The following is a 115,343-nucleotide window of genomic DNA, read 5'->3' as shown; positions in this document are numbered from 1 at the left end:
GCACCACGGCGACCACCAGGGCCGTGTCGGTGAGGTCAGCGATCCTCCCGAGGTACGGCGAGACCGGCCGGCGGGCGTACCCGGTGCCGCTGGCGACCGCCACCAGGGCCAGCGCCGCCCCGCCCAGGACCAGCACCAGCCGCCCCGTCTCGTCGGCCCGACCGACCAGCACCGCACCCAGCGCCGCGTAGCCGGCCAGCCCGGCGAGCACCGTTGGCACCCGGTGTCGCAGCGCCACGAACAGCCGCGACCTCAGCAGCAGCACGGCCGAGGTGACCGCCACCAGCACCCGACCGGCCGTGCCACCGGCGGCCACGAGTACGACAGCGGTGGCCACCACGAGCAGCGCGTGGCCGATCAGCATTCCGGTGAGCATCTCCTCGGTGCGGATCACCGCGGCGTGCACCCGGCCCCGGTCCGGCAGGTCCCGGACCCGCTCCGGCTCCTCCGCGGAGGTGGCGGCCGGCAGGGTGATCGGCGGCAGGGGTAGCTTGCCCAGCCGGATGGCCAGCAGCGGGATCACGCCGACGGCGAAGACCAGTGCGCTGAGCAGCACCGCCGCCGTCCCGGCCGTGGTCATCAGCAGCCCACCGAGCGCGGCCCCCGCACCGATCAGGCCGACAGTGACACCGGCCACGAAGACCCGCAGCCGACTGGCCACCCCGAGGAGACCGATCAACGCCGCCAGCAGCAGCGCGACCGAACCGGCCAGCAGTTCGGGAGCGCCCACCCAACGGGCCGGCCCGAACGGTCCGACCGGGTCGCCGGAGCCGACGGCCAGGGCACCGGCAGTGAACGCGTAGGGCAGCGCGTAGCCGCCGAGCGTCGCCCCGGCGGCGCCGTCGCCGTTGGCACGGGAGGCGACAGTGGCGGCCACGGTGAGCACCAGCGCCACCGCGACGGCCGCCAGCCAACCGGCCCGCTGCGTCGGGCCACCGGAGAGCAGGGCGAGCAGCCCGACCGCGAGCGGTACGGCGGCACCGGCCAGACCGGCTGCCCGGGTGGCGGTGGGCGACCAGGCGCCGCCCCGGCGGCGAGCGCCGTCGGCGATCGCCTCGATGACGTCGTCGTACTCCAACTCGGGCCAGTGCGCGCGGGCCGGCACGAGGTGCAGCACCTCGCCGTCGCGGACCCCCTGCGGCAGCAGCGCCTGTGCGGTCACCAGCAACGCCCCGTCGGTGCGGCGGAGCACCCAACCGCCGTGCTGCTCGCCGTCGTCGGCGAGCCCGACACCGGCGTGCCGGAGCACGTCGGGCAGCAGCTCGGCCAGGGGCACCTGCTCCGGTAGGGCGACGTCCACCCGTCGTTGCGGCGCGCTGATGGTGACGCGTGCCAGCCCGGTAGTCATCGACTGGTCTCCATATCGACTGGGATCGGAGGCTGCGCGGACGACAGGACTTTACCTACCATGAGCCAGGCTCGGGTTACCCAGCGCTGTCAGGAGGCCGAGTGTCCACCGTCGTCATCAAGCGCCCACCGCGCCGACCAGCGCCGGAGATTCCCGCCGGTGAGCTGTCGGTCGACGCACCGCCGGAGATCCCCGTGGTGACCGGCGGGCGGTGGCAGCAGCTGCTCATGCTGCTGCCCATGCTCGGCGGCACGGTCGCGATGGCGATGATGTTCGGCCGGGGCGGCGGGGCCTACTCGTACGTGGTGGGCGGCATGTTCGGGCTCTCCTCGTTGGCGATGCTCGTGACGTCCTGGGGCAGCGCCTCCGGCACCCCTAAGAAGTCCGAGATGATGGCCGCCCGCAGGGAGTACCTACGCCACCTGGCCACGCTGCGGCGGCGGGTCCGGCGGACCGCGGGCCAGCAACGGGCCGGGCTCTACTACCGGCACCCGGATCCGGGCCGGCTCTGGTCGACCGTGGACAGCCACCGGGTCTGGGAGCGGCGCCCCGCCGACCCCGATTTCGCCGTGGTGCGGGTCGCCGTCGGGCCGCAGACACTGGCCACCCCACTGATCCCACCGGTCACCCGGCCGCTGGAGGAGCTCGAGCCGATGACCGCCGGCGCGCTTCGCCGCTTCCTGGACGCGTACTCCGTGGTGCCGGACCTGCCGGTGGCGCTGTCGCTGCGCAGCTTCGCCCGGGTGCACGTGCGACCCGCCGGCCGCGGCAGGGCGACCACCCCGACCACCGGTGGGCCACCCACCGGCGACCCGGCGGCGCAGGCCCTGGTCCGGGCCGTGCTGACCCAGCTCGCGGTCTTCCACGCCCCCGACGAGCTGCTCGTCGCGGTCTGCGCCGGGCCCGAGCGCCGCGCCTGCTGGGAGTGGGTGAAGTGGCTCCCGCACGCTCACCACCCCGGTCGCACCGACGCGCTCGGCCCGGTACGCCTGGTCACCAGCTCGGCCGCCGAGTTGGAGTCGCTGCTGGCCGACGTGCTGGCCACCCGGTCCCGGTTCAGCCCGGCCGGCCCGGCCACCGACGGCCCACACGTGGTGGTGGTCCTCGACGGCGGCGACCTGACCGGTGCCAGTGACCTGACCGGCGACGGCGGCATCGACGCGGTCACAGTGCTGGACCTGGACACCCCTCCGCCCCGACTGCTGGACCGGTACGCGCTGCTGCTGGAGTTGCACGGCCGGCGGCTGCACTCGCGGTCGTCCGACGGGTACGCCGAGGTGGGCACCGCCGACCAGTTGGATCTGGCCGACGCCGAGGCGGTCGCCCGACGGTTGGCGCCGCTGCGGCTCGCCGGCGCGGCCAGAGGGCCGGACGCCCCGCTCCAGGCCGACCTGGGCCTCCCCGAGCTGCTCGGTCTCGGTGACCCGGAGAGCTTCACTGCGGAACAGGGCTGGTTGCCGCGCTCGGCACGGGACCGGTTGCGGGTGCCGATCGGGGTGGGTGCGGACGGCGGCGCCATCGAGCTGGACCTCAAGGAGTCCGCCCAGGACGGCATGGGCCCGCACGGCCTGCTCATCGGGGCGACCGGCTCCGGCAAGTCCGAGCTGCTCCGCACGCTGGTGCTGGGGCTCGCCGCCACGCACAGCTCCGAGCAGCTCAACTTCGTGCTCGTCGACTTCAAGGGTGGCGCCACCTTCACCTCGTTCGACCGGCTGCCGCACACCGCGGCCGTGATCACCAACCTGGCCGACGCGTTGCCCCTGGTCGATCGCATGGTGGACGCGATCAACGGGGAGTTGGTCCGCCGCCAGGAGCTGCTGCGGCGGGCCGGCAACTTCGCCAGCGTGCGCGACTACGAGCGGGCCAGGGCGGCCGGCAGCCCCCTCGCCCCGCTGCCGTCGTTGCTGCTGATCTGCGACGAGTTCTCGGAGCTGCTCTCCGCCAAGCCCGACTTCATCGACCTGTTCGTGCAGATCGGCCGGCTGGGCCGGTCGCTCGGCGTGCACCTGCTGCTCGCCAGCCAGCGCCTGGAGGAGGGCCGACTCCGCGGGTTGGACACCCACCTCTCGTACCGGATCGGGTTGCGCACCTTCTCGGCGCTGGAGTCCCGGACGGTGCTCGGCGTGGCGGACGCGCACGAGCTGCCCCGCTCACCGGGCCACGGCTACCTGCGTGCCGGCACCGACCCGCTGGCCCGGTTCAAGGCCGCGTACGTCTCCGGTGCCGTCCGCCGTCGGGCCGCGCCGGGCGGCGTCGCCGCCGAGGGGGGCGCGCGGCTGCTGACCTTCACCACCCACGTCGTACCGGTGCCCGAGCCGGCGGCCCCGGTCGTGCCCGTCGTGGCGGAGGAGGAGGGCACCAGGACGCTGCTCGACCTGCTGGTGGACCGGCTCGTCGGGCAGGGCCCGCCGGCGCACCAGGTCTGGCTCCCGCCGCTCGGCCAACCGCCGGCCCTGGACGAGCTGCTCGGTCCGGTCGAGGTGCACCCGAAACGCGGGCTGACAGTGGGCAACCCGGAGCTGCACGGGGCACTCGGCGTGCCGATGGCGGTGGTGGACAAACCGTTGGAGCAGCGCCGGGACCTGCTCTGGCTGGCGCTGGACGGCGCTGCCGGGCACGTCGCGGTGGTCGGTGCGCCGCAGAGCGGCAAGTCCACCGCCCTGCGCACGCTGATCTGCGCGCTGGCACTCACCCACACACCGGCCGAGGTGCAGGTCTACTGCCTCGACTTCGGCGGCGGCGGGTTGGCCGCGCTGCGCGACCTCCCGCACGTCGGCGGGGTGACCGGCCGCGCCGACCCGACCGCCGTACGACGCACCGTCGGCGAGATGACCACCCTGCTGGTCGACCGGGAACGCCGCTTCGCCGAGTTGGGCGTGGAGTCGATGGCCGCGTACCGCCAGCGGCGGGCGGCAGCGGGGACGGTGGGCCAGCCGGGCACCGACCCGTACGGCGACGTGTTCCTGGTGATCGACGGGTGGACCACCATCCGCGGTGAGTACGACGACCTGGAGCCACTCGTCACCGACCTGGCCACCCGGGGTCTGTCGTACGGGCTGCACGTGGTCGCCACCGGGCTGCGCTGGCTGGATTTCCGCCCCGCGATCCGGGACCTGTTCGGCTCCCGGCTGGAGCTGCGCCTCGGTGACCCGGCCGACTCGTTGGTGGCCCGGCGTGCGGCCGCGAACGTGCCGGAGCGCTCCGGCCGAGGGGTGACCGCTGAGGGCCTGCACTTCCTGACCGCGCTGCCCCAGCTCGGTACCGCCGGTGGAGACACCGCCGGCCTGGTCAAGAGGGCTGCCGACGGGTGGGCGGGTGCTCCGGCGCCCCGGGTGCGGCTGCTCCCGCCGGTGCTGCCGTACGCCGATCTGGACCTCACCTCGACGACCGGGCTGCGGCTGCCGATCGGGATCGCGGAGGCGGACCTGCGTCCGGTCCTGCTCGATTTCGCCACCGAGCCGCACTTCGTGGTCTTCGGGGACTCGGAGTGCGGCAAGTCGTCGTTCCTGCGCGCGCTGGCCACGTCGATCATCACCCGGTTCACTCCCGAGCAGGCCCGGGTGATCCTCGTCGACTACCGGCGCAGCCTGCTCGGCGCCATCGAGACGCCACACCTGATCGGGTACGGCACCGCTGCGGCACACACCGCCGACCTGGTCGAGTCGGCCGCCGGTTACCTGGAGCGGCGGGCTCCCGGGCCGGAGGTCACCCCGCAGCAGCTGCGGGACCGGTCCTGGTGGTCCGGGCCGGAGCTGTTCGTGCTGGTGGACGACTACGACCTGGTGGCGGCGGGGCCGGCGAACCCGTTGCGCGCACTGGAGGAGCACCTGCCGCACGCCCGGGACATCGGGCTGCACCTGGTGCTGGCCCGCCGCTCCGGCGGGGCGAGCCGGGCCCAGTACGAGCCGATCGTGCAGCGCCTGCGGGAGCTGTCCACGGCCGGCCTGGTGATGGCGGGCAGCCCTGAGGAGGGCGCACTCGTCGGGCCGGTGCGACCCGGGCCGCTGCCGCCGGGGCGTGGTCGACTGGTCACCCGGCGGGAGGGCGTACGCCTTGTTCAGTTGGCACAACTGCCGCCGCAATGAGCTGACTCGCCGGTTCTTCCCGTGACGGGTGGGGAAACCGGTAATCTCCGATCGTCATGGTTCCGTCGGGATGAATGGCTGAGGATGTGACTGGGGTGCGGTACAGCGGTCCGTCAGCGGCCCGACGAGCGACCGGCCGGGCGCTGCTCGGCGTGGCCGCGGCGCTTGCCGTCGTGGCCCCGACCGCGGCAGCCGTGCCCGTCGCCGCGCCCACGAACGGTGGACAGCTCGCCGGCGCGCCGATGGCGTTCGCCCCCGGTGACGCCGTCGCCGGCACCGATCAGGTCCGCGACGAGCAGTGGCAGCTCGACGAGTTGCAGGCCGAGACGGCGTGGCGCAGCTCGACCGGCCGGGGCGTGACAGTGGCGGTGGTCGACTCCGGAGTGGACGGCAACCATCCCGACCTGGTCGGCCAGGTGCTGCCCGGCAAGGACCTGGTCGGCCCCGGTGGCGCCCCGGGCCCGGATCCGGTGGGTCACGGCACCACTGTCGCCGGCCTGATCGCCGGGCGCAGCGACGACAAGCGGGGCGTGGTCGGCCTGGCACCGGACGCCCGGATCCTGCCGGTCCGCGTGCTGGACGAGGAGAACCGTTACGACGACGCGCTGATCGTCGCCCAGGGGGTCCGCTGGGCTGTCGACAACGGCGCCCGCGTGATCAACCTGTCGCTGGGCGGCAGCGGCGACAGCCCGGCCCTGGCCGCGGCCCTGGACTACGCGTTCGTCCGGGACGTGGTCGTGATCGCCTGCACCGGCAACCTGGCCACCTCCACCAGCACCAAGGTCTGGTACCCGGCTCGTGAGCCGGGTGTGATCGCGGTGTCGGGTCTCGAACGCAGCAGCGACAACCTGTGGTCCGGCTCGATCACCGGCCGCGCGACGGTGCTCACCGCTCCCGCCAGCGGGCTGGTCGGCGCCAAGCCTCCCGGCGGGTACTGGCGGGTGCAGGGCACCAGCTTCGCCGCGCCACTGGTGGCGGCGACCGCCGCGCTGGTCCGGTCCCGCTATCCGCAGATGCCCGCGGGCGAGGTGGTCAACCGGTTGTTGGCCACCGCCCGGGACCTGGGCCCGACCGGGCGGGACGACCGCTTCGGGTACGGGGTGGTCGACCCGGTGGCCGCGTTGACCGCTCAGGTGCCGCCGGTGACCGCCAACCCGCTGGACGACCAGACGTCGCCGGGCGTGACCGGTTTCGGTCCGGCACCCGGCTCGGTCGACGACGATCCGGTGGCCGGTGCCGGTAGCGATCCACTCGGTCTCGCCGCATCCGGTCAGCAGAGCCGTTGGACGGCTCGGGCGGCCGGCGGTCAGGACACCTCCGCGCCGGAGCAACTGTGGACCGTTGTCGTGCTCCTCGTCGCTCTGGTCGGCGGTGCGGCCCTGATGGTGCGCCGGCTGCGTCAGCGGACCCGTTGATCGCGACCGGCCGCCAGGCCTGACCGGCTGCCCAGCCGGGTAGAACGGACCCATGAGTACGCACCAGGCGCCCACCCTCGCCCCCACCGGCCAGCCGTCCTGGCGGCACCGCCGATTCGACCCGGACCATGCGCTGGGTCTGCGGCTCACTCTCGCCGCGACGGCGGCGTTCCTGGTGCTGGTGCCGTTCGCGCTGCTCACACTGCTGGTGCTCGGCGCCTGGGCACCGCTGCACCGGCTGGACACGGCGGTCACCGACGCGCTGCACCGCTACGCCCAGGATCACCCGGCGTGGGTCGTGCTGATGCGGGTCTGGACCGAGGTGTTCGCACCGATGCCACTGCGCGCGGTCGCCCTGCTCCTGGTGGTCTGGCTGCTGCGCCGGGGAGCCCGCCGGGTGGCCCTCTGGGCGACCACCACCATGGTCGTCGGCGGGTTGCTAGGTCCGCTGCTCAAGTTGCTGGTCGGCCGGGACCGGCCGGAGTTGCTGGACCCGGTGGCCCGGGCCGCCGGTTACTCGTTCCCCTCCGGGCACGCGCTGAACGCCACCCTGGCCGCCGGGGTGCTGCTGCTGGTGCTCCTGCCGTACACCGGGCGGGGGGCGGCGCGGGCCGCGCTCTGGGTGGCGGCGGTCCTGCTCACAGTGGTGACCGGGCTGAGCAGGGTGGCCCTCGGCGTGCACTTCACCAGCGACGTGGTGGGTGGATGGTTGCTCGGTGTGGCAGTGGTCGCGGCCACCACCGCCGCGTTGACCAGTTGGCGGGCACACACCGGTCTGCGGCCGGTCCGGCCGACCCGCGACGGCGTCGCTCCCGAGGTCGAGCGGCAGCCGGGAGCGGCCTGAGGAGCTGAGCCGACCCTGCGGCGACGCTCAGGTGCACTCGCCGGTGGCGACCTGCCGGTTGCGTTCGGCACCGGCCAACGCCACCGGGCGGGCCTCGGCCGCCGTCACGGCGAAGCCGGTGTTCGGGTCGTCGGACGCCGCCGCGAAGATCACGCCGAGCACCAGGCCGTTGGCGGAGAGCAGCGGACCTCCCGAGTTGCCGCTGCGCACCAGCGCCCGGATCGTGTAGATCTCCCGGGTCACCTCGGTGGACGAGTAGATGTCCGGGCCCTTGATCCGGTCGACGTCGCGGACCCGCGCCGACTGCGCGTTGTACGGGCCGTCGAGCGGGAAGCCGAGCACGATGGCGTCGGAGCCACTGCCCGCGTTGCCGGCGGCGAACCGCAGGGACGGCCCGGGCAGCCCGGGCACGAGCAGCACCGCGAGGTCCCGGTTCGGGTCGTAGACCACCACCTTGCCGTCGTACCGCTCACCGCCCAGCTCCACGGCTACCGAGCGGGTGCCGGCGACGACGTGCGCGTTGGTCATCACCCGGTCGTCCGCGTACACGAAGCCGGAACCCTCGATCCGGCGTGAGCAGCTGGGCGCGGAGCCGAGCACCTTCACGACCGACTGCTGACCGTTGACCACCACCTGCGAGCCGGCCAGTGCCGGGTCCGGTGGGTCGACCTGCCGGGCCCGGGTGGGCGCGAGGTCACCGAAGACGTCCGGGAACCCGTCGGTGTCGACGGTGTCCTCCAGCGCCGTGGAAAGCTGTTGGGCCCGCTCCGGCAGGACCTGGTTGACCACCGTGATCAACGCGCTGTTGCGGACCGAGGCGGCGAGCCAGGGCACCGAGGACGAGCCGAGCGGCACCGCGACCAGCCAGGCGAGCAGGAGCACCGCGAACAGCGAGACGAGCGCCCCACCGACGTCGTCTGCCCGTTTGCCCACGTCGCTGGTGATCGTCTTACGCAGGTGCGAGCCGAGCCAACCGGCGAGTGCCTGCCCGACCACCGCCAGCCCGAAGATGGCCACCAGCGAGATCAACACACGGGTGCCGGCGTCCACGAACTGTCTGGCGAACAGCGGCCCGAGCTGGAGACCCAGCAGCAGCCCCAGGAAGAAGCCGGACAACGACGTGACGCCGATGACGAAACCCTGGCGGTATCCGCTGATCGCGAACACGAGCATGAGCAGCAGCAGGACGAGATCCACGACGGACACGGGTCAAGCGTACGGGCAGTGTGCCCACCGGATGACCATCGCTTGCGGATGGTGACCGTGCGTTCAGCGCAGGGCGTTCTCGTCTGCCTCGTCGGTGCCGGCGGACGGGGCCGGTGTCGCCCCGGTCGGCGGAAGCTCCACCACCCGGCCGCGCGGCCACGGACGGGCCCAGCCGCCCATCTCGAGCAGGGTGGCGAGCACCCCGGCGGTGAAGCCCCAGACGAGCATCCCGCGAGCCGAGAACGCCGGCCCGATCCAGCCGCTCGGGTGCCGGACCCGCAGTCGGTTGGCCGGATCGACCAGCTCGCTGACCGGCAGGCGGGCGACGTGTGCCACCTCGGCCGGCTCCCGTGGGTGCACCGGGTGCGGGTCGTGCCACCAGGCCAGCACCGGCGTGACCACGAAGTCGCTGACCGGGATCCACAGTTTCGGCAGCTCGGCCAGCACTGTCACGCTGGCCGGGTCGAGGCCCACCTCTTCGTTCGCCTCGCGCAGGGCGGTGGCGCGGACGTCGGCGTCCTCCGGGTCTGCCGCACCCCCGGGAAAGGCGGGCTGGCCGGCGTGGTTGCGCAGGGTGGCGGCGCGTTGCAGGACCAGCACGTCGGGACCCGCGCCGGGCTGCTCGCCGAGCAGGACCAGCACGGCGCTCTCCCGACCGCCCTCGGCCGGCGTGGTCAGCCGGGTGAAGTCCTCGGCGCGGGCGGTGCCCAGCCGGGTCAGCAACGGATCGATCCATTCGGGGGGCCGACGGGTCACGCCGGCACCGCCAGACCGAGGTGCTGGCGGACCAGCTTGGCGAGCTTGGTGTCGTCGAGAGCGCCGCTGGCGTCGATGTGCCGGACCTGACCGTCGGCGTCGACGAAAATGGTCAGCGGAATGGCGTTGCGCTTCAGCTCGCGCTGCAGCGCCTCGCCCTGGTCCACCAGGATCGGGAACCGGACGCCGAAGTCCTCACCGATGGACTGGGCACCGCCCCGGCTGTCCCGACTGTTGACCCCGACCACCTGGAGCTGACCGGCGGCCCGCTCGCTGAGGCGCTGGAAGGCGGGCAGCTCCTTGCGGCACGGCGGGCACCAGGAAGCCCACACGTTGATCACCGCCGGTCCGGCCACCTCCCGGAGCACGACGGGGGCACCCCCGGTGAAGCAGGAGAGCGTCAGCTCCGGCAGCGCCGACCCGCCAGTGGCGCGGGCCGTCGGGCCGGACGTTCCGGAGGCCGTCGGGCCCGAGCCGGGCGACGCGGGGGTAGCCGTTGCGGGGGTCGCCGTGCCGGAGCCGGGCGACGTTGCCGTGGGCGCCGTGCTCAGCGTGGCGCAGTCGCGGAACGGGGATGGTCGCTCGGCGGCGGCCGGGCGGGGAGCCGGCTCGTCGTCGGCCGTGCCGCTGGTGCAACCGGTGACCGCCAGCAGCAGCGGCAGGACGGCGAGGGCGAGGCGGCGGTTCACGGCACCTCCGCCGTGATCGCCTGCGCCGGCACCAACTCCGGGTCGACCCCGGCAGCCACCGCGAGGTCGCGCGCCCGAGGGCCCTTGAGCAGCTTGGCGGCGGCCGCCGGCTCGGTCGGGCCGGTGCCGTACGAAGGGCAGAGCTTGGCGAGCGTGCAGGCGCCGCAGGCCGGCTTGCGGGCGTGGCAGACCCGTCGCCCGTGGAAGATGATCCGGTGCGAGAGCATGGTCCAGTCGCGCTTGTCGTACAGCGCGCCGATCGCGTGCTCGATCTTGACCGGGTCGGTCTCGGTGGTCAGCCGCCACCGGTGGACCAGTCGCTGGAAGTGCGTGTCGACTGTGATGCCCGGGACGTCGAAGGCGTTGCCGAGGATCACGTTGGCGGTCTTGCGGCCGATGCCGGGGAGCGTCACCAGGTCGACGAGCTTGCCCGGGACCTGGCCGTCGTACCGGTCGAGGAGGGCTTGACCGAGCTTGAGCAGTGAGTCGGTCTTGTTGCGGTAGAAGCCGGTGGGCCGGATCAGCTCCTCCATCTCGCCCCGGTCGGCGCCGGCGTACGCGGCAGCGCTCGGGTAGCGGGCGAAGAGCTTCGGGGTGACCTCGTTGACCTTCTTGTCCGTGCACTGCGCGGACAGGATCGTGGCGACGGCCAGCTCCAGAGCGTTGGAGTGGTCCAGCTCACAATGCGCGTCGGGATGCGTCTCGGCCAGCACCCGGCCGATCTTGCGGGCACGGCGTTTGCGCCCGAGATCGGTCTCGCTGGCACCGGGAGGGCTACTGGTCACGACGGTCAGCCTACGTCGCACCCCGGACGCTCCCCGTCGGGTCAGCCGGCGGTCGGCGGCGAGATCTTTCCCTGCCCGTCGAGGCGAGCACCGCCCTTCGGGAAGTCGGTGCGGCTCAACTCGGTGACCAGGCCCAGACCCCGGTCGTCCGGGTCCATGGTCGGCTTGCCGGCGGAGTTCATGTACGTGGAGGTGAACGAGCCGCCGGCCCAGCTGCCGTCCGGCTTGAGCGACACCTTCAGCACCCCGCCCCAGCCGAGGCGGCCGTCGTTGCTCAGCGAGTTGCCGCCGCCGGCGAAGTTGCCCAGGCTGTACGCGATCAGGCGCCCCTTGTAGAACTCCATCCCGCGCAACACGTGCGGGCCGTGCCCGACGATCAGGTCGGCGCCAGCGTCGATCATGGCGTGCGAGAACTTCACCGGGTCGCCCCGGTTCTCGCCCAGGAACATCTCGGTGCCCGGCTTCACCCGGGTCTTGTCGGCGCCCTCACCACCCATGTGCACCTGCACCACTACCAGGTCGGCCATGGTGGCGGCCTTGGCGACCACCGCCTTCGCCTTGTCGATGTCGACGAGGCTGTTGGACCAGACGTACGACGAGAAGCCGGCGACGGCGACCTTGACGCCCTTGACGTCGACCACCGTGATCTCGTTCGGTGCGCCGGTGTGCTCCAGGTCGTACTTCTTCAGCGCCTTCTGGGTGTTCTCGTAGCCCTTGGGCCCGTAGTCGTAGCCATGGTTGTTGGCCTGGTTGAGCAGGTCGAAGCCCGCGTCGCGCAGGTGGGCGGCGTACTCCGGCGGGGCGCGGAACTGGAAGCAGCGGGTGGAGTTCGCCCCGCACTTGCCGGTGCCGGTGTCGACGGTCAGCGGCTCCTCCAGGTTGCCCATCACCAGGTCGGCCTTGAGCGCCTCGGTGACCGAGTTGAAGAAGCCCTTCCCGCCGGCTGTGGGCAGCCGACTGGGCGCGTTGCCCATGATGATGTCGCCGGTGGCGGAGAGCGAGATCGCGCCACCCTGACCGGACGATGCGGGCCCGGTGGCCTTCGGGCCGGCCGTGGAGACCGGCGCGCCGGTGCCACCACCTCCCGCGCCGGGCTGCCAGACGGGTGCCTCACCACCGGGGTCGGCGCAGCCGGCCACGAGGAGGGCGGCCAGCAGCGCGGCGAGGCCGAGGGCGACGCGGCGGCGCGGGCGGGACGCGAGGGGGGCGGGAGCGTACATCGCCCGCGACCCTACCGGTCGTTAAACGCGCCGACGACAGCCGATCGGTTGGACTTTGCGCCGCTGAGCTGGTCGGACCACGGCACGACCGGCCGGGAACCACCGGCGAGCACCGCCGCGTGCACCGCTCGGGCGAGGGGGGCACCCCAGGTGGAACGCGGCCCGCCGTACGCGGCCTCGGGCCCGTCCACCGGGCAGAGCACTGTGACCGCGTCGGTGGGTGTGCCGGTCCCCGGCATTCCCAGCTCGGTGATCGCCTGGGTCTTCGCCTCGGTCGCGGTGGCCACAGCGTTGACCAGCGCCGAGTCGGCGAGCCGGGCAGGCACGTAAACAACGATGTTGACGGTGCCGACGCGTGGGGTGAGCGCGGCCGGCGTCGGAGCGGCCGCGGGCACCGGCGTGCCGAGCCCGACCGTCGCCCAGGCCCGCACCCCGGCGTCGGTTCGCGCCACCACCTCGGCCACATCGACGCCGGTCAGCAGACCAATTCCGGGCCCGTCGAGGGCCAGCTCGGCGGCGAGCGAGGCCAGGTGGGCCGCGGGGTCCTCCCGGTCGTACGACATCGGCACTGTCGCGTTCAACACCCACCGCCGGACCCCGATGCCACCGCCCAGCGGGGCACTGCTGACCGCCCGCAGAGGCACGTCCGCGCGCCAGACGAGCAGCGGGACGTGCCGCCCGTCCTCGGCGCGGCTGGTCAGAGTCGGCTCGCTTAGCACGTCGGGCAGGTTACGCCCACCGATCAAGATTCCAGGGGCGACCTCTGATTCATGCTCACGTGCGCCTAGACTTGGCGGCGCGCGAGGGGATCAGCGGACGGCGGCCCCGGCCGACGGACGGCACGCGCAACCGGAGGTGCGCAATGGACGAGGTACTGGCCCGCAGCGGGATCTTCCAGGGTGTTGACCCGGAAGCTGCCGAGGCGCTCGCCAAGGAGATGGAGACGATCGAGGTCCGCAAGGGCGAGATCGTTTTCAATGAGGGCGAGCCCGGTGACAGCCTCTACATCCTGCTGTCCGGGAAGATCAAGGTTGGTCGCCGCGCAGCGGACGGCCGACAGAACCTGATCGCGGTGATGGGGCCGTCGGACATGGTCGGTGAGCTGTCGCTCTTCGACCCGGGTCCGCGTACGGCGACCGCCACCGCGGTGACCGACACCCGGCTGGTGCGGCTGCGTAAGCAGGCGCTGCGGCCGTGGCTCAACAACCGCCCGGAGATCGCCGAGCAGTTGCTGCGGGTGCTCGCCCGGCGGCTGCGCCGGACCAACGACTCGCTCGCCGACCTGATCTTCACGGACGTGCCGGGCCGGGTCGCCAAGAACCTGCTCCAGATGGCGGGCCGCTTCGGCACCCGCGACGGCGGCGTTCTGCGGGTGACCCACGACCTCACCCAGGAGGAGATCGCCCAGCTCGTCGGTGCCTCCCGGGAGACCGTCAACAAGGCGCTGGCCGACTTCGCCTCGCGCGGCTGGTTGCGGTTGGACGGCAAGAGCATCATCATCCTGGACCCGGAGCGCCTGGCCCGTCGCGCCCGCGTCTGAGCAGCACCCGAACGTCCCCGCCCGCCGTCACCGACGGTGGGCGGGGACGTTTGCCGTCTGCCTGACGCAGAATCGCTGGCCTGGAGGCGGTGCCGGCGGTGAGGGTGGGGCCATGGCGAACCGAGTGGCGGTGCTCTCCGACATCCATGGTGTCCTGCCGGCGCTGGAGGCCGTACTGGCCGAGCCGGACGTCGCCGCCGCCGATCTGATCGTGCTCACCGGTGACATCGCCGCGGGCCCGCAGCCGGTCGAGGTGCTGGACGTGCTCGCCGGCCTGGGCGACCGGGTGTGCTGGGTAGGCGGCAATGCCGACCGCGAGCTGGTCGAGAGCCGGGCCGGCCGCCCGGCGTCGATCGAAGTGTCGGACTGGGCCGCCGGGCAGCTGCGCGGCGACCAGGTGGCCCGGCTCGCCGCGTTGCCGGCGACGGCGACGCTGGAGATCGACGGCCTCGGGCCGACGGTGTTCTGCCACGCCACCCCCCGCGATGACGAGGAGGTGGTGCTCGTCGACTCCCGGATGGCGCGCTGGGCGGAGGTGTTCGACGGTCTGCCCGCCGAGGTTTCCACGGTGGTCTGCGGCCACACGCACATGCCCTTCACCCGGCTTGTCGACCGGCGTCTGGTGGTCAACCCGGGCAGCATCGGCATGCCGTACGGGGGCGCGGGCGCGTGGTGGGCGCTGCTCGGGCCGGGCGTCCAACTGCGCCGCACCGCCTTCGACGTGGACGCGGCCTGCGCCCGGGTGGCGGCCGAGTCGGCCTTCCCCGACGCCGCCGCCTGGGCCGACGAGTACCTGCGCTCCCAGCACAGCGACGTCGACGCGCTGACCGCCTTCGGCCCCCGCGACGGGCGCTGAACCCTACGTCCGGCAGCGGACCGGCCAGGGACGGCAGGATAGGGCAGTGCCGAAGAACCCGTCCGAGTCCGTGCAGCAACCTCACCCGCCGGCCGGTTCCGGCCCGATCCGAGTGTCAGCGGGGCTCGTGCTCCTCGTCGGCGCGCCGGCCTCCGGCAAGACCAGCTTCCTGCGGGCACTGATCGCGCTCGGCCAGATCGACCAGGATGCCGTGGTCTCCAGCGACGAGATCCGCGCGGAGTTCTTCGGCACCTCACCCACCGACGTGAACTCCGACGGGGCGGACGCTCGAGTCTTCGAGGAACGCGACTGCAGGATCGTCGCCCGGCTCGCCGCCGGGCGCAGCGCGGTCGCGGAGTCAACGAACGTCACGCCGCAGGCGCGCGCTCGACTCATCGCCATCGCCAGACGCTTCGACGCCCCGGTGACCATGCTGCGATTCAATCCGGACGTCGCCGACCTCCTTCACCAGTACACCGAGCGAGGCCGCACCGACGTCACCGCCGCGGACGTCCGCGCTTACGCCGCTGCCATGGCCCGGCACGCCGACGCAGACCAACTGCGGTTCGAGGGCGCGGACGCCGTCCACGACGTCCCCGGGCGCCGGGAGGGCGCCACGCCCGCCAAGGCTGCGGCGCACTTCTCATTCACCTGGCACCCGACGCCTCCAGACTCACCTTCCCCCGGCCCCCACGAACGTCCGCAGAGCAGCACCAGCTGCCTGTAGAGCTGCCCAGATATGGACCATCCCGGTCAGACCAGCCTGGCCGGGCCGCTCCCCAGCCGTGCCGCCCCCTGACGAGGCCGCTCCGTCCCACCGCTCCGCTCCGGTGGATCATGGAGTTATGGTGCCCGTTACAAGCAATTAAACGGCTTTTGGCAACCCCCACAACTGCATGATCGACCCGGGGAGCCGGGGGACCCCTGCGCGCGCCTACGGCTCGAGAAAAAGTCAGTCTTGACTGTTTGTTTATTAGGCAGGAGGCTGTCCCCGTGCCCACCTCATCGACGCGTGTCCCTCAGCAGGAACGCAGCCGCGCCACCCAGGCCCGGCTGCTGGAGGCGACCGTCGACTGTCTGATCGAGCACGGCTGGTCCGGCACCACGACAACAGTCGTCGCGGCGCGGGCCGGTGTTTCGCGGGGGGCACAGCTGCACCACTACCCGACGAAGGCGGCGCTGGTGACGGCCGCCGTGGCCCATCTGGCCGAGCGCCGGGCCGACGAGTTGCGCACCGAGGCCGAGGCGCTGCCGGCCGGCCCGCAGCGGTTGGACCGGGTCGTCGACCTGCTCGCCGTGGCGTTCACCGGGCCGCTGTTCGTGGCCGCGCTGGAGCTCTGGGTCGCCGCCCGCACCGATCGGGAGCTGCGAGACGCCCTGGTGCCGCTGGAGGCGACTGTCGGGCGGGAGATGCACCGGCTCACCGTCGCCCTGCTCGGTGTCGACGAGCGTCGACCCGGTGTCCGCGAAGCGGTGCAGGCCACGCTCGATCTGCTCCGTGGGCTCGGGGTGGCCAACCTGCTCAGCGACGACTCCGCCCGTCGGACCGCCCTGTTGACCACCTGGAAGCGCCAGCTCGCCACCCTGCTCACGCCCTGACCGCCGGCCGCACCGGCCACCACCGACCGGAGGCACCATGGTCGACCTCAGCGACCTGCTCACGGACCTGGCCGACGAGTCCGCCCAATTGGACGCCCTGGTGGCGGCACTGCCCGTGACCGACTGGGCGAGGCCGACCCCCGCGCCGGGCTGGAGCGTCGGGCATCAGATCGCCCACCTCGCCTGGACCGACCACGTCGCGCTGTTGGCCGCGACCGACCCCGAGGCGTTCTACGCGACTGTCACCGCCGCGCCGGACGTGACCCGACTCGTCGACGTCGGAGCCGAGGAGTTCCTCGCCCCGCCGGCCGAGCTGCTCGCCCGCTGGCGGGCCGGGCGCACCGCGCTCGTCGACGCGCTGGCCGCCGTTCCGGCCGGCGGCAAACTGCCCTGGTACGGCACCCGGATGTCGGCCACCTCGATGGCCACCGCCCGGATCATGGAGACCTGGGCGCACGGCGTGGACGTGGCCGACGCCCTCGACGTGGTCCGCCCCGACAGCGACCGACTCCGGCACGTGGCGCACCTGGGCGTGCGTACCCTCGGGCACGGTTTCACCGCGCACGGCCGGGAGGCACCGACGGCGCCGGTGCGGGTCGAGCTGGTCGGGCCGGGCGGGGGTGCCTGGAGCTGGGGTCCGGCGGACGCCGCCGACCGGGTCACCGGCCCGGCTCGGGACTTCTGCCTGCTGGTCACCCAGCGCCGACACCGCGCGGACCTCGCTCTGGTCGCCACCGGGTCGGTCGCCGACGAGTGGCTCGACGTGGCGCAGGCCTTCGCCGGGCCGCCGGGTGACGGCCGGCAGCCGGCCGGCCGGATCGGGGTACGGGCATGATCCGCATCGGCAACGCCTCCGGCTTCTACGGCGACCGGTTCACCGCCTGGCGGGAGATGCTCGACGGTGGTGAGCTGGACGTGCTGACCGGCGACTACCTCGCCGAGTTGACCATGCTGATCCTTGCCCGGGACCGTATGCGCGACCCCGGCCTGGGCTACGCGAAGACGTTCCTGCGGCAACTGGAGACCTGCCTCGGCACCGCCCTCGACCGAGGAGTGCGGATCGTGACGAACGCCGGCGGGTTGAACCCGGCCGGCCTGGCCGCCGCCATCGAGAAGCTCGCCGACCGGCTCGGCCTGCCGACACAGGTCGGGTATGTCGAGGGCGACACGGTCCAGCGACCGGATGCGTTGAGCGCCAACGCCTACCTCGGCGCGTTCGGGATCGCCGCCTGCCTCGACGCCGGTGCGCAGGTGGTGGTCACCGGGCGGGTCACCGACGCGTCGCTGGTGGTCGGCCCGGCCATCTCCCGGTACGGGTGGGGCCGCGACGACCTCGACGAGCTGGCCGGGGCCACCGTCGCGGGGCACCTCGTCGAGTGCGGCGCGCAGGTCACCGGCGGCAACTTCAGCTTCTTCACCGAGCTGCCCGACGGCGGTCATCGGCCCGGGTTCCCGATCGTCGAGGTGCACGCCGACGGTTCCTCGGTGGTCACCAAGCATCAGGGCACCGGCGGCGCTGTCACGGTGGAGACGGTCACCGCCCAACTGCTCTACGAGATCGGCGGGCCCGCGTACCTCGGGCCGGACGTGGTCACCCGACTGGACACGGTGACTCTGCGCCCCGACGGGGCGGACCGGGTCCGGGTCTCCGGTGTGCGGGGCACGCCGCCACCGTCCACGCTGAAGGTGGGCGTCAACAACCTCGGCGGCTTCCGCAACTCGATGACGTTCGTCCTGTGCGGGCTGGACATCGAGGCGAAGGCGGCACTGGTCCGGGGGCAGGTCGAGGAGGCGGTGGGCAAGGACGGGCTGGAGTTCACGCTGGCCCGGACCGACCACCCGGACGCCGTCGACACCGAGACGGCCAGCGCCCTGCTGCACGTACACCTGCGCGACGGCGACAAGGCGCGGGCCGGGCGGGCGTTCTCGGCCGCCGCTGTGGAGTTGGCCCTGGCCTCGTACCCGGGCTGCACGCTGACCACACTGCCCGGTGACGCGACACCGTACGGCGTCTTCACCGCCGACGCGGTGCCGCAGGACGCGGTGGCGCACGTCGCGGTGCTACCCGGTGGCGAGCGGGTGCCGATCGCCCCGCCGATCCGCACCGCGCCCACCTCGCAGGACGAGTCGGCCCCGGGTGGCGACGCGGCGATCGACGGCCCGACCCGGCGCGGGGCGCTCGGCGAGGTGGTCGGCGCACGCTCCGGGGACAAGGGCGGGGACGCCAACCTCGGTGTCTGGGCGCGTTCCGACGCCGGGTACGCGTGGCTGCGGACCTGGTTGACAGTCGAGCGGCTGGCCGAGCTGGTGCCGGAAACCGCGCCGCTGCCGGTGCGGCGCTACGAGTTGTCGAACCTGCGTGCTGTCAACTTCGTGATCGAGGGCCTGCTCGGCGCCGGGGTGGCCGCGTCCACCCGGTTCGACCCGCAGGCCAAGGCGCTCGGCGAGCTGCTGCGCGCCCGGATCGTCGACCTGCCGGCAGGAGTGGCGCGGTGAGCATCGTGGACACCCCGGAGCGCCGGCAACTACGCGAGCTGACCCGGGCGTTCGTGACCCGGGAGGTGTTGCCGCACCTGGACGACTGGGAGCGGGCCGGCGAGGTGCCCCGGGCGCTGCACGCGACCGCCGCGAAGCTCGGCCTGCTCGGCATCGGCTTCCCGGAGTCGGTCGGTGGCAGCGGCGGTGACCTGCTCGACTCGATCATCGTGACCGAGGAGCTGATCCGCTCCGGCGGCTCGTCCGGGCTGGTGGCGGCCCTGTTCACGCATGGAATCGCGTTGCCGCACATGGTCGCGGCGGCCGGCGCCCGTACCGGTGGCTCGTTGGGCGGTCGGCTCGGTGGCGTCTCGTCCCCGGGCGACGACAGTCTGATCGAGCGGTACGTGCGGCCCACGCTGTCCGGCACGATGATCGGCGCGCTGGCCATCACCGAGCCGGACGGCGGTTCGGACGTGGCCGGCATCCGTACGACCGCCCGCCGCGACGGCGACCACTACGTGGTGAACGGGTCGAAGACGTACATCACCAGCGGGCACCGGGCCGACTTCGTGACCACTGCGGTGTGTACCGACTTCCCTGGCAGCGGCGAACTCACCCTGCTGGTCATCGACAAGGGGTCGGCCGGGTTCACAGTCGGACGCCGGTTGGAGAAGCTGGGCTGGCACTGCTCGGACACCGCCGAGCTGTCCTTCGCGGACGTGCGGGTGCCGGTCGCCAACCGGATCGGCGCGGAGAACACCGGCTTCCTGGCGATCATGCAGCACTTCGCGGCGGAACGACTGTCCCTGGCGACCCAGGCGTACGCGACCGCGCAGCGCTGCGTCGAGTTGGCGGTGCGCTGGTGCCGGAACCGGGAGACCTTCGGGCGTCCGCTGGCCAGCCGGCAGCTCATCCGACACCGGTTGGCCGAGATGCACACCCGGGCCGAGGCGGCCCGGTCGTACGTGCACGGGGTCGCGGGTCGGGTGGTCGCCGGCGAGCCGGTGGTGACCGAGGTGGCGATGGCGAAGAACCTGGCGGTGGCCGCCTGCGACCACGTCGTCGACCAGGCGTTGCAGCTGCACGGCGGGTTCGGCTACCTGCGCGACGCCGAGGTGGAGCGGCACTACCGCGACGCGCGGATCCTCGGCATCGGCGGCGGCACCACCGAGATCATGAACGAGATCATCGCGAAGGGCATGGGCCTGTGACCACACTGGACAGCACGGTCGACCCGGCCGCACCCTCGTACCTGGCGAACCGGGCGGCGTTGCTGGAGCGGTTGACCGAGTTGGACGCCGCGCTGGACCAGGCGCGGGCGGGTGGTGGCGAGAAGTACGTGACCCGGCACCACGCGCGCGGCAAGCTGCTCCCCCGGGAGCGGATCGAGCTGCTGGTGGACGCCGACAGCCCGTTTCTGGAGTTGTCGCCGGTCGCCGCGTACGGCTCGGACTTCCCGGTCGGGGCCAGCGTGGTCACCGGCATCGGTGTGGTCGAGGGCGTGGAGTGCCTGATCGTCGCCAACGACCCGACGGTACGCGGCGGCGCTGTCAACCCGTGGTCGCTCGCCAAGACCCGGCGGGCCGGCGAGATCGCCCTGGCCAACCGGCTGCCCATGGTCAATCTGGTGGAGTCCGCCGGGGCGGACCTGCCCACCCAGGCGGAGATCTTCATCCCCGGTGGTCGGGTGTTCCGTGATCTCACCCGGCTCTCGGCGGCCGGCATCCCCACTGTCAGCGTGGTCTTCGGCAACGCCACGGCCGGTGGCGCGTACGTGCCGGGGATGTCCGACCACGTGATCATGATTCGGGACCGGTCACAGGTCTACCTGGCCGGTCCGCCGCTGGTGAAGATGGCGACCGGCGAGGTCACCGACGACGAGTCGCTGGGTGGCGCGGCGATGCACGCCGGCACGTCCGGGCTGGCCGACTATCTGGCCGCCGACGAGCGGGACGGCATCCGGCTGGCCCGGCAGTGCGTCCGCCGGTTGAACTGGCGCAAGCAGGGCCCGTCGCGGCGGACGGCGGTGCCGCAGCCACCGAAGTACGACCCGGAGGAGTTGCTCGGCATCACCAGCGCCGACCTGAAGGTGCCGTTCGACCCACGGGAGGTGCTGGCCCGGATCCTGGACGGTAGCGACTTCGACGAGTTCAAGCCGGCGTACGGGGACGCGCTGGTCACCGGTTGGGGCGAGTTGCACGGGTACCCGGTGGGGGTGCTGGCGAACGCCCGAGGGGTGCTGTTCAGCGCGGAGGCGCAGAAGGCGGCCCAGTTCATCCAGCTCGCGAACGCCTCGGACACCCCGTTGATCTTCTTGCAGAACACCACCGGCTACATGGTGGGCACCGAGTACGAGCAGCGCGGCATCATCAAGCACGGCGCCCTGATGATCAACGCGGTGTCGAACTCGACGGTGCCGCACCTGACTGTGAACCTGGGCGCCTCCTACGGGGCGGGCAACTACGGCATGTGCGGCCGGGCGTACGAGCCGAGGTTCCTGTTCACCTGGCCGAACGCCAAGTCGGCGGTGATGGGCCCGGCTCAGCTCGCCGGGGTGCTGTCGATCGTGGCCCGGCAGGCGGCTGCCGCACGGGGGCGCGACTACGACGAGGACTCCGACGCGGCGATGCGTCTGATGGTCGAGCAGCAGATCGAGTCGCAGTCCGGCGCGCTGTTCCTCTCCGGCCGGCTCTACGACGACGGGGTGATCGACCCCCGGGACACCCGGACCGTCCTCGGGCTCTGCCTCTCGGCGATCCACAACGGACCGGTGAAGGGCGCCGACGGCTTCGGCGTCTTCCGGATGTAGAGGGGCCACTCATGATCAACAGACTGCTCGTGGCCAACCGGGGCGAGATCGCCCGTCGGGTCTTCGCCACCTGCCGCGCGATGGGCGTGGAGACGGTCGCCGTGCACTCGGACGCGGACGCCGACGCGCCGTTCGTGGCCGAGGCCGACCAGGCCGTACGCCTGCCGGGGAGTTCGCCGGCCGAGACGTACCTGCGGGTCGACCTGATCCTGGACGCGGCCCGGCGCAGCGGCGCGGACGCCGTCCACCCCGGCTACGGGTTCCTCGCGGAGAACGCCGAGTTCGCGGCGGCGGTGACCGACGCCGGTCTGACCTGGGTCGGCCCGCCGGCCAAGGTGATCGCCGCGATGGGCGACAAGCTGGCGGCGAAGGCGCTGCTCGCCGAGGCGGGCGTGCCGATGCTGCCGAGTTGGACCGACACCGACGAGATCGCGGACTTCCCGGTGCTGGTGAAGGCGTCCGCCGGCGGTGGTGGCCGGGGCATGCGGATCGTCCGGACCGCCGACGAACTGGCCGAGGCCGTCGCCTCCGCACGCCGCGAGGCGGCCGCCGCGTTCGGCGACGGCACTGTCTTCATCGAGCGGTACGTCGAACGCGGCCGGCACGTCGAGGTGCAGATCTTCGGTGATGCCCACGGTCGAGTGGTGGCCCTCGGTGACCGGGAGTGCTCGATCCAGCGCCGGCACCAGAAGATCGTCGAGGAGGCACCGGCGGTCGTTCCGGAGCGGGTGCGGGCGGCGTTGCACGAGGCCGCGGTGGCCGCCGGACGTGCTGTCGACTACCTGGGCGCGGGCACTGTGGAGTTCCTGCTCGCCCCGGGCGGTGAGGTCTTCTTCCTGGAGATGAACACCCGACTTCAGGTGGAGCATCCGGTCACCGAGCTGTGCACCGGGCTGGACCTGGTGGGGTTGCAACTGCTCGTCGCCGAGGGTGAGCCGCTACCGGCGGTCCTGCCGGCGAGCACCGGGCACGCGGTCGAGGTACGACTCTGCGCCGAGGACGCGGCGGCGGGTTGGCGGCCGGCCACCGGGACCCTGCACCGGTTCAGCGTCGGCGCGGTGGCGGCCGAGTTCGGTGGGCTGGCCGGGCCGGGTCTGCGGCTCGACTCGGGTGTGGTGGCCGGCTCGGTGGTCGGGGTGCACTACGACTCGATGCTCGCGAAGCTGATCGCCTGGGGTCGTACCCGCGCGGAGGCGACCCGGTTGTTGGCCGGCGCGCTGGCCCGGGCCGAGCTGCACGGGGTGACCACCAACCGGGACCTGCTGGTCCAGGTGCTGCGCAGCCCCGCGTTCGCCGCCGTGGAGATCGACACGGGTTTCCTGGACCGGCACCCGGAGGTCTTCGCCCCGCTGCTCCCCGCCGACCGGCTGCCGATCACCGCTCTCGCCGCCACGCTGGCGGGTGCCGCGCACCGCAGGGCGACCGCACCGGTGCTGGGCGGGCTCCCCTCCGGTTGGCGCAACGTGCCCGCCGTTCCCCAGACCACAGGCTTCGTCGGGCCGGACGGCGACGAGATCGAGATCCGCTACCGGTTGGACCGGACCGGCCGGCTCGCCGACTGGTCCCGCACGTCGGCGGCCGAGGAGTCCGCCGAGCGGCCGACGGCACCCACAGTGGCGCTGGTCGAGGCCACCCCGGACCGGGTGGTGCTCGACGTCGACGGGGTTCGGCGCGCGTACCGCGTACACCGGGTGGGGTCGGCTGTCTTCGTGGACGGGCCGGACGGGGCGGCGAGCCTGGCCGAGCTGCCGCGTCTCCCGCTGCCCACCGCGGCGGTGGCGGCCGGGTCGCTGCTCGCGCCGCTGCCCGGCGTGGTGACCCGGGTGCACGTCCAGGTCGGCCAACGGGTCGCGGCCGGCGATCCGCTGCTCACGCTGGAAGCGATGAAGCTGGAACATCCAGTGCTCGCCCCGATCGACGGCGTGGTCGCCGAGCTGCCGGTGCCGACCGGCGGTCAGGTGCAGACGGGCGCCGTGTTGGCCGTTGTCGACGAAAAGGACCCCCGATGACCTTCGACCTCACCCCCGAGCAGGACCAACTGCGCGACGCCGTACGGGCGCTCGGCCGCCGGTACGGTCACTCCTACTTCGTCGAGAAGGCGAGGGCCGGCGAACACACCACCGAACTGTGGGCGGAGGCCGGACGGCTCGGCTACCTGGGGGTCAACATCCCCACCGAGTACGGCGGCGGGGGCGGCGGCATCACCGAGCTGGCCATCGTCTGCGAGGAGTTGGCGGCGGCGGGCTGCCCGTTGCTGCTGCTGGTGGTCTCCCCCGCCATCGCGGCGACAGTGCTCAGTCGGCACGGCACCGAGGAGCAGCGCAAGCGGCACCTGCCGGGCCTCGCCGACGGCTCCCAGAAGATCGTTTTCGCGATCACCGAGCCGGAGGCCGGTTCCAATTTCCACCGACTCGGCACTGTGGCTCGCCGCGACGGCGACGGCTGGCTGCTGAACGGCCGCAAGTGCTACATCTCCGGAGTCGACGAGGCCGGTCACGTGCTGGTGGTGGCCCGTGTCGCCGTCGATGACGGCCCAGCCGGTTCAGCGGATGCGTCTCCGCAGAAGCTCAAGCCGGCGCTGTTCCTGGTGCCGACCGACGCGGCCGGGCTGACCCGGTCCAAGCTGGACATGGAGATCGTGTCCCCGGAGAACCAGTTCCTGCTCTACCTGGACGACGTGCGGGTGCCCGCCGACGCGCTGCTCGGTGAGTCGCTGGACGCCGGGCTACCGGCGCTCTTCGCCGGGCTCAACCCGGAGCGGATCACTGTGGCCGCGATGGGCGCCGGCACCGGCCGGTACGCCATCGAGCGGGCCAGTGAGTACACCGTCACCCGCAAGGTCTGGGGTGGTCGGAGCATCGGCTCCCACCAGGGGGTGTCGCATCCGCTGGCACACGCGGCGGTGCAGGTGGAACTGGCCCGCCTCATGATCCAGAAGGCGGCCACCCTGTACGACGCCGGTCGCGACCTGGAGGCCGGGGTGGCCGGCAACATGGCCAAGTACGCCTCCGGGGAGGCCGCCGCGCTCGCCGTGGACACCGCCGTGCAGGTGCTCGGCGGGGCCGGCATGACCACCGAGTACGGGGTGGCGACCCTGCTCGGCGCCGTCCGGGCCGGCCGGATCGCCCCGGTCAGCCGCGAGATGATCCTCAACTTCGTGGCCCAACACGTCCTCGGCCAGGACAAGTCGTACTGACGCCCGCCCCGGCTGCCCGCCCCGCGCCCGGCGTTGCGTGATCGACTCGGTTTTCTTGAACTCGCGGTGTCCGAGGACCAGCGATGCCCCGACTTCCTGAGAACCGAGTCGATCAGCCACGGGCCGACGCCGGTGGGGCCGTCAGGCCGGGGTACGGCAGGCGGCGTCGATGCGGTGGACCGGGCGAACCCGACGGCCCATGCCCTCCAACAGTGAATCCTCGACGTGGAAATCGTGAATGCGCAGTTGGTGGCGGGGCAACTCCTCCTCGCTCGGGCAGAGCACCTGGGCGCGGACCAGACCGACCGGGACGTACCGGACGCCGCCCCGTTCCTGAAGAATCACCATGTTGACGTCGTCGGTGGTGACCACGTGCCCGCGTACGTCCTCGGTGGGCCCGCTCTCCGGGCCCACCGTGGTGACGGTCAGCGGCAACACCGGTGTGGTGATCACCGGCACGGCGGCCCAGATCAGGGTGGCCAGCACCGCCACCTCGGTCACCGACGCCAGCGGCCGGATCACCATGCCCGGCAACGGCCCCGCGACGAACAGCGCCAGCAGCGGGGGCACCACGATGAGCGCCAGCACCAGCCACTCGTCGCCCTGCCGCCTCGCGTCGCGCATCGTGGGCAGCATCAGCCAGCCGTACCCGGCGAGCAGCGCGCCCATCAGCAGCACCCGAGGCACTACCCGTTCGTGCAGCCGCGCCGGACGCAGTTGGAACGCGGCCACGAACGCCGGCAACAGCAACGGCAGATAGAGCAACGGCCAGGTGATCAGGGCGAGCAGGAAGCTGGCCAGCACCACCCAGGCCGGTGTGATGTCGGCCCAGCGAGCGAAGAGCGGGCGGCGGCGGGTGCCCGGCGGAAGTCGATCCGCGCTGACGGCCAGCACCGCGCCGAGCGCGAAGACCGCGACCAGCCCGGTGGAGAGCAGCCGGGCCGCGGTGGTCAGGAAACCGGCGAGCAGGTTGACCGGCCCGACGTTGGCCACCAGCAGCAGCGTGGTCTGCAGCTCACCGCCGGCCTCCACGCCGAGGCGGAGCACCGAGAAGATCGCTGGTACGCCCACCACGGCCGTCCAGAACGACTGGCTGGCGCGGGCGCGCCGCTCCGCCGGATCCCAGCGGACCCGTCCCGGCTCGACGTCGGCGACGATCGGGTCGGCCGGTTCGGCGACCGGCACTCCGGCCGGCCAGGCAATGTCACCTTCCGCGCCGGTCGCTGGCCGATCGACGGCCGGCGGTGCTGCGGCCGTACCGTCGATCGCCGGCGCCTCGTCGCCGTGGGGCACTGACGTGCGGGGCGGCGGGACCGGGCCGTCGCCGCTGGTGGCGGTCGGTGCCGCGCTCACTTCGCGGGCGCCTTGTCGTCGAAGTCGACAAGCTTCGGCACCTCCAGCGGCTGCGGCTGGCGCTTCTCGGCCTTCAGCCAGGGGCCCAGGGTCCGGTTGTACGCGGTCTGCCACGGGCTGGCATCTCCGTCGCGGCCCTGCACGTAGCTCTTCTGCAGGAAGAACGCGACCAGGTCGCGCAGCGCGGGATCACCGATCGGCACGCCGACGCCCAGCAACTCGCTGGTGCCGAACGGCATGTCCACGATCTCGAACTCCTTGGGGAAGCTGGCCAGGAAACCGGCGAGGATCGACTCGTCGGAGCTGACCGCGTCGTACCGGCCCTTGCGGATGCCATCGACGCAGTCGCCGACGTCCTTGACCACGAACGTCTTGACCTGGTGCTTCTCCAACTCGGCCTCGGTGGTGGAGCCGCCGCTGGTACAGACCTTGTACGCCGGGTCGCGCAGATCCTCAATGGTGCGGATCTTGTCCTTGAGTCGAACCGGCACCATCACCTCCTGCGTGGTGACGAAGTACGGCCCGGCGAAGCTGACCAACTGCTTGCGGTCTTCCGTCATGGAGAAGCTGGAGACCACCAGGTCGACGGTGCCACCCTGCAGCGACGGGATGCGGTCCTCGGTGGCGACCGACACGAACTCCAGCCGCTGTTCCCCCTCGTAGCCGAGGGAGGCCGCGACGTACCGGGCGATCTCGACGTCGAACCCGACGTGCTGGCCGTTCCGCAACTCACCCATCAGCGGCTCGTTGGTGGCGACACCGATCCGGAGCTTCGACTGACCGTAGATGTGCGTCTCGCGCATCTTTTCCTGCACGGAGGGCAGGTCCGGTTCCTTCCGGCTGTCGCAACCGGCCGCGGCGGCGAGCACGAGAGTGAGAGCGACCGCCAGCGTCGACGCGATCGAGCGGAGCCGGGACTGCGAACTGCCTGAGTTCATGGGCGACCTCGCTACCGGAAGGGCCTGCGGAACACCGAGAGTAGCCGTTCTTGTCCAATCCGTGTGGGCGCGGTGGACCCTGTCGAGCGGGTGGCTCGGATCGACGTCGATCGGCGCGGCGGTCGGGCTCTGCGGTTGACAGCCGGCCCAGTCGCGACATGCTGGACGGGTGAGCCGATTGTCCAGACCCGATGCGCGCACGGTGGCGGTGCTCGCGGCGCTTGGGGCCCTAGCGCCGCTGGTCATGCTGGTCGTGTGGCGCCGACAGGACCTCCTCGGCGTGGTTCTCGCGCTGCTCTGCGTGCTAATGACCATGGTCGCCGGGGTCGCGGTCTCCGCCGCCCGTCAGGTCGACGATCCGGAGCCGGCGGACCGGTCGGCAGTCGTCGGGCCGCCCGAGCTGATGCCGTACGGAATCGACGCGGACACCCTCGACGCTCTGGACCCCAGGGACGCGTTGCGTGCGGTGCGTGACCGCCGACGCGGGTCGAACGGGCTCAGCGGCCGGTGAGCGTGGGCGCGGAGAGCGCGTCCACGCCGCGCCCCGCCAGACACCGGTAGGTCCGGTCGATGCTGCCGTCGACCGGCGGTAGGACCTCCAGGTGCCAGCCGGTCGCCTCGGCGATCCCGGTGGTCAACCGGAACGTCCTGGCGCTGCACACCTGCCGCACCGGCTCAGCGGCGGCCACCTCGTCGTAGTCGGCGCCGACCAGCGACACCGGCAGGATGCCCTCGGCGTACGTCTCCCAGGTGTGCCGGCCGGCGCAGGACAGCCGAGCCGCCTCGGCGCGGCTGCCGCGTATCCGCATCGGGCCGAAGCACTCCAACTCGGGCAGGCACCGGGCACCCTCGGGCAGGGCGGTGGGCGCACCGGTGCCGGTCGCGCAGCCGGGCAACGGCCCGGTCGCCGGTGCGGCGATCTGCGTGGCCGACGGGTATGGGGGGGTTGGTGGCGCCCGGTCGGCGACCCAGGCCCCGGCGGTCGCGGAGGCGGCGAGCGCGAGCACCCCGGCGCCGCCGAAGAGCCAGCGCCGCCACCGTCGACCGGCGGGGTCGCTTCGCTGAGTGTCCTCGATGGGCGGTCGGGGCACCGGCTGGCTGGCCGCGTACGGGCCGGAGAGCGTGACGGCGCCGCCGACCGGAGCGCCGCTGACCGGTGCCGCTGGTGAGCCGAGTGGCAGGTTGCTGAGCAGGTCGTGCAACTCCAGGGCGGAGGGACGCTCGCCCGGGTCGTTGGCCATGCCGACGCGCAGCACGTCGATCAGCTCGTCCGGGACCCCGGGCAGGGCGGGGAGCGGCTGGTTGAACATCTCCAGCACGGTGACCAGGCTCGGGTTGCGCTCGGACTGCCAGCGCGGTGGCCGGCCGTGCATCACCGCGTAGAGGGTGGCGCAGAGGGCGTACACGTCGACGGCCGGCGACGGCGGGCTGTGGCTGAACATCTCCGGCGGCGCGTACGCCGGGGTGAGCACCTCCAGGGTGACCGAAGCGTCCCGGTGCTCGGCGAGGACGGCGAGCCCGAAGTCGGCGAGCACCGCCGAGTTGAAGTGCGAGTAGAGGATGTTCGCTGGTTTCACGTCGCGGTGCAGCACCCCGGCGGCGTGCGAGTGGGCCAGCGCGTCCGCGATCTTGATGCCGAGGTCACGGGCCTCCACCGGGCCGAGCGGCGAGGTGCGCATCCGTTCGGCGTACGAGCCGTCGCAGAGCTCCATGATCAGGTAGGGGTGCTGATCGACTGTGACCCCCACGTCGAAGAGGTCCACCACGTGCGGGTGTGACGACATCCGGCCGGCCGCCCGCGCCTCGCGCAGGAAGCGGGCCTGATCGCGCTCGCTGTCCAGCGTCCGGTTCTCCACCTTGACGGCGACCTCGCGACCCACCGAGATCTGGGTGGCCTGGTAGACGGTCGCGTACCCGCCCCGGGCAAAGACCCGCAAATCGGTCAGGCCGGGCACGATCGGCACTGGCAGGCCGCCGGTCGGGGTGTCGGTCACCGCTCGAAAATACCCAACCCGACCGATGGCTCAGCGCACCGCGTCCGCCGGAGCCGCACCGGTGGGACCGGTACCCTCCTCGGCGACCGCAGTCGTCCCGGCACCCTCGGACGATCCGACCCCGCCGGCCGGGATGCCCCGCCGGGCGTCCAGACGCAGACCGATGGCGGTGGCCACGGCGCCCAGCCCTTCCCACGCCGCCACCCCGAAGAACCGATCAGGAGCGATGTCGGCCAGCACCGCGATGGTGAACACGGTGAACGTGACCAGCCGGAAGACCACTGTGAACCGGTAGAACGCCCGCCACTCGGTCACCGTGGCGAGCAGGTAGTAGACGCCCATGTTGAAGGCCGCCATCGAGGACGCCAGCAGGAACGTCCCGGTGTGATCACCGACGGCCCGCGTCGCCGGCACCTCGAACCCGAGCATGCGCAGCTGCGCCTCCGGCCAGAGCAGCCCAACCGCGCCCATCACCAGCGCCAACACGCCGAAGACCGCGATGGTCCAGCCCGCGATGGATCGCGGCAGCTTCATGAAGGGCCTCCCCAGGCACGGCGACGGTCACCACTGTGGACCCGTACGCGGTGGTGACACGCTAGCCGCTCCCCCCGACCACCACATCCCCGGAACCGGCAAAACCCTGCACCCCCACCCCCAGGGTCGCGTTGATCAAGAGCTTTCGGTCATCGGCGGCCCGAATTCTGACCCAAACTTCTTGATCAACAGCGGAGGGTGAGGGGGCAGGGGGTGGGGGGTGGGTTAGGGCTGGGCGGTTGTTAGGCGGGTGTGGAGGGCGTCGGCTGCGGCTCGTTCGCTGCGCTGCTCGGTGGCGTACGCCAGGCGGACCGCCTCCTGCGCGCACGACAGCGCCTCCGCCGGGCGACCGCAGGCGGCCAACGCCTCGGCCAGCACACTCGCCGCGATCACCTGGCTGCGCACGTCCTCGGCCGGCGCGGTGACCGCCCGGCGCGCCCAGTCCAACGCCTGCTCCCGCTGACCGTGAGCGAGCAGCGCCGCAGCGTACTGGGCCATCGTCTGACGGCGGGAGAAGAGCAGCGACGGGGCGTTCGCGGCGGCCGTGGCCACCGGGGCCAGCAGCCCGACCGCTGTCGCCGAGTCGCCGGCCGCGAGACGGGCCGTCGCCAGCAACACCCGGGGCGCCACCTGCGCCGGCGCCTGCGGGTTGTGCGGCTCCACTGCGGTCAGCACCGCGCGGGCCACCCGCTCGGCCGTCTCGCAGTCGCCCATGTCCAACGCGACGAAGCCGCGCAGTGTGCCGGCCATCCCGGTGAGCAGCGGATGCGAGGTGCGCTCCGCGTACGCCAGGGCGTCGGTGAGCAGGTCCGCAGCGTGCTCCGGCTCGCCCAGGCCACGCGCCACCACCGCCCGGACCACCAGGGCGAACCCACGCCCCCAGTCGTCGGACGCGGCGGCGAACTCCCGGTACGCCCGCCGGGCCTCCCGGTCCGCCTCGGCCAGGTCACCCAGCTCGGCCGTGGCGAACGCCGCCACCGCCCGCAACGTGCCCACCGCCCACGCCTCACCGACCCGCTCGCCGAACGGCAGGAACACCTGCGCCATCCGACACGCCTCGCGCAGTCGACCGGCGAGCAGCCGGGCGAACGCCGTGGTGCCACGCAGCCAGGCCCGCCCGTACGGGTCCTTCAGCTCGGCGAAGAGCCGGGCGGCCCGGCCGAGCACCGCGTCGGTCCCGGCGAAGTCACCCCGGGTGGTGGTCACCCAGGCCAGGTTCTGCAGGGACCACGCCTGCCCACGTCGGTCCTGCGCACCGAGGCTGACCTGGTACGCGGCCGCCAACCGGCTGCTCGCCTGACTCAGCCGCCCCGCCACGAAGTCGGCCATGCCGAGCCGGCGCATCGCTGTGGCCCGCTGCGTGGGCAGCCGCCCCTCGGTGGCCACCTGCAACGCCTCCTGCCAGGCGGTCACCGCCCGGCCCTGATCGCCGAGGGTCTCCTGGGCCTGCCCCGCCAACAGCAGCGCACTGACCCGGGTGACCTCGTCCCCCGCGTTCGCGGCGATCTTCTCGGCGTACGCCAACGCGTCGGTGACCCGGCCGACCTGGAGCAACGCTCGGGCGTGCACCACCCGATCGGCTGCCGGCACCCCGTCGCGGGCCAGTTCGGTGGCGCGCTCGGCGTACTCGACGGCCATTGCCGGCTCACCGGCGGAGAGCGACCGGCGGGCGGCCCGGCCGAGCGCGGCCACGCCGAGCGGAACCACCGCCCGGGCCGGCGCGTCCGGACGTAGCTTCACGGCGTCGGCGAGCGTGGCGGCCCGCTCGACGTGCGTCGCCACGAAGTCGTCCCGGGCCTCGTCGGTGAACCCGCCCACAGTGCTGGCAGTGGTCTCGTCCGCCGGAGCCGCCCAGCGGGCCAGCGCCGCGTGTCGCTCGGCCAACTCGGCCTTGCTCACCCCGGCGTACGCGGCCTCGCGCATGAGCGGTGTGGCGAACGAGTAGCCGGCCCGCGAGCGGTGCAGCATGCGGCGTTGCAGCAACTCCTCGACCGCCCGGTCGAGCTCGACCGCGACCACTGCCGACGGCCGGCCGTCGCGACCGCCACGCTGCTCCCGCATCGCCTCCAGCGCGCCGGTCGGCACCGTGTCACCGGTGACCGCGGCGTCGCGCAGCACCGACCGGGCGTCCGGCGGCAACGCGTCGATCCGGGCCGCGAGCACGGCGGCGAGGTCCCGGGAGAGCAGTCGACTGCCCAGCGAGCCCGGTACCAGCCGCCAGCCGGTCGACCCGCTCTGCTCCCGCTCGCCGGAGCCGGACCGATCCACCGTGGCACCCCGCGTCGAGGCGGCGCCGCGCACTGATTCCGTGGTGAGCGCGCCCCGTTCGATAAGCAGCGTGACCAGCTCAGCCAGGTAGAACGGATTGCCCTGCGCGGTGGCGAGCAACCTGTCGGTGTCGGCCTGCGGCAGCTTGCCGCCGCCGAGGTAAGTCGTGAGCAGCCGGGCCGCGTCGGCACCGCGCAGCGGCGGCAGCGAGTGCACCTCGGCGTCCGCGACCCGGGTCAGCGCGCCAGCGGTACGCACCAACTCGGGCCGGCCGAGCAGCAGCACCAGCACCGGGCCGGTGAGCCTGGACAGGGTCAACCCGAGGGCACTGATCGTCTCGGCGGTGGCATCGTGCAGGTCGTCCACCACGATCACCAGCGGCGCCTCCGAGGCGAGCCCACTGAGCAGGTCGGCGACAGCGTTCGGCACCACCTCGGCGTCCGCGGCCGGAGTGCCCGATCCACCCCACTCACCGCTGTCGCTGCCGCCGTGCGCCGGGAGTTCGGCGTAGCCGAGCAGGGCCAGCAGTTGCTCCGTGGAGATCGGCGGTGTCTCCGCACCGGAGCGGGCGAGCCGCTGCCCGAGCCGGCGCAGCCGCTCCTCGACCGCCGGGCGGGTCAGCGCTGTGGACGCGTCGCTGGGCAGACCGACGGCGGCCCGCACCAGATCGGCCAGGGGCGCGAGCCGTCGCCGCTCACCGAACGCGGCACAGCGCACCGAGAGCACCCGGGCCCCGGTGTGCGCCGCGTACCGGCCAGCACCGACGTCGTACCCGGCGGCGAGGCGCTCCACCTCGGCGGCGAACCGGGACTTGCCGATGCCCGCCTCGGCGGTCATCAGCAGCACCCGCGGGTCGCCCTGGTCGATCACCTCGGCGAGCCGGCCGGCGACCCGACCGATCTCCGTCTCCCGGCCGACGTACGGCGCCTCGTCGCCCAGCCCCGAGCGGGTGCCCGGCGCGTCCAGCAGACCCAGCAGCTCGTACGCCTCGACCGGCTCACGCTTTCCCTTGAGCCGCAGCGGGCGCAGCGCCCGCCAGGAGGAGACGTGTCTGGTGGCCGCGGCGGTACGACCACCTGCGTAGACGGCCCCGACGGCGGCGGCGTCGGCGAGCCGGGCCGCGGTGTTCACCGTGTCGCCGATGACCGTGTATTCAATGGCGGCCTGGATGCCCGCGATGACGTCGCCGGTGTTCAGCCCGACTCGCAGCCCGAGCGGCGCGCCGCCGCCCCGCTCGTCGTCGAGCACCCGGCGGACGGCCCGTTGCATGGACAGTGCGGCCCGGACGGCACGTTCGGCGTCGTCCTCGTGCGCCACCGGGGCGCCGAAGACCGCCATGATGCCGTCACCGGTCAGCTTGTCGACGTGCCCGCCGAACGTCTTCACCGCACCGGCGAGGGCGGCGAGCACCCGGTCGGTGACCGCGCCGACGCGTTCCGGGTCGAGATCCTCCGACCAGGAGGTGAACTCGGAGAGGTCGCCGAAGAGCACTGTCACCACCCGGCGCTCGGCCGCCGGCAACGTGGCGGCGGCCGGCAGCGCGGCGCCACAGTTGTGGCAGAACCGCGCGCCGGGAACGGCAACGGTTCCACACACGGGGCAGGTCACATGTGCTCCAACCCACTGACCCCGGGCGCGGATTCCCCGGTGTCGACGCCCAGGTACTCCAGCTGCGCCCGGACCGACCATTCGGCTGCCCACCAGAGTGAGCGGTCCACGTCCGCGTAGACCGTAGCCACCACGTCGGCAGGGGTGTGGGCGCCAGCGGCGACCGCCGCCCGGACCTGGTCGAGCCGGGCCCGGCGGTGGGCGAGGTAGAAGTCGGCCGCGGCGGCGCAGTCGGCCAGTGCCGGGCCGTGTCCAGGCAGCGCCGGGATCCCCCGGTACGCCGAAAGCAGCTCCAGGCTGCTCAGATAGTCACCGAGGTGACCGTCGGGATGGGCGACCACGGTGGTGCCCCGGCCGAGGATGGTGTCACCGGTGAGCACCACCCGCTCGTCGCCGTGCTCGACCAGGAAGCAGACCGAGTCGGCGGTGTGCCCTGGCGTCTCCAACAGACTGATCTGCAGACCGAAGCCGCCGAAGTGCTCGCCCGGCTCGGTCAGCGGCTCGCCGCCGATGGTGTGCGCCGGGTCGACGGCGAGCACGTGCACGCCGCCGAGCAGCTCACTCAGCCGGGCCGCGCCCTCGGTGTGGTCGGGGTGGCCGTGGGTGATCAGGATCAGCCCGACCGGACCGTGTTCGGCGATCCGGGTCAGGTGCCCCTCGTCCGCCGGCCCCGGGTCGACCACGATGCCGGACTCGGCCGCCGGGGCGCGCAGCACCCAGGTGTTGGTGCCGTCGAGGGTCATCGGCCCCGGGTTCGGCGCACGCAGCAGTGAAACCCAGCGGGGCAACTCGTCGGCAAGCGCCGCCACCGCCCCCGTCACGTGCCCGCTCATGGCTGCGATCGTACGACCCCGCCCGCCACACCCCACGATCTTGCACTTGCGGCCCCTGATTCATCCCGGTTCAGGGCTTTCGTCCGAGCAGGAAGTGCAAGATCGGGGGGCGATGGGGACGCGTCAGGCGACCTCGACGATCAGCTCGATCTCCACCGGGGCGTCCAGTGGCAACTCGGCCACACCCACCGCGCTGCGCGCGTGCCGGCCGGCCTCCCCGAAGACGGTGCCGAAGAGATCCGAGGCACCGTTGATCACGGCGGGCTGGCCGGTGAAGCCGGGCGCGGAGGCCACGAACCCGGTCACCTTGACCACCTTGACCACGTTCTCCAGACCGACCAGCGAGTCGACAGCGGCCAGCGCGTTGAGCGCGCACCGCTGGGCCAGATCCTTCGCCTGCTCGGCGGAGATCCCGGCGCCGACCTTGCCGGTCGCCAGCAACTTGCCCTCGGCCATCGGCAACTGGCCGGAAACGTACACGTGCTGCCCGGACTGCACGGCCGGGACGTAACTGGCCACCGGCGGCACGACCTCGGGCAGGTCGAGACCCAGCTCGGCGAGCTTCGCGTGCGGACCGTTGCTCACGCCTTGGGCCGCTTCAGGTAGGCGACCAGCTGGTCCGGATTCGGGCCGGGGACCACGGCGACGAGCTCCCACCCGTCCTCGCCCCAGTTGTCGAGGATCTGCTTGGTCGCGTGGACCAGCAGCGGGACCGTGGAGTATTCCCACTTCTGCATCGCTGAAGGGCTCCCTCTCGGTGCGGAATTGTTCGAGGGACAGCCTACGGTCCGCTGGCCGGACGAGGTACGGGACGCTGCTCCGGCGCGGCCGGCAGCTCCCCGCAGCGCCCTTCGTGCTCGTACCCCTGAGGGCAGCGGGACCGGTCGGGCAGCAACAGGTCACAGAAGACCCGGTGCCGGTTGTTCTGATCGTCGGCGTTGGAGACGGTCGTCTCGCCGGCGTCCAACTCGGGCAGGAAACCCAGGGACACCGCGACCCGGCCGGCCAGCACGGTCGCCGCCGCCAGGTTCGGCACCCGGATCGGCAGGTGGATGACGAAGCCCGGCTCGTCGTCCTCGCGGGTCCGCTCGGCGGGCTGGCTCGGCACCCGGGCCGTCTCCGCCTGCTCCGGCATCCGGCGGTACGACCGTTCGTTGATCGGCTGGTTGGTGACCTGCCCGCCGGCCTCGACCACGGACCCGGGCCGGCGAGGCCGGTCGTTCGTCGGGAACTGGGTGCGAGGGATGTTGTCCGCGTCGCGCATGTACTGCCTCCGGTCGTACCTCTCGGACCATGCTTCCGGTCCGGACCCATTCGTCCGTTCCGGCCCCCGCACCGGGACGAAGGTAGGTCTGTGGCAACGGTCCCGCCAACAGGACGCGCACAAGAGGTCACCAACAGTCACATATGCGACACACCGCAGGTCGGGGGCCCGACACCGAAACCGACGCGGGTACCGCTCACCGGATCGCAGGGCCGCTCGGCAGGCAGGGGCGACACCGATCCGCTCATCGACCGCTACCCTTCCGGTCGGACGGTCGCGCTGCGCCCGGCCGCCCGCTCGATCACGCTCGGCGCCAGGGGTGGCGGCGGGCGCCGCACCCCTGGGGGAACGACATGACCCACCCGCCCAGCGGCGACCAGGCCGGCACACCCGCTCACCCGCCGGTCCACCACCCGGATCCCGCCGGTCAGCCCGGCGCGCCGACCATCCCCAGCCAGTCGACCCCCGCTACGCCGCCCGGGCAGCTCGCTCTCCCCGCCGCCCCCGCCCAGCCGGCACTCTCCGCCGGCCCCACCTCACCGGCCTTCCCGGGGCAGCACAGCGGCCCCGGCCAGCCGGCCTTCCCGGGGCAGCCTGGCGGCCCCAGCCAGCCGACAGGGCCTGGCGGCCCCACCTCGGCCGCCGCACCCACGCAGCCGGGTGCCCCGAACTCCTCATCGATCCCCCCGGCCCCGCCCGCCTATCCGCCCTACCACGGCACGGCCGGGCCGAAGAAGAAGCGCGGTCTGCTGATCGCGGCGATCGCCCTGGTCGTGATCATGGTGCTCTGCGTGGGGGGTGGCGTGGTGGCCTTCCTGACCCTGCGCGATGTCGAGACCGGCGAGGGCGCCAAGGAGCCGGCGGTCGCCGTCGACGAGTTCCTCACCGCTGTCTACAAGGATCGCGACGCGACGAAGGCGGCCGGTCGCGTCTGCGCCGCTTCCCGCGACGACGACAAGATCGCCGCGAAGGTTGCCGAGGTGGAGAAGTACGCCGCCACCTACCAGAACCCGCGCTTCCGCTGGACCACCCCGAAGGTTGACAACCAGACCGGGGAACGGGCCACCGTCTCCACCCGGCTCACCATGACCACCGCCGACGAGAAGGTGGCCGACCAGGAGTTGCGCTTCACTGTGGTGCAGAAGACGGGTTGGTGGGTCTGCGAGGTCGCCTGACCGCCCAGCCTGGATAGGCTCGACGGGTGTGTGCAGCTGAGCGTCCGATCGACCCGGCCGGTACCGGATGGCCCGCCCGTCTCCACGTGGTGACCGGCAAGGGCGGCACCGGTAAGACCAGCGTGGCGGCGGCGCTGGCCCTCGCGCTCGCCGCCGGCGGCCGGCGCACCCTGCTGGTCGAGGTCGAGGGGCGGCAGGGCATCGCCCAACTGTTCGGCATCGAGCCGCTGCCCTACGAGGAGCGGCACCTCGCCGACGCGCCGGACGGCGGTGAGGTGCGCGCACTCGCGGTGGACGCCGAGGAGGCGCTGCTCGAGTACCTCGACATGTTCTACAAACTGGGCGCGGCGGGCCGGGCACTACGCAAGCTCGGCGCCATCGACTTCGCCACCACCATCGCGCCCGGCCTGCGGGACGTCCTGCTCACCGGCAAGGTGAAGGAGGCCACCACCCGCACCACCGGGCAGCGGCGCGCGTACGACGCGGTGGTGCTGGACGCCCCGCCGACCGGGCGGATCGGCCGGTTCCTCAACGTGACGGCGGAGACCGCCCGGCTGGCCAAGGTGGGCCCGATCAAGACCCAGAGCGAGGGGGTCGCCGCGTTGCTGCGGTCCCCGATGACGGCGGTGCACGTGGTCACGCTGCTGGAGGAGATGCCGATCCAGGAGACTGTCGACGCGATCGCCGATCTGACCGCCCTCGGCTTCGGCGTCGGGAAGGTGCTCGTCAACGGAGTCCGACCGCCGGTGCCCGCCGGAGCGGCGGTCACCGCCGCGGAGTTGAAGCGCGGGCTGGTCGCCGCCGGGCTGCCGGCCGATCGGGACATCGTGGCCGGGTTGCACGATGAGGCGCGTGACCAGCTCATCCGGCGCGAACTGGAAGATTCGCTCCGCGCCGACCTGGTGGAGTTGGGGCTGCCGATGATCGAGCTGCCGTTGCTGCCCGACGGGGTTGATCGGGCGGGGCTCGCGACGCTGGCCCAGGCCCTCGTCCGCGCCGAATGACTCACACCTGAGCGCAGCACGGGCGCGCGGACCCACCGGCCCGATACGCTCGATTGGTGCCTTCCGAAGACGCGGCGCCGCAGCTGGACGTCGACCAGATCCTCGCCGACCCAGGCGTGCGGATCGTCGTGTGCTGCGGTGCCGGCGGAGTGGGAAAGACGACCACGGCCGCGGCGCTGGCGCTGCGGGCGGCCGAGCATCACGGCCGACGCACTGTGGTGCTCACCATCGACCCGGCTCGCCGGTTGGCCCAGTCGCTGGGCCTGACCGAGCTGGACAACACCCCTCGCCAGGTCAAGGGGATCGACGTCGAGAGCAGCGGCGGCGAGTTGCACGCCATGATGCTGGACATGAAGCGCACCTTCGACGACGTGGTGTTGCAGCACACCGACCCGACGAAGGCCGCGGAGATCTTCGCGAACCCGTTCTACCAGGCGATGAGCTCGACCTTCGCCGGCACACAGGAATACATGGCGATGGAGAAGCTGGGTCAGTTGCACGCCCGGGGCGAATGGGACCTGATCGTGGTGGACACTCCACCGTCCCGCTCGGCACTGGACTTCCTGGATGCGCCCGCTCGGCTCTCCCGTTTCCTCGACGGCCGGATGCTGCGACTGCTGCTGGCCCCGGCGCGCAGCGGCGGGCGGAGCATGTTCAGCCTGGTCACGGCCTCGTTCGGGATGTTCTCGAAGGTGGTGCAGAAGGTGCTCGGCGCGCAACTGCTCACCGACCTGTCCGGCTTCGTGGCGGCACTGGATTCGATGTTCGGTGGTTTCCGGCAGCGCGCCGAGCAGACGTACCGCATCCTGCAGGCGCGGGAGACGGCCTTTCTGCTGGTCGCGACGCCGGAGCCGGACGCGGTCCGGGAGGCCGCCTACTTCGCGGGCCGGTTGCGGGACGAGCGGATGCCGCTGGCCGGCCTGGTGCTCAACCGGGTGCACCGCCCGACGGTCCCGGAGCTGGACGCCGAGCAGAGCCGGGTCGCCGCCGAGCGGCTGACCCAGCTGGGTGGGCATGAGGCCACCGCCGACGTGCTGCGGGCGCACGCGGCGTTGGCTCGTCAGGCGGTACGCGAGCAGCAGGTCGCCGCGCGCTTCACCGAGGCGTTCCCGGCCGTGCCGGCGGTTTCGGTCACGGCGCAGCCCGCCGACGTGCACGACGTCGACGGGCTACGGACGATCGGCGCGGCGATCAGCCGGCCGTGACCGGCGTCAGTTGGCCGCGCTGACGAGAATCTTGTCCTTGCCGGTCTTGTCCTTGCTGTTCTTCTTCATCGCGGCCTCGAACATCTTGCGCCAGCTCGTCACCTGGGGGTGACGACGCAGTAGCGCCCGCCGTTCGCGTTCGGTCATGCCGCCCCACACACCGAACTCGATCCGGTTGTCCAGCGCGTCGGCCAGGCACTCGTACCGAACTGGGCAGCTCCGGCAGATCCGCTTCGCCACGTTCTGTTCGGCGCCCTGTACGAACAACGCGTCCGGGTCCCCGTTCTGACATGCCGCCAGCGACGGCCAGTCAGTGATCATGCCCATGTGTACACGTCCCCCCTTGCAGTACCTACCGACCTCGTCGATGCACGTCAGCCGGCAATTCCCCCCGATCGCCCGGCCTGCCTTCCCCAAGGCGGCGCGGACGACATGTGGCGCTGTCGCCGCCCCCATCATGCTCTGTAGTCGACTGATTACGCAACGTTGTCGACGAAATCCATCATTCCGGACACTCCCGGCTTCCCGGGCCTTCTACCGCCGGTTACCCCGCCGAGGTCAGCGATAACGCTGCGCCACCTCACTGAATCGGAGGAGACTCACGCCAGGTCACACGCAACCAAGCACCGGGGGTCGTGCGTTTAGCACAACGAGGGCAGCGCGCGCAGGAAATGGGGAAAGAACGCCCCAGCGCCCCTCGTTCCCTACTCGCGTACCCTGTCGAGGTGACCTGGATGCGGAAACGTGACCACAATGTGCTGACCAACGCCGCATCGCTAGCCGTGTGTGGCCTGCTGGCCGGCGTGGTGGTCGCTGCGGCGGCCTTCCCCGCGGTAGCGATGTCCGGCTTGGCCGCGAAGGCCGGCGCCGAGACATTCGGTGCCCTGCCCACGGAGCTGACGGTGGCCCGCGCGCCACAGATCAGCTACCTGCTGGCATCGGACGGCAAGACACCGCTGGCGACGATGTACGACGAGAACCGACGGGACGTCAAGCTCCCCGACATCTCGCCGGCCATGCAGAAGGCCATCATCGCGGCCGAGGACCATGAGTTCTACAAGCACAACGGCGTCGACATCAACGGTGTCGCCCGCGCGTTCGTCAACAACCAGAGCGAAGGCTCGGGTCGGCAGGGCGCGTCGACGCTGACCATGCAGTACGTCCGACTGGCCATCGCCTACTCGGCCACCCACCCGGCGGACGTCGTCGCGGCGACCGAGGACACCAGCGCCCGCAAGCTGCGCGAGATGCGGCTGGCCCTCCAGGTCGACAAGGAATTCTCCAAGGACGAGATCCTCACCCGCTACCTCAACCTCGCCTCGTTCGGCAACGGCGCGTACGGCATCTACGCCGCCAGCCAGGTCTACTTCGGTAAGCCGCCGAGCAAGCTGAAGATCGAGGAAGCGGCGTTGCTGGCCGGCATGGTCAAGGCGCCGACGACGAACGACCCGACCACCGAGGCCGGTTACCCGCTCGCGCTGGATCGACGCAACTACGTCATCCAGAACATGGTCGACATCAAGGCCATCACCCAGCAGGAGGCCGACGCCGCCAAGGCGACCAAGCTGGTCGTGAAGGACAAGCGCACTCCGAACGGCTGCGTCGCCGCCAACGTCAACGAGTGGGGCTTCTTCTGCGACTACTTCTACCGCTGGTGGATGGATCAGGAGACGTTCGGCTCGACCACGTACGACCGGGAGCGCCGACTGAAGAGCGGCGGTTACACCGTCGTGACCTCGATCGACGTTCAGGCGCAGCGGGGCGCGGACAAGGCGGTCCGTAAGGCCAAGAGCGTGAACAGCAAGGAAGCGGCAATGGTCGCGGTCGTCGAGCCGGGCACCGGCCGGGTTCGGGCGCTCGCGGTCAATCGGCAGTTCAAGCTCGACGACCCGAAGAACCCGAAGAACAAGCTCTCCAGCGACCCCGCGAAGAGCAAGAAGAAGATCCGGGGCAACTACCCGGCGACGGTCAACCCGCTGCTCACCGGCGGCAACGGCATCACCGGCTACCAGGCCGGCTCGACCTTCAAGATCTTCAGCATCGTCGCCGCGCTGGAGAAGGGCATCCCGCTCGGCTACACGATGAACGCGCCGCAGCAGTTCAAGTCGGAATACATCATCGACAGCAGCAGCCCGGCGGCCTGCAAGGGCACCCACTTCTACTGCCCGACCAACTCCGGCCTCAAGGCCGGCGGTGTACAGAACATGTGGAGCGCCTTCAGCGCGTCGATCAACACCTACTTCGTCCCGCTGCAACAGCAGGTCGGCGCGGAGAACGTGGTCGACGCCGCCCGGCGGGCCGGCATCCAGTTCCGGGCGAGCAACGACGCCAAGTTCGCCGCCACCAAGGAAGCCGCCCACCAGTGGGGCGCCTTCACCCTGGGTGTGTCCTCCACCACCCCGCTCGACCTGGCCAACGCGTACGCGACTCTCGCGGCGGACGGCAAGTACTGCGAGCCGATCCCGGTGCAGGAAATCCGGGACCCGGAGGGCAACAAGCTGGACATCGCCAACCCGCGCTGCGAGAAGCGGTTCAGCACCGAGGTGGCCCGCGCCGCCGTGGATGCCGCCCGCTGCCCGGTCGGCGACAACTCCAGCACCAGCAAGTGCGGTGGCAGCCGCACGGCCGGCGTCGTGAAGAGCATCGTCGACGCGCCGGTGGCCGGTAAGTCCGGCACCACCGACTCGGAGAAGACGGCCGCCCTGGTCGCCATGACCAAGCAGTACTCGGTGGCCGGCATCATGGCCGACCCGGACTGGCCGCAGACCAATGTCAAGATGAAGCACGCCCAGAAGGACGGCATCAACCCGCCGGTGTACGAGACGCTGCGGGATGCCATGAAGGGCAAACCGCGGATCAAGTTCGAGCCGCCGGGCCAGAAGATCTCCGAGGGTGACCAGCGCAGCATCCCCGACGTGAAGTGCGTTTCGGTGGATCAGGCAAAGTCCCGGCTCAAGGGCGCCGGCTTCGAGCCGGTCGTCTCCAGCGCGAAGGTGCCGTCCTCCTGCAAGGCGGGCGACGCGGCCGGCACCAGCCCGGACGGACGCACGATCAAGGGTGGTGTGGTCACCATCCAGGTCAGCAGTGGGGGCGGCGGTACGCCGGGCAACACCGACGGCACTCCGGGCGGCCAACCCGGCAACCAACCCGGACGACCCGGCAACGGCCGTCCGAACGGCTGAGCCGACCAGTAGGACACAACGGGCGGGCACCCTCCTCGGGTGCCCGCCCGTTTCTTCTGTCCGGACCAGGAGCGGCTACGACAACGTCATGCCGCCCCGCTGACCCCGCCGGGTCAGAGACCGAGCTGTCGGCGTACCTCGGCGGCCACCCGGCCACCCTCGGCCTGGCCCGCCACCGCGGCCTGGGCCGCCTTCATCGCCGGGCCCATCTGGGCCTTGCCGGTGAAGCCGGCGGCGGCGAGCGCCCCCGACACCAGCTCGGTCAGGTCGGCGTCCGAGAGCTGCTTGGGCAGGTAGCGGTCCAACACCTCACCCTCGGCGCTCTCCTTCGCTGCCTGCTCGGCGCGCCCGGCGTCGGCGAAGGCGGTGGCCGCCTCCCGACGCTTCTTGGCTTCCTTGGTCAGCACCGCGAGCACCTCGTCATCGGTGAGCTCGCGCTTGGCCTTGCCAGCGACCTCGGCGGTGCCGACGGCGGCCAGGGCCATCCGCAGCGTGGAGGTGGTCAGCTCGTCACGCGCCTTGAGCGCGGTACGCATGTCGGCAGTGAGGCGGTCCTTCAGCGTGCTCATGGACGGTCAAACTACCCTGAACGCCATGCGAAAGCGCACACTATTCCGGCTCGCCGCCGGAACCGCCACGATCGGCGCGGCCACCCTCGCGTACGCGTCGCTCGTCGAGCGCAACATGTTCACCCTCCGGCGGTACGACGTGCCGGTGCTTCCGGCCGACGCGGAGCCGCTGCGCGTGCTGCACCTGTCGGACCTGCACATGATGCCCGACCAGGCGCGCAAGCAGCGTTGGGTGGCATCGCTGGCCGCCCTCGACCCCGACCTGGTGGTGGTCACCGGCGACAACATGGCGCACCCGGGCGCGGTGCCCGGGGTGCTGCGGGCCCTGCAACCACTGCTGGACTACCCGGGCGCGTTCGTGTTCGGCTCGAACGACTACACCGGGCCGGTGCTGAAGAACCCCTTCACCTACTTCCTGCCCGACCGGGAGTACACCGAGGGCGTCGAGCTGCCCTACGAGGAGTTGCGCCAGGTCTTCACCGGCTCCGGCTGGGCAGACCTCAACAACGCCCGGACCACGCTGAAGGCTGGCGGGCGACAACTCGACCTGGTCGGCGTCGACGACCCGCACATCGACCGGGACGACTACCCCTCCGTCGCCGGCGCGGTGTCGTCCTCGGCGGACCTCTCCATCGCGCTGACGCACTCACCCGAGCCACGGGTGCTCGACCAGATGGCGGCGGACGGCTTCGGGCTGCTGCTGGCCGGGCACACCCACGGTGGTCAGGTCTGCGTACCGGGCTTCGGGGCGCTGGTGACCAACTGCGGCCTGCCCCGCTCGATGGCGCGCGGCCTGCACCGGTGGCCGGGCTCGGACTCCTGGCTGCACGTCTCCGCCGGCCTCGGCACCCACCCGACCGCCCCGATCCGCTTCGCCTGCCCCCCGGAGGCCAGCATCCTGACCCTCATCCCCCGCTGACCGTCCCGCTGCCCTCCCGGCCGCTTCACGATTCGCGCACCATCAGGGATGTTGCTGCCTCGGCGTGTCGTGAGGCAGCAACATCCCGGAAGTTGTGCGGATCTTGGCCACCCTGGGCGGGGCCGGGGCGGCGGGGGTACCGAGTTTGACCATCGGAGCGGGTGGGCTACTATTTGTCGGCACGCCTCGGGGTGTGGCGCAGCTTGGTAGCGCGCTTCGTTCGGGACGAAGAGGTCGTCGGTTCGAATCCGGCCACCCCGACCAGAGGTAAAAGGCCAGGTGAGATCTTCTCTCACCTGGCCTTTTTGTTTGCCCCGGCAAGCCCTGTCGACCGATTCCCGTGCGACGGCTGCGTGGCTAGCGTCCGCCTGTATGACCCACCCTCAGACGCCTGCGCCGTGGATCCCGCCCGACGGCCCGGCAGGGGCGCCCCTTGCGACCCCGCAGGCCAGCCGCGCCACCCCCGTCTCCTTTCTGGCCGTGTACGTGTTGGCGGGCCTGGCGACGGTGTGTTGGGCGGGAGCGGCGTACAGCGCCCGGCTGATCTTCCTTGGCCGGGACATGGTCGAGGGTCTGCTGAGCTTCATCGGGCTGCTGGGTCTCGCCGCAGGTGAAGTGTTCGCGTTGCTGTTCACCATCACCGCTGCTTTCGAGTTGCGCGGGCGCAACTCGCCTCGTGCGGCCCTGGCGGCCGGCCTGGTCGCGGTCACCGGAGTCGTCGCGACGATCGTGTTCCTGATCTGGGTGTCAACGACCGCGAGTACCGATTCGTAGCAACCGGCTCTCGCCTTCAACCTTCTGACCCTCGCCAGAGTCGTGAGAGGTAACCAATCAAGGCGGGGGCTCATGGCAGTTGACGACGAGCATTTTCGAAAGTTCGTCGAGACGCGCTACGTGGATCTCTTGCGCGTGGCGTACCACCTCACCGGCTCGACCCAGGATGCAGAGGATCTGGTGCAGGCCGCGCTGGTGAAGGTGATGCGTCGGTGGCGGCGGGTCGACGATCCGATGGCCTACCTGCGACGAGTCATGATCAACCACCACATCAGCGCCTGGCGCCGCCACCGGATGCACGAGGTGCTGACGTTCTTCTTTCCCGAGCGGCCCACCCGGGACATGACCGAGACGGTTGCCGAACGGCGCGCTCTCTACGAGGCGATGCAGGAGCTGACACCTCGTACCCGTGCGGTGATCGTGCTCCGGTACGTGGTCGATCTGCCGGAGGCGGAGGTAGCGGCCACTCTCGGCTGCTCGGTCGGGTCGGTCAAGAGCCGCGCATCACGAGGATTGGCTCGCCTGCGTCTGGCGCTGGCAGCTGATCCAGCACCGACCGGGACGACGAAGATGACGGGGGTAGCACAATGACGGTCGACGATGAGCTGAGCCGGGCCCTGGCCGAGTCGAGCCGGACACTGACCCCGCAGCCAGACCCGTACGGCCGAGCGACGGCGCGATACCGACGGAGCCGGCAGCGACGCCTCGGCGGCCTGGTTCTGGTCCTCGCAGTCTCCGTTGGGAGCACGGCCTTCGCCATCGCCAGCCCGGGCCGGACCACGCAGCTACCGGCCGACCCGTCCGAGTCCATCGCACCCGTGCTGGCGTGGTCGGACCGACTCCTCCAGTCGCCGCCGCGCGGTGCCGTCGCCGGGGACGACAGCTACGTACGTCAGCTCTCTGAACAGTTGTTGGCCGCCCAACGCCGAGGAGAGTTCTCCCGCCTGACGGTGCCGGTGAGCGGGGTGAAAGTCCTCTTCGCCGACGACGTGGACGGCCACCGTATCGCCCTCGCCGCCTTCGTCCGTAACCAGCCCGATCCGGTCACCGGCTGGCCGAGCGCCGCGGTGTGGCTGGTCGCCGACGAGGGTGCCAGTGCCCAGGAACTGGCCAGCACCGCCTCCGTCAGGGGGGTAAGCGACGCTCTGGAACCCTACGAGAGCCTGTCCGTGGACGGTCCGAAGGCGGCACACGTGGCGATCGCCCCGGCCGGCTGCGTTTTCCTCAGCTCACCGCTGCCCGACGGCGACACCTTCAGGTGGGCCCCGGAGCCGACCGGGTCCTACCTGGTCCGTACCGCGCGGGCCCAGCGGCCCGAGTGGTGGCGGGTCGACTGCGGCGGGGTGACTCGCAAGATAACGCCCGGTCCAGGTTCGCTGGCCTCCACGCCGATCACCGACGCTCAACTCGCGACGGCGATGTCCCGCGTACGCGGCAGTGTCGAGCAGCAACGTGCCCGGGATTTGGTGTACCAGTGGGCACAGTCAGGAGGTTACCGCCTGACCGCCCTTCCGAGCGTGGTGTGGGGCGGGCACCTCGCTGGCCTCCCTATCAGCCCGGCCGACGGGTCGCCCAGCGCGACAGAGCCGTCGGTGGAGGACGCCCAGGTGACGGTCCTGGCTGCTCCCGCTGTGGGCGGCGATTGGGTCGGCGAGGTGTCGATCGCCCCCGATCAGCCACGGTCCGACGGCGTGCTCAGCACTGGCACCTCCTTCACCGCTACCGCCGACCCGACCGATCCCGGTGGCGTGCTGGCCGTGTCCATCGACGATGACACCGGCGGCAGCGAGGGCCAGCAGATCCTGCTCGTGGTGACGCCGGCAGCCGCCACCACCGTGCGCGTCCTGCGCGACGGGCAGGAGGTGGCGAGGAGCGCCGTCAGCGGCTCCGGGACGGCCATGCAGGTGCCCCGCCCCACCGCGGGCCTTGTCGTGGAGGCGCTCGACGCATCCGGCGGGACGATTGCCAGCGGTCAGGTGTCCAAGCAGGGTGCACAACGGACAACCGAGACCGACACCTGGAACGAGGAGTGACTGCCCCGCGACGGCCGCCGGCACGTGACGCCTTTCGGACACCGCCCTGACAGCCTTCACCTGCTGGTATAGGTGTTTCTACCGATCCCTCGAGTGGCTGCCGCCCCTAGCGTCAGTGGCACACCACACTGTCCGAGGGAGACCACCGATGACCATCGCACCCGATCTCATCGCCGTGAAGGCACGCCAGCAGGTGACATGGGCCAGCGGTGACTACGGCGCGGTCGCCGCGCTCATCCACCCGATCTCCGAGCTTCTGGTGACCGCCGCCGACCTGTCGGCCGGCGCCCGCGTACTCGACGTGGCGACCGGGTCCGGCAACGCCGCCATCGCCGCAGCCCGCTGCGGGTGCGTCGTGACCGGCGTCGACTACGTACCCGAACTGTTGGAACGCGGCCAGGCCCGCGCCGCCGCGGAACGACTCCCGGTCACGTTCGTGACCGGCGACGCGGAACGACTGGCGTACGCCGACGGGTCCTTCGACGCGGTCCTCTCCGTCGTCGGGGTGATGTTCGCGCCGGACCAGGAGCGGGCGGCGGCCGAGCTGGTCCGGGTCTGCCGGCCCGGCGGCACTGTGGCGCTGGCGTCGTGGACGCCGCAGGGCTTCATCGGCGACCTGTTCCGCACTGTGGGGCGGCATGTGCCACCACCGGCGGGGTTACGCCCGCCGGTCGAGTGGGGCGACGAGGACCGGGTCCGCGAACTGCTCGGCGCGGCCGTGGGTGAACTGCGGGCGGTACGCCGGGAGTTCGTCTTCCGCTTCGGCACACCGGAGGAGTTCGCCGACTTCTTCCGGGTCAACTACGGGCCGACGTTGAAGGCGTTCGAGGCGCTGCTCGAGGAGCGACGCCCGGCCCTGCACGCCGATCTGGTGGAGCTGGCCCGCACCCACAACCGTGCCACCGACGCCACGGTCCGCATCCCGGCGGAGTACCTGGAGGTCGTGGCGCGGCGGACCCCCGACCCGGCCTGACGCCCGTCCGCGCCACCCCGTTCGAGGTGGCGCGGGCCGGTCAGTCCTGCCGCTCGGTGCGCGCGACCTCAGTCCTGCCGCTCGGTGCGCTCGATCTCCGCGAACGCGGCGGCAAGGTAGTCGTCCAACGGCACGCCGGTCGCCGCCAACAGGTCGGCCACCAGCAGCGGAGCGTGTCGGGCCAGCACCGACGCGTCCGGCGGTGACTCGTCGCCGTCGGGGTCGTACACACCCAACGCGCCGGCCAGCAGGACGAGCACCACGTGCGGGTCGACATCCGTTCGCCACCGAGTCGACTCCTGCACGCAGTGGGTCAACACCTGGCGGATGTCGTCGCCGGTCAACCCGTCCGGATGGCTCTCCTCCAGCAGCAACCGGACCACCGCGCCGAGCACCAGGCCGGAACGCTCGTCCGCGGCGAGACCGCCGACCGCCTCGTCGTACGCCTGACCGTCGCGTGCCTGGGCGGCGGCGACGGCCGTCGTTGCGGTCAACGCGATGGCGCGGGCGGTAGCGGGCAGATGTCGCCAGGTGCCGGTCATCGCGCCAGCATCGCAGACCCGGCGGACACCGACCGACCGCGATCAGAGCGAGTGGATCAACGTGGGATTGGTCACCAGTCGGTCCCGGTGACCGTGAGGCGTGGCCAAAACGGTTCGCGCTGCGTCAGACCCACCGAACACAATGCCGGCATGCTGCGTCGTGCCCTGCCCCGCCGTTCGGAAGCTCGCCGGATCCTCCTCGGCACACTGCTGTCGGCGATCGGGCGGGGTCTGACCCTGCCGTTCCTGTTCATCTACCTGACCGACGTACGCGGGCTCACCGACACCCGCGCCGGGCTCGTCATCGGCTGGTACGGCGTGGTCACCCTGGCCCTGTCGCCGCTGGGCGGGACGCTGATCGACCGAATCGGCGCCCGCCGGGTGGTGGTGCCCTGCCTGCTGATCGAGGCGATCGGCACCGGCTCGTTGGCGCTGGTCCACTCGACGGGCTCGGCCCTGCTGGTGATGACGGTGGTCGCCATCGGCAGCTCGGCGATCTGGTCCGGGCAGAACACCATCCTCGCGTCGCTGACCGACGACGATGAGCGGCAACGCGTCTTCGGGTTGAACTTCGCCCTGCTCAACCTCGGCATCGGCATCGGTGGCATGACCTCCGGCGCGATCGTCGACACCGCCCGGCCCGGCACCTTCCAGGCGATCTACCTGCTGGACGCGGTGACCTACCTGATGCCGGCGCTGATCCTGCTCACCCTGCCCGGCGTGGGCCACCGACTCGGCAAACGTCGAGGCGTCGACGAGCCGTCGCCCGGTGGCTACCTGACGGTGCTCCGCGACCGCCCGTTCCGGCGGCTGGTGATCTTCGGGCTGATCCTCACCACCTGCGGCTACGCGCAGGTGGAGGTGGGCTTCGCCGCGTACGCGGTGCGGGTGGCCGAGGTGAACCCCCGGGTCGTGGCATGGGCACTAGCTGCCAACACCGTGATGATCGTGCTCGCGCAACTGCTGGTGATCCGCCGGATCGAGGGGCGCAGCCGCACCCGGGCGTTGGCGGTGGTGGGAGCGGTGTTTGCCGCCGCCTGGCTGGTCCTCGGCGCGGCCGGCCTGGTCAAAGCTGAGAACGCCGTGCTGGCCGCCCTGTGCGTGGTGCTCTGCTCGGCGATCTTCGGTTTCGGCGAGACGATGCTGTCCCCGGTGATGCCCGCACTGACCAACGCGCTGGCCACTGACGAACTGCGCGGCCGGTACAACGCGATGAGTTCGATGATCTTCGGAATCAGCGGTGTGATCGGCCCGGTGACCGCCGGCCCACTCATCGGCGCCGCCAACGGCATGGTCTGGGTGGCGACGGTGGTCGGCGGCTGCCTGGTCGCCTCGCTGGTCGCGCTGTCCCTGCGCCGGCTGCTCACCACGGAGCAGGACGGCCTCGCGACGACCACCCCGGCATCTCCCACCCCCACGCCCGCCCCCGCCTGACCTCGAGGACCCCGCCGCACCGCCCGCGACTTGCACGCATCCGGCGCCTCACCAAGCACGCCACCCCGCACCCCGCACCCCGCACCAAGATCCGAGCAACTTCCCGGAAGTTGGTGCCTCGGGCACGCGGGAGCCAGCAACATGGGGGAAGTTGCGCGGATCTTCCTCATTGGCCTCGCCATTGATCTTGCCCGGAGGGGCGCGAGCGGGCAGGCGCGGCGCGAGCAGGCGGGGTCTGGGACGGGTCGGGCCCCGGAGCTGGTGCTCCGGGGCCCGATGTCGCGGGGGTCGGCCGTCAGGCGGCGGGGACCTCGGCGGTGGTGCGGATCCGGTCCAGCGTCGGTGCGGAGACCGGCGACTGGGCGGTCAGGTAGTCGACGAAGGCGTCCAGGTCGATCTGGCCGGTGACCAGGTTCGTGCCGCCGGTGAGGGCGCTGAAGCCGTCGCCTCCGCCGGCCAGGAAGTTGTTCACCGTCACCCGGTAGGTGGCGGCGGTGTCGACGGTGGTGCCGCCGAGGCTGAGGCTGCCCCTGACCACGCGGGTGCCGGCGCACGGGTCGGCGACCGTACCGGTGGTGCCGTTCGGGTCGACGACGTAGCCCACTGAGGCCGACGGGTAGAGCGTCCGGCCGGTGACGAACTGCTGCTCCAGGACGCAGTAGAGCTGCGCGCCGGTGAGGTCCAGTGTCACCAGGTTGTTGGCGAACGGCTGGACCGTGAACGCCTCCTCGTAGGTGACCGGGCCGGCGTCGAGGTCGGCCCGGACCCCGCCCGGGTTCATGAGGGCGGCGACGGCGTTCTGTTCGTCGTCGGTGGCGGCGAGCTGCGCGTCGGCGATCAGGTTGCCCAGTGGCGATTCGCCCAGGCTCGTACCGAATAGGGTTTCCTGGCTCCGGGTGATCGCCTCGTTGGTCACGCCGACCTGGCGTCCGGCGACCGGGCCGAGCACGGTCTTGTACCGGTTGATCAGCGCGGTCTGCCTCGGGTCCTTGGCGACGTCGCGGGTGACCACGACATTGTTCGCGGCGGCGGAGATCACGTCCCCGCTCCGGCGATCGATCTTCAGGTCGATGTCGGTGACCAGGCGACCGAACGAGCTGGCGCTGGTGACCAGCTTGCCGTTGATGTCGCAGTTGTACGCCTGGTGGGTGTGCCCGCTGACCACCACGTCGATCGACGGGTCCATCCGGTTGGTGATGTCCACGATGGGGCCGTTCATGCCGACGCAGTCGTTGATCCCGCCGGTCGCGGCCTGGGTGCCACCCTCGTGCAGCAGGACGACGATCGCCTGTACGCCCTTGCGGCGCAGCTCGCGCGCGTACCGGTTGGCGGTGTCCGCCTCGTCGGCGAAGCTGAGGCCGGCGACGCCCTGCTGGCTGACGATCTGGGGGGTGCCTTCCAGGGTCATGCCGATGAAGCCGACCTTGACGCCCTCCACCTTGTGGATCGCGTACGGCGCCATCAGCGGCGTGCCGGTCGCGGTCTTGAAGGCGTTCGCGGACAGGTACTGGAAGCCGGCCCCGCGGTACGGGGTGCCGTCGATGCAGCCGTCCACCGGGTGGCAGCCGCCGTTCTGGATTCGCAGCAGCTCGGCGGCGCCTTCGTCGAACTCGTGGTTGCCGACGCTGGCGTAGTCCAGCCCGGCCATGCTCAGCGCCTCGATGGTCGGCTCGTCGTGGAACGCGGCCGAGAGCAGCGGGGACGCACCGATCAGGTCACCGGCGGCGACGGTGATGGTGTTCTTCTTCTTGGCTGCGGCGCGCAGCTCGGCAAGGTGGGTGGCCAGGAACTCGACGCCACCCGCGGTCTGCCCGGCGATGGTGCCGCTGGACCCGCTCGGCGGTTCGAGGTTGCCGTGGAAGTCGTTGAGGGCGAGCAGGGTGACGTCGACCGGCTTCGGCCGCGCGTCGGCTTGCTCAGGGCTGGTGGCGACCGCGCCGAAAGCGGCCACCGCGAGCGCGGTCAGGGCAACAGCGGCCCGACGCATCCCGGGTATGAACATGGATCTCCTTGTGAGAATCGGCGCGTACGGTGCCCGGCCTCTGGGTCGACCGGGGCCGCCGACGGACGCCGTCGAAGGGGTCGCGGATGACGGTGGTTGAGCATGGCCCCCGCCCCGACAGCCTCTCATCCGGACGCCCACCGGTCGACCCGGGCAGCGCATCGGAGCAGCGCGTACGCCGAGGCCGCTATCGATCATCGTTTAACGCGGTCCGCCGGACAACGTCGGACCCAGGGTCTAGAAAGGACGGGACAGCCTACGAGGAATGGGGGCGGCATCGTGAGCGGAACGACACCCGTGGCGGAGCAGGTGCGGTCGGTCGACGGCACACCCATCGCGTTCGAGCGGTCCGGTGCCGGGCCGGCGGTCGTCCTCGTCGGCGGCGCGTTCAGCGATCGCAACGCGACCCGCGACCTGGGTGCGGCACTGGCGCCGGATTTCACCACCTTCAGCTATGACCGTCGCGGTCGGGGCTACAGCGGCGACACCGCGCCGTACGAGATCGGCCGCGAGATCGACGACCTGGCCGCCCTGATCGCGGCGGCGGGTGGTTCCGCCGCCGTCTACGGCATCTCCTCCGGGGCTGTCCTGTCCGCCCTCGCCACCGCACAGGGTCTGCCGGTCACCAAGTTGGTCATGTTCGAGCCACCGTTCCAGGTCGGCCCGCACGTGGGCGTCCGCAAGGACATCACCCCGCAGCTCATCGAGCTGATCGCCGCCGACGACCGGGACGGCGCGGTGGAGACCTTCCTCAGCGCCTCGGTGGGGCTGCCGGCCGAGCAGATCACCGGGATGCGGTCGCAACCGATGTGGGGTGGGCTGACGGCGGTCGCGCACACCCTGGTGTACGACTCGATCGTCACCGCCGGAGGGCGCCTCCCCGTCGAGCGGCTGGCGGCCATCACCGCGCCCACGCTCGCGGTGGACAGCACCGGCAGTCCACAGTGGTTGCGGGACGCGAGTCGGGCGGCGGCCGAGGCCGTGCCGGGCGGACGCTCCGTGAGCCTCGACGGCGGTTACCACGACGTGCCGCCGACGACGCTGGCCCCCGCGCTGCGCGAGTTCCTGCTCGGTTGACCGCACCAGCGGCCGACGGGGTTGCGAGCCGGTGGGTCAGCCGTCGGCCAGCGCCCTGTCGACCAGGGCGGCGACGGCGTCCGGTGGCCAGGTGCCCGCCACGCCGGGCCGGGCCGCCAGGTAGGTGGCGATCCGCTCGGCGGGCCAGCCGTGCGACTCGCGCAGCCCTCGGGCGATCATGCCGAGGTAGACCGGCGCGGGAGGTCGGCACGGCACGGCTGACGCCCCCTCCGGGGCGGTGAAGGTGAGCATCGGAACACCGTCGCGGCTGCCCGGGCAGATCAGCGTCTCGTACCGCCCCGGGCCGAGCGTGGCCCGTCCGTTGGTGACGGCGGCGTCGATGGCCGCGCCGGTCGCCGGGATCAGCTCGGTCGTGTCGCCCGGCGGGCGGTACATCTCCTGCGCCGCGATGTCGGTGAACTGCTCCAGGGTGACCAGGTAGGCGCGGGCCGCGGCCTCGCCCGGCAGGTGCGGGTCGTAGAAGGCCATGCCGCCGGTCCAGGCACCGGACTCGCCGGCGAAGTAGATGCCGCCGGGCAGCGACACGGGCATCGATCGGCTGGGTGGACGCCGGTCGCGGCAACCCGGGTATGTCCGCTTCCCGCCGGGTGGGCAGCCGCCAGCGATGTACCAGCCCAGCCGGGCGGCGTGCATGTTCGATCCGTACGAGACGTACCAGGCCAGCACGACGACCCTCAGAAGCCGCAGGTCTGCCCGGCGGAGTGGCTCACCTGCACGGTGTGGGTCACACAGCCGCCGGCCTCGACCGAGTGCAGCAGGAAGGCGGTGGGCTCGTTGACCCAACCGATCTGCTCGTCGGCGCTCATGGTGAGCGTGCTCTGCTTCCACGTGCTGGGCGCCACGGTGAGGACAGTGCCCGCGTACGCCGAGGTGACCGGGCGGTGCAGGTGGCCGGCGCCGACCCGCACCACGTGCCGGTGCCGGCCGATCACCTCGGCGAGCGCGTCACCGTCGGCCAGCCGGATGGAGTCCGCGACGGGGATGCCGACCGCGACCGGCGGATGGTGCAGGAAGATCACGGCGGGCACCTCGGGCCGCCCGGCCAGCACCCCGTCGAGCCAGCCGAGCTGTTCCTCGCCGAGTTGGCCGCCGTCGCTGCCGGGGACGAGCGAGTCGAGCACCACGACGGACGCCGCCTCGTGGTCGACGTGGTAGTAGGCCGAGAAGCCGCCGCCGAGCCACGGTGTGCCGCCGAACGCGTCGAGCAGGGACTCCCGGTCGTCATGGTTGCCGGTGGTCAGGTGCACCGGCAGCGGGAAGCGGCCGATCACCTCGCGCAGCGCCGCGTACTCGTCGGGCTGGCCGTGGTCGGTCAGGTCGCCGCTGATCACCACGCAGTCCGGTCGGGGTCGCAACGCCAGCACCCGGCCGAGCGCACGGTGCAACCCGGCGGCCGGTTCGGCGGCGAGCAGGCCGGTGGTCAGGTGCGGGTCACTGAGCTGGGCGATGAGCATGGGCTCGCCTCCTCGGCGCCGGGAGGCTTCACGCTATCGGCAGGCGCGGCGTCCCGGGGGCATGCGTCCACAGGCTGCGTCCACAGCCTGTGGATAGCACGTGTGTACGAAGCCCGACCGGTCCCCGCCACCGTGAGTACGCTTGATCGAGCGGTTCGGCGTCGGCCGGGCCCCTCCCCTACCTGGAACGACGTGCGAGTGGATCATCAGCGAGTCATCCGTGACGTCACCGTCCGCCTGCCGATGGCGTCCAGCACGCCGGAGGCGTGTCGGTGGACGGTCACCGCGCTGTCCCGCCACACCCCGGCGACCATCTCCGTGCTGCTCGCGGTCCACGACCGCCTGCGCTGCGTCGCCGCGACCGGGGCCTGGCAGGTCTTCGCCACCGTGCCGGCGCGGACCGGCATCGTCGGCCGGGTGTACGCGACCGGCGCTCCCGCCGTCGTCCCGGACGTCACCGTCGACCCGGACTACCTGCCGGTGCGCCCGGATGTGACAGCCGAGCTGTGCGTACCGGTGCTGGACCCGACGGGCCGGGCGATCGGCGTACTCGACCTGCAGTGGAGTGAGCCGACCGACCTGGAGCCGTGGCGGGAGACCGCGCAGCGGCTGGCCGACGGGCTCGGTGCGCGGATCGCCGCCCTCGGTGGCCCACCGGCGGAGAGCCGCAGCGAGAAGCTGCTCCGGCACGCGGCCGCGCTCTCTTCCGCGCCGACCGAGGGAGAGGTGATGGGGGCGGCCGCCCGCGCCGCCCGGGAGGTCTCCACCCTCTCCACCGCACTACTGCTGATCGGCGGCCAGCTCGGCCCGTCCCCGGCGACGCCGAGCGACCTGGAGACCCGGATCCGCGGCGAGCTGGCCGCAGCGGGTCCGGCCGCCCTGGACCGGATGGTCGAGCGGGCGCACCGGTACGGCGCCGGGTACACGCTGGGCGAGGCCGGGCATCCCCCGACCGAGGACTACCGTCCGTTGACCCGGGCGGGGGTCCGCACGCTGGTCGCCGTGCCGGTCGGGCCGACGGACGCCGCCGGGGTGCTGCTGGTCGCCGACGAACGCGCGCTGCGCCCGGACCCGACCACTGTCAGCCTGATGGAGTTGCTCGCCGGGCAGGCCTGGACGAGCGTGGACCGGCTGCGCACGCTGGCCCGACTGCGGGAGCAGGCCAGCTCCGACCCGCTGACCGGGTTGCGGCACACCGGCCCGTTCGGGCAACGGATCGCTGCGGCCACCCCCGGGCGTACGGCCCTGCTGGCGATCGACGTGGACGGCTTCAAGACCGTGAACGACACGTACGGCCACCAGGCCGGCGACCGGGTGCTGGTCGGGTTGGCCCGGGCGCTGGAGGGGGCGCTTCGGCACGGCGACGAGTTGTACCGGATCGGCGGCGACGAGTTCGTCGCGGTGATCGAGGTGAGCCGCCCGGAGGAGGCGGTCCGGATCGCCGAACGGCTCACCGAGGCGGCCCGGCGCATCGGCCGCACGATCAGCGTTGGCGTCGCACTACCCCGCCCCGGCGAAACCCCCGACCGCACCCTGAAGAGAGCCGACCAGGCCCTCTACGCGGTAAAACGCCAAGGCCGAGACGGCGTCCTACTCTCCGCCGCGTAACCGCGCCCGCCCCACGTCCCCACGTCCCGCCGATCTTGCACTTTCGGTTGTCGTTTTGTCGTCCTAGCCCCTTATGCCGGCACAGAAACTGCAAGATCGCCGCAGCGGGGGGGTACGGGGGCAGCGCGGTGCGGGGTCAGGGGGTGCGGAGTTCTTTGGCCAGGAGTTCGGCGATCTGGGCGGTGTTGAGGGCCGCGCCCTTTCGGAGGTTGTCGCCGGTGACGAAGAAGTCGAGGGCGCGGGGGTCGTCCAGGGCGCGGCGGATCCGGCCGACCCAGGAGGGGTCGGTGCCGACGGCGTCGATCGGCATCGGGAACTCCCCGGCCGCGGGGTCGTCGACCAGGATCACCCCGGGTGCGTTGCGCAGCGCCTCACGGGCGCCCTCGGCGTCGACCTCGGTGGCGAAGACCGCGTGCACGGCGACCGAGTGGGCGGTGACCACCGGCACGCGGACGCAGGTGGCGGAGACCTTGAGGTCGGGGAGGCCGAGGATCTTCCGCGACTCGTTGCGGATCTTCATCTCTTCCGATGACCAGCCGCTGTCCGCCGGGGAGCCGGCCCAGGGGACCACGTTGAGCGCCATGGGTGCCGGGAACGGGCCCAGGTCGTCGCCGACAGCCTGGCGTACGTCGCCGGTGCGCGAGCCGAGCGCCCGATCGCCGGCGACCTTGGTGAGCTGGTCGTGCAGGATGTCGACGCCGGACTGACCGGCTCCGGAGACCGCCTGGTAGGAGGCGAGCACCAGCTCTCGTAGGCCGTACTCGCTGTGCAGCGGCGCGACGGCGACGATCATCGCGAGGGTGGTGCAGTTGGCGTTGGCGATGATGCCCCGGGGCCGGTTGCGGACCTGCTCGGGGTTGATCTCCGGAACGACCAGCGGGACGTCGCGGTCCATCCGGAACGCGCCGGAGTTGTCGACAGCGATCGCGCCGCGGGCGACGGCGATCGGCGCCCACTCGGCGGAGACCTCGTCGGGCACGTCGAACATGGCCACCTGGACCCCGTCGAACGCCTCGGGGGTCAGCGCCTGGACGACGAGCTCCTCGCCCCGGCAGCGCACCCGGCGCCCGACGGAGCGCTCGGAGGCGAGCAGCCGGATCTCACCCCAGACGTTGCGTCGCCCGGTGAGCAGCTCACACATCACGGTGCCGACGGCACCTGTCGCTCCGACCACGGCGAGGGTGGGCAGCGCCGTCATCGGCGCTACCTACCCGTCCCCGCGTAGACCACGGCTTCGGTGTCGCCGCCCAACTCGAACGCGTCGTGAATGGCGCGGACGGCGGCGTCGAGGTCGGTGTCCCGGCAGACCACGGAGACCCGGATCTCGGAGGTGGAGATCATCTCGATGTTGACCCCGGCCGCGCCGAGCGCGGCGAAGAAGCCGGCCGCCACCCCCGGGTGCGAGCGCATGCCGGCGCCGATCAGTGAGACCTTGCCGACGTGGTCGTCGTAGAGCAGGCCCTTGAACTTGACCGGCTCATGGATCTTGCTGAGCGCTGCCATCGCGGTGGGGCCGTCGGCCTTGGGCAGGGTGAACGAGATGTCCGTCCGGCCGGTGCCCTCGGTGGAGACGTTCTGCACGATCATGTCGATGTTGATCTCGGCGCCGGCGACGGTGTCGAAGATCCGCGCGGCGGCACCCGGCTCGTCGGGCACCCCGACGATCGTGATCTTGGCCTCGCTGCGGTCGTGCGCGACCCCGGTGATCAGTGCCTGCTCCACGGAAAGGTCCTCCATCGATCCGGTGACCATCGTGCCGGTGTTGGTCGAGTATGACGAACGGACGTGGATCGGCAACCCCGCCCGCCGGGCGTACTCCACGCTACGCAGGTGCAGCACCTTCGCGCCGCACGCGGCAAGCTCCAACATCTCCTCGTAGGTGATGTGCTGGATGTGTCGGGCGTTGGGCACGATCCGCGGGTCGGCGGTGAAGATGCCGTCGACGTCGGTGTAGATCTCGCAGACGTCGGCGTGCAGGGCGGCGGCGAGCGCCACGGCGGTGGTGTCCGAACCACCGCGGCCCAGCGTGGTGACGTCCTTGGTGTCCTGCGAGACGCCCTGGAAGCCGGCCACGATGACCACGGAACCCTCGTCGAGCGCGCCCTTGAGCCGCCCGGGGGTGACGTCGATGATCCGGGCGCGGCCGTGCACCGAGGTGGTGATCACGCCGGCCTGCGAACCGGTGAACGAGCGGGCTTCGTACCCCAGGTTGTGAATGGCCATGGCCAGCAGGGCCATGGAGATCCGCTCCCCGGCGGTGAGCAGCATGTCCAGCTCGCGGCCCGGCGGCAGCGGGCTGACCTGGTTGGCCAGGTCGAGCAGTTCGTCGGTGGTGTCGCCCATCGCGGAGACCACCACCACCACGTCGTCGCCGGCCTTGCGGGCGGCGACGATGCGCTCTGCCACCCGCTTGATCCGCTCGGCGTTGGCGACGGAGGACCCGCCGTACTTCTGCACCACGAGTGCCACGACGGTGCACTCCCTCCCAGCGACCCTGAGCGTGCCGACGCCGCCGGAACCGGGGCCGGCGGCGCGTGTCAGACCCCATGAGGGTATCCGGCGGATAACGAAGCCGGGTCAGGTGATCCCACCATCCGGCCCGGCCGGGACCGGCGAGACCGGTCCCACCAGGTCGGACGGGTACGCCGGAACGCCTCGCCCGACACGCCGGGACGAGCCCGGTACGCGGCCGGCACCCGCCGACCGCCCGCACCCACCAGAATGGGCCGGTGCCCGTCCTCATCCGCTCGGCCGGCCGTGTGCTCGGGCCGCTCGCCCTCGCCCTGCCGGCCCTCCTGGTCGCCTGCACCAGTGCGCAGCCTCCGACTCCGCCGCCCGTGGATCCGGGGCCGGTCGAGGTGGAGGCCGCACGGGATGAGCTGGCCGCGCTTGCCGCGGCGGCTCAGGACCGTCACCTGGTGGCCCAGTACGTCTACAGCCAGGCGGGTCAACCGGACCGCACCATCGTGTTCACCAGCGCGAACGACGGCACCTGGCGGGTGGACGTGCCGGGGGGCGCCCTGGGTGGCGCAGCCGACGTCTCGATGGCCAGCACTGCCGACGGGCTGTTCCAGTGCGCCCTGCCGTCGGCCGGTCACACCGAGTCGGCGAGTTGCGTACGCCTGGGTGATCGCGACGACGCGATCCCACGCCGGTCGGACCCCCGGGTCCAGCACCTGCTCACCGACTGGCTGGACGTGCTCACCGACCGACGCGCGCCGTTGGCGGTCGCCCCGGCCGACGCGCCCGAGGGACTCACCGGCACCTGCTACTCGGTGGATTCCACCTCGGCGTCGCTCAACGCCCCGCTGGATGTGGGCATCTACTGCTACGACCAGGACGGCACGCCGACCGGCGTCCGGACCGGGGCCGGAACGCTGCGGCTGGCCGCTGCACCCGGCCCGGCACCGGCCACCGTGCAGCTGGCCGGCCCGGTGGTGATCGACCGGGAGCCGCTCGACACCGCGGCGCCGCCGACCCCGGACCCGTCGGAGAGCCCGGGCGCGGGAACGCCCTGATCTTCGTCCCGTTACGGGTGCTCTTGCCCACATTCAGCCACCCCATCCTGAGGGGCGAATCACCCATACAGGACGATCCGGTGTATGGCCGACCTCACCCCGCTGCTCGCCTACCGCTGGAGTCCACGAGCCTTCGACCCGAACGCCGACCTGGCCCCGGAGGAGTCCGCCTCGCTGCTTGAGGCCGCGCGCTGGGCCCCGTCGGCCGAGAACGGGCAGCCCTGGCGGTTCGCCCTCGGCCACCGCGACGACGAGACCTGGAAACGGATCCTGATCAGCCTTCCGGTCGACGACCAGATCTGGATCCGGCACGCCGCGACCCTGGTGGTCGGCGCCCACACCGGCCTCGACGCCGAGCGGGCCGCCTACGACCTGGGGCAGGCGATAGCCCACCTGACAGTGCAGGCCACAGCGCTCGGCCTGCACGTGCACCAGCTCACCCGGTTCGACCGGGTCGGCCTCTCCACCGAACTCGACCTGCCCGGCGGCGTCCGCCCGTTGGTGGTCGCCGCCGTCGGCCGGCTCGGGGACCCGTTCGCCCTCCCGGCCGACCTGCACGCCCGCGAGACCGGCCTGCGGCACCGCCGCCCGGTCGCCGAGCTTCTGCTGCGCTGATCGAGCGCGGGGTCACCCGCCCCGGCTGGCCCGGAGGAGGACCGCCGCGGCATCGGTGTTGCGATAGCGCACGTGCCGACCCTCGCGGGACCGGGACACCAGGCCGGCGCCGTGCAGCGCGGCCAGGTGCTGGGAGACGTTTCCGGCGGACATCCCGGTGAGTCGGGCCAGGTCGGTGGTGGTCAGCGCCGTCTCGAGCAGGTGCAGCAGCGCGGCCCGGCCCGGCCCGATCACCCGTGCCAGTGGGTCGCCGGGCGGCGGCGCGGTCGTCTCCCAGAGCGTCCCGACGGCACGGACCGGGTACGCGCCGACCGGCAGCGAATCCTCCAGCAGGTTCCACAGCACGTGCTGCTCGGTGAACACCGTCGGGTTCAGCGCCAGCCCACGACCGCGGAGGTCGAAGTCCCGCTCGAACGTGTCGTCGCTGATCACCCGGTCGCCGTGCCAACGCAGGCTCGGGTGGAGCTGCTCGAAGAACTGCCCGGCGCCGCTTTCGGCGAGCTGGGCGGCCCGGTACGCCACGTCGGCGTCGAGCAGCGCCCGCATCCGCTGCCAGTCCGGGGCGATCGCCTCGTCGTACCAGACCCGCACCGCGTCGACGACCTGCGGCAGCAGCCCGCCGGGGTCGGCGAGCAGCGCCCGCCCGAACGGGCTCAGCGGTTTTTGCCAGGTGGTCGCCAGCAGGTCCTGGACCACCACGGCCGGCGGTGTCGCGGCGATCTGGTCGAGCTGCTCGGCCATCTCCACGTTCGGTCGGGCCGCCGGGGTGAGGAAGTCGGGCAGCCAGCGACCCGGCACTACCAACCCCACCAGAGGTCGGACCCGATCGGCCACCTCGGGACGACGCAACGTCACCCGGGCCCGGTCGATCCAGGGCAGGTGCACCGCGTAGCGGACCGGGTTGGCCAGCGCCCACATGCTCATGACCGTCTCGTTTGCGGGTGACACGGCGAGCCGCACTCCCGCAACGTCGGCCAGGCTGAACCGCAACTCGGACACACGCCCCCCAGGAGCAGGATTCGGTCCAGCCTAAAAGATTCGACCGAGGTCATGGGGACCCGATTCACTCCCCGGACATGGGGACCAGAGAAACCATCCGCACCGCCGTTCGAGACGTCGTACCGCCGGCCGGGCTGACCCGCGCCCTGGCCGTGCAGGCCATGGTCTACGCCGTCGGCAGCGGCCTGTTCCACGCCGGTAGCGCCGTCTTCTTCACCCGGGCGCTCGGGCTCAGCGCCGCCCAGGTCGGGTTGGGGCTGTCCATCGCGGCGGGGGTGTCGCTGTTGGGCACCGTGCCGCTGGGTGGGCTCACCGACCGGTACGGGCCGCAGCGGGTGTGGGTGGTGGGGCTGGTGCTGAACGCGGTGCTGTTCGCGACCTACCCGTTCGTGGGCGGCTTCGTGGGGTTCCTCGCCGTGGTGGTGGCGCTGGCCGCGGTGGACGCTGCTGTCGGCGTGGCCCGGCAGGTCTACTCGATCAACGCGCTCCCGCCGGCCGAACGGGTCACGGCGATGGCGTACCAGCGCTCGTCGCTGAACGTCGGCTTCGGGCTCGGCGCGGTGATCAGCGGCCTGGTGCTGGCGGTGGACACGATCACGGCGTACCGGGGGATGGTCTGGTTCATCTCGACGGTTTTCCTCGTGACGGCCCTCTTCGTGCGGCGACTGCCCCGGCTGCCGCAGGTGACCCGACCGGCGGAGCCGATGAGTCGGCTCGCCGTGCTGCGGGACCGGCCGTTCATGGCGGTGTCAGTGGTGTCCGGGCTGCTCACCGCGCACGGGGTGCTCTACCTGACGGTCCTGCCGCTGTGGATCCTCACCCACACCGACGCCCCGAAGACGGTGATCGCCGGGCTGGTGCTGCTCAACACGATCCTGATCGTGCTGCTCCAGGTGCGCGTCAGCCGGGGCGCGGACACCGCTGCGGGCGCGGCTCGGGCCTCCCGTCGGGGTGGACTGCTGATCGCCCTGTTCTGCCTGGTCCTGCCGATTTCCGGCGTCACTCGGGGCACGCTCACAGTGGTGGTGCTGGTAGCCGCCGCGTTGCTGCTGATCCTGGCCGAGCTGATCGAGTCGGCGGGCGCCTGGGGGCTCACCGCCACCCTGCCGCCGGCCGACCAGCGCGGTGCGTACGTGGGGGCGCTCGGACTCGGCGTGCAGGTCCAGTACCTGATCGCGCCGGCGGGACTGACCGCGCTCGGGGTGACCACCGGCGGGTGGGGTTGGTTACCGACGGCAGCGATCTTCGTGCTGGTGGCGGTGGCGATCGTGCCCGCGGTGGCCTGGGCGCAACGGACGCCGAGGCTGGGTGCCGAGGCCGCAGAGCCGGCCATGACCCCGGTCCCATAGTCCGGACCTGTCTTTCCACCCCCCGTTCCATCACGTAGGGTGACCTGGTCATGTGGCAGGCGCTGCTCCTCCTTAGCCGCCGCGACGAGGCCTGACCGGCCGGCACCTCGTCGCGGAGTCGCATCGCGCCGTCCAGCACATCCGAGTTTCTTCTCGGCACCGCCGCGCACCGTCGCCCGGCATCTCGCCGACACCTTCCGATCTGCTGACGCCACATGTTCCAGGGAGCACTCTGAGATGGCTCAACCTGTCACCGACGCCGAAACCGATCCGATCGCCCGGCAACGCCCGAGCCGGATGCCGTACCACCGCTACCAGCCGTACCGGGAGCAGTTCCGGGTCGAACTGCCGGACCGCACCTGGCCCACCCGCACCGTCGAGGCCGCCCCCCGCTGGTGCGCCGTGGATCTCCGCGACGGCAACCAGGCCCTGATCGACCCGATGTCGCCCGAGCGCAAGCGCCGGATGTTCCAGCTGCTGGTCCAGATGGGCTACAAGGAGATCGAGGTCGGCTTCCCGTCGGCCAGCCAGACCGACTTCGACTTCGTCCGGCAGCTCATCGAAGACGACATGATCCCGGACGACGTCACCATCCAGGTGCTCACGCAGTGCCGGGAGCACCTGATCGACCGGACGTTCGAGTCGCTGCGCGGCGCGAAGCGGGCCATCGTGCACTTCTACAACTCGACTTCCACCCTCCAGCGGCGGGTGGTCTTCGGCCTGGACCGGGACGGCATCGCCGACATCGCCACCACCGGGGCGCGGCTCTGCCAGAAGTACGCGGAGATCCACACCCCGGACACGGAGATCTTCTACGAGTACTCGCCGGAGTCGTACACGGGCACCGAGCTGGAGTACGCGCTGGAGGTCTGCTCCCGGGTGATCGACGTGATCGACCCGACCCCGGACCGGCCGCTGATCATCAACCTGCCGGCCACCGTCGAGATGGCCACCCCCAACGTGTACGCCGACTCGATCGAGTGGATGCACAGGCACCTGCCGCGCCGGGACAGCGTGGTGCTGAGCCTGCACCCGCACAACGACCGGGGCACCGGCGTGGCCGCCGCCGAGCTGGGCCTGCTGGCCGGCGCGGACCGCATCGAGGGCTGCCTGTTCGGCAACGGTGAGCGCACCGGCAACGTCGACCTGGTGACCCTGGGGCTCAACATCTTCTCCCAGGGCATCGACCCGATGATCGACTTCTCGAACATCGACGAGATCCGGCGAGCCGTCGAGTACTGCAACCAGCTGCCTGTGCACGAGCGCCACCCGTACGCGGGCGACCTGGTCTACACCGCCTTCTCCGGCTCCCACCAGGACGCGATCAAGAAGGGCTTCGACGCTCTCGCCGCCGACGCGAAGGCGGCCGGCGTACCGGTGGACGAGCACACCTGGGCGGTGCCGTACCTGCCGATCGACCCGAAGGACCTGGGCCGCACCTACGAGGCGGTCATCCGGGTCAACTCGCAGTCCGGCAAGGGCGGCGTGGCGTACATCATGAAGAGCGAGCACCAACTGGACCTGCCGCGTCGGCTCCAGATCGAGTTCTCCGGTGTGGTGCAACAGGTCACCGATCACGACGGCGGCGAGGTCGACCCGGCCGCCATGTGGGAGATCTTCGCGACGCACTACCTGCTCGATCACCAGCCCGACCCGACGGTTCGGCTGGCCGGCTACACGATCGGCACTGTGGACGGCAAGGTCGAGATCGAGGCCCAGGTCGGTGTGGGCGGCGAGCAGCGGTCCCTCGCCGCGGTCGGCAACGGCCCGATCGACGCGTACGTCAACGCGCTCCAGTCGGTCGGGGTGGGCGTACGGGTGCTCGACTACCACGAGCACGCGCTCTCCTCCGGTGGTGACGCGCAGGCCGCCGCGTACGTGGAGTGTGAGGTGGACGGCAGGACGGTGTGGGGTGTCGGCACCGACGCCAACATCGTGACCGCGTCGATCAAGGCGGTCACCAGCGCCGTCAACCGCGCCCGCCGCTGATCTGAGCGCGACACCCCCGAGGTGGATCTCTACTTCGGGGGTGTCGCGGCGGGCAGCGAGTGGCAGGGCTGGGACGGTGGGGCTTCCCGGGGCGGTCGGTGGACCAGCACGAGGGCCAGCAGCGCGCCGGCCACGAGCAGCCCGGCACACCACTCCATCGCGGCCCGGAACGCGTCGGTCAGCTCGGCCTTCTGCTCGTACCCGCCGCCGGAGAGCCCGACGAGCAGCGGCAGCGCCGCCACCGCGAGCAGGCCGCCGGCGCGGGACGCGGCGTTGTTGAACCCGCTGGCCACCCCGGAGAACCGGTCCTGCACGGCGGCCAGCACCGACGCGGTCAGCGGTGCCACCACCAGGGTCAGCCCGATGCCGAAGAGCAGCACCCCGGGCAGCACGTCCCGCCAGTACGACGCGCCCGGTCCGACGCCGCGCAGCAGCAGCAGGCCGACCGCGGCGACCACCGGTCCGATGGCCAGCGGCAGCCGTGGCCCGATCCGGGCGGACAGCGCACCGGCGCGCGCGGAGCCGACCAACAGCAGCAGTGTCATCGGCAGCAACGCGATGCCGGTGCGGAAGGCCGACCAGCCGACCACGTTCTGCAGGTAGACGGCGAAGAAGAAGGTGAAGCCGCCGAGCGCCGCGTAGACGACGACTGTGAAGATGTTCAGCACCGAGAAGAGTCGGCTGCCGAACAGCCCGGTGGGCAGCATCGCGGCGTCGCCACGCCGCCGTTCCAGCAGGACGAAGGCCACCGCGGAGAGCACCCCGACCAGTGCCGCGATCAGCACCTCGGGGGAGTCGAACCCGCGGGCCGGCGCGTCGATCAGGGCGTAGGTGACGCCGGCGAGCGCGAGCGCTCCGAGCAGGGCTCCGGCGACGTCGAACCGCCGTCGGGTCCGACCCCGCCCTTCGGTGCGGGAGGCGCTCTCGTCGCGGCTCTCCGGCACCCAGCGCAGGGCGGCCAGCAGCACCAGCACGGCGATCGGCAGGTTGAGGAAGAAGATCCAACGCCAGGAGAGCGCGTCGATCAGCCAGCCCCCGATGAACGGGCCCAGCGCTGTGGACACCCCGGACAGCCCGGCCCAGGCACCGATCGCCCGGCCCCGGTCGTCGGGGTGGAAGCTCGCCTGGAGCACCGACAGCGACCCGGGTGTGAGCAGCGCGCCACCGGCGCCCTGGAGGAACCGGGCCGCGATCAGCATGCCGGTGTCCTGGGCCAGCCCGCAGAGCACTGAGGCGGCGGTGAACCAGACCACGCCGACGAGGAAGATGCGTCGCCGGCCGAAGCGGTCGCCGAGCGCGCCGCCGAGCAGCACGAACGCCGCCAGCATCAGCAGGTAACCGTTGATGGTCCATTGGAGATCGGCCACGTTCGCGCCGAGGTCCTGCCCGAGTTTCGGCAGCGCCACGTTGACGACGGTGCTGTCGAGGAAGACCATGCCAGAGGCGAGTACGGCGGCGAGCAGCGTGCCCCGGCCGGCGGTGGTGCCCATCCGGAGGGCGGTCGCCGGTACGGGTGCGGTCATCCCACCAATCTGCCTTGCATCATGTGGGAGACGCCACGAAACGCCGAAACCGTGCCCGGGTACTGTGCGCAATCGCCGGGAGCCCCCAAGCTGGAGAGGTGTCGTCTGTGCGTACCAGATCAGGACCGCGAGCGGCGGTGGCCGCGCTCACCGCGGCGCTGGCGCTCGGCGTGGCCGGTTGCGTCCCGCAGGATGAGCCGACCACACCGCCGTCGAGCGACGGCGGCAACGCCGCGGAGCAGCTGAGCCAGCTCACCGTCGCTACCGCCGGCTCGATGAAGGGCTACAGCCGGGAGCGTTTCCCGCACTGGCGGGACACCGGCAAGAACTGCGATGTCCGGGACAGCATCCTCCAGCGCGACGGCAAGGACGTGAAGCTCTCCGGCTGCAACGTGGTCGGTGGGCGCTGGGAGAGCGTGTACGACGGTCGCAGCTTCTCGGATCCCTCCGACGTGGACATCGACCACATGGTGCCGTTGGCCAACGCGTGGCGCTCGGGTGCCGACGAGTGGGACAACGCGAAGCGCGGCGATTTCGCCAACGACACCACCCGTCCGCAGCTTTTCGCGGTTTCCGCCTCGTCGAACCGGGCAAAGGGTGACCAGGACCCGTCCCAGTGGAAACCGGCAAGCCGGTCCTACTGGTGCAAATACGCTCAGGACTGGGTGACGGTCAAGCACTACTGGAAGCTGACGGTGACCAGCGCCGAGAAGGCCGCCCTGACCGACATGTTGGAGGGCTGTTCAGTGGGGAGCGATTCGTGACCGCCGCCGGGGAGAGCGGCCCGGCCGCCGCCGGCATGACAGCGGACGGCACCGCCGAGACCCCCGCCGCCGTGCCGGGTGCCGGCATGGTCGCGGACTCGGGCGGGGCGGCCGGCCCGCAGGCCCGCACCACCGACATCGTGCCCGGCCCCGGCGGCGTGATGACCGACGAGGTCGGCGTCGTCACCGGTGACCTGACGCTGCGCACCGAGTACGCGGACGGCACCGTCACGGTGCGGGTGCAGTACAAGGACGCGGACGAGTGGTACACGGTGACCGGCACGTCGGTCACGCTGGCCGACCCGGCTGGGCTGGACGCGGTGCACGGCGTCGCGGTGGGGCTGCTCAACCGCCCCGAAGGCTGACGAGCGCCGGCACCGCGTCCAGTCTCAGACGTACGAGCCCGGCTCGGTGGGCGCGGAGACCACGCCCGGCGCGTCCCCCTCGCCCTCGGGTCGGACGATCTGCGCGCTGACCCCGTGCGGGCGCAGTTCGCCGCTGGCGATCTGCTCAGCCCAGTGGCAGGCCACCCGGCTGGCGCCGATGTCGCGCAGCACCGGTCGCTCGTCGGCGCAGCGGGTGGGCTGCGCCCACGGGCAGCGGGTGTGGAAGCGGCAGCCGGACGGCGGGTTGGCCGGCGACGGCAGGTCACCGGCGAGCAGGATCCGCTCCCGGCGGTCCTCCACGTCCGGATCCGGCACCGGCACCGCCGACATCAGCGCCCGGGTGTACGGGTGCAGCGGCTCGGTGTAGAGCCGGTCGCTCGGCGCCTCCTCGACCAGCGCGCCCAGGTACATGACGCCGACAGTGTCGGAGATGTGCCGGACCACAGCGAGGTCGTGCGCGATCACCAGGTAGGTCAGCCCCAGGCTGTCCTGGAGTTCGTCCAGCAGGTTGACCACCTGGGCCTGGATCGACACGTCGAGCGCCGAGACCGGCTCGTCGGCGACGATCAGCTCCGGCCCGAGCACCAGCGCGCGGGCGATGCCGATGCGCTGCCGCTGCCCGCCGGAGAACTCGTGCGGGTAGCGGGACAGCGCCCAGCGCGGCAGCCCGACCGCGTCCAGGGTCTCGCCGATGATCCGTCGACGGTCGGTGCGGTCGGTGCCGATCCCGTGGGTCTGCAGGCCCTCGGTCAGGATCGACTCGACGTTCTGCCGGGGGTCGAGGCTGGACATCGGGTCCTGGAAGATCATCTGCATCCGGCGACGCATGCTGCGCAGCTTGCCGGACGGCAGCGTCGTCAGCTCGACGCCGTCGAAGCTGACCTCACCGGCGGTCGGCGGGGTGAGCTGGAGCAGCGCCCGACCCAACGTGGACTTGCCGCAGCCGGACTCACCCACCAGGCCGTACGTCTTGCCCCTCACGATGCTCAGGTCGACACCGTCGACGGCCTTCACCTGGCCGACCACCCGGTCGAAGAGCACCCCCCGTTTGATCGGGAAGTGCACCTTCAGGTCACGCACCTCGACGAGGATGTCGTTGTCACTCACGCTGATTCCTCCTCGCGCGGGGCGGGCACCATGCCCGGCAGCGGCTCCGGGTTGACGCACCGGTAGCTCCGTCCGTCGTGCGCGTGCACCAGCTCCGGCGGCTCACCCACACACTCGTCGATCCGGCGGGCGCAGCGCGGGGCGAAGGCGCATCCGTCCGGCCAGGGCAGCAGGTCGCGGACCGAACCGGGGATCGGGTTGAGCTTCTCGCCCCGCCCGGCGTCCAGGCGCGGCACCGAGCCGAGCAGACCCACCGTGTACGGGTGACGCGGCTGGCGGAACAGCGGACGACGGCGGGCCGTCTCCACCACCCGGCCGCCGTAGAGCACGTTGACGGTGTCGCACATGCCGGCCACCACGCCCAGATCGTGCGTGATCATCAACAGTGCTGTGCCGGAGTCCCGGACCAGTTCCTTGAGCAGTTCCAGGATCTGGGCCTGGATGGTGACGTCCAGCGCGGTGGTCGGCTCGTCGGCGATCAGCAACCGAGGCTGGCAGGCCACCGCCATCGCGATGAGCGCGCGCTGGCGCATCCCACCGGAGAGCTGGTGCGGGTACTCCTTGAGCCGCCGCTTCGGGTCGGGGATGCCGACCCGGTCCAGCAGCGCCGCCGCCTCCTTCGCCGCGGCCTCGCCCTTCATCCCCCGGTGCCGGGTGAGCACCTCGGTCACCTGCAACCCGATCGGGATCACCGGGTTCAGCGAGGAGAGCGGGTCCTGGAAGATCATCGCAATGTCCCGGCCCCGGATGTCCCGCCGCGACCGGTCGTCGAGCTGGAGCAGGTCGGTGCCGTCGAAGACGGCCTTGCCGCCGACCCGCAGGCCGGGTTGCTTGGGCAACAGGCCCATGATCGCGAGCGAGGTAACGCTCTTGCCGCAGCCGGACTCGCCGACCAGGCCGACCACCTCACCGGCGTCGACCGAGAAGGACACCCCGTCGACCGCGTGCACGGCCCGTTGACCGCGGCGGGCGAACGTGACGGAGAGATCGTCAACTTCGAGCAGTGCCATTACTGGCCCTCCGTTCGCGACTGCGGGGCTCGCAAGCTCACTCCTCGCGCTTCACACATGCCGGGCCTACTTCCGCAGCTTCGGGTCGAGGGCCTCACGCATCGCCTCACCCAGCAGGGTGAAGCCGAGCGCGGTGATGATGATCGCGACGGCCGGGTAGATCGCCAGTGACGGCCGGATGCCGAGGTACTGCTGCGCGTCGGCGAGCATGACCCCCCACTCCGGTACGGCGGTGTCCGGGTTGCCGAGGCCGAGGAAGGAGAGCGCCGCGGCCTCGATGATCGCGGTGGCCAGGGTCAGCGTGGCCTGCACGATCACCGGGGCGAGCGAGTTCGGCACCACGTGGGTCAGCGCGATCTTCGACTTCTTGACGCCGAGCGAGGTCGCCGCCAGCACGTAGTCGCTGTTGGCCTGGGAGATCATCGAGCCGCGCAGCAGCCGGGCGAACACCGGCACCGAGACCACACCGACAGCGATCATCACGGTGGTCAGGCTGGCCCCGAGCAGAGCGGCGATGCTCACCGCCAGCAGCAGGCTCGGCATCGCCAGCAGCATGTCGATGAAGCGCATCAGAGTGGTGTCGATCCACCGCCCCCACCGGCCACCGAGGCCGGCGGCGGCACCGGAGACGCCACCGATCAGCGCGCCCACCGCCAGACCGATCAGGGTGGAGACCACGCCGACCAGCAGGGTCTGACGGGCCCCCACGATCATCCGGCTGAACTCGTCCCGGCCCTGGTGGTCGTAACCGAACCAGTGATCGCCGGTCGGGCCGGGAATGACACCCGGCTTGATCAGCCCTTCCCGGATGCCGATCGTGTCAGTCGCCGCGTACGGCACGAGGAACGGGCCGACCACAGCGACCAGCACGAAGAGCGCCAGGATGACCGCGCCGACGATCGCGGCCGGGTTACCGCGCAGCCGGCGGAACGCCTCCTGCCAGAGGCTGACGCCCCGCTCGTCGTCACGGGCTGCCAGCTCGGAGAGCCTGTCGATCTTTTCGCGCTTCTTGCCTGGGCTGAGTGTCATCGCACCCTCACCCTCGGGTCGATGAAGCTGTAGGAGAGATCGACCAGGAGGTTCACCAGCACGTACACCACCGCGATGATCAGGATGAAGCCCATCAGCACCGGATAGTCGCGTTGGCCGATGGCCTCGGCGACGAACGCTCCGATGCCGCTGAAGGCGAAGACGGTCTCGGTCAGCACCGCGCCGGACAGCAGGCCGCCAGCGAGCAGACCGATCGAGGTGGCGACCGGCAGCATGGCGTTGCGCAGGACGTGCCGGCGACGAACCGTCTGCTCGGTCAGGCCCTTCGCCTCGGCGGTCCGTACGAAGTCCTCGTTCAGCACCTCCAGCACGCTCGCCCGGGTGATCCGGACGATGATCGCCAGCGGGATGCTGGCCAGCGCGATGCTGGGCAACACCAGATGCCAGAGGGCGTCGGCGGCGGCGTCCCACTCACGGGTCATCAACCCGTCGAGGACGAAGAAGTTGGTGACCCGGGTCGCCCCGAGCGTCGGGTCCTGCCGGCCGCTGGACGGGAACCAGTGCAGGTTCTCCGAGAAGATCGCTTTGAGCACGTAGCCCAGGAAGAAGACCGGGATGCAGATGCCGATCAGCGAGCCGCCCACTGACGCGTGGTCAAGGAAACGGCCGCGACGCCGGGCTGCCAGGTAGCCCAGCGGGATGCCGACGCCGATCGCGATGATCATCGCGGTGATGGTCAGCTCGACGGTGCCGGGGAAGCGCTCGATGAACTCGGTGGTGACCGCCCGCTTGGTGGAGGTCGAGGTGCCCAGATCGAGCTTGATCATCCGCCGTACGAAACGGCCGTACTGCACCAGGATGGGCTCGTCGAGCCCCATGTTGCGACGGATCGCGGCCCGCATCTCGGGGGTGCCGCGCTCGCCGAGGATGGCGGTCTCGGGGCCGCCGGGAAGTCGGCGGAGCCAGATGAAGAGCAGGAGGGAGAGCCCGAACAGCGTGGGTATCAGCTGAAGCAGGCGCCTGACGATGAACCGGAACACGGCGGCCTCGAAGGGGTGCGGAGGGTTGCGGGCGGGCGCTGTGCGACAGCGCCCGCCCGCGTTCCTTGCTGCGTCAGATCAGGACTTACTTGAACTCGGCGGTCGCGTACCGCTCGTCGGTGAGCGGGCTCGCCTTGACGCCGGTCACGTCCTTGCCGAACACGATCGCCGGCGGCGAGTGCGAGATCGGCACACCGGGCAGGAAGTCCATCACGGACTTGTTCAGGGCCTTGTACTTCTCGGTCCGGGCCGCGATGTCGGCGGTGCCGTCCGCGTCCTTGAACTGGTCGAACAGGGCCTTGTTGTTGAAGCCCCACTCGTCCTTCGGCCGGTCGAAGAAGGTGCCGATGAAGTTGTAGGCGTCGCCGTAGTCACCGGTCCAGCCCAGGAAGTGGATGTCGTGCTTGCTACCCGAGGTGGTGGCGTTCAGGTAGTCCGGGCTCCACTTCAGCGGGATCGCCTCGACGGTGATGCCAACGGCCTTCAGGTCCGCCGAGAGCAACTCGAAGATGTCCTTCGGGTTCGGCATGTACGGCCGGGTGACCTCGGTCGGGTAGTGGAACTTCAGCGTCAGGTTCGACGCGCCGGCCTCGGCCAGCAGCGCCTTCGCCTTGGCCGGGTCGTAGGTGTACTTCGTGACGTCACCGTTCCAGCCCTCGACGGTGTCCGGCATGAAGTTGTCGGCGACCTTGGCACCCGGCGGCAGCTTGGAGGTGACCAGCTGCTGACGGTTCAGGGCGTACGCGATGGCCTGCCGGACGCGGATGTCGGCGAGCTTCGGGTTGCCCTTCTGGTTCATCGCCAGGTAGAGCACGTTGAACGCCGGGCGCGTGAGCATGTTGAAGCCCTCGCTCTTCAGCGGCTCGACGTCGGCCGGGCCAACCAGGTCGTAGCCCTGGATGTCACCGGAGCGCAGCGCCTGCTTGCGGGCGTTCTCATCCGAGATCGTCTTGAAGATGAGGGTCTTCAGCTTGGCCTTGGCGCCCGAGTAGTCCTCGTTGCGCTCCAGGGTCAGCGTCTTGTTCGCGACGTCCCAGGTCTTGAACTTGAACGGTCCGGTGCCGGTCGGGTGCTCCGTCGCGTACGACGGGTACTTGATGTCCTCGGCGGTGCCCGCGACGTTGCTCGCGTCGAACTCCTGCAGCGCCTTCGGGCTGTGGATGGAGAACGAGGGGAGCATCAGCGCGGCCGGGATCTTGCTGGAGACCCGGGTGAAGGCCAGGTCCACAGTGGTGGCGTCCTTGGCGGCGCAGGACTTGAAGAGACTCGGCGGGAGATCCGCGTTCTCGTTCTTGGCGAAGCCGCCCATGACGTCCTGCCAGTACGCGGTCACGTCCGGGCTCTGCATGAGGCCCTTGGCGTTGTACCAGCGGTTGAAGTTGACGCAGACGGCCTCGGCGTTGAAGTCGGTGCCGTCGTGGAACTTCACGCCCGAGCGGAGCTTGAAGGTCCAGGTGGTGCCGGTGGCGTCCGGGGTCCAGGACTCGGCCAGGCCGGGGGTGACCTTCGTGCCACCCTCCTCCGGTCGGACCAGGGTCTCGAAGACCTGACGCGCCACGCGCAGCGACTCACCGTCGCTGGCGAAGCTCGGGTCGAGCACCTTCGGGTCTCCGGCGACGCCGAAGACGAGGGTGTCCTTCTTGCTACCGCCGGAATTGTCGTCGCGGTTGCTCTCGGCGCAGCCTGCTACCGCGAGGGCCGCGACCGCGATGGCCGCGATCGCGGCCTTCGGCCTGGGTGCACGCATGTGTGCTTCACCTCGTCCTTGGGGGTACGGACAACGTGGTGACAGGGGTCACCGATGGCGGTGACCATAGCTCCCGATGCGTCCACCCGGAAACCGCTGAGTGGACGGTTGGTATCGGATCGTGCCTCAACCGCCGCTTGACATTCGATTCTTAGGTAAACAGCGGCAAAAACCGATCAATCAGCACCCGCGATGCCAAACTGTTACGTCGAACAGCCCCGATGAGGGCACAGGTGTCAGATCATTTCCGGGCAGAGACGCAGCGGTGGCCGGCACCCACACGGGTGCCGGCCACCGGCCGTACGTCAGGGGGGTCAGACCGCGCGGCGCCCCTCGAAGGCCCGCCCAAGGGTGATCTCGTCGGCGTACTCCAGATCGCCGCCGACCGGCAGCCCGCTGGCCAGCCGGGTCACCGAGATGCCCATCGGCTTCACCATCAACGCCAGATAGGTGGCGGTCGCCTCGCCCTCGGTGTTCGGATCCGTGGCCAGGATCAACTCCCGCACCCCGCCACCACCGAGCCGGATCATCAACTCCCGGATGCGGAGATTGTCCGGGCCGATCCCCTCCAGCGGATTGATCGCGCCACCCAGCACGTGGTAGCGACCGCGGAACTCACCGGTCCGCTCGATGGCCACCACGTCCTTGGGCTCCTCCACCACGCACAGCACCTCTTCGGTGCGACGCTGGTCGCGGCAGATCCGGCACTGCTCGGACTCGGCCACGTTGTAGCAGGTGGTGCAGAACCGCACCAGCTCCTTGACCTTGCGCAGCGCGCCGGCCAGCCGGTTGACGTCGGCCGGATCCGCCGAGAGGACGTGGAACGCGATCCGCTGAGCGCTCTTCGGACCCACGCCCGGCAGCCGACCCAGCTCGTCGATCAGATCCTGGATGGCACCTTCGTACATCTGCCGGCTCAGAAACCGGGCAGGCCGAGGCCGCCCATGCCGCCGGCGACCGGGCCCATCTTGCGCTCGGTCAGCTCCCGGGCCGCCTCGGCGGCGTTGTGCACTGCCGCGACGACCAGATCCTCCAGCGTCTCCACGTCGTCCGGGTCGACGGCCTTCGGGTCGATCTTGATGGCCTTGAGTTCACCGGAGCCGGAGACGGTCGCGGTGACCAACCCGCCGCCGGCGGTGCCGGTCAGCTCGGCCTCGGCCAGCTCGGCCTGGGCGGCGGCGATCTGCTGCTGCATCTTCTGCGCCTGCTTCAGCATCTGCTGCATGTTCGGCTGTCCACCTGGGCGCACGGGATGGCTCCTTCTCGCACTCGTCTGCTCGACCGCCGCTCAGCCTATCCGCTGGGACCGACCTCGCCCCGCCCGGTGCGTCCGCCCACGCCGAGCCTCCGGGTACGGCTACCCCTACCCCGAACCGGCCATCTGCTGGTAGTGCGCCCGCAGCCGCCGCACTGGTCTGCTCGTGGCATGAACCTCAACCGCACCGGCCGGGTCGGCGCACTGTGCTGGCTCGCGGCCGCGCCCATCTTCCTCGTCGCCAGCCTGATCACCGGGCTGCGGTGGCGCGAGCCGGCCTACAGCTGGGCCACCCACAACATCAGCGACCTCGGCAACGCCCACTGCGGCGTCTGGGACACCACCCGCCCCCGATACGTCTGCTCACCATGGCACCCACTGATGAACACCGCGACACTGGCCACCGCCGTACTGCTCGGTGCCGGGCTCCTGCTGACCTGGCGAATCCTCGGCCGCGGCCCGGTGGTGCGCACGGCTCAGACACTCCTGCTGCTGGCCACCGGCGGTTACGCCCTCGCGGCCCTCTACCCGGCCGACATCGACGAGAACCTGCACGTCCTCGGGGCAGTCCTGATCATGGGGATGGGCAACATCGGCCTGCTCCTGGCCGGCTTCGCACCACGAAACACGACGCTCGGCCGATGGCGACGACTCACTCTCACCGCCGGGCTGATCGCGCTGGCCGGAACAACACTGTTCGCCGCCCAACAGGGCCTGGCCATCGGGGTAGGCGGCATGGAACGAGTAGCCGTCCTACCGTTCCCCTTGTGGGCCTGCGCCCTAGCTGTCCTACTGGCCGAAACCCCCACCCCTACGCGATCTTGCACTTCCTGCTGCGACATAAAGGGGCATTCAGTGCAAGACGACGACCGAAACTGCAAGATCGCCGAGCCGCGGTGGGGCCGCTAGCGGGCGTCGATCTCGTTGATCTTCTCGGCGCCGAAGGTCTCCCGGAGCAGCCGTACCGCCTGCTCCTCGCTGGACTCCCGTGCGGTCTTCTCGTCGATGATCTCGTCCAACGGCTCGTCGCCCGGGTCGAACCCCTCAAGGGCCGGGGCCGCGGCCGGTGCCGCGCCGCCGGGTCGACCGGCCCGCGCCGGGCCGTCGAAGTCCGGGTCGTAGGGCGGCTCGCCCGCCCATTCCGCGTCCGCGACGGGCCGGGCTGCCGCTCCGGTACGCGCACCGCGCCCCGCCGCCGCCGCGCGAGCCGCGGCGATGGCGCTGCTCACCGGCGCACCACCGGCTGCCGCCGGCTGCCGGGCCGCCGGTGTCGGGTTACCCCGCCCGCCCGGCTTACCGCCACCGGCCGCTGACCCGGAACCTCCCGAACCGCCCGGCCCGGTGCCGTTCCCGCCACCGCCGTTGGTGCCGCTCCCGTTGGTGCCGTTCCCGGTGCTGCCGTTCCCGTTCCCGGTGCTGCCGTTCGCGCCGGTCGACGCCGGTGCGGAGTAGGGGCTCGACCCGTTTCCGGCCGACGCGCCGCCGGGTCGGGCGGCCTCCGGCCAGTCCTCGTCATCCGTAGCCTCGGCGGCGAGGGCGCCGCCGCCGGGGCGGGCCGCCGCCGGCCAGTCGCCGTCGTCGTCCGCCGCCGGGGTGGAGGGCGCTGTGCCCTGCCCGCCAGCACCGTGCCCAGCGGAACCCGCACCGACACCGCCGCGCGAAGCCGAGCCGGCAGCGCCGCTCGGGTTCGCGGCGGTCGGCGAGGCGTTCGTCGGACCGGCGGCGGTCGGGGCGTTGGGGCCCACTGTCCCCGGCCCGGCGGCGTTCGCACGTGGCGCTGCGTTCGAGCCAGGCGCGTTCGAACCCGGCGCGGGGTTCGTGCTTGGCCCGGCTGGCGGCGCGTTCGTCGGGCCGGCGGCAGGCGGGGTCGCGGCGTTCGTCGCGGCGGCGGGCGTGTCTGACGTGGCTGGCGGGGCGGCGGGTCGGGCCGGTGCGGTCTGCTGCGCGCGCGGTGAGCCGGACAGCGACACGCCACCGCGCTCGCCGGCCACCTCGCACCGGATCTGCCAGCGCCCGCCCAACTCCTCGTACAGCGCGTCGGTGAGCACCGCCGCGTGGTCGGCCATCATCTTGGCCAGCACTGTGGACTTCACCGTCAGCACCAGCATGTCGCCGTCGAGTTCGCGGACGACCGCGTCCCGCATCAGGGCGGCGATCCGCTTGTTGGTCCGGTTGACCTTGCCGACCACGTCGGGCCAGACGCGGCGAACCGCTACCGCGTCCAGCGCGGCGGCCGGTGCTCCGGGTCGGGGCGGCGCGGGCGTGGCCGGGTCGGGAAGCACCGCCGACGGTGGCACCACGCGACGCGGGGCCGGCCCGGCGGGCGAGACGGGTACGGAGTGGTCAGCGGTTGCCGACCCGGTCGACGCGCCCGGGGAGGCCGGGATCGGCGAGTCGGCCGTCGAGGCGTACGAGGCCGGCGCACCGGAGGTCGGAGCGGGTGCCCCGGTGACCGAAGCAGCCGGGGCGGGAGCGCCCTGGGCCGGGGACGCCGCCGGGTCGACAGCCCACGGCGGTGCGGAGGTCGGGGCGTTCACTGGTGTCGGGGTGGCGGCAGCCGGGACGGGGGTTGCTTGCTGTGGGCGTACCCCTGGGTGGTTGGTTGGCGCGGAGCCGGCGGCGGCCGACGGCGCGTCGGTGCCGCCCACTGTGAGCCGGCGTTCCATTCGCTCCAGGCGCTGGAGCAGGCCGCCGGTGGAGTCGTCCGCGCCGGGCAGCAGCATCCGGGCGCAGATCAGCTCCAGCAGCAGGCGGGGCGCGGTGGTGCCACGCATCTCGACCAGCCCGTTGTGCACGATGTCGGCGCAGCGGGACAGCGTGGCCGAGCCGAGCTGCGAAGCCTGCGCTGCCATCCGCTCGATCTGGTCGGCCGGGCCGTCGATCAGACCCTTCGCTGCGGCGTCCGGCACCTGCTGGATCACGATCAGGTCGCGCAACCGCTCCAGCAGGTCGGAGGCGAACCGACGCATGTCGTGCCCGGCCTCGGCGACCCGGTCGACGGTGGCGTACGCGGCGGCGCCGTCACCGGCGGCCAGCGCGTCGCACATCTCGTCGATCAGCGCCGAGTCGGTGACCCCGAGCAGCGCGACGGCCCGGGCGTAGCTGACCCCCTCCGCGCCGGCGCCGGCGATGAGCTGGTCGAGCACCGAGAGGCTGTCCCGCATGCTGCCGCCACCGGCGCGGACCACCAGCGGAAAGACCGCCGGCTCGACGGCGACGCCCTCGGCCTGGGTGAGCTGCTCCAGGTACGGGCGGACCACCTTCGGCGGAAACAGCCGGAACGGGTAGTGGTGGGTCCGCGACCGGATCGTGCCGAGGACCTTCTCCGGCTCGGTGGTGGCGAAGATGAACTTGACGTACTCCGGGGGCTCCTCGACCAGCTTGAGCAGGGCGTTGAAGCCCTGGGTCGAGACCATGTGCGCCTCGTCGATGATGTAGATCTTGAAGCGGCTGCTGGCCGGCGCGAAGAAGGCGCGCTCGCGCAGCTCGCGGGCGTCGTCGACACCGCCGTGGCTGGCCGCGTCGATCTCGATCACGTCGATCGAGCCGGCGCCGTCGGCGGCCAGCGAGCGGCAGGAGTCACACTTGCCGCACGGCTCGGGAGTGGGGCCCTGCTCACAGTTGAGCGAGCGGGCCATGATCCGGGCGCTGGTGGTCTTGCCGCAGCCACGGGGGCCGGAGAAGAGGTAGGCGTGGTTGAGCCGTCCGCTGCGCAGCGCCTGCGACAGCGGTTCGGTCACGTGCTCCTGGCCGATGACCTCAGCGAAGGTACGCGGCCGGTACTTGCGGTAGAGCGCCAGCGTCACTCGTCCCGCCTCCTCTCGACCGAGCCATTCTGCGCCGGTCGGGCGCGGGTGACCACCCACCACCCCGGCGCCGCGGATGCCGTGCTTGATCCACCGGGCCGCTCAGGCTTGATCGACTCGGCTTTCTGGAAACCGCGGTGTCCGCGTGGCCGGGACACCGCGACATCAGGGATGCCGAGTGGATCAACCGGCCCACAGACAAAAAGGCCTCCCGTGCACCCGGCAGAGCTCGCTTATCCTTGCTGCCTTCCGGCCCTGGGGAGGTTCACGAGATACCGCCGCACGGGAGGTGACGCCCAGCCTACCCGACCGCCCGTCGATCTTCAGGGGGTGGTGGGGTGGCCCGGCCGACACGGGCCTGTATCCTGGCTCGCGGAGGATTCGCCTAGAGGCCTAGGGCGCACGCTTGGAAAGCGTGTTGGGTTTACACCCTCACGAGTTCGAATCTCGTATCCTCCGCTCGCCTGAGCAGCACGAACGACAGGGCCGGCCCCACGGGGACCGGCCCTGAGTCGTCTGTGCGGTGGCGTCACCCCACCACCTTGCCGTCCCACTTCCACCTCGGCCCCGATCCGGAACTTGACGTGCGCTGACGAGGTCAGGCGCGGGCGCGGGCCCAGGAGAGGAAGCGGTCGGCCAGCCGGGCCGGGTCGACGTCGGTGAGGTGTTCGCCAGCCTCGGTCTGCAGCGTCGCCAGGTAGACGGTCAACGCGAGCCGGTCGTGCCGGTATTCGCCGAGCAGCCGCAGCTTCGCCGCCGAGCAGGGCCAGGCGATGCCGCACGCGGCACAGCGCCAGGTCGGTCGGGTCGGCAGGTGGTTCCGGTAGCGGCGGCGGGGCATGGGCGGATCTCCTTCGCGGTGGACGGGGGCCGCCCCGCCTCCCCGTCGGGGCGACCCCGGACTGACGCCGACCGCCGGGCTCCTGCGCCTCCACCGGCCACGCCGTCTTCTGTGGACCACCCTCGGGAGAGTTACGAGACAGATACACCGCGTAGCTATATGGTTTCCAGATATCTAGGACATCCGATGGAGGAGCCGTGAACGACGCGCTTCGGGTGGCGCTCAGCAACACCGGGCACACCACCGAATCCCTCGCCGAGACCGTCGGCGTCGACCCGAAGACCGTGGGGCGCTGGTTGGCCGAGGACCGCATCCCGCATCCACGCCACCGGTTGGCGGCAGCGGAGGCGCTACACAAGGACGTGTCGGACATCTGGCCGGACACTTCAAGACGTCGTGATCCCATTTGGTTTCGTCCGTGGCAGGAGATCGAGCGCGAGGCGGTGTCGCTTCGGTCGTACGAGTCGACAGTTCTGCCGGGGTTGCTCCAGACCGAGGCGTACGCCCGCGCGGTGCTGGGCGGCGCGGGCCTGATCCCCCGGGGGGAGATCGAGCGACATCTCACGGTCCGACTCGGCCGGCAGGGCATCCTCAAGCGGGACGACCCGCCGCAGTTCACTGCGGTAGTGGACGAGGCGGTCATCCGCCGTCCGGTGGGCGGCCGGTCGACGATGCGCGAGCAACTGCTGGCCGTGGCGGCGGCGTGCGTCGAGCCGCACATCAGGGTGCACGTCGTGCCCAGCACGGTCGGCGCCTATGCCGGCCTCAACGGACCTTTCGTGATCGCGCACAGCCACGACCACCGGGTCGCCGGCTACCTCGACAACCAACTTCAGGGACAAGTCGCTAGCGACCCCGAGGACATCGCGGCCATGATGGCGGCATGGGAGAACGTGCGCGGCGAGGCGTTGTCCCACTGGCAGTCTGTCGAACTCATCCAGGAAGTGGCGGAGTCATGGAGCTGAACGGCGCCCGGTGGCGCAAGAGCAGCCGCAGCAGCGGCAACGGCGGCAACTGCGTCGAGGTCGCCGACAACCTGCCCGGCGTCATCGGCGTACGGGATTCAAAGGACCCGACCGGCCCGGCGCTCGCCTTCGCGCCCACGGCCTGGCGCGCGTTCGTCACCCAGCTCACCCGACGCGCCTGACCGGCGCCCGGTCACACAGGCAGGTCAGGAGCCGTCGCGGAGATCCCCCAGACGCTCTGCCCGGAAGGTGATCTCGTCGAAGGTCACGCCGCACCCCTCACCGGTCGGGGACTGGCCCGCGAAGCCGATCCGGTCGCGAGACGTGTCGGGGTCGAGGAGGAACACGCGGATCAGCTGCCAGGTCTCACCGTCGACCGAGGCGTGGTACGCGTAGACCCCGTCGACCCGGGAGACCCGCAGCCACACCGACCGGTCGGGTACGACGAAGGCGTTCGCGTCGTCGGCGACGCCCCGGCAGATGACCGACACGATCATGGGGTCGCCTGCTGGGGAGAACTCGAAGCAGAGCTTGGCCCAGCGCCGCTCGTCGAGCCACAGCAGCAGCACCCCGGCGTCGAAGGTGGCGGCGAAGCCCACTGTGACCCGGGCGCTGAACTGGAAGTCCCCCGTCGGCAGGTCCCCGAGCAGTGTCGCCGCGTTGAGCGTCGACTCGGCACTGACAGTGGTGGTCTCGGCGGAGCCGGTGCTGGGGTCGATGAAGATGTCAGTGTGCGGCTGCGCCTCGACCGCCACGGTGCCGGCCGCCTCGTCGACCCGCCACAGCTCGGCGGACGAGGGCACGAGCGGGAACGGCACACCGGGAACGCTCAGTTGATTGGCCATGGCCAGGACCGTACAACCGTCGCCCTGCTCGCCGACGCCCACTCGTCGAGCAGGGCCCGGCACGTCCACTCTCCGGCCGGTACCGTGCCAGGCAGCGACGACGGGGAGACCGTCGTACACATGTTCTATCCACAGGCTGTGGACGACCGGAGGTTCCGTGGCTTACCAGCTCAGCGCGGTGGTCGCGGACGTCGAACTGCTCCGCGAGCAGACCGCCGAGCTGGATCACGCGGTCCTCGGCGAGCTGCGCCAGGACTTCGCGCTGCTGCCGGTCACCCCGCAGTTGGTGATCGAGCTGACCGGGTCGTTGCCGGATTTCGCCACTGACGAGCGCAGTGCCGCGGGCCCGTTCGGCCTGGTGTTGTCGACGGCGCTGGTCGAGGTGCTGACCCGCTGGTCACAGTCGGCTCCGGTGGCCTATGTGGAGGCGGAGTTCGGTGGCGGCGTCGGCTACCAGTCGGCAGCGGTGTGGTTGGGCGGAGGGCTGTCCTGGGGCCCGCGCTTCGACGACGAGTTGAGCGCGCCGCGCGAGCAGTGGCCGATCAACTGTGCGCTCAGTCAGCTCGGCGTGGAGCCCGGCACCTGGATCGACAGGTTCGCCGAAGTGGGGTTGCACCTGGAGCGGAGCACCGAGGGTTGGCTGGCGCACGGGCGGCGTCGACTCAGCGCCGACTACTGGGACGAGCTGGTCGAGCAGTGGGAAAACCAGGAATCCAGCGTTCGGCAGCAACCTGAACGCTCCCGTTCCGTTGGGGACTGGGGGATTCCATGAAATTGCGACAATTTGCGTTTATCGCCACGCTGATGACGGCTGCCTCGATCGCGGGCAGCGGCGTACCGCCAACCGGGTCGATTCCTAACGGCCGGCCCGCCGGCAACGTGGAGATCATCGACCTGAACGGCCTACGCAACATCGAGTTCGGTGCCACCGAGGACGAGCTGACCCGACGCGGCATCCTGCGTACCAGCCTGGAAGCCTGCGGGCCGATGCTCGCCGGCCACGACACGGTCAGCCCGGTCTTCGTGGAGGACAAACTCGTGCTGCTCTGGGTCGGCGACCCGATGCGGACACCGGAGGGCATTACGGCAGGCTCGCCCGTCGACGAGGTCTGGGACCGCTACCCGCAGGTCAGCCGGCTGCGGGCTCCACAGGGGACACATCGGCTCGACGGGTTGCTCGCTCGCAGCGGCGACCGCGCGTACCTGTTCCTGCACGACGGGCGCACTGTCCGAAAAACCATCGCCGGGTACGCGGACTGGGCCCGCCGCCTCTTCAACGAGGGTGCGGGCCCGTGCTGAGCCGACAACCTACGGGCTGACCGGACGGGTCGGCCCGACCGGTCCGGGCGAAGTCGCTCCAGGCACGGACCGAGCGGTCGGTCCGGCCGGATCACGGCGACCACGTTCTCGCGGAGCAGGGTGACCACCCACCTCGTACGCGGTCGGCTGGGCGAAGGCGTCACGCGCGTACCCCGTGTCCCTTTCGGCGTAGCGGGCCACGGCCTTGCGTAACAACTCCTCCTACCGCCACGTTCGGATACGTACCGACCGGTACAGAATTCGCTTGTGGCCCGGCCGACCGGACACGACCACCCCGACAGAGGAGATCCATCGTGGGACAGCTCGACGGCAAGACAGCCCTCGTCACCGGGGGCACCACGGGCATCGGCCTGGCCGCCGCCCGCCGCTTCGCCGCCGAAGGCGCGTACGTCTTCGTCACCGGCCGCCGCAAGGGCCCGGTGGACGAGGCCGTCGCCAGCATCGGCGCGAACGTCACAGGCATCGCCAGCGACGTCAGCAAGCTCGACGACCTGGACCGGGTGATGCGGGCGATCGAGGAGCGGGGCGCTGGGCTGGACGTGGTGTTCGCCAACGCCGGCGGTGGGGAGTTCCGTTCGCTCGACTCGATCACGGTCGAGCACGTGGCCAACACCTTCGACACCAACATCTACGGCACCATCTTCACAGTGCAGAAGGCCCTGCCCCTGCTCAACGAGGGCGCGTCGATCGTGCTCACCGGCTCGACTGCCGCCAGCAACGGCACCCCGGCGTTCAGCGTCTACGCGGCGTCCAAGGCGGCCATCCGCTCGTTCGGCCGCACCTGGGCCGCCGAGCTGATCGGCCGGAAGATCCGGGTCAACACCCTGGTGCCCGGCTCGACCGAGACCCCCGGTCTCGCCGGTCTCGCGCCCAGCCCTGCCGAGGCACCCGGGTTGCTGAAGACCATCGCCTCGGGCGTGCCCATGCAGCGCATGGCACACCCGGACGAGATCGCCAACGCGGCGCTCTTCCTCGCCTCCGACCAGAGCAGCTTCATGACCGGCGGCGAGTTGTTCGTCGACGGCGGCGAGCAGCAACTCTGACGCGAAAACGCCCGGTCGATCCTCGCGGATCGACCGGGCGTTTCTGCACTACAGAGCGGTGGCGGAGGGATTTGAACCCTCGGAGGGCGTTAACCCTCACACGCTTTCGAGGCGTGCTCCTTAGGCCGCTCGGACACGCCACCGCCGACGAGGGTACAGGACCGCCGGTTCCGACGCCGAACCGGTATCGCCCGGGCCGGCCTGGCAGGATCTTTGCCATGAGTACGCACATCGGCGCGAAGCCGGGCGAGATCGCCGAGCGGGTCCTGATGCCGGGTGACCCCCTGCGGGCCAAGTGGATCGCGGAGACCTACCTCGAGGGCGCCACCTGCTACTCGACGGTTCGGGGCATGCTGGGCTTCACCGGCCGCTGGAACGGCGTCGAGGTTTCCGTCCAGGGCTCCGGCATGGGCATGCCGTCGGCCTCCATCTACGCCCACGAGTTGATCAACGAGTACGGCGTGAAGACGCTGATCCGGGTCGGCTCCTGTGGCGCCCTCAGCACGGACCTGCAACTGCGGGACGTGGTGGCCGCGATCGGGTCGTCCACCGACTCGAACATGAACCGGATGCGCTTCGACGGGCTGATCGACTACGCCCCGGTGGCCGACTTCGGGCTGCTGCGTACGTCGGTCGAGGTGGCCGAGCGACGCGGCATCACCATGCACGTGGGGCCGATCCTGGCGGCGGACGCCTTCTACACCGACCGCCCGGACCTGTACGACACCCTCGCCGACTACGGCGTGCTGGCGGTGGAGATGGAGTCGGCGGCGCTCTACACGATCGCCGCCCGGTTCAAGGCCCGCGCGCTGACCGTGTTGACCGTCAGCGACCACATCAAGACCGGCGAGAAGACCACCTCGGAGGAGCGCGAGCAGACCTTCAGCCAGATGGTCGAGATCGCCCTCGACACGATCATCGCCTGACCCGTCCGGGCGGCGTCACCGCGACGAGCGTGATGACTGTGAGGCATAAATATGCCGCACAGTCATCACGCTCTTGCGCATCACGCGGCCCAACCGAGCCACGCCGGTCACACGGCGGCCAGCGCCTCCGTCGGCGCGAGGCGGGCGGCGCGCACCGCCGGGTAGAGGCCGGCGAGACCGCCGATGACCACTGTCGCGCCCACCCCGCCGAGCATCGCCCAGGCCGGCACCACTGTCGGCCAGTCCTGCGACAGCGCGTAGCCCGCTGTGACCAGGATGCCCAGCACCACCCCACCGATCCCGCCGAGCGCGGAGAGCAGCAGCGACTCGGTGAGGAACTGGGCCCGTACCTGACCGCGGGTGGCGCCCAATGACCGGCGCAGGCCGATCTCGGCCCGGCGTTCCAGCACCGAGATCACCATGGTGTTCGCCACGCCGACCCCACCGACCAGCAGGGCGACCGCGCCCAGGCCCAGCAACAGGCCGGTGAACGCGTCGTCGGTCGCCTCGGCGGCGGCCAGCGCGTCCGAGGGCCGGGACACCTCGACCTCGTTCGGCGCCTCCGGGTTGGTGGTCGCACCGAGCACCGACCGGACCGCCTCGACCTGCGACTCCTGCGCCCGGGTGTAGACGGTGGTCGGGTGACCGTCGAAGCCCAGGTACTCGGCCGCCGCCACCCAGCCGACCAACGCCGACGTGTCCAACTCCGGGGCGAGCGGTGCGGCGGCGAGGGTGCCGACCACTGTGAACGGCCGCCCACCCAGCCACACCTGCACCTGCGGGTCCGCCGAGGTGATCCCGAGCCGCTGCGCGGCGGTGGCGCCGAGCACGACCGCGGGGTAGCGGGCGGTCGCCTCGTTGAGCCAGGTGCCGGTGGCCACCTCGGCTCCCACGGTGCCGAGCAGGTCCAGTCGGGCCGCCCGGGTGGCGATGCCACCGGTCTCCGCCGCCGGGATCCGATCCGAGCGGTACACCTTCGCGTCGGGCACCTGCCCGGTCGCGGACACCTCGGTCACCGGACCGATCCGCCCGATCATCGCGATCGACTCCTCGGGCAGCTGCGCGTCCGCGCCGAACAGGGTGCTGCCCGGCTCTACGGTGAGCAGGTTGGTGCCGAGCGCGTCGAGCGCCCGGTCCAGCTCGGCTCGGGACGACGAGGAGATACCGACCACCGCGATCATCGCGGCGATGCCGATCGCGATGCCCAACGCGGAGAGGAACGCCCGCAGCGGACGGGTCCGCAGCCCCACCCCACCGACCCGCACGACGTCCGCCGGCCGCAGTCGGGCCGGGGTCAGCGTCGCCATCAGCCGACCCCACCCGACGCGAGGGCCGAGTCGTGCCGCACCGCGCCGTCGCGCATCCGCACCTGCCGGGGCAGGCTTCCCGCGATCTCCCGGTCATGCGTGATCACCACGACTGTGGTTCCGGCCCGGTGCAGATCGTGCAGCAACTCCAACACCCCGGCACCGGACTGGGAGTCCAGGTTGCCGGTCGGCTCGTCGGCGAGCAGCACCGCCGGCTCGCCGACCACCGCGCGGGCCACTGCCACCCGCTGCCGTTCCCCGCCGGACAGCTCGTGCGGCCGGTGCCCCAACCGGTGGCCCAGGCCGACCCGGACCAACGCGGCCTCCGCCCGTTCGCGCCGCCGCCGCAGCGGTACGCCGGAGTAGAGCAACCCGTCGGCCACGTTGTCCACGACCGGGACGCCGGGGGCGAGGTGGAACTGCTGGAAGACGAAGCCGATCCGGGTGGCCCGCAGCGCGGACAACTCCCGGTCGGCCAGCTTCGCCGCGTCGTACCCGTCGATGAGCACGCTGCCCGACGACGGCCGGTCCAGGGTGCCGATCAGGTGCAGCATTGTCGACTTACCCGATCCGGACGGACCGACGATCGCTACCAACTCCCCGTGACCGATCCGCAGCGACACGTCGTCCAACGCGACGACGCCGCCGGCGTACCGCTTGCTGACCCGGTCGAGCACGATCACCTCGCCGCTCACGTCGGCACCACCACCGTCGTACCCTCGGTGAGGCCCGTACCGGTGACCTCCACCCGGCCGTCGGCGAACAACCCGGTGGTCACCGCGAGGACCCGGCTCGCGTCGCCCTCGGCGACCTGGACGCCGTAGCCGCCCTCGGCCAGCGCCAACAGCGCCGCCACCGGCACGGTGAGCACGTCGCGGCGCTCCGAGACGGTGAACGTGACGTCCGCGCTGGCCTGGTCGAAGCCGGTGAGGGCCTTCGGGTCGGTCACCGCGACTGTCACCTCGATCTTCGTCTCGGCGTCGGCGGCCTGCCCGTTGGCACCGGCCGCGCCGGCCTGGACGACCGTCTCGACAGTGCTGATCGTGCCCGCCACCGACCGGCCGTCCGGCAACCGCACGGTGACCTTCGCGTCGCGCTTGGCCAACCGCTGGTCGTCCACGTCCAACTCGACGGTGACGACCCGGCTGGTGCCGGTGTACGTCAGCACCGCCTGGCCGGGCTGGGTGAGATCGCCGACGTCGACCTGGTGGCCCTCCACCCGGACCTCCCGGTCGGCGTACACGACCCGCCCCGGCTCGACCCGACCGGTCTCGGTCAGGCCCAGGTCCTCCTGCCAGTCCCGGACGGCGTCCGCGGTGGCGCCGGTGTACTCGTCGTCGACAGTGAAGCCGGTGTAGCCCAGCGCTTCGAGGTTCCGCTCGAACTGCGCGACGTCGGGCCCCTCCACCCCGGGGGCGAGGGTCCGGTACGCGGGCAACCCGCCGTAGAGCAGCACCACCTCCTCGTTGTCGACCAGGTAGAGCGCCTTGCCCCGCCGTACCGTCGACCCGGTGGCCGCCAGCGCGGTGACGGTGCCGTTGAGCTTCGCCGTGGCGGTACGCGTCACGCCGTACCCCAGCTCACCGTCAGCGGTCTCCGAGTCGGCGAGGGTCTGCCGGGTGACAGTGGCGGTGGCGGGTGGCGCGCTGCCGGCCTGGGCGCGGCCCCCGTCGGAGCCGCCGCCGAAGCCCACCGCGGCGACCACGCCCACGGCGGCGACCAGCAGGACGACGCCGCCGGTGACGGCGGCGCGCAGCCGCGAGCGTCGGCTGGCGCCCGTCACCGGCCGGCCCCGAACTGCGGCGCGTGCTGCCGGCACTTCTCCAGCGCGGCCTTCATGGCCGGGTCGCCGATGTTGATCGCGTTGCCCCCCGTCCCGATGCGGACCCGCCCGTCGGCGTCCGGGTCCGGGAAGTCCGGCACCCCGTTCTCCCGCATGCACTTGGCCAGCGTGCGCATCTGCTCGGCCTGCTCGGGGTTGAGCTGCGGTCCCTGCCCGCCGTTGGGCAGCTTGTCCTGGCACTTCTCCATGGCCGCCTGGACCTTCTGCTGATCCACGTCCGCGCCGAACCGGAAGCCGGGACGGCCACCCGGCTCCGGGTCGGGCATGTCCACCCCGTTCTCCCGCATGCACCGGGCGAAGCCGAGTTGCCGCTCCGAGTCACTGACCGGCGTGCCGCTCACCGTGGCCTCGGCCTTCGCGCCCCCGGCGGTCGCGACCCCGCCGCCGTCGTCGCCTCCCGCGCCGCACCCGGACAGCGCCAGGGCGAGCAGGACGGGGATCGCAAGCATCTGTCGTCGCATGGTGTCCGCTTCCGCTCAGGTCCGGCGCGGTTCGCCGAACGTGACACCAGTGCACGGCAGTGGGCGTATCCCCGGCGTTACCGTCGGCGGTTATGCCGGCGTTACCGCACCCCGCGCACCATGGAGGGGTGAGAGTGCTGGTGGTCGAGGACGAGAACGTGCTGGCGGACGCCATCGCCGAGTGGCTGCGTCGGGAGTCGTTCGCTGTCGACGTGGCGTACGACGGGGACGCCGCGTTGGAACGGCTCGGCGTCAACGAGTACGCAGTGGTGGTCCTGGACCGGGACCTGCCGGTGGTGCACGGCGACGACGTGTGCCGGGCGATCGTGGACGCGGGCGGGGAGACCCGGGTGCTGATGTTGACCGCGTCGGCGGCGGTCCGGGAACGGGTGGCGGGGTTGGCGCTCGGTGCCGACGACTACCTGACCAAGCCGTTCGCCCTGGTCGAGCTGTCGGCCCGGGTGCACGCGCTGACCCGCCGGTCCCGCCCGGCGGCGCCGCCGACGCTGCGTCGCGCCGGCATCCAGCTCGACCCGGCCCGACACGAGGTACGCCGGGACGACCGGCACGTGGCGCTGTCCCGCAAGGAGTTCGCGGTGCTGGCCGAGCTGCTGCGCGCCGACGGCGCTGTGGTCTCCGCCGAGGACCTGCTGGAACGCGCCTGGGACGAGCACATCGACCCGTTCACCAACGTGGTCCGGGTGACGGTCATGAAGCTGCGCCGCAAACTCGGCGACCCACCGGTGATCGAGACGGTCCCCGGGGCGGGGTACCAGATCCGATGAAACGCCTCACGATCCGCGCCCGGCTCACCCTCATCTACGGCGGGCTCTTCCTGTTGGCCGGCGTGGTTCTGCTCGCCGTCACGTACGTGCTGGTGGATCAGCGGATGCCGCAGCCGTTCGGGGTGAAGCTGAGCGACCTACCGAAGACCGCCCCCACGACGCCCAGCGGGCAGAACGTCGACAACCTGCGCACCCTGTTGCAGGAGTTGCAGGACGAGGCGAAGCGCAACGCCCTGGAGTCGCTGCTGACCCAGGGCGGTATCGCGTTGATCGTGGTGTCGACGGTGGCGATCGCGTTCGGCTGGTTGCTCGCCGGTCGGGCGTTGCAGCCCCTGCTCCAGATCACCGGCACCGCCCGCCGGATCGCCGGCGCGGACACCGCCGGCCGTGGTCTGCACGAGCGGATCGCGCTCACCGGCCCTCCCGACGAGGTACGCGAACTCGCCGACACCTTCGACGAGATGCTGGAACGGCTGGACCGTTCCTTCGACGGGCAGCGCCGGTTCGTGGCGAACGCCTCGCACGAGCTGCGTACGCCGCTGGCGCTCAACCGCGCCCTGGTGGAGTTGGCTGTCACCCGCCCGGACGCCTCGGCGGAGACCCGGCGACTGGGCGAGTCGCTACTGGCGGTCAACGAACGCCACGAGCGGCTGATCGACGGTCTGCTGACCCTGGCCGACTCGGAGAACGAACTGACCGAGCGTACGCCGGTCGACCTGGCCGAGGTCTGCGCGCACACGACCGACCAGGCCGGGAAGCAGGCGCCCGACGTGCGGGTTCGGCGGGCCCTGGCTCCGGCGCTGACCAGCGGCGACCCGGTGCTGTTGGAGCGGCTCACGTTCAACCTGGTGGAGAACGCGTTGCGCCACAACCTGCCCGCCGACGGTTGGGTGGAGGTGCGCACCGGGCTGGTCGACGGCCGGCCCACCCTCACTGTGACAAACACCGGCCCGGTCATCCCCGGCTACGACGTCGAGACGATGTTCCAGCCCTTCCGCCGGCTGTCGCGGGAGCGGGTCGTCGGCGCGCGGGGCTTCGGGCTGGGGCTGTCCATCGTCCGCGCGGTGGCCCGGGCCCACGGCGGCACCGCCGAGGCGCAGCCCCGCCCGGACGGCGGTCTGATCGTCACTGTCACCCTGCCGCCGGCCTGACCGGCGGCCCGCTTCAGCGGAAGAACGCGCGTAGGACGGTGGCGGTCTCGGCCTCCAGCACCCCGCCGTAGACCTCGGGGCGGTGGTTGAGCCGACGGTCCCGCAGCACGTCCCAGAGCGATCCGGCCGCGCCGGTCTTGGGCTCCCACGCGCCGAACACGACTGTGGAGACCCGGGCCAGCACCAGCGCCCCGGCGCACATGGTGCACGGTTCGAGGGTGACCACCAGGGTGCAGCCGTCCAGCCGCCACCGGCCGGTGCGCTCGGCGCCCCGGCGCAGGGCCAGCACCTCGGCGTGGGCGGTGGGGTCGCCGGTCAGCTCGCGCTCGTTGCGTCCGGTGGCCAACTCGGTGCCGTCCGGCCCGTAGAGGACCGCCCCCACCGGTACGTCGTCGACGTCGGTGCTGACCGTGTCGTCGACGGGTGGACCGGCGACGGCGATCTCCAGGGCGCGGCGCATCCACAGCTCGTGCCGCTGTCGTCGGCCGACCTCGCCCAGGTCGGCCAGGCCCTCGTGGGCGCCGGGCCCGGCACGGCCCACAGCGCCGGGGGTCGGCTGGCCCGGTCGGATCGACTCCAGCGACGGATCGGTGGCGTCGGCCGGCTCAGACCTCACGCAGCTCCTCGACCTCGTCGGCGCAGCCGAGCACCTGGCAGATCTCGGCGGTGACGTCCGCCGGCATCATCCCCTCGTGGGTGCAGAGGGTCAGCAGCTTCTGCGCGGAGATGCCCAGGTTGGCCAGCAGGTCGGCGTCACCGACCGGGTCGGCCTCCGGGTCGACGACGGGCTGTTCGCTCTCCTCGTCACCGGTGCTCACCGGGCGTGGCTCGTCGTCACCGTCGAGCCCGGTGACCGACGTCTTCAGGTCACCGACCAGCAGCGACCCGAGCTGCGACTCCTCGGCGTACGCGGAGTCCGAACCGAACACCCGCAGGTCCTCGCCCTCGTCGAGGCGCAGGATCACCAGATACGCGTCGTCGGCCTCGACGAAGAGCAGCGACACGTCGGCCTCCTGGTCGACGTCACGCAGCCGGTCGGCAACCTCGTCGATGTCGGTGGCGCCACGCAGGCTGACCTCGGCGGCGGTCCAGCCACTGTCGTCGCGCACCACGGCCGCAGCGAAGTACGACACGGTCCCCCCAATAGCCCTCGACACAGCGTCGACTCGTTACGCGTGCACGTTAGCCGGTCGGGTCGGCAGGCGACCCGTCAACGCCCCGAAGGGCGGGTCATTCCTGACAAAGTCGGATCAGCCGACGACTCGACGGCGGGTGGCGATGAGCTGGCGCAGACGCTCGGTGCGCTGCCGCTGCGGTCGGCTGCGCTGGCGGACCGCCCGGGCGCCCGCCAACTCGGCCAGCAACTGCAGTCGACGGCGGTTGCGATCGGGATCCTGCCGGGGAGTGGTCCAGGCCATGGTCCCGAGCGTGCCGAGTCTCGGCGGCCACGTCAAGACGGCGTTCGCTACGCAGCCAACCGGGCACACGGTGCAGTCACCGAGCGCCGTTTCGGGGCCCGTCCGTGCCGGTCACCACAGCGGCCAGTCACCACTGGTTGCCCAGCGGACCGCCACCACGGCGGCGGCGATGCTCCAACCACCCGCCGTAACGATGGCGACCCCGGTGGCCACCCCTCGGTCGCCGTATCGGACCAGCACCAGGGCGGTGACCCAGGCCAGCAGGCCGGCGAACACAGTCCACCACGCGTAGCTGGCCACGTCGGTGCCGAGCAGGCCGAACAGCAGCAGCCAACCGGCCGCCGCACCGCCACCGGCTGCGACACCACCGCCGGTGACCGGGTGCGGCTCGCGGTAGGTGGGCCGCGTCGGTGGGCCGGAGGGGAAGAGACCCGACGGGGTACGCGGCACCGGGCGGACGGCACCGAAATCCGGGCCAGGCTCGGGTCGGGCAATGGTCACCGTCGCTGCCCTCCCTCACGCGTGCCGCTCGTGCCCACCGTACCGGCTCTGCCAGGATGACCGGATGTCCTCGCCGACGATCAGCCGCCGCGCTCGTCCGGCGTACCCGATCCTGCTGCTGCTCGCCCCGGTGCTGGCCGCCGGCTGTGCGACCACCCGGCCGGGGGTGCCCGACGGTGCCGCGCCGACGCCACCTTCGGTCTGGGCGACCGCCGACCAGCCGGCGTCGCAGCCGCCCACGCCGGCGGCGACCGACCCGAGCTCCCCGGCGCCGTCGTCGGCCAGGCCGTCGACGACTGCACCCCGCACCGGGCTCAAGCACGTCTTTCCGGTACGCGCCGACAACGTCGACTACCACCCGACGCACGGGGCGTACCCGGGGACGGATCTCTTCGCCGACTGCGGCGAAGCGTTCGTGGCGGTGACCGACGGGACGGTGCTGGAGGTGAGCCGCGTGGACCGGTACCGCAAGCGTGGGCCACAGGGCCCGAACAACGGTGGCCTGTCGGTCGCCCTGCTCGGCGACGACGGGGTGCGCTACTACGGCTCGCACCTGAGTGTCGTGACCAGCGGAGTCGAGGCCGGGGTGCGGGTCCGCGCCGGGCAGCAGCTCGGCAAGGTGGGCCGCACCGGCAACGCGAACAACGTGTGTCATGTGCACTTCGGCATCTCGCCGGCGTGCGCCGGCAAGGACGGCTGGTGGATCCGGCGCGGGGTGATCTGGCCGGCGCGTTACCTGGACTCGTGGCGGCGCGGCGGCAACCGGGAGCCGGCCGCCGAGGTCACCGCGTGGCAACGCAGGCACGGCTGCCCGAAGGCGCCCTGACATGGCTCGCGCGAGAGATCCCATCGCCGACCTGCGCCGGATCGCGTTCCTGCTGGAACGGGCGAACGAGGCCACCTACCGGGTACGCGCGTTCCGGTCGGCGGCGAAGGCGCTGGCCGGACTGCCTGCGGCCGAGCTGACCGAACGGGCCGGCAACGGCACGCTCACCGAACTGGCCGGTGTCGGTGACGTCACGGCCCGCTGCGTGGCGGAGTCCCTCGCCGGTGAGGAACCGGTCTACCTCCGCCGGCTGGTGGCGACCGAGGGCAGCGACCTGGACGCCGAGGCCACGGCGCTGCGCGCCGCCCTGCGCGGCGACTGTCACACCCACTCGGACTGGTCCGACGGCGGCTCACCGATCGAGGAGATGGCGCTGGCCGCTGTGGAGTTGGGCCACGAGTACCTGGTGCTGACCGACCACTCGCCGCGGCTGACGGTGGCCCGGGGGCTGACCGCGGAGCGGCTGCGCCGGCAGCTCGACCACGTGGCGCAGGTCAACGCGGCGCTGCCCGAGGGTTTCCGGATCCTCACCGGGATCGAGGTGGACATCCTCGCCGACGGCTCCCTGGACCAGGACGACGACCTGCTGGCGCGGCTCGACGTGGTGGTCGGGTCGGTGCACAGCGGCCTGAAGGACGAGCGGTCGAAGATGACCCGGCGCATGCTGAAGGCGGTCGCCAACCCGCACCTGGACATCCTCGGTCATGTCACCGGTCGGATGGTGTCGTCCCGCCCGGCCGGGGTGACCGGTCCGGGCGATCGGGGGCACCGCGCGCGTACCCGGGCGGAGAGCGACTTCGACGCGGACGCCGTCTTCGCCGCCTGCGCCGAGCACGACACGGCCGTCGAGATCAACTCTCGGCCGGAGCGGCAGGACCCGCCGAAACGCCTGATCCGCCGCGCCCTGGAGGCCGGCTGCCGGTTCGCCATCAACACCGACGCGCACGCGCCCGGCCAACTCGACTGGCAACGATTCGGTTGTGAACGCGCCGCCCTCTGCGGCGTCCCCGCCGACCGGGTGATCAACACCTGGTCGGCGGAGCAACTGGTGGCCTGGACGCACGACCGCACCTGACCAGTCCGGCGCTGGTCGGGCGGTGGTGTGTCAGCGGCGGGCGGGTTCGGCGGCGGGTGTGGCGGGAGCGCCGACGCCGACGACCGGGCTGCTCCGGCGGCGACCGAACATTCCCTGCGAGACCGCGACCCCGAGCAGCACGATCAGCGCGCCGACCGGTTGGTGCCAGTTGAGGCGTTCGTCGAGCGCCAGAGCACCGATCAACACCGCGAAGATCGGAATCAGGTACGTGACTGTGGACGCGGTGCTCGCACCGGCCACCCGGATGTTGCGCATGTTGATCACGAACGCGAGCCCGGTGCCGAGCGCGCCGAGGGTCAGCACGCTTGCCACCACCCCCGCCGACAGCTCGGTGGGCAGCGGCGGCAGGCCGGCGACGAAGGGGGTGACGATGGCCAGCTGCGCGGCCGCGAGCAGCAGTTGAGCGGTGGAGAGCGACAGACCCGAGTACGCGCTGCCGGCGACGAACCGCTTCTGGTACGGGATGGACACGCCGTAGCAGGCCGCCGCACCGAAGCACATGAGCTGCCCGGTGAAGTGCGCCCCGCCGATGCCCTCCCAGACCCCGAGGACCACCAGCACCCCGACGAAGCCCAGCCCGAGCCCGACCGCACGGCGCACTGTGAGCCGCTCGGTGCGGAAGACCAGCACCGCCATCGGCAGCACGATCAACGGCGTGGTGGCGTTCCAGATGCCGGCCAGCATCGACTCGACCCGCTGCTCGCCGTAGCCGAAGAGGGTGAACGGCACTGCCACGCCGAAGGCGGCGACGACTGTCAGGTGTGCCCAGACCCGGGGCTCGCGGGGCAGCCGGTCGCGCAGCACGGCGAGGACCACCAGCAGTGTCAACGCGCCGGCGACGACCCGGTAGAGGGTGAGTTGCACAGGGTGCAGCTCGGCCACCCCGACCTTGATGAAGAGAAAGCTGGAACCCCAGATCGCGGCGAGGGCGACAAAGCCGGGCAGCCAGGCGCGGACCGGCGCTTTGTCAGGAGTGGTATCGGTGGTCACCCCTGACACTCTGCCGCAACCGTGCGACAAAGTCGCGCGCCTTTCGGCCGTCACGCCGCACCTGAACCCGCAGCTCGAACACGACAAACGCCGGCGACATGGGGCTGGGGTGGTCACGTAGGGTCGCAGCGTGGGACGAATTGATGAACTCGCCAACCGCTACGTGGCCGAGTGGGCGCCGTTGAGCCCCACCGGCGCCACCTTCGTCGGCATCGCCGGCCATGACGACCAGCTCGACGACCTCTCGCCCGACGGCTACGGCGCGCGCGCGGACCTCACCCGCCGGACCCTCGCCGAGCTGGAGGTGACCGAGCCGGAGACCGAATCGGAACGGACCGCCAAGGAGGCCATGCAGGAACGGCTCGGCCTGGACCTCGCCCGGTACGACGCCGGCGAGGTGACCAGCGAGGTCAGCGTGATCACCAGCGGGCTGCACGAGATCCGCATGGTGTTCGACCTGATGCCCACCGCGACCAGCGACGACCAGGCCAACATCGCCGCCCGGCTCAACGGCTTCGGCGCCGCACTGGAGGGCTACAAGACCACGCTGCGTGAGGCTCTCGCCGCCGGTGAGGTCAGCTCGAAGGTGCAGCTGGTCGAGGTGGCCAAGCAGTGCGACATCTGGGTCGACCCGACCGGTGACAACTTCTTCCACGGGCTGGTCGAGCGGCTCGGGGCGGAGGGCACGCTCGGCTCGGAACTGCGTCGAGGTGCGGCGGCGGCGACCGCGGCGACAGCCGAGTTCGGCCAGTTCCTGCGTACCGAGCTGGCCCCGCACGGGCGGGACAAGCAGGCCGCCGGCCGGGAGCGCTACGAACTCGCCTCGCAGTACTTCCTCGGCGCCAAGGTCGACCTGGACGAGACGTACGCCTGGGGCTTCGCGGAGCTGGCCCGCCTGGAGGCGGAGATGCGGGTCGTGGCGGGGCGCATCGCCGGCTCCGGTGCCACAGTCGACGAGGCCGTCACCACGTTGGACGCCGACCCGGCCCGGACCATCCAGGGCAAGGAGGCATTCCGGGACTGGATGCAGGCGCTGGCCGACAAGGCGATCACCGAGCTGCACGGCACCCACTTCGACATCCCGGAGCAGGTCCGCCGCATCGAGTGCTGCCTCGCACCGACCAGCGACGGCGCCATCTACTACACCGGCCCGAGTGAGGACTTCTCCCGCCCCGGTCGGATGTGGTGGGCGGTGCCGCAGGGCATCAGCGACTTCTCCACCTGGCGGGAGGTGACAACGGTCTACCACGAGGGCGTGCCGGGTCACCATCTCCAGGTGGCGCAGACCGCCGTCCGGGCCGACCTGCTCAACCGTTGGCAGCGGCTGCTCTGCTGGGTCTCCGGGCACGGTGAGGGCTGGGCGCTCTACTCGGAGCGGCTGATGGACGAGCTGGGCTACCTGGAGGATCCGGGCGACAAGCTGGGCATGCTCGACGGCCAGGCGATGCGCGCGGCACGGGTGATCGTGGACATCGGCATGCACCTGGAGCTGGAGATCCCGAAGGACAATCCGTTCGGTTTCCACCCGGGCGAACGATGGACGCCCGAGCTGGGCTGGGAGTTCATGCGCGCGCACTGCCGGGTTCCGGACGAGAACCTGCGCTTCGAGCTGAACCGCTACCTGGGTTGGCCGGGGCAGGCGCCGTCGTACAAGGTGGGTGAGCGGATCTGGCTCCAGGCCCGCGAGGACGCCAAGGCCCGCAAGGGCGCCGATTTCGACCTGCGGGAGTTCCACCGGCAGGCGTTGGACCTGGGTGCGCTGGGTCTCGACCCGCTGCGCCGGGCGCTGGCCCGGCTCTGACCGGGCGGTGGCTGCGCGCGCCGACGGTACGACGAGTCCGTCGCCGCGCGCGGCCACGCCCGAGCCGAGGCCGCTCGCGCGGCCGACTGCTCCACCCCGAGGCCGCTCTGTGGCGGTGCGCTCAGCCGAGGGTGAGTGCCAACGCCGGGCGGGCGGTCAGCGTGTCGCTGGTGACGTACGCCAGGTCGATGGCGGGGTCGGTGAACGTGATCGGGATCGGCGAGGTGATCGGAAGGCCGTCCGGTAGCGGCAGATCCGGAGTCAGCGTGATCTTGATGCCGAGCAGCCGGCCGACGAACCGGGTCGCGTAGAAGGCCACGTCTCCCCGCACTGTCAACTGGTTGGTCGCGTACCGCTGGTTGCGCCCTGCGGGGCCGTCGGCCCGCAGCAGGAAGTCGGTGGTCACCGCCTCCCGCATGCTGAACTTCAGCACCTTGAGGTCGCCCTTCACCGTGTGCAGGTCCGTGACCCCGTCGAACCGCAGCCCGGTCATCCGCACCGACGACCCGGTGAGCTTCGACGGCGTCTGGGCCACCGTCGGCTGGCCCGGATCGGCGGCGATCCGTGGCAGGAGCTTGCCCGGCTGCACCGTTTCCGGCCTGCCGGGTGCCGGCGTTGCGGGTTTGCCCGGGGTCGGCTTGCCCGGGGGCTGCGACGGGCAGTCGGTGGGGCCCGGGCGGGGCGTCGCCGTGCTGGTCGGTCGGGGTGTCGGCGTGGCGGTGGGAGGCACCGGGGGCGCCGGGTCCTCTTGGCCCCCAATGCCGAGCAGATCGCCGATCCCGTCCAGGATGTCGGTGATCACGTTGCCGCCCCGCGCCGGGCTCGGGGTGGGCGTCGGCGTGGCCGCGCTGCGACTGGGCGACGGGGTGACGGCCCGGGGCGGGGTGGGACAGCCGGTCGAGGCCGGTCGGTTCGGTGCGGCCTGGACCGCTCGGGGCTGGCTGGCCAGGCCGACGGCCGCCAGGCCGAGCACCACGAGAGCGACGGCGAAGGCTCGCGGATCAGCGGAACGTCCCGGCCGTTCGGGCGGCGCACCCTCGTCGGACGCTCCGTCCCCCGAATGATCGACAGGCACGACACCGTCCTGCTCGGCGCCGCCGCTGTCGGATCTGTCGCTGTCAACACCAGCCAGGCCGACGCCGGCCAGACCGACGCCGGCCACGCCCAGGTCGTCGCCGTTCTGCTCGATCCCGGCCGGCTGCGGGGTGGGTGGTGCGGGGTGGATCGGGGTCCAGGCGAAGGCGAGCGCGCTGCCGACGATGCCGAGCAGCAGACCGACGAAGAAGCCGCCCAGGTTGAGCCCGATCAGCGAGTACACAGCGGTGACCGCCGCGACGACCGAGTAGAACAGCCGCTGTGCCGGGGTGAACCAGAGCAGCAGGCCACAGGTCACCAGGATGATCGGGATCAGCAGCGAGAGCAGGCCGGTCGCGCCGCTGTGGAAGCTGAGACCGTTGAGGGTCATCCGGGTGGAGGCGAACATCTCCAGCCCGGCCAGGGCGATGAGCAACCCGCCCCAGAACGGCCGGCTGCGCTGCCAGCGGCGGAAGAGCCGCCACACCTGAGCCGGACCACCGGGCCGGGCGTGGGACGGGTTCGCGGTTGTCACGTACTCCTCCTGGCCGAGCGGGGACGGGACCGAGCGGGGACGGGGGCATGGGCCCGGGGTGTCGACCACCGCGGGCCTCGGCTCAGCTCAGAAGCACTCCTTGCCCTTCGCGTCGTCACCCACGTTGACCTTGAGTCGGAGTCCGACCAGGTTGAAGGTGGCCGCCGTGGTGTAGCGGGACACCTGTTGCAGGTTGGTGATGGTGACGTGGTCGGAGTTCTGGCCGAACGAGCCGGCCTGCGCCGTCGGGTTCAGGTCGGTGGCGTCCCGACCAATCCTGATGTTGGTGAAGGTCGCGTTGCCGTTCAACGAGTCCATCGCGATCAGCAGGTCCTTGGCGCGGGCGGGTTCCTTGCCCTCGCCGGCGTTGATGGTGAGCACCACCGGCAGGCCCGGCAGGTCGGCGCGGACGGACTGGCAGAGGCTGTACAACTCGGCGCTGCTGATCTCGGAGAGCGCGATCGGGTGGACCTGCCCGGACTTCCCGTCCTTGCCCTTCTCGCGGACGATGCCGCCGTACTGCTTGAAGCCGTCGCCCTCCAGGCGGTCGGCGCCGATCTTGAATGTCTGCCCGGAGACCGTGATGTCGGACGCGATCGCGCCGGTCGACATTCCGAAGAGGATGGCACCGGCAGCCGCCGTGGCGGGCACCATCATGGCGGCGAAACGCCACCATCGGGTACGACCCTGACTGTCCAACCGATCCTGCACGGGGTTCCTCCTCGGGTCGATGCGCGCGAGTGGCCGGTCCCGAGCGGGCGGCCCGCACTGGGAGCCCGCGTTCTGTTACCGGCTGGTAACCATCGGGCTTGATGGTGCACCCGTTGCGGCGCAGGTCACAACCCCCTGATTACCGGGCGGTAACAGTGAGGCGACCAGGAGGAGGTGGGGCATCACCGAAAGTGAACGAATTCGGCCTCGCAACCCTCTTGTATGACCACAAGACGGGCGCAGGGTGGTGGCGGGATCAGCGCAACGTGACACTACATTGACTAATTACAATCGAATAACAAATGTAAAGCACGCAGGTCGTACGGGTTGCCACATGGCCGAGGGGCGGACCGCGTCGCGGCCCACCCCTCGGTCGTACGTCCGGTCGTACGCGCGTCAGCGCTGCTCCACCTCGCCCGGAGCCGGTCGCTGGGTCGGCACAGTCGGGTCCTCCGACTTCCAGTTGGTCGTAGCCGGCGGGATCTCGTCGCTCAGTGGCCCGCCGACCGGCTGCGGCCTGGGCTGCTCGACGGTGTCCGTGTCGCGTACCGGTTCCTGGTCCACCCGGGTCGGCGTCGGATCGTCGACCGCCGGCTCGGCGCGGTGCCGGGCCGTCCCACCCTCGGGTCGGATCACCAGCCACACACCGAAGACGACAGCGATCAGACCGAGGACACCAGCGACGATCGGGCCCCAGAAACTGATCAGGCCGATCTTGAAGCGGTTGTCCTTGACCGTCTCGACACTGCGGCTGACAGTGTCGTCGGTGTAGTTGAAGTCCGCGTCCAACAACACCGTGGGGGTGCCGGTGTTGGGGCGCAACTCCTTGTGCTGCTGCTCCCGCACGTTCACGTAGGAGCCGGTGACCGGGTCCACCCAGAGCGTACGGATGTTGCTGTAGACGACCTGGCCGCTGGTGGCGCCGGGCGCGAACTTGCCGACCAGCGTCTGGATGCTGCTCTCCGGGGTGGCCAGCACCTCGTTCTCGATCCGCTGCTCGAAGCGGTACGCCTCGATGCCCTTGATCTTCTCGGTGCCGACGAACTTGGCCGGGACAGCCCGCTTCAGGTCACGGTCGAAGACCTGGTAGTCGCGCTTGGCGGTGCCGAACGGGAACTTGTAGATCTGGCCGGTGTACTTCACGTTGCCGACCGGAGTCCCGTCCGCCCCGGTCTCGTTGAGCCACTGGTCCTTCCACGAGGCGGCCGCACCGGAGATCCGGTAGAGAGCGAGTTCGGTGCTGTACTGGCTGACCACGTCCTGGTTGTCGGTGCGCCGGACCGTCTGGTAGACGTCCCAGATCACCGCGTCGCCCTTGAGGTCCTCGGGCAGCCGATCCTTGGTGTCGTCGGGCTGTGGAATGACCTCCACGTTGGACACCAGGTCGCCCTGCGGAACCTCGATGCTCACCGAGCTGCCGGTGGCCGTGATCTTCAGGAACCTGGCGTTCTTCGCCTCGGCGACGGACGTCGTTGGCTCAAGATCGTAGGGGAGCTTGGTCACGGCGGGGGCCACATAAAACGGCAGCCCGGCCGCGAAGACCAGCAATAAGACGCCAAGCCCGAAGAGCGCGGCGCCCACGCGAAGCTTCACTCATCCTCCTGTAACCTGCCGCCCTACGACCTGTTGTCCGGGGCACCCGATCCTTAACATGGCGGGAGGTTACTCCCCGGTCACCTTCAAAGCGACCCCCTGGATGTCCAGATGTCCACAGCCGCCGCGCCAACAGTTTCGGAGCCTTCGGTAACCGGCCGACTTCCCGCCCTCGACGCGCTGCGAGCAATCGGCGCGGTGGCGGTCGTCGGTCACCACGTCGGGTTCCAGACCGCCGTCACCATGAACACCCCCTGGGGCGGCTGGCTGGCTCGACTGGACGTCGGCGTCGCCATCTTCTTCGTACTGTCCGGGTTTCTGCTGTTTCGGCCGTGGGCGCTCAACGCCGCGACGGGACGGGCCCGACCCCGCGCCAAGCGCTACCTGTGGCGGCGAGCCCTGCGCATTCTGCCCGCCTACTGGTTGGCGATCGTGGTCTGCCTGATCGTCCTGCCGCAGAACGGGCAGGCGTCCGTCGGCGACTGGATCCGCCACCTCACCTTCACCCAGATCTACCAGGCCGGGCAGTTGCGCGCCGGGCTCAGCCAGACCTGGAGTCTCGCCACCGAGGTCGTGTTCTACCTGATCCTGCCGCTGGTCGCCGTGCTCGCCGTCGGCCGGTCCTGGCGTCCGGTCCGGACCATCGTGATCGTCAGCGGAAGTGCGCTGCTGACCGCTGGATGGCTCACCCTGATGGGGCTCGGCTGGCTCGACGCCGCCCTGCACACCATGTGGTTCCCCTCGTACGCCGCCTGGTTCGGCACCGGCATGGCACTGGCGGCGGCGCACGTCGCCCTGCGCACCGGGACCGCGCCCGCGGCCTTCCGGGTCCTGGACGACCTGGCCTCGGCACCGGTCACCTGCTGGGCCGCCGCCGTCGGCCTGATGGCGATCGCGACGACGCCCGTCGCCGGCCCCCGCGACCTCACCGAGCCGACGGCCGCCGAGTTCGGCGTCAAGCTGGCCCTCTACCTCGTGATCGCGGCACTGATCCTGATCCCGGTGGCCTTCGGCGGGCCGAGCCGGGCCAAGGAGATCTTCGGCAGCTCGTCCGCCCGGTGGCTCGGCGCGGTCTCGTACGGGCTGTTCCTGTGGCACCCCATGGTCATCGAACTCATCTACCTGGTCGACGATCGACCGCTGTTCACCGGCGGGCTGCTCAACACCTTCGCCCTCACCATGGCCTTCGGTCTGGTGTACGCAGCGGTCAGCTACTACGGCGTCGAGCGGCCCCTGCAACTGCTCGGGTCGCAGGGTCGGCGCCGATCCACCGGGCGTGGGCGGACGTCCGGGACCTCCGCCACCGACGTGGCCGCACCGGCCACCACGCCGCCGACCGTCGCGGCTGGCACTCCGGTGCCCACTGTCGGCGGGTAGCGCCCAGCGCTGGCCCATCGGGGCATTGCCGGCCGGCACACCAGCCCCTAATGTGACGCGGGTCGCTAAATTACTTGAGAGTAGGGTTCGCGTGGAGCGTCGCTTCGGCATGCCCGGAAACGTGTTGTTCCTCAACTGGCGAGACACCCGCAACCCCGAGGGCGGCGGTTCCGAGGTGTACGTCGAACGGATCGCCGCCGAACTGGTGGCGCGCGGATTCCGCGCCACTCTCTTCTGCGCCGCCCACAGCCAGGCTCCCGCCGACGAGGTCAACGAGGCGGGCGTACGGCTGGTGCGGCGCGGTGGCAGACACAGCGTCTACCTCTGGGCGGCACTCTGTTACGTCGCGGGCGCGCTGGGCATCGGCCCGCTGGCGGCCCGCCGCGGCGGGCGGCCCGACGTCCTTGTCGACGTCTGCAACGGGTTGCCGTTCCTCGCCCCGCTGTGGGCACGACGCCCGGTGGTCAAGCTGATCCACCACGTGCACCGCGAGCAGTGGCCAGTGGTGCTTCCACAGTGGGCTGCCCGGTTCGGCTGGTGGATCGAATCGTCGCTCGCCGTACGCGTCTACCAGCGGTGCCGGTACGTCACCGTCTCCGAGGCGACCCGCCGAGAGTTGGCAGTGCTCGGCGTGCCGCCGGAGCAGGTCTCCGTGGTGCACAACGGCACCCCGACGCTGCCCCACACCGACGCCGAACGGGCGACGTTCCCGCTGCTCGTGACGCTGAACCGGCTGGTGCCCCACAAGCGGGTGGAGGTGGCACTGCGGGCCGTCGCGGCCCTCGCCGACGAGCTGCCCCAACTACGCCTGGTCGTCGCCGGCCAGGGCTGGTGGGAGTCGCACCTGCGTGAACTCGCCGCTGAGCTGGACATCACCGAACGGGTGGACTTCCGGGGCTTCGTGACCGAGGAGGAGAAAGCCGCCCTGCTCGCCTCGGCCTGGGTGGCCCTGACCCCGTCCCTCAAGGAGGGCTGGGGGCTCACGATCGTGGAGGCGGGTTCGGCGGGCACCCCGACTGTGGCGTTCCGAGGAGCGGGCGGAGTCACCGAAGCGGTAGTCGACGGGCGTACCGGCCTGCTGGCCGACGACATCGACGACTACCTGATGAAGGTGCGCACGCTCCTGCACCGGGATGAACTGCGGCGGGAGATGGGCGCTCAGGCCCGGGAGCACGCGGCCAGCTTCACCTGGCAGGCCGCGGGTGGGCGCTTCGAGGCGATCCTGAAGAGTGTGGAGTCGCCCCGCCCAGTGCAGCAGCGGGGCGAACCGTCCTACCTGTCGCCGTAAACCGCTGGGGCGTACGGGTCCTTCTTACCGGCCCGCTTGGCGGCCTCCGAGACGAGCTTGGCCTCACTCGCGGCCTCCTCGTCGGTGGCGGTCGCGGCGGCCGAGATCCCGCCGAGAGCCAGGATCCCCAGCAACGCCGCCACCAGGCCAGACACGACCAGGGTCAGAGCTCTACGCATGCCAATCCTCCAATGGCGAGACGTGCGAGCGGACGTTACCACGCGGTAGCTCGCCGGTGTAGGGCCGAAACGGCGGCAGCGATGACCACCAGAAGGGCAGCGCTGAGGGCCGCCACCACCGCCAGTCGGGCCGGCCCCGACCCGCCCGATTCCCGCACCGTCGCCGGGTTGCGGTACAGCGTCAGGAACGGTCCGTCGTGGACGCGCTCCAGGCCGCCGAGCACCTGAGAGTCGACCTCGCCGGAGACCTCGTGCTGCACCAGGACCCAGCGCACCCCAGTGGTCCAGACCTGCCGGCCCTCGGCCAGCGCCCGGCGCATCTCACGGACGCGCGGGTTCTCGCCGGCCACGGCGACGTCGCCGACCCGGAGCGTGTCGTCGGTCAGGACCGTCCCCGGCAGGTAGCGGGGCGCCGGGTCCAGCACGACCCGACCAGGGTTCCACGGGTACGCCCGGTAGGCGCTCAGCGGCAACGCGAGGATCTCCCCCGGCTCCTCCTCGATGTGCTCGGCCACCCGCTGCCACTCCGCCGGATAGCTCACCGGACGAAGCCGACCGACACCGCCGAACGCCAGGTCCGGCAGGACCGCCACCGGCAGGAACAGCAGCCCGACCAGGACCACCCCGGCCACCTCCCGGTCGATCCGGGCCACCAGCCGCTCGGCCCCCAACGCCGCGCACACCACCAGCAGCAGGGCGTACGGCGCCAGGAACTTCTGCCCATCTCGCAGCAGCCCCGCGCCGGGCAGGTGCACCACCGCCCACCGAAGCGCGGCATCCCCGCCGGGGAGCAGCCCGAAGGCGGCGAGCAGGAAACCGGTCCCGGCGAGCACCGCCAGGCGCGCCACCCCACCCGGGGGTAGCCGGCGCCGCAGCAGGCCCGCACCGACACCGGCCAGGATCAGCAGCACGAGGGTCGCCACCGGCACCAGTGGCACCGCGCGACTGGCGGGGGTGGCCTGTGCGCTCCAGATGCCACCGGTGCCGGCCAGCGCCACCAGCGGACCGGCCCAGTTCTCCGAACGTGCCGCGAACGCCGCCACCCCCGCCGGGTCCGAGGAACTCCCGGCACCGGTGACCAGGGCCGCGACCACCCAGGGGGCGTTGAGCACTCCGACCGCGGCCAACGCCTGCCGGGACCGGTGCGGATGCATTCGCTGCGACACCAGCAGCGACCGGGGCGCGCGCATCCGGTCCGACGTCAGCACCAGCACCGTGCCCAGCGCGATCAGACCGCCGGTCGGCGTGATGGCGGCGGGAGCGGCGGCGAGCACCACCCGGGCGAGCGCGCCGTCGCGCCCGGCCCGCAGGTCCAGCACCGCCCGCACCAGCCAGGGCAGCGCGGCGTACGCGAGCAGCAGCCCCCACTGCCCGATCAGCAACCGCTCGGCGAGGTACGGCGACCACGCGTACGCCAACGCGGCGAACAGCCGGACCGCGCGCCGTTCGGTCGGCACCAACCGGCCGGCGCCGACCGCCGCGAGGAAGACCGCCCCGGCGAGCGCCAGCCGCTGCACCAACCAGCCCGGCACGAGCTGGGTGACCAGCGAGACCAGCGCGTCCATCGGCACCGCCCGGGGCAGACTCTGCGCCGGGGCCACGAGATCCCAGGTCAACGGCTGCCGGGGTACGAACACCATGTCGTACAGCAACGCGTAGCCGGGCGTCGCCAGCGGGGCCAGCACCACCACAGTGACGGCCGCCGCGACCGCGTACAGCGACAGCGTGTCCCGCGCTCGCCGAACCGGTGCGGCCTCGACGCCGTCGGTCGGCTCAACCATTCACGATGCCGGCACCGCCCGGCCGACGGTGATCAGCTCGGTGCACACCCCGACCCCTGGCGTCTGGACGGTGACCTCGACGGCGTCCCCCGCACCCTCCAACAGGAAGAACAGGTCGTTCAGCCCGCGTCGCAGGGTGATCTCGCGGGTGGCGTCGCCGAGCCGGAACAGCGCTGTCGAGTCACCCGAGCTGAGGTAGCCGAAGTGCACCGCGTACGGCCACTCCACCAGGTACCCGTCCAACGGGATCCGAGTGGGTCGGCCGCCCTGGGCCAGGTGCCCGCAACCGTCCACCGGGCCGGGCACGATCTTCCGTCCCTGGACCACTACCGGACGGATCCGGCCGAGATCATCGAACGTCGACGGTCGCGCGGCCTCCGTCACGAAGGTGGGTCGACGCTCGGCCGGGCGGAAGAAGTGCGACTGGAGATTGTCCGGCCAGAAGTAACCGGCGATCACCCGGTCCGGGACGGCGGTGTCGAAGAAGACGGTGCCCGGCGGCGCTGCGGCGAGCTCGGCCTGCGTCGTCGCGAGATAGTCCCGCCCGTACTTCGTACTCCAGTTGTCCCCGAAACGGGCAGTGCTCCACAGGGTGCCCACGCCGATGGTCGCCAGGACGACGATCATCGAGACCAGGCCGACAGCGAACGCGCCCGGCTCCCGCAGGACCGTCGGCACCGGCCACGCCGACACCTCGTCCTCGTCGGTGTCCTTGATCCCCAGCAGGGCCGCGCCCACACAGATCGCGGCGACCAGCACCACGTCGGCGACGTACCGGGGGACGACGCCGACCAGAGGGCCGAGCGGCCCGCCCAGCCGGGTGACGGCGAAGAGCGCGGCGACCAGACCGAGATAGGAGGTGAGCAGCAGCCAGGCCCGGCCGGCCGACGGACGCCGCCGGACGGTGACCACGACGAGCGTCGCCAGCACCGCCCACGACAACCACTTGGCGATGTCGTACGGGTCGACGAGCGGGGGGCCGTCACCGGCGTAGGTCCAGCGCCAGGGACCTCCGAGCAGACCCGGCACCACTGTCTCGCCGACCAGGTCACCGAGGAAGTTGAAGACCGGACCGACGGACGCGGGTTCGTCCAGTTGGCGGGCGGCGGGACGGGTCAGGTAGAACGCCAGGTATCCCCCCGACAGCGCGCTGAGCATCAGCCAGGCCGGCCAGTGCCGGCGGATCGCCGTGGCGAGACTGCGCCACACTCCACCGGAGGTGAAGAGGAAGACGGTCAGCAGGAACAGCAACGGCACGATCAGCAGGGACTTGGTGTCGAAGAGCAGGCCGAACACCAGCCAGAGCGCGACCGCCACGAGGTGCCGCAGGCGACCGGTCCGCACGTAACGGACCTGGGCTGCCACCGCCATGACCAGGGCCAACTGCATCGGCAGCACGAGCAGCCCGACCAACCACAGCGAGGAGACCTCGAGCGTCAGTGGGCAGAACACGAACAGGCACAACGGAATGAGCAGGCCCCAGCTTGGCCGGAGCAGATCGCGCAGCAGCCGGTACACAGCGATCCCGGTCGCCGCCTGGCCAACCGCCAGCAGCAACACCCACGGCCAGGTGGCGAAGCCCGCCGCCCGCACCATCGCCCACGCCACAAACAGGCCGCCGGGCATGAGGTGGTTGTTGAACGTACGCAGGAGATAGTCCGCGTCCAGCCCGGTGTCGAGGACCTGGGCGGCGATGACGAACTCGTCCTGCGAGAACCAACCACGGGTGGCGAGGCCGGCGCGCCAGGCGACGGACACCGCGATGAGGGCGATCGCCACGGCGCGGACAGGGTCGGCGCGGAGCCATCGGCCGATCGGCCCGGGCCCGTCGCCGTCGGACGAGACGCGTTCCGGATGCGTCTCGGCCTCAGCTTCTGGCATTGACATGGTCGGCAGCCTGCCACACGCTTACACGCCGTGGGGACGGCCGTTCTCCCGATAACGCCACCGCAGCGCCCCTGGTCGCCCGTCCGTGCCCGGTCCGGATAACGTCGCGCGACAGTCGTCGGCTGCAGGTGCGCGTCCGGCCGGTGAAGACAGGAGCCGAAATGCGTGCAGAGGTGGCCAGTGGCGCCGCTCCGGGGTCCAGCCGGAGCCGGCACACGGCCCGACGGTTCCGGCACCTGGTCATCTGCATCGCTCTCACCGCCCTCGCCTTCCAGCAGGCCCCGGGCCAGGTCGTCCCGGACACCAAGGTCGACCTGTTCGTCAACCCGGCCGGGTGGCTGCTCCGCTCGCTGCACCTGTGGGACCCCACCGGCACGTTCGGCCAACTACAGAACCAGGCGTACGGCTATCTCTGGCCGATGGGCCCGTTCTTCCTGCTCGGGTCGGAGTCCGGCCTCGCGCCGTGGGTGGTGCAGCGGCTGTGGTGGGCACTGCTCTTCTGTGTCGCCTACCTGGGGGCCGTGCGCCTGGCGGGCCGGCTCAACATCGGAACGCCCGCCGGGCGCATGATCGCCGGCGTCGCCTTCGCGCTGTCACCGCGCATCCTCACCCAGCTCGGCTGGTCCTCGGTGGAAGCCTGGCCCAGCGCCGTCGCCCCCTGGGTGCTCATTCCACTCGTCGGTCTCGCCGCCGGCACGCGACTGCGACGCGCCGTCGCCGCGTCAGCCATCGCCGTCGCCTGCGCCGGTGGCGTCAACGCCACTGCCGTGTTCGCTGTGGTGCCACTGGCCCTGCTCTGGCTCGCCACCGTCCAGCCCGTACGCCGCCGGGTCACCGCCATCGCCGCCTGGTGTGGCGCGGTGGCCCTGGCCACCGCGTGGTGGTTGGTTCCGCTGCTGGTCCTCGGGCGGTACAGCCCACCCTTCCTGGACTACATCGAGACCGCCCGAAACACCACGAGCGTCACCGACGGGGTGACCACCCTGCGCGGCGCCTCCTACTGGGTCGCCTACCTGGCCTCCCCGTTCGGACCGACCATCCCGTCCGGTGCGCGACTCGCCAACGAGGCGGTGCTGGTCGCCGCCACCCTGGCGGTCGCCGCCCTCGGTGTGCTCGGGCTGTCCCGACGGGGGATGCCGCACCGCCGGTTCCTCATCACCGGTCTGGTGCTCGGCGTCGCGCTCGTCGGCCTCGGGCATGTCGGCGACCTGCCGAACATCCTCGCCGGGCCACAGCGGGAGTTCCTCGACGGCGTCGGCGCACCCCTGCGCAACGTGCACAAGTTCGACGTCCTGCTCCGCCTACCCCTGTGCCTGGGCATGGCGCACCTGATCGGGTTGGCCGTCCGGGCGGCGCGCACCGCGCCCGCGCGGCACCGTCGGCGAACCGTCGCACGCGCCTGGCTGACCGCCGGCACCGCCATCGTCGCCGTCACGGCGGTCGCCACACCCGCCCTCGCGGGCGGTCTCGCCACCCCGGGCAGCGTGAAGGAGGTGCCCGGCTACTGGCACGACGCCACCGACTGGCTCGACGCGAACACGGGGCTCGGGCGGGTGCTCGTCGTACCCGGGGCGCGTTTTCCGTCGTACGACTGGGGCAACACCACCGACGAGATCACCCAGCCGCTGCTCAACAGTCGGTGGGCGGTACGCAACGCCATCCCCTTCACCCCACCGACCACGATCCGACTGCTGGACGTGATCGAGGCGACGCTCGCCACCGGCGCCGGATCGACCGGCCTGGCGGACCTGCTGGCCCGATCCGGAATCAGCCACGTCCTGTTCCGCGCCGACCTCGACCACGGCCGCTCCGACACGGCCCGCCCAGCGGTGGTCCGGCAGGCGCTGGAGCGCTCACCCGGGTTGACCCGCGTCACGTCCTTCGGCCCCCTGCGCGGCGGGCCCTCGTCCCCCGACGAGTTCCGCGACCACGGGCTCGACGTGCCCGTCCGGGCGCTGGAGGTCTACCGGGTCGACCGGCCCGTCGAGCCGGTGGTCGCCTACGACAGAACCGACGTGACCACTGTTGTCGGCGGCCCCGAATCACTGCTCGACCTCGCCGCGGCGGGGCAGCTCGGCCCGGCGCCCACCGTCCTGGCCGGCGACGCGTCGACCGCCGACGTCGCCGGACCGGTGGCGATGACCGATGGTCTGCGCAGGCGGGACGTGTCGTTCGGCGGACTGCGGGACAACACCTCCCAGACGTTGACCGCCGACGACACCTTCGAGGTCACCGCGCCCGCCCACGACTACCTGCCCGAGTGGGGCGCAGAGCACTCCACCGTCGCCCGTTTCGAGGGCATCAACGCGATCCGCACCTCCACCGCCCGTTCCCAGGTGGACTCCCCCGGCGGTGCCCGCCCCGAGCACCAGCCGTACGCGGCGATGGACGGCAACCCGGCGACCTCCTGGCAGTCCGCGCCGTACTCGCCCAGCGACCAACAGTGGATCGAGGTGGGCCTCGCCAACCCGACGACTGTCACCCGGGTCGAGGTGTGGTTCGACCTGAAGGCCGATGCCCTGCCCACGACGGTGACCGTCAGCGCCGGGTACGAGAGCAGCACCGTCGAACAGTTCAGCGACCACATGGTGTTCGAACTGCCCGGTGTCCACGCCACCCGCGAGGTCCGGGTCTCGGTCGACAGCGCGTACGACCTGCGTCCGTTCGGAAACGGCTCGGTCGGCATCGCCGAGATCAAGATTCCGGGCATCCAGACCAGCCGCACCCTGGTCCTGCCCGCCGCACCGGTCACCGACCGACCGGCGACCGTCGTCGTGTCCGCGGCACCCACCACGCCGGCCTGCTTCTCCGTCGACGGGTACCCGCGCTGCTCCACCGACGCCATCCGTGGTTCCGAGGACGGGTCCACCATCGACCGGACCCTGACCCTGCCGGCGGCCGGCGCGTACGACGCCAAGCTGTGGGCGCGGCCCACGGCCGGCCCCGACCTGGACAACGCCCTCGACAAGTTGGTGACCGACGCGCAACCGCTGCGGCTCGCGGCGCAGATCAGCGCCTCCTCGACGGCAGTGCCCGACCCGACCGGCCGGGCCGGGGCGGCACTCGACGGAAACCCGGCCACCAGTTGGTCACCGGCGATCGACGACGAGGCACCGATCCTGCGACTCAAGTGGCTCAAGCCGCAGACCATCACCGGGCTCCGCTTCTCCGTCGACGATAAGACACCCGCCACCCGTCTCGGCAGTGTGCGGGTGGTCGGCGACGACGGCTTCCGCAGCAGCCTGCTCGGCGACGACGGGCTGCTCCGCCTGGACCCGCCGATGCGGACCGACGAGATCACCATCCAGTTCCTCGACAAACCGTCCGCCACCAGCACCGACCCGTACAAGCTGCGGTTGCCGGAGCGGTTGCCGATCGCGGTCGGCGAGGTGACAGTGTTACCCGGAGCGCCCACCGTCGGACCGCGTTCCGACGCACCACTGGCGCTGGCCTGCGGATCGGGGCCGACGCTCCAGATCGGCGCGGCGCGGGTCACCACCACGCTGCGCGGCACGCTCCGCGACCTGCTGGAAATGCGCGAGATGCCGGTGACGCCGTGCGGCCGGGCCACGCCCCGGCAGCTTGACCTGGGCCGCGGGGAGCACCGGATCGTCGCCACCCCGAGCCAGCTGGCCTCGCCCACCAGGGTCGCCCTGGTACCGAAGACGACCACCCCGACCTCGGCGACCGCCAGCGGCACCGAGATCGAATCCTGGGCGGCCACCGAGCGACGGGTGCGGGTGGCCGGTCACCCCGTCGACCGGGTGCTCGCCGTACGGGAGAACACCAACACCGGCTGGCAGGCAACCATCGGCGGACGGACGCTGAAACCACTGGTGGTGGACGGATGGCAGCAGGGCTGGATCCTTCCCGCCGGCGCGTCCGGAGAGGTGCTGTTGCGTTTCGCACCGGACACGCCGTACCGGGTGGGGCTTCTCCTCGGCGGCGTTCTGCTCGCCGTGGTGGTCCTGCTCGCTGTGGTGCCCGCCCGACAGCCCACCGGGCGAACCTCGGCGACCGTCCCACCGCGCGGCCGACGTCGGGTCACCCGCTCGCTGCCGCTGCTTGCCGTCGGGGCCGCCGCGCTGGTGCTGTGGAGCGGCCTCATCGGCGGCCTGCTGGTCGCGGCCGGATTCATGCTGGCGGTACCCGGCCCACGCCGCCTGCCCTGGCCGGCCGACCCACGCCGGGCCAGGACGATCAGCCGGGCCGTCGAGACCTGGCTCCCCGGCGCGCTCGTCCTGCTCGCCGGGTTGCTCTACCTCGACTCGACACGACGGAACACCGACGCGCTCGTGCAACTCACCATCGTCGTCGCCCTGGGTGCCCTCTGGCTCTCCACCGCCGCCCGACGACGGCCCGTACGCCGGGCCAGGCCGACCGCCGCGACCCCAGCGGTTGCGGCGGCTGCGCTGCTCGCGGAGGGACCGAAGCCGTACCCGGCCGAGCCGGACGCCACCGAGCCGGCGGGGCCCGGCCAGTCGGCTGGACCAGCCGACGGGCAGCTCCCGACCTTCTCCGAGATCACGTGAGCTTCCGACGACCCGCCCGTCGGGAGAGGACGGCCCAGACGGAGCTGACACGCGGATGGAGTACGGGCCTCGGCGCTGCCGGGGTCAGCGTCACAGTGGCCGGGGTCCTGGTCAACGGCCTGGCGTACCTGGTGCCGGTGCTGGCCGCCCGGCGGCTCGACCCGGCCGACCTCAGCGCGCTCGCCACCGCCCTCGGTCTGGTGGCCATCGTCGGTGTGCCCGGGCTCGGCCTGCAACTGGCCGTCGCCGTGCACCGCGCCCGGCACGGCGCCTCCGACACTCGGCGGCTCACCGCTGTCACCGCGGCAGTGTGCGCGGGGACCCTCGTCGCGGCGACACCACTGCTGGTCACCGCCCTGGATCTCCCGGTAGAGATGCCCGCGCTGCTGGCGGTCACCGCCGCGGCGATCGTGCTCTCCTCCCGGTCCCTCGGAGAGTTGCAGGGTGGCCAACGCTTCGTACGACTCGCCGTCGGGATGGCCGTGCTCGCCGCCGGCCGCTACGGCGGCGTGCTCGCCGGATTGCTGCTCGGCGCGGGACCGACCGGCGCGCTGGCGGTCGGCGCGTTGACCGCTGTCCTCACCCCTGCGGTGCTGGCCCGACTCGCCCGCGAGCCCCAACGGTCGTCCACCGCCCCACGGCTGACCGTCGCTCAGGTCGTTGCCGGCTGCGGTGCGACGCTGGCGATGCTCGTCGTCTCCTACGCCGACCTGCTGCTGTCCCGGCAACTGCTGTCCCCGTCGGATTCCGGGGCGTACTCAGTCGGCACCGTCCTGAGCAAGGGTGCGCTCTGGGCACCGCAGGTCGCCGCCGTCCTCGCCCTACCTAGGCTGGCCCGCGGTGACCGGCGCAGCCGAACGGTTGCGCTCGCGGTGACAGGCGGGTGTGGCGTGGTGCTGGTCCTCGCCTCGACGCTCGCCGGAGGGCTCGCGTTCCGCCTCGCCGGTGGGCCCGACTACGACCACCTGGGCCGGTACGCGCCAGTCTTCGCGGCGGTCGGTGCGCTCTACGCGGTGACGTTCGTGCTGCTCAACGACCGCCTCGCGGCCGGCGCACGCTGGGCAGCGGCACCGCTGTGGGTGGGTGTGGCCGGCCTGGTGGCCGTCACCGCGACCCTCCGGCCACACACCGTCCCCGGTCTCCTCCTCGCGGCGGTGGGCACTGCCATCGTCACCACCGCGCTGATGGCGGTGACGGCCCGTCGGCCCGCGCCGGTTCCGGCGGCCCAGCCGACTAGCCCTCCGCGAGCCAGTCCGTCAGCAGTCGGTGGTCGATCGAGTCCACCCGACCGAGCGGACGACCCGAGGCCACCCGGCCCCGCAGCTCCGCCCGGGTGAACCAGCGCGCCTCCAACAACTCCTCGCCGTCCACGCGTACCTCGTCGGAGGTCGCGGTGGCCCGGAAGCCCACCATCAGGCCGGCGGGGAACGGCCACGCCTGTGACCCCTGGTAGGTCACGTCGGTGACTGTCACGCCCGCCTCCTCGCCCATCTCCCGGCGGACCGCGTCCTCCAGGCTCTCGCCGATCTCGACGAAGCCGGCCAGCGTCGAGTACGCGTCCTCGGCCGCGCCCGCGTGCCGGGCCAGCAGACAGCGCCCCGACCGGGCGGGCGCCTCGACCAACACGATGACGGCCGGCTCGATCCGGGGGAACAGCAGACGTCCGCACTCCATGCCGGTGCAGGTCCGCAGGTGCCCGCCGCCGCCGGCGACGGCCGGCGCGCCGCACGTCCCGCAGAATCGCTGCTGCCGGTGCCAGTGCAACAACCCCTGGCGTACGCCAGGACGGACGCGTCGCCGGGTTCGAGCCGCCCGACCAGTGCCCGCACGTCGACGGACCGCACCGCACCGGCCATCTCGACGGCGGACCGCTCGGGGAGCGCGGAGAGGTCCGCGGTGAACACGGCGGCCTCCCCGTCGAGCCCCAGGAAGACGGTCTCGCCGGCGGCGGACCGGACCAGCGCCGCGCGCTCCGCGCTGAGCCGAACCGGCCCGTGCCCGTCCACGAGACAACGGTCCCGCCACATCGGCAGCAGCACGCTGGTCGCCTCGGTGAGCAGCACGCCCAACCGCGTCGGATCGGTGCGCAACGGTCCAGCGCGGTCCAGCGATCCGCCCCCGTACGCCAACACCCGCTCCGCAGTGTCCACCCGGTCACCGTGCCACGTCGGCGGTGGGTCGTCGGCACCGCCCCCGGACCGGTGCGACACGCCGAACGACACGCGGTAGCAGCGCCTGGTGGGCGTAGCCGACGAGGACGGCCGGGCATTCGTTACCGTAGGTGCCTCCGGGAGGGAGGACCTCCTGCGGCACCCTGGCGATCGAGGTTGCAGTGACGCTGTACGGCGAAAACAGTCCACCCGCCGACGACCGGCCCACGGTGCAGGTCACCGCGGTCACCTGGCCGGACGACGGAGCTGAGCCGGCCACCACAGCCGCTCCCGGCGAGCCGGACGGCGGCCCGCGCCGGACGCGTCGGGTGCGCATGCTGCTCGCCGCCGGCATAACCGGTGGCGTCCTCGCCGCCGTGGCGGGTGCCGGCGCCTGGGCGTACGCCGGTGACGTTCCCCGTGGCACCACCGTGCTCGGCACCGAACTGGGCGGCCGGAGCCGCGCGGACGCCGACCGGGAGTTGCGGGCGGAGCTGGACCGCCGGGCGGCAACCCTCGCCACGCCGCTGAAGGTCACCGTCGACGGACGCACCGCCGAGATCAACCCCGCCGACGTGGGGCTGACCGTCGACGTCCCGGCGACCGTCGCGGCAGCCGCTGAGGCCGACGCCCACCCGGTCAGCCGGCTGGTCGGCTCCCGCACCGTCGAGCCGGTGGTGACCGTCGACGTGGGCCGATTGGACGACGCGCTCCGTAAGGTGCTCGGCAACCAGGCCCAGGGCATGACGATGCCGGCGATCACCTATCAGGGCACCACGCCGAAGGTCGTACAGCCCAAGCCTGGGCTGGCTCTGAACCCGGAGCGTTCCGCCGAGGTGGTCCGCGCCGGCTGGCTGGCCGGCGCCCCGGTCACCGTGCCCCTGGTGGAGACCCACCCGGCCACCACTCCGGAGGAGTTGGACCGGATGGTCAGCGAGCTGGCGAAGCCGGCGGTCGCCGCGCCGGTCACCCTGCGCACCAGCAAGGGTCAGGTGTCGATCCCGCCCGCCGCCATCGCGAAGAGCCTCCGGTTCGGCGCCGACAAGACCGGCAAGCTCACTCCCTCGGTGGACGTCAAGCGGCTGCGAGCGGCGCTCGGCGACAAACTGGCCGCCATCGAGGTGCCGCCGAAGGACGCCACCATGACGATTTCCGGTGGCCGGCCCACCGCCAAGGAGGGGCGATCCGGGCAGCAGCTGGACACGGCAGCCCTCGGTCGAGACCTGCTGGCCGTGCTACCGAAGGCGGACGGCCGCGAGGTGACCGGCGAGTTGAAGCCGACGCCGCCGCAGCTGACCGCGGAGAAGCTCGCCGGCCTGGGCATCAAGGAGCGGGTGTCGACCTTCACCACCCGGTTCACCGGCGGCATGGCCTCGTCGCGCAGTCAGAACATCGCGACCATCGCGAGGAAGGTGGACGGCACCGTCGTACTACCTGGGAAGACGTTCTCGCTCAACGGGCACACCGGCGAGCGCGGCTACGCCCAGGGCTACCGGGACGCACCTGTCATCCTCGATGGCAAACTGGTGCCGGGCGTCGGCGGCGGCACCTCGCAGTTCACCACCACGCTGTTCAACGCGACCTACTACGCCGGCTTGGAAGACGTCGAGCACAAGCCGCACTCGTACTGGTTCGACAGGTACCCGGCGGTCATCGAGTCGACGATCTTCTGGCCGAACCTGGACTTCAAGTTCCGCAACAACACCGAGTACGGCGTGCTCATCGACACGTCGTACACCTCCAGCACGATCACCGTGTCGATCTGGAGCACGAAGATCTACGACAGCGTGAAGACCGAGTACGGGCCGCGCCGCAACATCACGACGCCGAAGCAGATCCATCTGGCTCCCGGCCCCTCCTGCATCGAGACCAACGGCATCAACGGCTTCACCCAGGACGCCTTCCGGGTCATCAAGAAGGGCGGCGTGGTGGTCAAGCGGGAGAAGTTCTCCTGGCGCTACGACGCGGAGCCCCGCTACGTCTGCGGGCCGAAGACGCCCTGAGGCTCCAACCGTTCCGGGTCGATCCTTCCCTGAGGCCGCCCTGCTCCGGGTCCAGCTCAGGGTCTGGGGTCAGCTCAGGTCCGGCGTCAGGTCACCGGTGTTGCCGCCGTGTCCATTGCGCTTGCCGCCCTGCGGTGGCATCGGGACCGTGCGCGTCTCCCGAGGCCGAGCCTAGCCCCGAGCGCCAGACCGAGCCCTGAACCGCCGCGATCTTGCACTTTCGGTCGTCGTAACGCGAACTCTGAGCCGGTTTGTCGCCGCAGAAACTGCAAGATCGCGGGGGTGAGATGGAGCGCGGGGCAGACCCCAGGGGGAAACGCAGATTAGGCCACCCCCGGTGGGAGTGGCCTAATCTGGAAGATTGTCCGGCGGCGTCCTACTCTCCCACACCCTCACGAGTGCAGTACCATCGGCGCTGGAGGGCTT

99 protein-coding genes, 3 tRNA genes, 1 other RNA gene and 2 pseudogenes (1 of these 105 running past the window's edge) are annotated in these 115,343 nt (G+C 71.6%); 51 read left to right on the top strand and 54 right to left on the bottom strand.

Features of this window, described 5'->3' with window-relative positions:
* On the bottom strand, positions 1 to 1,348 hold the 5' portion of the coding sequence (eccD, locus tag PSH03_RS23345) for a type VII secretion integral membrane protein EccD (protein ID WP_238690417.1). The gene continues 56 nt to the left of window position 1, outside the view; the window shows 1,348 of its 1,404 coding nt (coding positions 1-1,348); its start codon is at positions 1,346 to 1,348; its stop codon lies off the left edge, out of view.
* A gap of 101 nt (positions 1,349 to 1,449) precedes the next feature.
* Between eccD and eccCa the strand changes: the two genes are divergently transcribed.
* From eccCa to PSH03_RS23330, 3 genes are all read left to right on the top strand, one after another.
* Positions 1,450 to 5,433 carry a type VII secretion protein EccCa gene (gene eccCa, locus PSH03_RS23340; RefSeq protein ID WP_238690416.1) on the top strand — a complete coding sequence of 1,328 codons (3,984 nt, stop codon included), beginning with the start codon at positions 1,450 to 1,452 and terminating at the stop codon, positions 5,431 to 5,433.
* Positions 5,434 to 5,507: 74 nt separating this feature from the next.
* Positions 5,508 to 6,848, top strand: a complete 1,341-nt coding sequence (mycP, locus tag PSH03_RS23335; RefSeq protein ID WP_238690415.1) for a type VII secretion-associated serine protease mycosin — start codon at positions 5,508 to 5,510, stop codon at positions 6,846 to 6,848.
* 52 nt (positions 6,849 to 6,900) lie between these two features.
* Positions 6,901 to 7,692, top strand: coding sequence for a phosphatase PAP2 family protein (locus PSH03_RS23330; RefSeq protein WP_238690414.1), 792 nt, complete (start codon positions 6,901 to 6,903; stop codon positions 7,690 to 7,692).
* A 27-nt stretch (positions 7,693 to 7,719) separates the two neighbouring features.
* Here the strand turns inward: PSH03_RS23330 and PSH03_RS23325 are convergent, their stop codons facing one another.
* From PSH03_RS23325 to PSH03_RS23300, 6 genes are all read right to left on the bottom strand, one after another.
* Entirely contained in the window at positions 7,720 to 8,898 is a 1,179-nt protein-coding gene (locus tag PSH03_RS23325) for a MarP family serine protease (protein WP_210780797.1), read from the bottom strand.
* 63 nt (positions 8,899 to 8,961) lie between these two features.
* A complete protein-coding gene (locus PSH03_RS23320) occupies positions 8,962 to 9,654 on the bottom strand; it encodes an NUDIX hydrolase (protein ID WP_210780796.1) in 693 nt (230 codons plus the stop codon).
* Complete coding sequence (locus PSH03_RS23315; RefSeq protein ID WP_238690413.1) at positions 9,651 to 10,343, bottom strand: TlpA family protein disulfide reductase; 693 nt, start codon at positions 10,341 to 10,343, stop codon at positions 9,651 to 9,653. Before PSH03_RS23315 ends, PSH03_RS23320 begins: the two co-directional genes overlap by 4 nt.
* Entirely contained in the window at positions 10,340 to 11,128 is a 789-nt protein-coding gene (nth, locus tag PSH03_RS23310; RefSeq protein WP_308194394.1) for an endonuclease III, read from the bottom strand. The genes PSH03_RS23315 and nth overlap by 4 nt, the downstream gene beginning before the upstream one ends.
* 41 nt (positions 11,129 to 11,169) lie before the next feature.
* Complete coding sequence (locus PSH03_RS23305; RefSeq protein ID WP_210780793.1) at positions 11,170 to 12,348, bottom strand: CapA family protein; 1,179 nt, start codon at positions 12,346 to 12,348, stop codon at positions 11,170 to 11,172.
* 11 nt (positions 12,349 to 12,359) lie between these two features.
* Positions 12,360 to 13,067: an adenosylcobinamide amidohydrolase gene (locus PSH03_RS23300; protein ID WP_210780792.1), complete on the bottom strand. Its 708-nt coding sequence runs from the start codon at positions 13,065 to 13,067 to the stop codon at positions 12,360 to 12,362.
* A gap of 143 nt (positions 13,068 to 13,210) precedes the next feature.
* Here PSH03_RS23300 and PSH03_RS23295 point away from each other — a divergent pair, with 143 nt between their 5' ends.
* The 10 genes from PSH03_RS23295 (at position 13,211) to PSH03_RS23250 (ending at position 24,826) form a co-directional block, all read left to right on the top strand.
* A complete protein-coding gene (locus PSH03_RS23295; RefSeq protein WP_007466162.1) occupies positions 13,211 to 13,888 on the top strand; it encodes a Crp/Fnr family transcriptional regulator in 678 nt (225 codons plus the stop codon).
* Positions 13,889 to 14,000: 112 nt separating this feature from the next.
* Positions 14,001 to 14,744, top strand: coding sequence for a metallophosphoesterase family protein (locus PSH03_RS23290; protein WP_238690411.1), 744 nt, complete (start codon positions 14,001 to 14,003; stop codon positions 14,742 to 14,744).
* 46 nt (positions 14,745 to 14,790) lie between these two features.
* Complete coding sequence (locus PSH03_RS23285; RefSeq protein ID WP_238690410.1) at positions 14,791 to 15,471, top strand: ATP-binding protein; 681 nt, start codon at positions 14,791 to 14,793, stop codon at positions 15,469 to 15,471.
* 266 nt (positions 15,472 to 15,737) lie between these two features.
* Positions 15,738 to 16,343 carry a TetR/AcrR family transcriptional regulator gene (locus PSH03_RS23280; RefSeq protein ID WP_238690409.1) on the top strand — a complete coding sequence of 202 codons (606 nt, stop codon included), beginning with the start codon at positions 15,738 to 15,740 and terminating at the stop codon, positions 16,341 to 16,343.
* Positions 16,344 to 16,380: 37 nt separating this feature from the next.
* A complete protein-coding gene (locus tag PSH03_RS23275; RefSeq protein ID WP_238690408.1) occupies positions 16,381 to 17,178 on the top strand; it encodes a TIGR03084 family metal-binding protein in 798 nt (265 codons plus the stop codon).
* Entirely contained in the window at positions 17,175 to 18,839 is a 1,665-nt protein-coding gene (locus tag PSH03_RS23270) for an acyclic terpene utilization AtuA family protein (RefSeq protein WP_238690407.1), read from the top strand. Before PSH03_RS23275 ends, PSH03_RS23270 begins: the two co-directional genes overlap by 4 nt.
* A complete protein-coding gene (locus PSH03_RS23265) occupies positions 18,836 to 20,032 on the top strand; it encodes an acyl-CoA dehydrogenase family protein (RefSeq protein ID WP_238690406.1) in 1,197 nt (398 codons plus the stop codon). The genes PSH03_RS23270 and PSH03_RS23265 overlap by 4 nt, the downstream gene beginning before the upstream one ends.
* Positions 20,029 to 21,630, top strand: a complete 1,602-nt coding sequence (locus PSH03_RS23260) for an acyl-CoA carboxylase subunit beta (protein ID WP_238690405.1) — start codon at positions 20,029 to 20,031, stop codon at positions 21,628 to 21,630. Before PSH03_RS23265 ends, PSH03_RS23260 begins: the two co-directional genes overlap by 4 nt.
* A gap of 11 nt (positions 21,631 to 21,641) precedes the next feature.
* Positions 21,642 to 23,639, top strand: a complete 1,998-nt coding sequence (locus tag PSH03_RS23255; protein ID WP_238690404.1) for an ATP-binding protein — start codon at positions 21,642 to 21,644, stop codon at positions 23,637 to 23,639.
* Positions 23,636 to 24,826: an acyl-CoA dehydrogenase family protein gene (locus PSH03_RS23250; protein WP_210780784.1), complete on the top strand. Its 1,191-nt coding sequence runs from the start codon at positions 23,636 to 23,638 to the stop codon at positions 24,824 to 24,826. The genes PSH03_RS23255 and PSH03_RS23250 overlap by 4 nt, the downstream gene beginning before the upstream one ends.
* A 141-nt stretch (positions 24,827 to 24,967) precedes the next feature.
* On the opposite strand, the gene PSH03_RS23245 is transcribed toward PSH03_RS23250, so the two are convergent.
* On the bottom strand, positions 24,968 to 26,179 hold the full coding sequence (locus tag PSH03_RS23245) for a hypothetical protein (protein WP_238690403.1): 1,212 nt from the start codon (positions 26,177 to 26,179) through the stop codon (positions 24,968 to 24,970).
* Entirely contained in the window at positions 26,176 to 27,117 is a 942-nt protein-coding gene (locus PSH03_RS23240) for a transporter substrate-binding domain-containing protein (RefSeq protein ID WP_210780782.1), read from the bottom strand. The genes PSH03_RS23245 and PSH03_RS23240 overlap by 4 nt, the downstream gene beginning before the upstream one ends.
* Positions 27,118 to 27,286: 169 nt before the next feature.
* Here PSH03_RS23240 and PSH03_RS23235 point away from each other — a divergent pair, with 169 nt between their 5' ends.
* Positions 27,287 to 27,628, top strand: coding sequence for a hypothetical protein (locus PSH03_RS23235; protein WP_210780781.1), 342 nt, complete (start codon positions 27,287 to 27,289; stop codon positions 27,626 to 27,628).
* Here the strand turns inward: PSH03_RS23235 and PSH03_RS23230 are convergent.
* The 7 genes from PSH03_RS23230 to PSH03_RS23200 form a co-directional block, all read right to left on the bottom strand.
* The gene (locus PSH03_RS23230; protein ID WP_210780780.1) at positions 27,615 to 29,111 is read right to left on the bottom strand and encodes a serine/threonine-protein kinase; all 1,497 of its coding nucleotides are present in this window, start codon (positions 29,109 to 29,111) and stop codon (positions 27,615 to 27,617) included. The genes PSH03_RS23235 and PSH03_RS23230 overlap by 14 nt on opposite strands.
* Positions 29,112 to 29,141: 30 nt before the next feature.
* Positions 29,142 to 29,645, bottom strand: coding sequence for a hypothetical protein (locus PSH03_RS23225; protein WP_238690402.1), 504 nt, complete (start codon positions 29,643 to 29,645; stop codon positions 29,142 to 29,144).
* Positions 29,646 to 29,870: 225 nt separating this feature from the next.
* The gene (locus tag PSH03_RS23220; RefSeq protein WP_238690401.1) at positions 29,871 to 33,521 is read right to left on the bottom strand and encodes an adenylate/guanylate cyclase domain-containing protein; all 3,651 of its coding nucleotides are present in this window, start codon (positions 33,519 to 33,521) and stop codon (positions 29,871 to 29,873) included.
* Positions 33,518 to 34,354: an MBL fold metallo-hydrolase gene (locus tag PSH03_RS23215; protein WP_210780777.1), complete on the bottom strand. Its 837-nt coding sequence runs from the start codon at positions 34,352 to 34,354 to the stop codon at positions 33,518 to 33,520. The genes PSH03_RS23220 and PSH03_RS23215 overlap by 4 nt, the downstream gene beginning before the upstream one ends.
* A gap of 123 nt (positions 34,355 to 34,477) precedes the next feature.
* Positions 34,478 to 34,939, bottom strand: a complete 462-nt coding sequence (locus PSH03_RS23210; protein WP_091403351.1) for a RidA family protein — start codon at positions 34,937 to 34,939, stop codon at positions 34,478 to 34,480.
* The gene (gene sp36, locus PSH03_RS23205; protein ID WP_007466198.1) at positions 34,936 to 35,091 is read right to left on the bottom strand and encodes a Sp36 family protein; all 156 of its coding nucleotides are present in this window, start codon (positions 35,089 to 35,091) and stop codon (positions 34,936 to 34,938) included. Before sp36 ends, PSH03_RS23210 begins: the two co-directional genes overlap by 4 nt.
* A 44-nt stretch (positions 35,092 to 35,135) precedes the next feature.
* Positions 35,136 to 35,618 carry a hypothetical protein gene (locus PSH03_RS23200; protein ID WP_210780776.1) on the bottom strand — a complete coding sequence of 161 codons (483 nt, stop codon included), beginning with the start codon at positions 35,616 to 35,618 and terminating at the stop codon, positions 35,136 to 35,138.
* Between the two features lie 611 nt (positions 35,619 to 36,229).
* Here PSH03_RS23200 and PSH03_RS23195 point away from each other — a divergent pair.
* The 3 genes and pseudogenes from PSH03_RS23195 to bagB all read left to right on the top strand — a co-directional run.
* Positions 36,230 to 36,793 (top strand): annotated as a pseudogene (locus tag PSH03_RS23195) (Rv0361 family membrane protein); the annotation flags it as partial.
* 26 nt (positions 36,794 to 36,819) lie between these two features.
* A complete protein-coding gene (bagA, locus tag PSH03_RS23190; protein ID WP_210780774.1) occupies positions 36,820 to 37,797 on the top strand; it encodes an ATPase BagA in 978 nt (325 codons plus the stop codon).
* A 53-nt stretch (positions 37,798 to 37,850) separates the two neighbouring features.
* Positions 37,851 to 39,002 (top strand): ArsA family ATPase, encoded by a 1,152-nt coding sequence (gene bagB, locus PSH03_RS23185; RefSeq protein WP_210780773.1) that lies wholly within the window; start codon positions 37,851 to 37,853, stop codon positions 39,000 to 39,002.
* Between the two features lie 6 nt (positions 39,003 to 39,008).
* Here bagB and PSH03_RS23180 read toward each other — a convergent pair whose 3' ends face one another.
* The gene (locus PSH03_RS23180) at positions 39,009 to 39,329 is read right to left on the bottom strand and encodes a WhiB family transcriptional regulator (protein ID WP_210780772.1); all 321 of its coding nucleotides are present in this window, start codon (positions 39,327 to 39,329) and stop codon (positions 39,009 to 39,011) included.
* A gap of 407 nt (positions 39,330 to 39,736) precedes the next feature.
* Between PSH03_RS23180 and PSH03_RS23175 the strand changes: the two genes are divergently transcribed.
* The gene (locus tag PSH03_RS23175) at positions 39,737 to 42,184 is read left to right on the top strand and encodes a penicillin-binding protein (RefSeq protein ID WP_210780771.1); all 2,448 of its coding nucleotides are present in this window, start codon (positions 39,737 to 39,739) and stop codon (positions 42,182 to 42,184) included.
* 113 nt (positions 42,185 to 42,297) lie between these two features.
* Here PSH03_RS23175 and PSH03_RS23170 read toward each other — a convergent pair whose 3' ends face one another.
* Positions 42,298 to 42,753, bottom strand: a complete 456-nt coding sequence (locus tag PSH03_RS23170) for a GatB/YqeY domain-containing protein (protein ID WP_238690400.1) — start codon at positions 42,751 to 42,753, stop codon at positions 42,298 to 42,300.
* Positions 42,754 to 42,778: 25 nt separating this feature from the next.
* On the opposite strand from PSH03_RS23170, the gene PSH03_RS23165 reads away from it, so the two are divergent.
* From PSH03_RS23165 to PSH03_RS23140, 6 genes are all read left to right on the top strand, one after another.
* Positions 42,779 to 43,672, top strand: coding sequence for a metallophosphoesterase (locus tag PSH03_RS23165; protein ID WP_238690399.1), 894 nt, complete (start codon positions 42,779 to 42,781; stop codon positions 43,670 to 43,672).
* 187 nt (positions 43,673 to 43,859) lie between these two features.
* Positions 43,860 to 43,936, top strand: a tRNA-Pro gene (locus tag PSH03_RS23160).
* Positions 43,937 to 44,044: 108 nt separating this feature from the next.
* Positions 44,045 to 44,446: a hypothetical protein gene (locus PSH03_RS23155; protein WP_210780768.1), complete on the top strand. Its 402-nt coding sequence runs from the start codon at positions 44,045 to 44,047 to the stop codon at positions 44,444 to 44,446.
* A gap of 72 nt (positions 44,447 to 44,518) precedes the next feature.
* Positions 44,519 to 45,037 carry a SigE family RNA polymerase sigma factor gene (locus PSH03_RS23150; RefSeq protein WP_238690398.1) on the top strand — a complete coding sequence of 173 codons (519 nt, stop codon included), beginning with the start codon at positions 44,519 to 44,521 and terminating at the stop codon, positions 45,035 to 45,037.
* Positions 45,034 to 46,479, top strand: a complete 1,446-nt coding sequence (locus PSH03_RS23145) for a hypothetical protein (RefSeq protein WP_238690397.1) — start codon at positions 45,034 to 45,036, stop codon at positions 46,477 to 46,479. The genes PSH03_RS23150 and PSH03_RS23145 overlap by 4 nt, the downstream gene beginning before the upstream one ends.
* Positions 46,480 to 46,627: 148 nt before the next feature.
* The gene (locus PSH03_RS23140; RefSeq protein ID WP_238690396.1) at positions 46,628 to 47,452 is read left to right on the top strand and encodes a class I SAM-dependent methyltransferase; all 825 of its coding nucleotides are present in this window, start codon (positions 46,628 to 46,630) and stop codon (positions 47,450 to 47,452) included.
* 68 nt (positions 47,453 to 47,520) lie between these two features.
* Here PSH03_RS23140 and PSH03_RS23135 read toward each other — a convergent pair whose 3' ends face one another.
* A complete protein-coding gene (locus PSH03_RS23135) occupies positions 47,521 to 47,994 on the bottom strand; it encodes a hypothetical protein (RefSeq protein WP_210780764.1) in 474 nt (157 codons plus the stop codon).
* A gap of 150 nt (positions 47,995 to 48,144) precedes the next feature.
* Between PSH03_RS23135 and PSH03_RS23130 the strand changes: the two genes are divergently transcribed.
* On the top strand, positions 48,145 to 49,428 hold the full coding sequence (locus PSH03_RS23130; protein ID WP_210780763.1) for an MFS transporter: 1,284 nt from the start codon (positions 48,145 to 48,147) through the stop codon (positions 49,426 to 49,428).
* Positions 49,429 to 49,723: 295 nt separating this feature from the next.
* Here PSH03_RS23130 and PSH03_RS23125 read toward each other — a convergent pair whose 3' ends face one another.
* The gene (locus tag PSH03_RS23125) at positions 49,724 to 51,430 is read right to left on the bottom strand and encodes a bifunctional metallophosphatase/5'-nucleotidase (protein ID WP_238690395.1); all 1,707 of its coding nucleotides are present in this window, start codon (positions 51,428 to 51,430) and stop codon (positions 49,724 to 49,726) included.
* Between the two features lie 279 nt (positions 51,431 to 51,709).
* Between PSH03_RS23125 and PSH03_RS23120 the strand changes: the two genes are divergently transcribed.
* Entirely contained in the window at positions 51,710 to 52,507 is a 798-nt protein-coding gene (locus PSH03_RS23120) for an alpha/beta fold hydrolase (protein ID WP_210780761.1), read from the top strand.
* A gap of 36 nt (positions 52,508 to 52,543) precedes the next feature.
* On the opposite strand, the gene PSH03_RS23115 is transcribed toward PSH03_RS23120, so the two are convergent.
* Together PSH03_RS23115 and PSH03_RS23110 are read right to left on the bottom strand one after the other, a co-directional pair.
* Positions 52,544 to 53,059 carry a histone deacetylase gene (locus PSH03_RS23115; protein ID WP_238690394.1) on the bottom strand — a complete coding sequence of 172 codons (516 nt, stop codon included), beginning with the start codon at positions 53,057 to 53,059 and terminating at the stop codon, positions 52,544 to 52,546.
* A 143-nt stretch (positions 53,060 to 53,202) separates the two neighbouring features.
* A complete protein-coding gene (locus tag PSH03_RS23110) occupies positions 53,203 to 53,982 on the bottom strand; it encodes a phosphodiesterase (protein WP_210780759.1) in 780 nt (259 codons plus the stop codon).
* A gap of 198 nt (positions 53,983 to 54,180) precedes the next feature.
* On the opposite strand from PSH03_RS23110, the gene PSH03_RS23105 reads away from it, so the two are divergent.
* Positions 54,181 to 55,590, top strand: coding sequence for a sensor domain-containing diguanylate cyclase (locus PSH03_RS23105; protein WP_238690393.1), 1,410 nt, complete (start codon positions 54,181 to 54,183; stop codon positions 55,588 to 55,590).
* A gap of 136 nt (positions 55,591 to 55,726) precedes the next feature.
* On the opposite strand, the gene PSH03_RS23100 is transcribed toward PSH03_RS23105, so the two are convergent.
* Both PSH03_RS23100 and PSH03_RS23095 read right to left on the bottom strand, forming a co-directional pair.
* Entirely contained in the window at positions 55,727 to 56,788 is a 1,062-nt protein-coding gene (locus PSH03_RS23100; protein ID WP_210780757.1) for an aspartate-semialdehyde dehydrogenase, read from the bottom strand.
* A 5-nt stretch (positions 56,789 to 56,793) separates the two neighbouring features.
* Positions 56,794 to 58,059, bottom strand: a complete 1,266-nt coding sequence (locus PSH03_RS23095) for an aspartate kinase (protein ID WP_238690392.1) — start codon at positions 58,057 to 58,059, stop codon at positions 56,794 to 56,796.
* Positions 58,060 to 58,319: 260 nt separating this feature from the next.
* On the opposite strand from PSH03_RS23095, the gene PSH03_RS23090 reads away from it, so the two are divergent.
* On the top strand, positions 58,320 to 59,108 hold the full coding sequence (locus PSH03_RS23090; RefSeq protein WP_238690391.1) for a hypothetical protein: 789 nt from the start codon (positions 58,320 to 58,322) through the stop codon (positions 59,106 to 59,108).
* Positions 59,109 to 59,192: 84 nt separating this feature from the next.
* On the top strand, positions 59,193 to 59,723 hold the full coding sequence (locus PSH03_RS23085) for a nitroreductase family protein (RefSeq protein ID WP_238690390.1): 531 nt from the start codon (positions 59,193 to 59,195) through the stop codon (positions 59,721 to 59,723).
* A gap of 12 nt (positions 59,724 to 59,735) precedes the next feature.
* Here PSH03_RS23085 and PSH03_RS23080 read toward each other — a convergent pair whose 3' ends face one another.
* The gene (locus PSH03_RS23080; protein WP_210780755.1) at positions 59,736 to 60,647 is read right to left on the bottom strand and encodes an ArsR/SmtB family transcription factor; all 912 of its coding nucleotides are present in this window, start codon (positions 60,645 to 60,647) and stop codon (positions 59,736 to 59,738) included.
* A 152-nt stretch (positions 60,648 to 60,799) separates the two neighbouring features.
* Here PSH03_RS23080 and PSH03_RS23075 point away from each other — a divergent pair, with 152 nt between their 5' ends.
* Positions 60,800 to 62,071, top strand: a complete 1,272-nt coding sequence (locus PSH03_RS23075) for an MFS transporter (RefSeq protein ID WP_210780754.1) — start codon at positions 60,800 to 60,802, stop codon at positions 62,069 to 62,071.
* 237 nt (positions 62,072 to 62,308) lie between these two features.
* Positions 62,309 to 64,060, top strand: a complete 1,752-nt coding sequence (leuA, locus tag PSH03_RS23070) for a 2-isopropylmalate synthase (RefSeq protein ID WP_238690389.1) — start codon at positions 62,309 to 62,311, stop codon at positions 64,058 to 64,060.
* A 29-nt stretch (positions 64,061 to 64,089) separates the two neighbouring features.
* Here the strand turns inward: leuA and PSH03_RS23065 are convergent, their stop codons facing one another.
* Positions 64,090 to 65,583 (bottom strand): MFS transporter, encoded by a 1,494-nt coding sequence (locus PSH03_RS23065; RefSeq protein WP_238690388.1) that lies wholly within the window; start codon positions 65,581 to 65,583, stop codon positions 64,090 to 64,092.
* Positions 65,584 to 65,690: 107 nt separating this feature from the next.
* Between PSH03_RS23065 and PSH03_RS23060 the strand changes: the two genes are divergently transcribed.
* Complete coding sequence (locus PSH03_RS23060; protein ID WP_210780751.1) at positions 65,691 to 66,347, top strand: HNH endonuclease family protein; 657 nt, start codon at positions 65,691 to 65,693, stop codon at positions 66,345 to 66,347.
* On the top strand, positions 66,323 to 66,712 hold the full coding sequence (locus PSH03_RS23055; protein ID WP_210780920.1) for a hypothetical protein: 390 nt from the start codon (positions 66,323 to 66,325) through the stop codon (positions 66,710 to 66,712). Before PSH03_RS23060 ends, PSH03_RS23055 begins: the two co-directional genes overlap by 25 nt.
* A 24-nt stretch (positions 66,713 to 66,736) precedes the next feature.
* Here PSH03_RS23055 and PSH03_RS23050 read toward each other — a convergent pair whose 3' ends face one another.
* The 7 genes from PSH03_RS23050 to PSH03_RS23020 all read right to left on the bottom strand — a co-directional run bounded on the left by PSH03_RS23050 (position 66,737) and on the right by PSH03_RS23020 (position 73,852).
* The gene (locus tag PSH03_RS23050) at positions 66,737 to 67,840 is read right to left on the bottom strand and encodes an ABC transporter ATP-binding protein (protein WP_210780750.1); all 1,104 of its coding nucleotides are present in this window, start codon (positions 67,838 to 67,840) and stop codon (positions 66,737 to 66,739) included.
* Positions 67,837 to 68,850, bottom strand: a complete 1,014-nt coding sequence (locus PSH03_RS23045) for an ABC transporter ATP-binding protein (protein ID WP_238690387.1) — start codon at positions 68,848 to 68,850, stop codon at positions 67,837 to 67,839. The genes PSH03_RS23050 and PSH03_RS23045 overlap by 4 nt, the downstream gene beginning before the upstream one ends.
* A gap of 66 nt (positions 68,851 to 68,916) precedes the next feature.
* The gene (locus PSH03_RS23040) at positions 68,917 to 69,879 is read right to left on the bottom strand and encodes an ABC transporter permease (protein ID WP_238690386.1); all 963 of its coding nucleotides are present in this window, start codon (positions 69,877 to 69,879) and stop codon (positions 68,917 to 68,919) included.
* Entirely contained in the window at positions 69,876 to 70,880 is a 1,005-nt protein-coding gene (locus PSH03_RS23035) for an ABC transporter permease (protein WP_124776655.1), read from the bottom strand. The genes PSH03_RS23040 and PSH03_RS23035 overlap by 4 nt, the downstream gene beginning before the upstream one ends.
* Before the next feature lie 85 nt (positions 70,881 to 70,965).
* The gene (locus PSH03_RS23030) at positions 70,966 to 72,627 is read right to left on the bottom strand and encodes an ABC transporter substrate-binding protein (RefSeq protein ID WP_210780748.1); all 1,662 of its coding nucleotides are present in this window, start codon (positions 72,625 to 72,627) and stop codon (positions 70,966 to 70,968) included.
* A 314-nt stretch (positions 72,628 to 72,941) separates the two neighbouring features.
* On the bottom strand, positions 72,942 to 73,535 hold the full coding sequence (gene recR, locus PSH03_RS23025; protein ID WP_210780747.1) for a recombination mediator RecR: 594 nt from the start codon (positions 73,533 to 73,535) through the stop codon (positions 72,942 to 72,944).
* 8 nt (positions 73,536 to 73,543) lie between these two features.
* Entirely contained in the window at positions 73,544 to 73,852 is a 309-nt protein-coding gene (locus PSH03_RS23020; RefSeq protein WP_007466279.1) for a YbaB/EbfC family nucleoid-associated protein, read from the bottom strand.
* A gap of 201 nt (positions 73,853 to 74,053) precedes the next feature.
* On the opposite strand from PSH03_RS23020, the gene PSH03_RS23015 reads away from it, so the two are divergent.
* On the top strand, positions 74,054 to 74,791 hold the full coding sequence (locus PSH03_RS23015) for a DUF998 domain-containing protein (RefSeq protein ID WP_238690385.1): 738 nt from the start codon (positions 74,054 to 74,056) through the stop codon (positions 74,789 to 74,791).
* On the opposite strand, the gene PSH03_RS23010 is transcribed toward PSH03_RS23015, so the two are convergent.
* Entirely contained in the window at positions 74,788 to 77,688 is a 2,901-nt protein-coding gene (locus PSH03_RS23010) for a DNA polymerase III subunit gamma and tau (RefSeq protein ID WP_238690384.1), read from the bottom strand. The genes PSH03_RS23015 and PSH03_RS23010 overlap by 4 nt on opposite strands.
* 202 nt (positions 77,689 to 77,890) lie before the next feature.
* Positions 77,891 to 77,980, bottom strand: an RNA gene (gene ffs, locus PSH03_RS23005) — signal recognition particle sRNA small type.
* Between the two features lie 82 nt (positions 77,981 to 78,062).
* Here ffs and PSH03_RS23000 point away from each other — a divergent pair.
* Positions 78,063 to 78,147: transfer RNA gene (locus tag PSH03_RS23000), tRNA-Ser, on the top strand.
* Between the two features lie 139 nt (positions 78,148 to 78,286).
* Here PSH03_RS23000 and PSH03_RS22995 read toward each other — a convergent pair.
* On the bottom strand, positions 78,287 to 78,529 hold the full coding sequence (locus PSH03_RS22995; protein ID WP_210780742.1) for a flavin reductase: 243 nt from the start codon (positions 78,527 to 78,529) through the stop codon (positions 78,287 to 78,289).
* A 197-nt stretch (positions 78,530 to 78,726) separates the two neighbouring features.
* Here PSH03_RS22995 and PSH03_RS22990 point away from each other — a divergent pair, with 197 nt between their 5' ends.
* Entirely contained in the window at positions 78,727 to 79,494 is a 768-nt protein-coding gene (locus tag PSH03_RS22990; RefSeq protein ID WP_238690383.1) for a helix-turn-helix domain-containing protein, read from the top strand.
* A complete protein-coding gene (locus PSH03_RS22985; protein WP_112586818.1) occupies positions 79,485 to 79,676 on the top strand; it encodes a DUF397 domain-containing protein in 192 nt (63 codons plus the stop codon). The genes PSH03_RS22990 and PSH03_RS22985 overlap by 10 nt, the downstream gene beginning before the upstream one ends.
* Before the next feature lie 24 nt (positions 79,677 to 79,700).
* Here PSH03_RS22985 and PSH03_RS22980 read toward each other — a convergent pair whose 3' ends face one another.
* Positions 79,701 to 80,339: a DUF1349 domain-containing protein gene (locus PSH03_RS22980; protein WP_238690382.1), complete on the bottom strand. Its 639-nt coding sequence runs from the start codon at positions 80,337 to 80,339 to the stop codon at positions 79,701 to 79,703.
* Positions 80,340 to 80,496: 157 nt separating this feature from the next.
* Between PSH03_RS22980 and PSH03_RS22975 the strand changes: the two genes are divergently transcribed.
* The 3 genes from PSH03_RS22975 to PSH03_RS22965 all read left to right on the top strand — a co-directional run bounded on the left by PSH03_RS22975 (position 80,497) and on the right by PSH03_RS22965 (position 82,702).
* Complete coding sequence (locus PSH03_RS22975; protein ID WP_210780739.1) at positions 80,497 to 81,111, top strand: hypothetical protein; 615 nt, start codon at positions 80,497 to 80,499, stop codon at positions 81,109 to 81,111.
* 32 nt (positions 81,112 to 81,143) lie between these two features.
* A complete protein-coding gene (locus PSH03_RS22970) occupies positions 81,144 to 81,638 on the top strand; it encodes a hypothetical protein (protein ID WP_238690381.1) in 495 nt (164 codons plus the stop codon).
* 314 nt (positions 81,639 to 81,952) lie between these two features.
* Complete coding sequence (locus PSH03_RS22965; protein WP_210780737.1) at positions 81,953 to 82,702, top strand: SDR family oxidoreductase; 750 nt, start codon at positions 81,953 to 81,955, stop codon at positions 82,700 to 82,702.
* Positions 82,703 to 82,758: 56 nt separating this feature from the next.
* On the opposite strand, the gene PSH03_RS22960 is transcribed toward PSH03_RS22965, so the two are convergent.
* Positions 82,759 to 82,845, bottom strand: a tRNA-Ser gene (locus PSH03_RS22960).
* A gap of 75 nt (positions 82,846 to 82,920) precedes the next feature.
* Here PSH03_RS22960 and deoD point away from each other — a divergent pair.
* Positions 82,921 to 83,628, top strand: a complete 708-nt coding sequence (gene deoD / locus PSH03_RS22955; protein ID WP_074315244.1) for a purine-nucleoside phosphorylase — start codon at positions 82,921 to 82,923, stop codon at positions 83,626 to 83,628.
* A 107-nt stretch (positions 83,629 to 83,735) separates the two neighbouring features.
* On the opposite strand, the gene PSH03_RS22950 is transcribed toward deoD, so the two are convergent.
* The 4 genes from PSH03_RS22950 to PSH03_RS22935 are packed head-to-tail and all read right to left on the bottom strand — an operon-like array spanning position 83,736 to position 87,227.
* On the bottom strand, positions 83,736 to 84,935 hold the full coding sequence (locus tag PSH03_RS22950; protein ID WP_238690380.1) for an ABC transporter permease: 1,200 nt from the start codon (positions 84,933 to 84,935) through the stop codon (positions 83,736 to 83,738).
* Entirely contained in the window at positions 84,935 to 85,618 is a 684-nt protein-coding gene (locus PSH03_RS22945; RefSeq protein ID WP_238690464.1) for an ABC transporter ATP-binding protein, read from the bottom strand. The genes PSH03_RS22950 and PSH03_RS22945 overlap by 1 nt, the downstream gene beginning before the upstream one ends.
* Before the next feature lie 8 nt (positions 85,619 to 85,626).
* A complete protein-coding gene (locus tag PSH03_RS22940) occupies positions 85,627 to 86,718 on the bottom strand; it encodes a peptidoglycan-binding protein (RefSeq protein ID WP_210780735.1) in 1,092 nt (363 codons plus the stop codon).
* Complete coding sequence (locus tag PSH03_RS22935; RefSeq protein ID WP_238690379.1) at positions 86,715 to 87,227, bottom strand: hypothetical protein; 513 nt, start codon at positions 87,225 to 87,227, stop codon at positions 86,715 to 86,717. Before PSH03_RS22935 ends, PSH03_RS22940 begins: the two co-directional genes overlap by 4 nt.
* A gap of 140 nt (positions 87,228 to 87,367) precedes the next feature.
* Here PSH03_RS22935 and PSH03_RS22930 point away from each other — a divergent pair, with 140 nt between their 5' ends.
* The gene (locus tag PSH03_RS22930; RefSeq protein WP_181518658.1) at positions 87,368 to 88,024 is read left to right on the top strand and encodes a response regulator transcription factor; all 657 of its coding nucleotides are present in this window, start codon (positions 87,368 to 87,370) and stop codon (positions 88,022 to 88,024) included.
* Positions 88,021 to 89,175, top strand: coding sequence for a sensor histidine kinase (locus PSH03_RS22925; protein WP_238690378.1), 1,155 nt, complete (start codon positions 88,021 to 88,023; stop codon positions 89,173 to 89,175). Before PSH03_RS22930 ends, PSH03_RS22925 begins: the two co-directional genes overlap by 4 nt.
* 13 nt (positions 89,176 to 89,188) lie before the next feature.
* On the opposite strand, the gene PSH03_RS22920 is transcribed toward PSH03_RS22925, so the two are convergent.
* The 4 genes from PSH03_RS22920 to PSH03_RS22905 form a co-directional block, all read right to left on the bottom strand.
* On the bottom strand, positions 89,189 to 89,635 hold the full coding sequence (locus tag PSH03_RS22920; protein ID WP_091403639.1) for a nucleoside deaminase: 447 nt from the start codon (positions 89,633 to 89,635) through the stop codon (positions 89,189 to 89,191).
* Between the two features lie 145 nt (positions 89,636 to 89,780).
* Positions 89,781 to 90,308 carry a tRNA adenosine deaminase-associated protein gene (locus PSH03_RS22915; protein WP_210780732.1) on the bottom strand — a complete coding sequence of 176 codons (528 nt, stop codon included), beginning with the start codon at positions 90,306 to 90,308 and terminating at the stop codon, positions 89,781 to 89,783.
* 117 nt (positions 90,309 to 90,425) lie between these two features.
* Entirely contained in the window at positions 90,426 to 90,593 is a 168-nt protein-coding gene (locus PSH03_RS22910; protein WP_167362451.1) for a hypothetical protein, read from the bottom strand.
* A gap of 111 nt (positions 90,594 to 90,704) precedes the next feature.
* Positions 90,705 to 91,094 carry a hypothetical protein gene (locus tag PSH03_RS22905; protein WP_238690377.1) on the bottom strand — a complete coding sequence of 130 codons (390 nt, stop codon included), beginning with the start codon at positions 91,092 to 91,094 and terminating at the stop codon, positions 90,705 to 90,707.
* Positions 91,095 to 91,158: 64 nt separating this feature from the next.
* Here PSH03_RS22905 and PSH03_RS22900 point away from each other — a divergent pair, with 64 nt between their 5' ends.
* Both PSH03_RS22900 and PSH03_RS22895 read left to right on the top strand, forming a co-directional pair.
* Positions 91,159 to 91,920, top strand: coding sequence for a M23 family metallopeptidase (locus tag PSH03_RS22900; protein WP_238690376.1), 762 nt, complete (start codon positions 91,159 to 91,161; stop codon positions 91,918 to 91,920).
* 1 nt (position 91,921) lies between these two features.
* On the top strand, positions 91,922 to 92,995 hold the full coding sequence (locus tag PSH03_RS22895) for a PHP domain-containing protein (RefSeq protein WP_112639235.1): 1,074 nt from the start codon (positions 91,922 to 91,924) through the stop codon (positions 92,993 to 92,995).
* Positions 92,996 to 93,025: 30 nt separating this feature from the next.
* Here PSH03_RS22895 and PSH03_RS22890 read toward each other — a convergent pair whose 3' ends face one another.
* The gene (locus tag PSH03_RS22890) at positions 93,026 to 94,006 is read right to left on the bottom strand and encodes a DMT family transporter (RefSeq protein ID WP_210780729.1); all 981 of its coding nucleotides are present in this window, start codon (positions 94,004 to 94,006) and stop codon (positions 93,026 to 93,028) included.
* Between the two features lie 130 nt (positions 94,007 to 94,136).
* On the opposite strand from PSH03_RS22890, the gene PSH03_RS22885 reads away from it, so the two are divergent.
* Positions 94,137 to 95,807: a DUF885 domain-containing protein gene (locus PSH03_RS22885; RefSeq protein WP_210780728.1), complete on the top strand. Its 1,671-nt coding sequence runs from the start codon at positions 94,137 to 94,139 to the stop codon at positions 95,805 to 95,807.
* Positions 95,808 to 95,928: 121 nt separating this feature from the next.
* Here the strand turns inward: PSH03_RS22885 and PSH03_RS22880 are convergent, their stop codons facing one another.
* The 3 genes from PSH03_RS22880 to pgfA all read right to left on the bottom strand — a co-directional run bounded on the left by PSH03_RS22880 (position 95,929) and on the right by pgfA (position 99,720).
* Positions 95,929 to 97,416, bottom strand: a complete 1,488-nt coding sequence (locus PSH03_RS22880; protein WP_210780727.1) for a DUF6114 domain-containing protein — start codon at positions 97,414 to 97,416, stop codon at positions 95,929 to 95,931.
* Between the two features lie 87 nt (positions 97,417 to 97,503).
* A complete protein-coding gene (locus PSH03_RS22875; protein WP_112700053.1) occupies positions 97,504 to 98,127 on the bottom strand; it encodes a DUF6230 family protein in 624 nt (207 codons plus the stop codon).
* 396 nt (positions 98,128 to 98,523) lie between these two features.
* On the bottom strand, positions 98,524 to 99,720 hold the full coding sequence (pgfA, locus tag PSH03_RS22870) for a cell envelope lipid trafficking protein PgfA (RefSeq protein WP_210780726.1): 1,197 nt from the start codon (positions 99,718 to 99,720) through the stop codon (positions 98,524 to 98,526).
* A 111-nt stretch (positions 99,721 to 99,831) separates the two neighbouring features.
* Here pgfA and PSH03_RS22865 point away from each other — a divergent pair, with 111 nt between their 5' ends.
* Together PSH03_RS22865 and PSH03_RS22860 are read left to right on the top strand one after the other, a co-directional pair.
* Positions 99,832 to 101,097 carry an acyltransferase family protein gene (locus PSH03_RS22865; protein WP_210780725.1) on the top strand — a complete coding sequence of 422 codons (1,266 nt, stop codon included), beginning with the start codon at positions 99,832 to 99,834 and terminating at the stop codon, positions 101,095 to 101,097.
* Positions 101,098 to 101,206: 109 nt separating this feature from the next.
* A complete protein-coding gene (locus tag PSH03_RS22860; RefSeq protein WP_210780917.1) occupies positions 101,207 to 102,385 on the top strand; it encodes a glycosyltransferase family 4 protein in 1,179 nt (392 codons plus the stop codon).
* On the opposite strand, the gene PSH03_RS22855 is transcribed toward PSH03_RS22860, so the two are convergent.
* From PSH03_RS22855 to PSH03_RS22845, 3 genes are read right to left on the bottom strand one after another with little or no spacing between them, the layout of a single operon-like run.
* Positions 102,370 to 102,564: a hypothetical protein gene (locus PSH03_RS22855; protein WP_112589285.1), complete on the bottom strand. Its 195-nt coding sequence runs from the start codon at positions 102,562 to 102,564 to the stop codon at positions 102,370 to 102,372. The genes PSH03_RS22860 and PSH03_RS22855 overlap by 16 nt on opposite strands.
* Positions 102,565 to 102,599: 35 nt before the next feature.
* Entirely contained in the window at positions 102,600 to 104,345 is a 1,746-nt protein-coding gene (locus PSH03_RS22850) for an MmpA family trehalose lipid delivery protein (protein ID WP_210780724.1), read from the bottom strand.
* Positions 104,346 to 106,226 carry a glycosyltransferase family protein gene (locus PSH03_RS22845; protein WP_372494849.1) on the bottom strand — a complete coding sequence of 627 codons (1,881 nt, stop codon included), beginning with the start codon at positions 106,224 to 106,226 and terminating at the stop codon, positions 104,346 to 104,348.
* A 167-nt stretch (positions 106,227 to 106,393) separates the two neighbouring features.
* Between PSH03_RS22845 and PSH03_RS22840 the strand changes: the two genes are divergently transcribed.
* Positions 106,394 to 110,764, top strand: a complete 4,371-nt coding sequence (locus PSH03_RS22840) for an alpha-(1->3)-arabinofuranosyltransferase (protein WP_238690374.1) — start codon at positions 106,394 to 106,396, stop codon at positions 110,762 to 110,764.
* On the top strand, positions 110,761 to 112,101 hold the full coding sequence (locus PSH03_RS22835) for a lipopolysaccharide biosynthesis protein (RefSeq protein WP_372494842.1): 1,341 nt from the start codon (positions 110,761 to 110,763) through the stop codon (positions 112,099 to 112,101). The genes PSH03_RS22840 and PSH03_RS22835 overlap by 4 nt, the downstream gene beginning before the upstream one ends.
* Here the strand turns inward: PSH03_RS22835 and nudC are convergent.
* Positions 111,998 to 112,914: pseudogene (gene nudC / locus PSH03_RS22830) on the bottom strand (NAD(+) diphosphatase). The gene PSH03_RS22835 and the pseudogene nudC overlap by 104 nt on opposite strands.
* Positions 112,915 to 113,096: 182 nt before the next feature.
* On the opposite strand from nudC, the gene PSH03_RS22825 reads away from it, so the two are divergent.
* A complete protein-coding gene (locus PSH03_RS22825; protein WP_238690373.1) occupies positions 113,097 to 114,917 on the top strand; it encodes a VanW family protein in 1,821 nt (606 codons plus the stop codon).
* Positions 114,918 to 115,343: the final 426 nt, after the last annotated feature.

The sequence above is a fragment of the Micromonospora salmantinae genome (genome assembly GCF_022230905.1).
GTDB classification, from domain to species: Bacteria; Actinomycetota; Actinomycetes; order Mycobacteriales; family Micromonosporaceae; genus Micromonospora; species Micromonospora salmantinae.
This window is presented reverse-complemented; position numbering and strand designations above follow the sequence as displayed.

What these genes read in the sequence shown, in the direction of transcription:
- mycP (WP_238690415.1), top strand. Translation starts at nt 5,508, where the DNA reads ATGGCTGAGGATGTGACTGGGGTGCGGTACAGCGGTCCGTCAGCGGCC.
- PSH03_RS23330 (WP_238690414.1), top strand. Translation starts at nt 6,901, where the DNA reads ATGAGTACGCACCAGGCGCCCACCCTCGCCCCCACCGGCCAGCCGTCC.
- PSH03_RS23305 (WP_210780793.1), bottom strand. Translation starts at nt 12,348, where the DNA reads ATGTACGCTCCCGCCCCCCTCGCGTCCCGCCCGCGCCGCCGCGTCGCC.
- PSH03_RS23295 (WP_007466162.1), top strand. Translation starts at nt 13,211, where the DNA reads ATGGACGAGGTACTGGCCCGCAGCGGGATCTTCCAGGGTGTTGACCCG.
- PSH03_RS23290 (WP_238690411.1), top strand. Translation starts at nt 14,001, where the DNA reads ATGGCGAACCGAGTGGCGGTGCTCTCCGACATCCATGGTGTCCTGCCG.
- PSH03_RS23275 (WP_238690408.1), top strand. Translation starts at nt 16,381, where the DNA reads ATGGTCGACCTCAGCGACCTGCTCACGGACCTGGCCGACGAGTCCGCC.
- PSH03_RS23270 (WP_238690407.1), top strand. Translation starts at nt 17,175, where the DNA reads ATGATCCGCATCGGCAACGCCTCCGGCTTCTACGGCGACCGGTTCACC.
- PSH03_RS23255 (WP_238690404.1), top strand. Translation starts at nt 21,642, where the DNA reads ATGATCAACAGACTGCTCGTGGCCAACCGGGGCGAGATCGCCCGTCGG.
- PSH03_RS23250 (WP_210780784.1), top strand. Translation starts at nt 23,636, where the DNA reads ATGACCTTCGACCTCACCCCCGAGCAGGACCAACTGCGCGACGCCGTA.
- PSH03_RS23240 (WP_210780782.1), bottom strand. Translation starts at nt 27,117, where the DNA reads ATGAACTCAGGCAGTTCGCAGTCCCGGCTCCGCTCGATCGCGTCGACG.
- PSH03_RS23225 (WP_238690402.1), bottom strand. Translation starts at nt 29,645, where the DNA reads ATGAAGCTGCCGCGATCCATCGCGGGCTGGACCATCGCGGTCTTCGGC.
- PSH03_RS23215 (WP_210780777.1), bottom strand. Translation starts at nt 34,354, where the DNA reads ATGAGCGGGCACGTGACGGGGGCGGTGGCGGCGCTTGCCGACGAGTTG.
- sp36 (WP_007466198.1), bottom strand. Translation starts at nt 35,091, where the DNA reads ATGCAGAAGTGGGAATACTCCACGGTCCCGCTGCTGGTCCACGCGACC.
- PSH03_RS23200 (WP_210780776.1), bottom strand. Translation starts at nt 35,618, where the DNA reads ATGCGCGACGCGGACAACATCCCTCGCACCCAGTTCCCGACGAACGAC.
- PSH03_RS23180 (WP_210780772.1), bottom strand. Translation starts at nt 39,329, where the DNA reads ATGGGCATGATCACTGACTGGCCGTCGCTGGCGGCATGTCAGAACGGG.
- PSH03_RS23175 (WP_210780771.1), top strand. Translation starts at nt 39,737, where the DNA reads ATGCGGAAACGTGACCACAATGTGCTGACCAACGCCGCATCGCTAGCC.
- PSH03_RS23170 (WP_238690400.1), bottom strand. Translation starts at nt 42,753, where the DNA reads ATGAGCACGCTGAAGGACCGCCTCACTGCCGACATGCGTACCGCGCTC.
- PSH03_RS23165 (WP_238690399.1), top strand. Translation starts at nt 42,779, where the DNA reads ATGCGAAAGCGCACACTATTCCGGCTCGCCGCCGGAACCGCCACGATC.
- PSH03_RS23155 (WP_210780768.1), top strand. Translation starts at nt 44,045, where the DNA reads ATGACCCACCCTCAGACGCCTGCGCCGTGGATCCCGCCCGACGGCCCG.
- PSH03_RS23150 (WP_238690398.1), top strand. Translation starts at nt 44,519, where the DNA reads ATGGCAGTTGACGACGAGCATTTTCGAAAGTTCGTCGAGACGCGCTAC.
- PSH03_RS23145 (WP_238690397.1), top strand. Translation starts at nt 45,034, where the DNA reads ATGACGGTCGACGATGAGCTGAGCCGGGCCCTGGCCGAGTCGAGCCGG.
- PSH03_RS23140 (WP_238690396.1), top strand. Translation starts at nt 46,628, where the DNA reads ATGACCATCGCACCCGATCTCATCGCCGTGAAGGCACGCCAGCAGGTG.
- PSH03_RS23135 (WP_210780764.1), bottom strand. Translation starts at nt 47,994, where the DNA reads ATGACCGGCACCTGGCGACATCTGCCCGCTACCGCCCGCGCCATCGCG.
- PSH03_RS23130 (WP_210780763.1), top strand. Translation starts at nt 48,145, where the DNA reads ATGCTGCGTCGTGCCCTGCCCCGCCGTTCGGAAGCTCGCCGGATCCTC.
- PSH03_RS23125 (WP_238690395.1), bottom strand. Translation starts at nt 51,430, where the DNA reads ATGTTCATACCCGGGATGCGTCGGGCCGCTGTTGCCCTGACCGCGCTC.
- PSH03_RS23115 (WP_238690394.1), bottom strand. Translation starts at nt 53,059, where the DNA reads ATGCCCGTGTCGCTGCCCGGCGGCATCTACTTCGCCGGCGAGTCCGGT.
- PSH03_RS23110 (WP_210780759.1), bottom strand. Translation starts at nt 53,982, where the DNA reads ATGCTCATCGCCCAGCTCAGTGACCCGCACCTGACCACCGGCCTGCTC.
- PSH03_RS23100 (WP_210780757.1), bottom strand. Translation starts at nt 56,788, where the DNA reads ATGACGGCGCTGCCCACCCTCGCCGTGGTCGGAGCGACAGGTGCCGTC.
- PSH03_RS23085 (WP_238690390.1), top strand. Translation starts at nt 59,193, where the DNA reads ATGGCCGACCTCACCCCGCTGCTCGCCTACCGCTGGAGTCCACGAGCC.
- PSH03_RS23080 (WP_210780755.1), bottom strand. Translation starts at nt 60,647, where the DNA reads ATGAGCATGTGGGCGCTGGCCAACCCGGTCCGCTACGCGGTGCACCTG.
- PSH03_RS23075 (WP_210780754.1), top strand. Translation starts at nt 60,800, where the DNA reads ATGGGGACCAGAGAAACCATCCGCACCGCCGTTCGAGACGTCGTACCG.
- leuA (WP_238690389.1), top strand. Translation starts at nt 62,309, where the DNA reads ATGGCTCAACCTGTCACCGACGCCGAAACCGATCCGATCGCCCGGCAA.
- PSH03_RS23065 (WP_238690388.1), bottom strand. Translation starts at nt 65,583, where the DNA reads ATGACCGCACCCGTACCGGCGACCGCCCTCCGGATGGGCACCACCGCC.
- PSH03_RS23045 (WP_238690387.1), bottom strand. Translation starts at nt 68,850, where the DNA reads ATGGCACTGCTCGAAGTTGACGATCTCTCCGTCACGTTCGCCCGCCGC.
- PSH03_RS23040 (WP_238690386.1), bottom strand. Translation starts at nt 69,879, where the DNA reads ATGACACTCAGCCCAGGCAAGAAGCGCGAAAAGATCGACAGGCTCTCC.
- PSH03_RS23030 (WP_210780748.1), bottom strand. Translation starts at nt 72,627, where the DNA reads ATGCGTGCACCCAGGCCGAAGGCCGCGATCGCGGCCATCGCGGTCGCG.
- recR (WP_210780747.1), bottom strand. Translation starts at nt 73,535, where the DNA reads ATGTACGAAGGTGCCATCCAGGATCTGATCGACGAGCTGGGTCGGCTG.
- PSH03_RS23020 (WP_007466279.1), bottom strand. Translation starts at nt 73,852, where the DNA reads ATGCAGCAGATGCTGAAGCAGGCGCAGAAGATGCAGCAGCAGATCGCC.
- PSH03_RS23015 (WP_238690385.1), top strand. Translation starts at nt 74,054, where the DNA reads ATGAACCTCAACCGCACCGGCCGGGTCGGCGCACTGTGCTGGCTCGCG.
- PSH03_RS22995 (WP_210780742.1), bottom strand. Translation starts at nt 78,529, where the DNA reads ATGCCCCGCCGCCGCTACCGGAACCACCTGCCGACCCGACCGACCTGG.
- PSH03_RS22985 (WP_112586818.1), top strand. Translation starts at nt 79,485, where the DNA reads ATGGAGCTGAACGGCGCCCGGTGGCGCAAGAGCAGCCGCAGCAGCGGC.
- PSH03_RS22980 (WP_238690382.1), bottom strand. Translation starts at nt 80,339, where the DNA reads ATGGCCAATCAACTGAGCGTTCCCGGTGTGCCGTTCCCGCTCGTGCCC.
- PSH03_RS22970 (WP_238690381.1), top strand. Translation starts at nt 81,144, where the DNA reads ATGACGGCTGCCTCGATCGCGGGCAGCGGCGTACCGCCAACCGGGTCG.
- deoD (WP_074315244.1), top strand. Translation starts at nt 82,921, where the DNA reads ATGAGTACGCACATCGGCGCGAAGCCGGGCGAGATCGCCGAGCGGGTC.
- PSH03_RS22950 (WP_238690380.1), bottom strand. Translation starts at nt 84,935, where the DNA reads ATGGCGACGCTGACCCCGGCCCGACTGCGGCCGGCGGACGTCGTGCGG.
- PSH03_RS22935 (WP_238690379.1), bottom strand. Translation starts at nt 87,227, where the DNA reads ATGCTTGCGATCCCCGTCCTGCTCGCCCTGGCGCTGTCCGGGTGCGGC.
- PSH03_RS22925 (WP_238690378.1), top strand. Translation starts at nt 88,021, where the DNA reads ATGAAACGCCTCACGATCCGCGCCCGGCTCACCCTCATCTACGGCGGG.
- PSH03_RS22920 (WP_091403639.1), bottom strand. Translation starts at nt 89,635, where the DNA reads ATGCGCCGCGCCCTGGAGATCGCCGTCGCCGGTCCACCCGTCGACGAC.
- PSH03_RS22910 (WP_167362451.1), bottom strand. Translation starts at nt 90,593, where the DNA reads ATGGCCTGGACCACTCCCCGGCAGGATCCCGATCGCAACCGCCGTCGA.
- PSH03_RS22900 (WP_238690376.1), top strand. Translation starts at nt 91,159, where the DNA reads ATGTCCTCGCCGACGATCAGCCGCCGCGCTCGTCCGGCGTACCCGATC.
- PSH03_RS22895 (WP_112639235.1), top strand. Translation starts at nt 91,922, where the DNA reads ATGGCTCGCGCGAGAGATCCCATCGCCGACCTGCGCCGGATCGCGTTC.
- PSH03_RS22865 (WP_210780725.1), top strand. Translation starts at nt 99,832, where the DNA reads ATGTCCACAGCCGCCGCGCCAACAGTTTCGGAGCCTTCGGTAACCGGC.
- PSH03_RS22860 (WP_210780917.1), top strand. Translation starts at nt 101,207, where the DNA reads ATGCCCGGAAACGTGTTGTTCCTCAACTGGCGAGACACCCGCAACCCC.
- PSH03_RS22855 (WP_112589285.1), bottom strand. Translation starts at nt 102,564, where the DNA reads ATGCGTAGAGCTCTGACCCTGGTCGTGTCTGGCCTGGTGGCGGCGTTG.
- PSH03_RS22850 (WP_210780724.1), bottom strand. Translation starts at nt 104,345, where the DNA reads ATGGTTGAGCCGACCGACGGCGTCGAGGCCGCACCGGTTCGGCGAGCG.
- PSH03_RS22845 (WP_372494849.1), bottom strand. Translation starts at nt 106,226, where the DNA reads ATGCCAGAAGCTGAGGCCGAGACGCATCCGGAACGCGTCTCGTCCGAC.
- PSH03_RS22840 (WP_238690374.1), top strand. Translation starts at nt 106,394, where the DNA reads ATGCGTGCAGAGGTGGCCAGTGGCGCCGCTCCGGGGTCCAGCCGGAGC.